Origin of the sequence: Mycobacterium paraffinicum (assembly GCF_001907675.1) — a bacterium.
Lineage (GTDB): Bacteria > Actinomycetota > Actinomycetes > Mycobacteriales > Mycobacteriaceae > Mycobacterium > Mycobacterium paraffinicum_A.
Window position 1 is genome coordinate 13,254 of the sequence record NZ_MPNT01000009.1, and the last position, 113,840, is coordinate 127,093.

Consider the following 113,840-nt stretch of genomic DNA (forward strand, 5'->3'; position numbering starts at 1 on the left):
AGCCAGACCCCCTCGGCGCTGGCCGCGCTGTCCCCGACCGGGCTGGATGGCGTGGCGGTGATGGCCGCCGGGGAGGCCTGCCCCGCCGAGATCGTGCAGCGCTGGGCGCCCGGGCGGATCATGGTCAACGGCTACGGCCCCACCGAAACCACCGTCTATGCCACCATCAGCGCCCCCCTGACCCCGGGTTCGGCCGCGGTCCCGATCGGGGCGCCGGTGCCCGGGGCGGCGCTGTTCGTCCTGGACCCCTGGCTGCACCCGGTCCCGCCCGGCGTCCTCGGCGAGTTGTATGTGGCCGGGCGCGGGGTCGGGCTGGGCTATTGGCGCCGACCCGGACTGAGCGCCTCACGGTTCGTGGCGTGCCCGTACGGGCCGCCGGGCACCCGAATGTATCGCAGCGGGGACCTGGTGCGCTGGCGGCCCGACGGGCAACTGGACTACCTCGGGCGCGCCGACGAACAAGTCAAAATCCGCGGCTACCGCATCGAACTCGGCGAAATCCAGGCCGCGCTGACCGCCCTCGACGGTGTCGAACACGCCGCGGTCATCGCCCGTGAGGACCGCCCCGGCGACAAACGCCTCACCGCCTACATCACCCAAACCCAACCCGGCACCGCCGACACGGCCCAGCTGCGCGCCGCCCTAGCCGACCAGCTCCCGCCCTACATGCTGCCCGCCGCCATCGTGGTCCTCGACACCCTGCCCACAACCCTCAACGGCAAACTCGACACCCGCGCCCTACCCCCACCCGACTACACCGACACCGACCACTACCGCGCCCCGGCCACCCCCATCGAGGAAATCCTGGCCACCATCTACGCCGAAACCCTCGGCCTGACCCGCGTCGGCATCGACGACTCCTTCTTCGACCTCGGCGGCGATTCGTTGTCTGCCATGCGCCTGATCGCCGCCATCAACGCCGATTTGGACGCCGACGTCTCGGTGCGCACGCTGTTCGACGCGCCCACCGTCGCGGAGCTCGCGCCCCGGCTCGTCGGGGGAAGCCGACGAAAGCCGTTGGTGCGCAGGGATCGCCCGGCGCGGATCCCGCTGTCGTTCGCGCAGAACCGGATGTGGTTCGTCAACCAGTTCGAGGGCGGGGTGGCGACGTACAACATGCCGACCGCCTTCCGGATCACCGGGGAGCTGGACGTCGCCGCACTGACGGCGGCCATCGACGACCTGATCGACCGCCACGAATCGCTGCGCACCGTGTTCCCGGACATCGACGGCGTGCCATACCAACAGGTCTTTGCGGCCCGGCCGGGAATGTGGCGGCGCGGCGACACGACGGTGGTGTCGCTGACCGATCAAGGCGAAGTCGCCGGCGAGTTGATCGCGCTCGCGAGTCACCGATTCGACTTGGCGACGGAGATCCCGATTCGCGCGCAGATCTACTCGACGGGACCCGGCGAGCACGTGCTGGCGATCGTGCTGCACCACATCGCCTTTGACGGTTGGTCGCTGGCCCCCATGTTCCGGGACATCGGCGTCGCCTACGCGAACCGATCTGCGGGGCTCGCGCCAAGCTGGGCCGACCTGCCGGTCCAATACGTGGACTACACACTGTGGCATCAGGAGCTACTCGGAGACGAGTCCGACCCGGACAGTGTGGCCTCCCACCAATTGCGCTACTGGCAAAGCGAATTGGCCGGCCTGCCGGAAATCGTGTCACTACCCGCGGATCACGTCCGGCCGGCGGAGCCGAGCTACCGCGGCGCCGAAGTGGATCTGGTGATCGAGCCGACGGCGTGGGCCGGCGTCAAGCAGCTGGCAGCGACGCACAACGCGACCGCCTCGATGGTCTTGCAGGCGGTCATGGCGGTGCTGTTGCACCGGGTCGGGGTGGGTGACGACGTGGTGCTGGGCACACCGATCGCGGGCCGGTCGGATCGGGCGCTCAGCGACCTGGTCGGCTTCTTCGTCAACACCTGGGTGCTGCGGGTGGAAGTGGATCCGGCATGCCGATTCACCGATGTCCTTGCGCGGGTGCGTAATAAAGCCCTGGACGCGTACAGCAATCAGGACGTGCCGTTCGAACGGTTGGTCGAGCAGCTCAACCCCACGCGCTCCGCCGCGCACCATCCGTTGTTCCAAGTGCTGATGGTGCTGCAAAACAACGCGCGGCCGGACGCATTCGCGATCGACGGCCTCGGCGTCGAACAGTGGGCCGTGCCCACCCGCGCTGCGCGCTTCGACCTCGACTTCGAACTGGTGGAGGTGCCCACCGACGACCCGGGCGCACCACGGGCCGCCGGATCGGTGACCTATGCGACGGATCTGTTCGAACGCTCCACCGTCGAGCGCCTGGTCGATCGGTTCGGGCGGGTGCTCGACGCCGCGATCGCGGACCCGTCGGTGGTGGTCGGCGCCATCTCGTTGATGGATTGTGGCGAGCGCGAACTCGTGCAATCAAGGTGGGCCGGTACCGGTGTGGAACCGCCGGTGGGAGTGGCGCCGCAGCTGATCGCCGCGGCGGTGACGGCCGACCCGGACGCCGTGGCGGTGGTCGACGGTGTCCGCTCGATGTCGTACCGCGAGCTCGACGAGGCGTCGACACGCTTGGCGCGGGTACTGATAGAGGCGGGCGCCGGCGCGGAACGCGCGGTGGCCGTCGCGATGGATCGGTGTTGGGAACTGGTGGTCGCCTGGTGGGCCGTCGTCAAAGCCGGCGGAACCTATGTGCCCGTGGACCCGACGCACCCCGTCGAACGCATCGCCACCGTCCTGGACACCGTAAACGCGACATGCGTGTTGACCCGCGACGCCGACACCGTTGCCGGGGCCGGCGACCGCCGCCTGCTACGCGTCGACGAATTGGACCTCTCCGGACGAAGCGCAGAACCGATCACGGACGCCGACCGCCTAGCGCCCCTGACGGCGAACAGCACCGCCCACGTCATCTTCACCTCCGGATCCACCGGCACCCCAAAGGGAGTCGCGGTCAGCCACGCTGGCCTGCTGGAAATCGCCGCGTTGGGCGAGCTCTTCGGCTTGAACGCGGGAACGAGGCTGCTGATGCTGGCCGCGCCGACGTTCGACGTATCGATCGGCGAATTCTTGCTCGCCGTTGGTTCGAAGGCGGCGCTGGTGGTGGCACCGCCGGAATCCGTTGCGGGCGAGGCGTTAACGGCGTTGCTGCACGACCATCGCGTCAACGCCGCGGTCTTGACCCCGTCGGTGCTGTCTTCGCTCGACCCCGCACGGCTCGACGCGGTCGGCACGCTGATCACCACGGGCGAGGCCTGCCCAAGCGAGTTAGCGGCCGCCTGGGCGCCGGGCAGGCGCATGTTCAACGCTTACGGCCCCACCGAGGCCACAATCTGGGCCACCTGCGGCGCACCCTTGTCGCCGGGGCAACCAGTGGGAATCGGCAACCCCGTCGCGGGGGTGCGCGCCCTCGTGCTGGACACCCGGCTCAACCCAGCACCCATCGGCGTCGTCGGCGAACTGTACCTCGGTGGAGATGCCGTCGCCCACGGCTATGTCGGCCGAGTGGCGTTGACCGCAGAACGTTTCATCGCCAACCCCTTTGGGGATCCCGGATCACGCCTCTACCGCACGGGTGACCTCGTCCGCTGGACCGCGGACGGAACCCTGGACTATTTGGGACGCGCCGACACCCAGGTCAAACTGCGCGGACAACGAATCGAGCTGGGGGAGATCGAGAACAGCCTACTGGCTTGCCCGCACGTCACCATGGCCGCCGCCGCGGTGCACAACAACGGCAACGGCGCCAACCTCGTCGCCTACGTGACCCTCGAGCACGCCACCACCGCCGACGACGATGACGACGAGATCGTCGCGCAGTGGCAGCACGTCTACGACGACCTGTACGGCGCCGAGACCGGCACGTCGGGACTCGGCACCGACTTTCGGGGATGGAACAGCAGCTACACCGGCGAGCCCATCCCGCTCACGGAGATGGAGGAGTGGCGGTCGGCCACGGTGGACCGGATCATGGCGCTGCGACCTCGGCGGGTGCTGGAGATCGGCGTGGGCCTGGGCCTGCTTCTCTCACACATCGCCCCGCAGTGCGAACGTTACGTCGCCACCGACATGTCCGCGGCCGCAATCGATTACCTCGCCCGTTCGATGGAACGGCTAGAGCTCCCGTGGCGGGATCGCGTCCAGCTCCTGACTCGGCCCGCCCACGTGATCGAGGGCTTGCCGCTCGGTTTCTTCGACACCGTCATCCTCAACTCGGTCGTTCAATACTTCCCCAACGCGGGATATCTGGCCGACCTGATCGAGAGCGTCACGGAACTCCTGCGTCCGGGCGGATCCCTGTTCATCGGCGATGTCCGCAACCACGGCTTGCAGGGTGCCTTCCAGACGTCGGTCGCGCTCGCCCGCAGCGACAACGCCGACGCCCCCGAACTTCGTCACCGTATCCAGCGCGCCCTGATCGGCGAAACCGAACTCCTGCTGGCCCCAGAGTTTTTCACCGCCTGGGCGGTCGACCATCCGGCGGTCTCGGCGCTCGACATCCAAGTCAAGCGCGGAGCCGCCGACAACGAACTCACCCGGTATCGCTACGACGTCGTCCTGCACAAGGCGCCCACATCGGTGCATTCCCTGGCCGCCGTCCCCACCTGGGCGTGGACCGATTGCGCCGGCCTGGACGGACTGCACGATCGACTGACCTCGCACCGCCCCGCCGACATCCGGATATCCGGCATCCCCCGCGCCGGATTGGTCACCGACGTCCGGATCGAACAGGGCCTGGCCGCGGGGCTATCCCTGGCCGACGCGCGCGCCCAGGCTTCCGGCTTGGAGCCAACCGGCACCGCGACGCCCGACGAATTGCACCGCCTCGGCGAGGCCCTCGGCTATCGCGTCGCGGTCACGTGGGGCGCTCAGCCGGGCACGCTCGATGCGATCTTCATGGACGCCGCTGAGGAACGCGTTCCCACCATCAGCGACGTGTACCTGCCGGAACCGGATGGCCGACACGACACGGCGAACGACCCCCGCAACAACACGCGGATCAGCGCGGTGCGTCGCCGGTTGAGCGCCCGGCTACCGGACTACATGTTGCCGACGCAGATCATGGTGCTCGACGAGTTCCCAATGACCTCCTCCGGCAAGATCGACCGAAAAATGCTGCCCGTGCCGGTCTTTGCCGACACACCCTTCCGCGCACCGCAGAACCCGACCGAAGAAATCCTGGCCGCGATCTACGCCCAAGTACTCGGGCTGGGCCGGGTCGGGGTCGACGAGTCGTTCTTCGACCTGGGCGGCGACAGCATCATGTCGATGCAGGTGGTGTCGCGGGCCCGCGCGGCCGGCCTGAGCTGCCGCCCCCGCGACATCTTCGTCGAGCAGACCGTGGCCGGGCTGGCCCGGGTGGTCGGAGTGGCCGACGCAGGCCCCATCGACGAGGGAATCGGTGAGGTGGCGGCCACCCCGATCATCCGCTGGCTGCGCAGCGTGGACGGCCCCGTCGACCAGTTCAACCAAACCATGGTCTTGCAGGCACCCGCGGGGGCCGACATGGCCGACGTCACGGTCGTGCTGCAGGCCCTGCTGGACCGGCACGCCATGCTGCGGCTACGCGCCGACGACGGTCCCGAAGGCTGGAAATTAACTGTGCCCGAACCGGAATCGGTGCATGCCGAGCCGCTACTGCACACCGTCGACGCCCTCACCGACGAAGCGATCGTCGCCGCCCGGTCACGGCTCGATCCCGCCGCCGGGGCCATGCTCAGTGCCGTGTGGGCGAGCACCACCGGACAGTTGGCGATCATCATCCACCATCTGGCCGTCGACGCGGTGTCATGGCGCATCCTGCTCGAAGACCTCAACATCGCATGGGCCCAACACCACAGCGGCCAGCCCATAGCCCTTCCGCCAGTGAGGACGTCATTCCAGCGGTGGTCCGCACTCCTCGTCCAACATGCCGGCAACCCAGCGGTGTTGGCGCACAACGAGACCTGGCAACGGGTCTTGGCCACGCCGCCGGCACTACCGGAGGCGTCAGACACCTATGCCACCGCCGGGCACCTGACCGCCTCGCTGGACGGTGAGACCGCCCGCCTGCTGATGAGCGACGCGCCCGCGGCATTCCACGCGGGAATCCAGGACGTCCTGCTGATCGCCTTCGCGTTGGCCTGCGCCGAATTCTTGGGCACCGGCGACGCGGCGATCGCTCTCGACGTCGAAGGCCATGGCCGCGACGAAGAACTCGCCGCCGACGTCGACCTGTCCCGGACCGTGGGCTGGTTCACCACCAAATACCCCGTGGCGCTGAGTGCCGGCGCGCTGCCCTGGCCGCTGGTGACGGCCGGCGACGCCCGCCTCGGCCCAATCATCAAGCGCGCCAAGGAACAACTGCGCGCGCTTCCCGATCCCCTCAGCTATGGACTGCTGCGCTACCTCAACACCACGCTGACGGGTCCCGAACCCACTATCGGATTCAACTACCTCGGACGCCTTGGCTCCCACGGCGCCGATCCCGACGCGTCGAAGGATCTGTGGCTGATCAGTGCGGACGGCTCGGCGTTCACTGCGGCCGCGTCTGCGGTGAGCATGCCGTTGATGCACACCGTCGAGCTCAGCGCCGTCGCCGTCGAAACCGACGCCGGCCCCGCACTGAACGCCACCTGGACCTGGGCGCCCTCCGCGCTGGATCAAGCCGCCGTCAGCCGACTTAACCGGCTGTGGTTCGAAGCCCTGGCCGGCATCTGCACCCACGTCGGGCGGGGCGGCGGCGGGCTGACCCCCTCCGACATCGCCCCCGCGCGGCTCACTCAACAGCAGATCGACACCCTGCAACAGCAGTACTCGATCGCCGACATCCTGCCGCTCACCCCGCTGCAGCAGGGCCTGCTGTTCCATGCCAGCACCACACAGGGGTTCGACGCCCTGGCCGAACTCTATTCCGTCCAGCTCGATTTCAGCGTGACCGGGCCGCTGGACCCCGACCGCATGCGCGCAGCGGTGCACACGGTGGTCGAGCGCCACCCCAACCTCGCGGCCCGCTTTTGCGCCCAAGACGAACCCGTTCAGCTCATCCCGTCCGATCCCCAGCCGGGATGGCAGTACATCGAACTGGACCACGTCGACGACGCCGACACCCGGATCCGGCAACTGTGCACGGCCGAACGCGTCGCCGTCTGCGACCTCGCGGATCCGCCGGCTTTCCGGGTGGCACTCATCCGCACGGCACCGAACCAACACCGGATCGTGGTCACCAACCACCACATCGTCCTCGACGGCTGGTCGACGTCGATCCTGCTGCAGGAGATGTTCGCCGCGTATTACGGGCAGCGGCTCCCGGCGTCCACGTCGTATCGCAGGTTCGTCACCTGGCTGGCCGATCGCGACCTCGAGGCCGCCCACGCCGCATGGCGCGAGACACTCGCCGGATTCGACACCCCGACCCTCGTCGGCCCCGCGAACCGGGCGGGGCCCGGCCGCCGAGGCGAGGCCTCGCACCGGTTCTCCAAGGGGACGACGCACGCGCTGAGCGAACTGGCGCGCTCGCATCACACCACCATCAACACGGTGTTGCAGGCCGGCTGGGCGCAACTGCTGATGTGGCTGACGGGCCAGCACGACGTCGTCTTCGGCGCCGCGGTCTCCGGGCGCCCAACCGATCTGCCCGGCGCGGAAACGCTTGTGGGGCTGCTGATCAACACCGTGCCGGTGCGCGCCACCATCGGTGCCGCCACCAGCACCACCGAATTGCTGAACCAACTCCAACAGGCCCACAACCGAACGTTGGATCACCAGCACCTGGCGCTCTCGGCGATCCACCACCTCACCGGCCACGACCAGTTGTTCGACACCCTCTTCGTCTACGAGAACTATCCCGTCGACACCAGCGAGATGGCGGGTGCCCACGAGTTCGCGATCACCGACCTGACCACCCACGAATCCACCCACTACCCATTGACATTGGAGGCCCGCACGGGCGAGCAACTCGGCGTGCGCCTCGAATACGACACCGGCGTCTTCGACACCGACACCATCCACACACTCATCACGCAGTTGGAGCGCGTGCTGGAGGCTATGGCCGCCGACCCGACCGCCCGGTTGTCCGCCCTCGATCTACTCGACGAGCCCGAACACGCGCGCCTCGACGCCTGGGGCAACCTGGCCTCGCTGGACCGGCCCACCACAACCGTTTCGATTCCGGTGTCCTTCGCCGCGCAGGTCGGTCGGACCCCCGATGCCGTGGCGCTCACCTGTGCCGGTCGCTCGATGACCTACCGCGAAATCGACGCGTCGGCGAACCGCCTGGCGCACCTGTTGACCGAGCAAGGCGCGGGGCCCGGACGGTGCGTAGCGTTGCTGTCCGCCCGCACAGCTGACGCGATCATCGGCATTCTGGCGGTGTTGAAGGCCGGCGCTGCCTATCTGCCGATCGACCCGGCGCTGCCTCGGGAGCGGATCGAGTTCATGATCGCCGATGCCGCGCCGATCGCCGCGATAGCGACCGGCGGGCTGGCCGGCCGATTGGACGGTTCCGCACTGCCGGTCATCGACGTCGACGACCCCCGGGTCACGACATACCCGGCGACACCCTTGCCGCCGCCGGACCCCGAGGACTTGGCCTACATCATCTATACCTCAGGCACCACCGGCGTCCCCAAGGGCGTGTCGATCACCCACCACAACGTCACCCAACTCGTCGGGTCACTCGATCCCAATCTGGCTTCGCCACAACAGGTATGGACACAATGGCACTCCTACAGTTTCGACATCTCGGGCTGGGAGATCTTCGGCGCCCTGCTCAATGGCGGGCGGCTGGTCGTGGTGCCGGAGTCGGTGGCCGCGTCCCCGGCCGACTTCCACCACCTGCTGGTCACCGAAGAGGTCACGGTGCTGTGCCAAACGCCGACCGCACTGGGCATGCTCCCGCCCGACGGATTGGAGTCGGTGACGCTGCTGGTCGGCGGTGAGCCCTGCCCGCCCGACCTCGTGAACCGTTGGGCGCCAGGCCGGGTGATGATCAACGAATACGGCCCCACCGAGACGACGATGTGGGTGACGTTGAGCGCCCCGCTCACAGCCGGATCCGATGTCGTGCCGATCGGTGCGCCGGTGCCCGGCGCCGCGCTCGTCGTGCTGGACGACTGGCTGCGCCCGGTGTCGGCCGGCGTCGTCGGCGAACTCTACGTGGTCGGACATAGTGTCGGAGTTGGCTATTGGCGTCGGCCCGGGCTGTCCGCTTCGCGGTTTGTGGCATGCCCGTTCGGGCCGCCCGGCACGCGGATGTACCGCACCGGCGATCGGGTGCGATGGCGCGCCGACGGGCAACTCGAGCACCTCGGGCGCACCGACGATCAGGTCAAGATCCGCGGCTACCGGATCGAGCTCGGCGAAATCCAAAGCGCCCTGGCCGAACTCGACGGAGTCGAGCGTGCGGCCGTGGTCGCCCGCGAGGACCGCCCCGGCGATAAGCGCCTGGTCGGCTACATCACTGGCACGGCCGACCCGACCGAGGCGCGCAGCGTGCTGGCCGAACGGCTGCCCGCCCACATGGTCCCGGCGGCGGTGGTGGCGGTGCAGACGCTGCCGCTGACGGTCAACGGCAAGCTGAACGTCCGCGCGCTGCCGGCGCCCCGGTACGCCGACGGCGAGCGGTACCGCGCCCCGGCGAACTCGGTCGAGAAGATCCTGGCCGACATTTACGCGCAGGTGCTGGGTGTGGAGCGCGTCGGGGTCGACGACTCGTTCTTCGACCTGGGGGGCGACAGCATTTCGGCGATGCGGGCAACCGCGGCGATCAACGCCGCCCTGGATGCGGGGCTGGCGGTGCGCACCCTGTTCTACGCGCCGTCAGTCCGGCGCCTGAGCCGGCAACTGGGCACCCCCGCGAGCGCCGAGGAGTTGGTGCCCGTCGAGACCCTCAAGGAAGGCAGCGGCGTTCCACTGTGGTGTATTCATGACGGTTTCGGACTCAGCTGGCAATATCGAGCGCTCGGCGAATTCCTGGATTGCCCGATCATCGGTATCAACCGCGTCCCACAAAACGGCGAGGGCGAACCGGAGTCGATTCGCGCCATGGCGGCCCGATACGCCGACACCCTGCAAGGGCTCTATCCCGACGGGCCCTACAAGCTGCTGGGCTGGTCATTCGGCGGCGTCGTCGCCCACGAACTCGCAATCGAGTTACAGCGACGCGGATGCGTGGTCGACAGCCTGGTCTTGCTGGACGCTCCCTACTCGGCGACCAAAGGCATATCCAGGTTCAGCGCCAACAGGATTGGTGCATCGGCCGAGAGTCAGATCCTGGAGCGCATTCTGCGGGCCAACGGCGTGGACGCTCGTTCGGGGCCCCTCACCTATCAGCGCGCCGAGGAGTTGCTTCGCCGGAAGCTGGGCAACTCGGTCCTGCCGCCGAAAGAGCTGTTGGAGTTCATGGTCAAATGCGCCACTGCCAGCCAATCGTTTTTGGCCGAACACGAGCCCGAGGTCTTCGACGGCGACATGGTCCTGTTCTCCGCTGCCCGCAATGGGCACCGAAACGGCAGCGACCCAACACTATTGGAGCAAATGCACAAGATGGGAACCCAACTGGCTGCCCGGTCCCGGCTGAAGAAATGGAAATCCCACACGGCCGGGGCGTTCACGGCGTACTCGATCGACTGCTCGCACTATGACATGTTGACCACCTCGTCACTCAACATGTACGGCGAGCACCTCAAATTTGCCCTGGAGAACGCGAGGCGGTCACGGTGAAGAAACGGCACGCGGTTGATACGGTCGACTTTGCGAGCATGCCCCGGGGTGGGCCGGACGCGTCCTGGCTGGACCGGAGGTTACAAACCGACCGGCTGGAATACCTGGACCGCGACGACGTCGACGATCTCAAACGCAGGGTGATCGCCGCGCTCGACCGCGCCGAACGGCGGCGGTCCCGCGCTCACGAGGGATTAGCCCGGATGGTGCTCGCCGAGGTAGAGGACGTGCCCTCCCCGGCGATCCTCGAACTCGGGGCCGGGTTCGGCGGTCTGTCGCGCAGGCTGCTGGCCAATCACCCCACGGCGCATGTCACGGTCACCGACGTCGATCCCGCGTTCGTCGCCGAGGTCGCGGCCGGCGACCTGGGGGCCCACCCGCGCGCCACGGTCCGGCAGATGGACGCCACCGCGATTGACGCCCCGGACGGCCATTACGACCTGGCGCTGTTCGCGTTGTCGCTGCACCACCTGCCCCCTGAGCAGGCGGCCCGGGTATTCGCCGAAGGGACCCGCGCAGCGAAGAAGTTGCTGATCATCGACCTCCGCAGGCCCCCGGCGCCGCTCCACGTCGTGGTGCTCGCGGCGGTGCTGCCGTTCACTCGGTTGATCCCGTTGGCACACGACGGGGTCATCAGCTCGTTACGGGCCTACAGCCCGTCGGCCCTGACGGCGCTCGCAGAGCATGCGGATCCGGCGATCAAGGTTGAGTTCCGCACCCGCCCGCTCGGCCCGACGGTGGCGGTCGCCAGTCGCACCTAGCTCTCCAGCTCCCGCTTCAGGTTTTCCAAGACCTCGCCCTGAATCCTCTTCAATCCCAGTGGTGCAAAGGTCTTTTCGAAGAATCCCTTGACTCCGCCTGCGCCGGTCCAGGTGGTCTTCACGGTGACGCTCGAGCCGGGTCCGGCGGGGGCCACCGTCCAGTTGATGATCATCGACGAGTTCGCGTCCTTCTCGATGACCGAGTGGCCGGCGACGTCGACGTTGACCTGCACGTCGCGGACGCGGGACTTGGTGGCCTGTAACTTCCATTTGGCGACCGTGCCCGCTCCCTGACCGCCCTGTAACACCTGGTAGTCGCTGTATTGCGGGGACAGAATTTTCGGACGCACCGTCTCATAATCCGCGACCGCCGCCAGGGTGGCGGCCGGCTCCACATTGACCAAAATCGTGCTGGCAGCACTCACCTGTCCCAAAACAACTCCTGAAGCTATAGCCCGCCCGCGCGCGGGTGCACGGGCTGTGGTCGAAGACTAGGGTATATGTGGTGCCTGTCCCTGGATCTGCACTCTCAGCGCACAAGTCGGGCGTTGACCGGTTGATGGCGAGTTATCGATCCATCCCGGCGACGTCAGTCGTCCGACTCGCCAAACCAACCTCAAATCTGTTCCGCGCCCGGGCCAAACGCGACGCCCCCGGCCTGGACACATCGGGGCTGACCGGCGTGCTGAGTGTCGATCCCGAATCGCGTACCGCCGAGGTGGCCGGCATGTGCACCTACGAGGATGTGGTCGCCGCGACCTTGCCTTTTGGCCTTTCGCCGCTGGTCGTCCCGCAGTTGAAGACCATCACGCTCGGTGGGGCGGTCAGCGGCTTGGGCATCGAGTCAGCGTCGTTTCGCAATGGCCTGCCGCACGAATCGGTGCTGGAGATGGACATTCTCACGGGCGCCGGCGAGTTGCTTACCGCATCCCGCACCCAGCACGCCGACCTGTTCCGCGCCTTTCCCAATTCCTATGGGACGCTTGGCTATTCGACCCGGCTGCGGATCGAGCTGGAGCAGGTCGCACCGTTTGTGGCGTTACGGCACGTCCGCTTCCGCTCGTTGCCCGCGCTGGTCGCGGCCATGGAACGCATCATCGACACCGGCGGCCAGGGCGGAACACCCGTCGACTACCTGGACGGCGTGGTGTTCAGCGCCGACGAGAGCTACCTGTGCGTGGGCCGGCGAACCACCACCCCGGGGCCGGTCAGCGATTACACCGGAAAAGACATCTACTACCAGTCCATCCGGCACGACTCTCCCGGAGTGGAAGCCATCAAGGACGACCGGCTGACCATGCACGACTATTTCTGGCGCTGGGACACCGACTGGTTCTGGTGCTCGCGCGCGTTCGGTGTGCAGAACCCCCGGCTGCGGCCCTGGTGGCCGCGCCGCTACCGGCGCAGCAGCGTCTACTCGAAGCTCGTCGCCATGGACCAGCGCTTCGGCATCGCCGACCGGATAGAGAAGCGCAAGGGCCGTCCCCCGCGCGAGCGGGTGGTCCAGGACGTGGAGGTGCCGGTCGAGCGGACCTGCGAATTCTTGGAGTGGTTCCTGGGCAGCGTGCCCATCACCCCGCTCTGGCTGTGTCCGCTGCGGCTGCGCGACCACGAGGGCTGGCCGCTGTATCCGATGCGGCCCGACCACACGTACGTCAATGTCGGCTTTTGGTCTTCGGTGCCGGCGGGCACCACGGAAGGCGGGACCAACCGGACGATCGAGGCGAAGGTGAGCGAACTCGGCGGGCACAAGTCGCTATATTCCGACTCGTACTACGCCCGCGAGGAATTCGACGAGTTGTACGGCGGCGAGGCCTACAGCACGGTCAAGAAAACCTACGATCCCGATTCCCGTCTCCTCGACCTCTACGCAAAGGCGGTACAACGGCGATGACGACCACCAGAGAGCCCCACCGCACCACCGGAAAGCTCAGCATGGCGCAGATCCTGGAGGTCTTCGCCGCGACCGGGCGCCATCCCCTGAAGTTCACGGCCTACGACGGCAGCACCGCGGGCAGCGCGGACGCCGAACTGGGCCTGGACCTGCGGACGCCGCGCGGCGCCACCTACCTGGCCACCGCTCCCGGCGAGCTCGGCCTGGCCCGCGCGTACGTGGCGGGCGACCTGGACGTGTACGGCGTCCACCCCGGTGATCCCTACCAGCTGCTCACGACGCTGACCGACCGCGTCCAATTCAAGCGGCCGCCGGCGCGCGTGCTCGCCAACGTCGTGCGGTCGATGGGGCTGGAGCGGCTGGTGCCGGTCGCCCCGCCGCCGCAGGAGACGCCGCCCCGGTGGCGGCGGATCGCCGACGGGCTGATGCACACCAAGACCCGCGACGCCGAGGCCATCCACCACCACTACGACGTCTCCAACACCTTCTACGAGTGGGTGCTCGGCCCGTCGATGACGTACACGTGCGCCGTTTACCCCGACGCCGACGCGACGCTGGAAGAGGCCCAGGACAACAAATACCGACTGGTCTTCGAGAAGTTGCGGCTGCGGCCGGGCGACCGGCTGCTCGACGTCGGCTGCGGATGGGGCGGCATGGTCCGCTTCGCCGCGCGGCGCGGCGTCCGGGTGATCGGCGCGACCCTGTCCGGTGAGCAGGCGAAATGGGCGCGGCGCGCGATCGAGCAGGAAGGACTCGCGGACCTCGCCGAGGTCCGCCATTCCGATTATCGCGACATCGCCGAGGGCGGATTCGACGCCGTGTCCTCGATCGGGTTGACCGAGCACATCGGCGTCAAGAACTACCCGGCCTACTTTGGGTTCCTGAAGTCGAAGCTGCGCACCGGCGGCCTGCTGCTCAACCACTGCATCACCCGCCATGACAACAAGTCGACGTCCTTCGCTGGCGGCTTCACCGACCGGTATGTCTTCCCGGACGGCGAGCTGACCGGGTCGGGCCGCATCATCACCGAGGTCCAGGACGTCGGCTTCGAGGTGCTGCACGAGGAGAACTTCCGGCACCACTACGCGATGACGCTGCGGGACTGGTGCCGCAACCTGGTCGAGCACTGGGACGAAGCCGTCGGCGAGGTCGGCGTGGCCACCGCCAAGGTGTGGGGCCTGTACATGGCGGCCTCGCGGGTGGCCTTCGAGCAGAACAACCTGCAGCTGCACCACGTGCTGGCGGCCAACGTCGCCGCCCGGGGCGACGACCAGCTGCCGCTGCGGCCCTGGTGGACGCCGTAGGGGCTGGCTCAGGAGTTATCGATCCGGCGGGCGCCGAGCTCGTTCTGCAGCAGTTCGAGCGCGACCTCCTCGGGGTCGCGGCGCGGCTCCGACGGCTCCGTGCGGCCGGCCTCGGCGAGCATGTGTTCCTCTTCGTCCCGCTGGGCCACGTCGGGCGGGGGCTCGGCGGCCCTCGGCGTCGGCGGGGCCGACTCGACCGGGGCCGCGGTGCCCACCTCGCAGCGCACCCGCCAGTTGACGCCGAGCGCGTCCTTGAGCGCTTCGGCGATGACGTCGGCGTTGCGCTGTTCGCACAGCCGCTTGGCCAGTGGCGCCGAGGAATGTGTCAGCACCAGCGTGTTGTCCTCGATCGCGCGGACGGTGGCGCCCGCCAGCATCACCTCAGTGGTGCGGCTGCGCTGGCGCACCTTGTCGCGCACCGTCGGCCACATGGTTCGCACCGCCGCGGCGTTCAGTTCGCCCGGCGCGCCCACCGGCTCGGGGGCGGCCGCCGGGGCCGGCTCGGGCGTCGGCTCGGGCGGTGGCTCGGGCTTGGAGACGGGCGGCGCGGCCTCCCGGGGCGGCGCGGCCTCGCGGGGCGGGGGGGCCTCGCGGGGCGGGGGGGCCTCCTTGGGAGCCGCCTCCTTGCGTGACCGGACAGGCGCCGCAACCGGCCGGGGCGGGTGCGCGGCGGCCGCCTCGGCGGCGGGAATCGACATGTCCAGCCGAGTCTCGATGCGCTCGACGCGCTGCAGCAGCGCCGACTCGGTGTCGCTGGCGGACGGCAGCAGCAGCCGCGCGCAGACGACCTCGAGCAGCAGGCGCGGGGCCGTCGCGCCCCGCATCTCACCCAGCCCCGCTTGCACGGCCTCGGCGTAGCGGGTCAGCGTGGCCGCCCCGAGGCGGGTCGCCTGGTCACGCATCCGGTCGAGCACATCCTCCGGGGCATCCACCACGCCGCGACTGACGGCGTCCGGAACGGCCTGCAGCACCAGAAGGTCGCGGAACCGCTCCAGCAGGTCGGTGGCGAACCGCCGCGGGTCGTGGCCCGCATCGATCACCGATTCCACCGCACCGAACAGCGCCGCGGCGTCCGACGCGGCCAGGGCGTCCACTGCATCGTCGATCAGCGCGACATCGGTGGCCCCCAGCAGCCCGAGCGCCCGTTGGTAGGTCAGGTGGTTGTCCTCGGCCCCCGCGACAAGCTGGTCCAGCACCGACAGCGTGTCGCGCGGCGAGCCGCCGCCGGCGCGAATCACCAGCGGGTACACCGCGTCGTCGACGACGACGCCCTCCTGCTCGCAGATCCGCCCGATCAACGCCCGCATGGTCTTCGGCGGCAGCAGCCGGAAAGGGTAGTGGTGGGTGCGCGACCGGATCGTCGGCAGCACCTTCTCCGGTTCGGTGGTGGCGAAGATGAAGATGAGGTGCTCGGGCGGCTCCTCCACGATCTTGAGGAGGGCATTGAAACCCGCGGTGGTCACCATGTGCGCCTCGTCGATGATGAACACCCGATAGCGCGACTGCGCCGGCGCGTAGAACGCGCGGTCCCGCAGCTCGCGGGTGTCGTCCACGCCGCCGTGGCTGGCGGCGTCCAGTTCCACCACGTCGATGCTGCCGGGAGCGTTGGGGGCGAGCGCCGTACAGGATTCGCAGACCCCGCACGGGGTGGCCGTCGGGCCCTGCGCGCAGTTAAGCGACCGGGCCAGGATGCGCGCCGACGACGTCTTCCCGCAGCCCCGGGGGCCGGAAAACAGGTAGGCGTGGTTGATGCGACCGGCCTCCAGGGCGATCGACAGCGGTTCGGTGACATGCTCCTGCCCCACCACCTCGGCGAAGCTTGCCGGTCGGTACTTGCGGTAGAGGGCCACGGTCAGCAGGCTACCGGCGCCGGCCGACGACAGCCCGCCGGGCATCGAGTGTGCGGCAGCGGCTTCGAGCGTGAACCTACGGCGGACTCGCGCGGCGTGTCGTCGCCCTCAGCTCACACTCGATGCGGCGGAGACGAGCAGCGATTCCGAGGCAGCCAGCAGCGCGCAGGTGGCCAGCCCGTCGACCGCGTCGCGCAGGTCCGGCAGCGACGGGAAGGTGGGCGCGATCCGGATGTTCTTGTCGTCGGGATCTTTTCGGTACGGGAACGACGCGCCCGCCTCGGTCACCGCGATGCCCGCGTCCTTCGCCAGCGCCACCGTGCGGCGCGCCGTCCCGGGCAACACATCGAGGCTGATGAAGTAGCCGCCCTGAGGCTCGGTCCACGAGGCGATCTTGGAGTCGCCCAGCCTCTTGTCCAGGATGTCCAACGCCAGCTCGAATTTGGGCGCCAGTATCTGCTGGTGCCGCAGCATGTGCAGGCGCACCCCGTCCGCGTCGCGGAAGAAGCGCAGGTGCCGCAGCTGGTTGACCTTGTCCGGGCCGATCGACTTCTTCCCTGCGTACTGCAGGTACCACGCGATGTTGCCCAGTGATCCGCCCAGGAAGCTCACGCCGGCACCGGCGAAGGTGATCTTGGACGTGGACGCGAAGAGGTAGGGGCGGTTCGGGTTGCCGGCCGCGGCGGCCAGACCCAGCACGTCGATCTGGTGAGGGAAGTCGTGCGTCAGCGTGTGCACGGCGTACGCGTTGTCCCAGAACAGCCGGAAGTCCGGGGCCGCCGTGCGCATCTGGACCAGCCGTCGCACCGTTTCCCACGAATAGGTGATCCCGGTGGGGTTGCCGAACACCGGCACCGTCCACATGCCCTTGATGGCGGGGTCGGCGGCGACCAGTTCCTCGATCAGGTCGACGTCGGGACCGTCGGCCAGCATCGGGACGGGAATCATCTCGATGCCCATCGTCTCGGTGATCGCGAAGTGCCGGTCATAGCCGGGAACGGGGCACAAGAACTTGACGCTCGCTTCGTCCTTCCAGGGGCGCTGCGAGTCGACCCCGCCGTAGAGCATCGAGAAGGCCACCAGGTCGTGCATCAACTCCAGGCTGGAGTTGTTGCCGGCGATCAGGTTGGGCACGCCGATGCCGAGCAGCTCGCCGAAGATGGCGCGCAGCTCGGGCAGGCCGTGCAGGCCGCCGTAGTTGCGGGTGTCGGTGCCCTCGCCGTCGCGGTAGTCGCCGCCGGGCAGGCTGAGCAGCTGGTTGGACAGGTCGAGTTGCTCCGGCGCCGGTTTGCCGCGGGTCAGGTCGAGGGCCAACTTCTTGGCCTGCAGATCCGCGTAATCCTGCTGGTTGCGCGCGTGTGCGGCGGCAAGGTCTTGCGGGCTGAGGGAATCCAGCGGCACGGTGGACCCTTTCGCTGTCGAAGGCGGGAACCTAGTGGCGATCGCAAGCGCGGCGGAGCCGGGCGAAGCGGGTCGCCACTCATCAAACCTAGTGGCGATCGCAAGCGCGGCGGAGCCGGGCGAAGCGGGTCGCCACTCAATGGATATAGGGGACCCCGCGCACCCGACAGAGCCCATTGACCCTTGCTGCCTTCCGGCCCTGGGGGAGTTCACAGGATAGACGCCGCGCGGGGTCCATCGGCGAGTGTAGTACCCGGCGCGGAGCGCGTGGCGGCCGCTACGGCGGCCTCGGTTACCATGGCCACGGAGGATTCGCCTAGTGGCCTATGGCGCTCGCCTGGAACGCGGGTTGGGTTAACAGCCCTCGCGGGTTCAAATCCCGCATCCTCCGCAATTGGTCCGCCATGCGGACGGGCACGATGGTTTGGAATCGGGTTGGTCGCCTTTAGGCTGGCTTGAGCCAACCAGCATGAGGAGGCGTATGGGGCGCAAGGTCGCCATCCCGTGGCACGCGTCTTTCTCGATCGCTGCCGGCGTCCTCTATTTCTTTTTCGTGTTGCCCCGTTGGCCGGAGCTGATGGGTGACACCGCGCATTCGTTGGGGACGGCGCTGCGTATCACGACGGGTGCGCTGTTTGCCTCGGCCGCACTGCCGGTGGTGTTCAACCTGTTGCGGGTGCGCAGGCCGGAGCTGGGGACGCCGCGGCTGGCCCTGACGCTACGGGTCGCCTCGATCGTGGGCCATGTGCTGGCGGGCGTGTTGATCATCGGCGCGGCGATCAGCGAGATCTGGCTGAACCTGGACGCCGCCGGACAGTATCTTTTCGCGATCTATGGCGCGGCCGCCGCGATCGCGCTGCTCGGGTTCTTCGCGTTCTACCTGTCGTTTGTCGCCGAGTTGCCGCCGCCACCGCCGAAGCCGATCAAGGCGAAGGAACCCAAGAAACCCCGGCTGCGCCGCAAGAAGGGCGACGAGGCCGAAGCCGACGAGGGCGGCGACGAGGCCGACGAAGACACCGAGGCCACCGAGGACGACACCGAAGCCTCCGAGGAAGCCGAGGCCGGCGAGCCGGAAGAGGCCGAGACCGTCACGGCCGAGACCTCCGACGCCGCCGAGACCTCCGAGGCTGCGGCGGAACCCGAAGCCGCGACGGAAGAGTCCGGCGAAGAGGCAGAGGAAGGCCAGGCCAGGCTGCGCAACCGTCGCCCGACGGGGAAGGGGTCGCACCGGATGCGGCGCCGGCGTACCAGGGGCGGGGTCGCCCTCGACGAGGAATAGCCGGCTCTGATCAGTCGCGCCGTCGCAGGCGCTCGACGTAGGCGGCGATGCGTTGCTGGGTCTCGTCCGCGCCCCACATCTGACGGACCTCGTCGTCGATAGCGCCACCCGCACGAATCCTCGCCATCGTCGGGGCCCGCAGCTGGGTCTTGGTCTGGCGATAGGCGTCGGTGGGGATGCCACCGAGATCCGAGGCCTCCGCCACGGCCTCCTCCAGGAGATTGTCGGCGACCACGCGATGGGCGAGTCCACGAGCGACGGCCTCGGGCCCCCGATAGTTGCGACCAACCAGCAGCACTTCCTCGGCGTGGTCCCCACACGCGTAGCGCATCACCTCCAGTGCCGCGACCGGAAACGGCACCCCGACCCGCACCTCGGCCGCTCCGATGGGCGCCTCAGGCGCGATCAGGCGGCGGTCGCAGGCACACGCGAGCACGCACCCGCCCGCGATGGCGGCGCCGTTGATCGCCGCCACGGTCGGTCCCGGATAGGAAAACATCGCCTCGAACGCCGCGGACAGCGCCGGGACCAGCCGATCGGTGTAGGCGGTGCCCCCGTCGACGACGCGGTTGAGGTCGACCCCGGCGCTGAACGCCCGGCCGGCTCCGGTGACAACCAGCGCGCCGGCGTCCGAACGCCCCAGCTCGCGAACCGCCGAGGTCAGTTCGTCGAGTAACTCGACGTCCTGGGCGTTGACGGGGCCGGACGAAAGCGTCAGCACCTGCACGTTTTCCACGCTCTTGATGTCGATCATGGTCACATCCTCGATTAGCGGCTCACGGCCGCGATGACGACCGGGATGTCGGTGTTCTCGTCGGTGTGGTAGCTCGCGCACACGCGGTGATACCCGTCGGCGATCTGCGACGGGACGCCGATCGGGAAGTCACCGCGCACCAGCAGGATGGGCGACAGCGCCTGGCCCTTCTCGATTTTGGTGAGGTCCGCCGCGACATGGGGATTGTCGACCGGCAGCAGCCCCAGCCCGGCGGCACGCAGGATGTCCTTGGCCTTGCGATGCGTGACCGTGCCGGCCTTCAACTTTTTGATCACCTTTTTGACGGTCGCGGAGTCCGCGAGCATGGTGAGGTAATCCGCCGCCGCCGGAAAGTCATGGGCCTCAGGCTTTTCCAGCCACTTCACGCTCAGCATCGCGTGCCTCCCTTCGTCAGCGCCGACATCGACGCAGCCTACCGGCTCGGCGCCGCGAAATTTGGGATCGGTAGCGAATCCGGGGATCTGTACTTGCGCCATGACGACGCCATCGGGGCGGCGCATGGAGGAAGGAAACGACAAGTGAAGCGACTTCTCGCGGCTGCGATTGGGACACTGGGCGCCGCATCGGTGCTCGTGGGGTGTTCCAGCGGCGGCCACACGGCCAGCCCGGCATCGAGCACGGCGCCCAGCGTCGCCAGCGGCGGCGGGGCGCAGGTCAAGGTTGGTGGCGCCGACCTGGCGGGCCTGGACCCGGCCTCGGTGACGTGCGTCAAGACCGGCGGCAAGATCAACATCGGCAGTGGTTCCAGCGGCGGACGGCAGGCGCTCGCCGTCGTGATGACCGACGAGGCCACCCCGAAGGTGGAGTCGCTGGCAATGGTTGTCGACGGCAACGCGCTGTCGGTCAGCAACAGCATGGGTGCAAAGGTCGGCTCGGCCGACGTGGCGGTGGACGGCAAGACCTACACCATCACGGGCCAGGCGCAGGGTGCCGACCTGAAGAACCCGATGGCCGGAATGATCACCAAGGACTTCAACATCAAGGTGACCTGCGGCTGATCGGTTGCGACCGGGCGGCGGACGTGCTCACTCACGCGTCCGCCGTCCGCCGCTTTCGCTGCCGGGACCACATTCGCGGACTTATGATGCAGCCGTGTCGATCCCCGACGAGTTGGACAACGCGCGCCGCCTGGCGTTCGCGGCCGACGAGGCCGGGGCCCGCGATTTGTTGCTGTCCTTGATACCGCACATCGAGCGGGAGGACCGGGACGATCTGATGCTGGAAGTCCTCGCCCAGCTCGGCGAGATCTACCTCGACCGCGGCGCGAATGACGGCGTGCGCGAATCCATCCGGCGCATTCAAGACTGTGTGTCGATCTACGCGAGCATGCCCGCCGACGCCGACGTCACGCAGATGATCCGTCGGTACTCACGGCGGGCTCAGTTTCTGCAAGCGGGCCTGGCCGCGGCGATCGGCGATCACGAAGGCGCGGCGGCGGCGCTGGCCGTGCTGGACGACGATTGCTCGGACGCGGATTTCCCCGCCCTGGCCGACGAGCACGCGCGCCTGCGCATTCATGCCCGGGCCCTATGCGCGACGGCGCTGTGCGACGACGACCTGCATGTCCGGTCGGTCCCGTTGTGGGAGAAAATCATTGGCGCCCTGGACGACTACCGCAGCAGTGGTGAGGCGGCGGACCACGTTCGCGTCGTCGCCGGTACCGGCTACGGCGGGTTCTGCGTCGAAACCGGCCGGCTGTCGGAGGCCGACCCCTGGCTGCGTCGCGCGGAAGCGCGGGCCGAGGCGAACGGCTGGGAACTCGCCACGGCGCGAGCCCGATTGGAGCGGGCGGCGGCGTGCTGGGCGGCCAACAACCACGCCGGCACCGAGCAACTGGTTTCCGAGGCCTACCCCGTCATCGCCCGCCACGAGCGGGCCCACGACGTCGCCCGCTGCTGGCTCTACATGGGACTCACCCGGCTCGGGGCCGGCGCGCTGGAAGCCGCCGACGAATGTTGGGAACACGCCGAGCGGCACTGGCGTGAATTGGGGAAGCCGCTGTATCTGCACCGTATCCTCTTGCAACGCAGCTGGATAGCGATCTTCTGGAGCCGCTTCGCCGAAGCGGTCGAGCTGATCGCCCAAGCCCGCGAACTGCTCGACTCGTCGCCGCGTAGCAGCTGGTTGCAGTACGCGCTGCTCGACAATCATCTCGGCACGGTGTGGCGCGCGGACGCGTTGGCGGACCTCGGCTTCGACAGCTCGGGTGATCCCGACGAGACGCTGCAGGAGACCGAGGCGCGGCAGGCGGAGGGGCTCGGCATCCTCCGCGGCGAGGTCGGCACCGAGAAATACCGGCGCGGCATGACCAAACTCGAGCAGGCCGCCGAGCTCAAGGTACCGGCGGCGCTGGCCGTCGACTCGGTGCGGTATTCGATCGCCGACGCCGACGCGAGATCCCGCTGGGCCACCACCGTTTCCGGCCCAGTCCTGGCCGGCGCCTTCGCCGTCGCCTGGGAGTGGGAGAACACCGAGCTGATCAGTCAGCTGGTCGAGTACCACAGCGCGCGCGGGACTTTCGACGCCGGTGATCAGCGGCCGCGCACGGGCGAATGGGCTTCGACGGCCACCCCTGCGGTCCCCGTCGACGCCGACCTGGAGCCCGCGCCCGCGCTGGCCGCGGCCGGCTCGCCGGCCGCCGGTGGCGCATCGCTGACCCGGCTCGGGCCGTTGCCGCCGCTGCGGATGCAACCGGACGCGGAGCCGATCCTGAGCCACTATCGTGAGTTGGCTTTTCAGCGCTACGGCCGCGCCGTCACCGCGGCCGAGGCGGCCTGGTCGACGTGGCCATGAGCGAGACCGATCGGACCACCCTGATCCTGAGGTACGCCGACGTCGGGATCGCCACCTACGCCAGCTTGCGGGTGGTCGGGGAACCGTCGCGAACCGTCAACTGGGTAATCGAAGAACCCCTGCTGCTGGCCGCGCTGGAAGAACTGGTGAGCGCCCTGCCCGAGCCGCACGGCGCCGAGGGGCGACGCGACGCCATCCAGCGTGCGCTGACCACCGGGCCCTTCGCGGCGCCGGACACCGAGCTGACGCTCGCCTACATCCTCGGGGTGTTGCTGATCGGTTCCCCCGGCTGGCAGCTGTTGGCCGAGTGCGCCGCCCAGCCGCGGGCGGTGCTGTTCGTCTCGCCCAGCGCGCGGTTGGCGCGGGTTCCGTGGGGACTGCTGGCGCTGCCGAAATCGGGCCCCAGCAAGGAAGAATTGGTGCGCGCGCGTCAGGAGGCGATCACCGCCAGCGGCCGGACCGCGGCCCGAATCCCCTGGCAGCTCGCCGATATCGGGGAACATACCGACGGCCACCGGCTGATGGAACTGGTCGACGTGTTGCTGGCGGTCCCGCCGAATATCGTGCACTCACCGCGGGCGACGGCCGGGTGGGCCGCCAGGAAGGACGGCCCGCCGCTCCTGGTTCTCGATCCGCGGGTCCCGGGGCAGCGCCCGGACTCGGCGCTGGGGTCGGTGCTCGGCAGGCCCTCGCCTGCAACGCCGTTGGCGCGGTACTTCACCGACGTGCTGGAAAGTCGGCCGGTGCTGCCGGCCGCGGACGCCGCGGTCGAATTGTTCCGTCGCCAGGATGCCGACCGCACGTGGCTGGCCAAGCTGCTGGCTCTTGCCCCGAGCAGGCTGTTGTATGTGGGGCACGCCAGTTCGGCCGACGACCAAGCCGGTCGCGCCGCGCTGCATCTCGCCGACACCGCCGAGATCCCCGGCGACGCCGACGCGATCGGTGATCACCGCCCCCTGACCGCGTCGGACTTGATGGCCCTGCAACTGCCGATGCCACCGCGGGTGGCCCTGCTCGCCTGCGGCTCGGGTGGGGACTACCAATTCGACGAGGCGACGGGACTGGTGGCGGCGATGATCCTGGGCGGCGCGCAGCTGGTGACGGCCACGCTGTGGTCGCTGCCCACCACCGCGGCGTATCGCCAGTTCACTACGGCCACCGCCGATCCGATGGCCGACGTCGTGGTGGCCGTGGATCGCGCCCACGGCGCCGACGGTGACGCGGGGTGCGCGGTAAACCGGTGGCAGCGCGAACGGATGCGGCGGTGGCGCGATGGTGATGCCGCGGCCAGCCCGCTGTATTGGGGCGCGGTCGTCAGCTTCGCGGTCGACGGCGCCCGATAAGGCTCACAGCGAGGCCGCCCACGCCGCGTGCACCGCCAGCACGTCGTCAGGCAGCGAAAGGCGCTCCCGTGCAGCGGGATCGAACGCTACCAGGACGACAAGACCGGGCCGCAGCATCGAGACATCGAGATCGTCGCCGCACCGGGCCAACTTGCCGATGAACGTCTCTCCGGAGACGGCGACCACCTCGATGAAAACCTGGCGCTCGACCGCGCGCACGGTGCCGACCCCGACGGCGCGGTCCCCTCCGCCACGACGCCGGGCGGAGCGGACCCGGTCAACCAGCACTGACAGCTTGTTCATGCCACCAGCGTGTGGCCGCCGGCCGGCTACCGAACCCAAGTTTTCGGCTGCCGCGTTTGGCGCCATGCCCCTATTCTGTGCAGATGAGCACGGATTCACAGTTGGCCGTCGCGGTCGGCCACCCCCGCCGGTCGGTGATCGACGCGGCGTGGCGGGCGATCGGCCCCGGCGTGGAGGTGCTCAGCAGCGACGACGGCGGACCGCTGAGCCGCACCGTCAAACGCATCATCGACCCGTTGGTGCTCCGGTTGCGGTCCAACCCGCAGTATTCGGCACCCGTCGTCGCCCCGGACACGGCCGAAGCGATGCGTGAGCTGATCGTCGGCAGCGCTGCCGAATTGCGCTCGGCCGCAGCGTGGTTCGAGGTGCTCAAGATGGAACGGCGCCGCCAACGGATCCGCACCGGAAACGCCCAGGAACTGTACTTCCCGGTGTGCTTCGAGCTCGCGGTGACGAAAGGCCAACCGGCACCGGAGGATCAAGAGACGGCGGCCGCCGTGCTGGAGGACGTCCACCAGGGACGCGACCGCACCGCGATCGAGGTGCTGCATCAATACGTGGCCGGTCCCGACGCGGTGGCCAAGCTGGCCGACCAGCTCGACCGCAGCTGGCGCGACGTGCGGGCGGGCGAGACCGTCACCGGCCCGTTCCTGGCCGAGCTCGCCACCGTGCTGGGCCCGGCCAACAGCCACCGCACCGCGACCGCCCGGCAGCGCGTCTGGTCGGCGATGATCGCCGACGCTACGCCGTACAACCTCGGGGCCCTGGCCCGCGTCGAGGCGGCACAGCTGCCGTGGTCGATCGTGGAGCTGGGGCTGAGTTCGGTTGCCCCGCAACGTCCCCCGCGCGTCACCGGCGACGCCGACAGTGACCGGCCGCTGGACCGCAGCGTGGTGGACCGGGTGCGCGCCACCCTGCGCCGCGCCCTGGACCGCGACGCCCTGCCCGACATCCCCCTGCTGTGCGAGGAGGAGGTCGACCGGGCCTGCGCGCCCTGGGGGCTGCTGTCGGAGGACAAGCAAACCACGCTCGTCGCGGGCATCGAGGTCGCGGTGGAGTTGGCCCCGCTGGACCCGTCCGTCGCCAGCCGCTACGCCCTGGCGGCGCAGATCCAGGCGCGGCTGCGCAAGGAGGCCTACGTGCTGCACGCCCGCCGCTACCTCGCCGAGGGCGGCCCCATCCACCCGCGCCAGCAGCAGGTGGTCGACGACCTCGCCGCCTACGCGCAGCCCTACCTGAGCCGGCTGTGGGCGAGGTTGCACGGGCGCGACGTATGGCAGGAGCCCTGCGAGGACGTCGACGAGGTGCGGTCGCTGCTCGAAGGGGTCGCGCGGTCGGTGAGCCTGGATCACCGGCAGCGGATCAAGGCGATGCTGGAATTGCAGGTGGCGGGATGAGATTGGTCGCCGATTCCGGCTTGTGGAGCACCGGCCCCGCTAGCGAGGCGAGCCCGCTGGCCGCGGTGCTCGAGGTCAGCGGCGCGGTGCTGTCGTGGACCCTCGACGACCCCGACGATGCGACGGCCCACATCACGTTCACCGATTTCGGCCGGGCCGACTGGCTTTGGCGGGTCCTCGGCGAATCCGGACACGTCGCCCTGGCTTCCGCGGTCGGTTCGGCGGACGAGCCCCGCAGCATCGACCTCGCCGGCGTGGACATCCTGCCCGGGTCGGTCGGGCCGCTCCGCCGGTTGGCCGTGGGCCACTGGCTGCGGCGCTGGTGGCCCGCGAGTCAACAGGACGGCATCGCCGGCCTCGATCGCGCGCTGCTGGACCTCGAGGTCGCGGCGTTGACCGCCGGCGCGCAGGGCTTCTTCGCCGACGAGACCCTGGATTCCGACGTCGCCGGCTTGCTGGCACCGCACGCCGCCGCCCTGGCCGCGCACGTCGCCGACGGTGACCCACGCGCCCTCGACCTGGTGCGCGTGGGCGCCGGGCTGGCCGACGAACTCGGAGTGGACGGTCCCGGCTGGCCCGAACTGTATGCCGCACTTGATGATTCGACTGTGATTTTGACCTTCCCCAGTGGCCGCCGCGACGACTATGCGCTGGCCGCCGGCGCGGACACGGGCCGGCGCACCGCGGCGCCGATCGCGCGCGGTGTCGCGTCCGTCCACTGGGGTGGGGTTCCGCCCGGGATCTTCGACGCGGGCGAGAACACCGTCGACTGGACGATCGAGGCGGCCGGAACCGCGGTCGTCGCCGCCGTGCGGGTGGCCGTCATCGGACCGGACGCACCCACCGGCATCGGGGTGCGACTGCGCTCGGGAACCATTTCCGGCACCGGCGCCCTGGACGCCGACGGCCGCGCGAGCCTCCCGTTGGCCGACGGCGGGCAACGGCCCCTTTCGGAATCGGCGGCCTGGGGCCACGACTGGTCGGCGGCGTCCGTGCTCGTCGGGGCCGAGACCACGGAGTCGTCCGACACCCGCGAGCGGGTGCGCCGGTGGGCGCGCGCGCGGCTGGACCGGCAGGCTGACGACGCGTTTCTCGCCGAGATATTGGCGGCCGAATCCGCCTACTAAGGCGGCCTCCGATTCCCTATGCTGAGCGAGTGCCAAACACCTATCGCGTGGTTCAGTGGAACACCGGCAACGTCGGCAAGAGCTCGCTGAAGTCGATCGTCACCAACCCCACGCTGGAACTGGTGGGCTGCTACGCCTGGTCGGCCGAGAAGGTCGGGCGCGACGCCGGCGACCTCGTCGGTATCCCACCGCTGGGCGTGGCCGCCACCAACGACGTCGACGCGCTGCTCGCGCTGAAACCCGACTGCGTGGTCTACAACCCGATGTGGATCGACGTCGACGAGTTGGTCCGCATCCTGTCCGCGGGCGTCAACGTGGTGACCACGGCGTCGTTCATCACGGGGCACAACCTTGGCAACGGCCGCGAGAAGATTTCTGAGGCCTGCGAGAAGGGCGGTTCGACGATCTTCGGCTCCGGGGTCAGCCCGGGCTTCGCCGAGCTGCTGGCGATCGTCTCGGCGATGGTGTGCAACCGGATCGACAAGGTCACGGTCAACGAGGCCGCCGACACCACGTTCTACGACTCACCAGAGACCGAGAAGCCGGTCGGCTTCGGGCAGCCGATCGACCACCCGGACCTGCAGGCGATGGCGGCGAAGGGGACGGCCATCTTCGGCGAGGCCGTCCGGTTGGTGGGCGACGCGCTCGGCGTCGAGCTCGACGAGGTGAAGTGCGTGGCCGAGTTCGCCCAGACCACCGCGGACCTCGAGATGGCGTCGTGGACCATCCCCGCGGGATGCGTTGCGGGCGTGTACATCAGCTGGCAGGGCATCGTCGGCGACACCACGTTGATCGACCTGAACGTGCGCTGGCGCAAGGGGCAGACGCTCGAGCCCGACTGGAAGATCGAACAGGACGGCTGGGTCGTCCAGATCGACGGGCAGCCGACGGTGACCACCAAGGTGGGCTTCCTGCCGCCGCCGTACTTCGCGGCCACGACGCTCGAGGAGTTCATGGACCTCGGCCACATCATGACCGCGATGCCCGCGATCAACGCGATCCCGGCCGTCGTCGCCGCGGCGCCGGGCATCGTCACCTACGCCGACCTTCCGCTGACGCTGCCGCGTGGGAACACCTATGTCGGCATGGAGCGGTGATCGCCGGGCGCACCTTTCGCGTCGCCGGCCTTGCGGCCGCGGTGTGTTCGGCGCACGGCTCGCATGTCCAGTCGCGGATGACGGCGCAACCCGCGAACTTCGCCGATATCCGGCTATAGGGCCACCTTGCGCCGGCCGGGTCTGGCGTAGGTGGCGCCCAGCTGCGGCACCGGCAGCGGACCCTGGTCGCGGGCGGCCGAGATGGCGTTGCGAAGCGGGCGGGCAAGTCCCGCAAAGGATCCCATGTCAAACAGCAGCGGTGTGAGCAACCGGTTGTGGACGAAGCCGAACGAGCTGCCCGCCTCCGGGTCGGCCCAGCCGAGCGTTCCCCCGAGACCGACATGGCCGAAGCCGCGCAGCAAGCCGGGCACGGGCGATTCGTGGTAGCCGAGGTGGAATGGCATGGGCACCCCCATGTTCGCGTCGGGCCACTTCCGCCGGGCCTGCCCCGCCAGGCCACGCGCCAGCTCTTCGGACAGATACTTCTTGCCGTCGATGCGGCCGTCGTTGGCCAGCACGGCGTACATCTTCGCCAGCCCGCGGCCGGTCACCACGCCGTTGGCGGCGGGGACTTCACCGTCGAGGAACGGGGTGTCCCCCTTGATGAGGGACACGACGCCGGGGAAGTACATCGCGCCCAGGGCGCCGGAAAACGGGAGACCGGCCATTTTCGGCGCGATGAAATTGAATACCGGGGCGCGCAGCCTGCCCTGCGGTATCAAGATTTCCGCGGCCTTGGTCGGCGAGCTTTCCGGGGGCCGGCCGAGGTGCAAGCCGTCGGTGTTGAGGGGGCGCGCGACCTCCTGGCGGATCAGCTCCCGCATGCCCTTGCCCGTCACCGCGCGGGCCAGACCGGACAGCAGCCAGCCATAGGTCAAGGCGTGATAGGCCTGCACGCCTCGCAAGTGGTCGACGGGTGCGGCGGCCAGGCGCTCCTCCATCAGGGCGTGGTCCATCAACTGGGCCTTGGTGACGCCGCGCAGGTGCGACAATCCGGAGCGGTGCCGCAGGACGTCACGCACGGTGATGTCGGCCTTGCCGTTGGCCGCGAACTCGGGCCAGTATTCGGCCACGGGCTCGTCGTAGCAGAGCAGGCCGCGGTCGGCCAGCCGATGGATGACGGTCGACGCCACACCCTTGGTCGCCGAGAACACCATCGCGCCGGTGTCGGCGGTCCAGCGTTGGGTTCCGGCCCGGTCCGACCACCCGGTCCACACGTCGACGACGGGCAGGCCGTCGAGATAGACGCTCAACGCCCCGCCACCGAACCGGCGGCCGGGAAACAGCTGCGCGAACAGTTTCACCACGTTGGCGAAGTGGGGGTCGGCCGCTCCGCAGACACCGCGTGGCAGGCCATCGTCGGTGACCAGAAGCACCGACGGCTTCACGGTGCCGCGCCGCCCCGCTACCACGAGGACGAAGCTATCAGCCGTCCCCGCGCAACGGTCCGGTTTCCGCTAGCCCGGCCCCTCCGGCGGCTCTTGGCCGGGTGGTGGCGCGGTCGGCGATTCCTTCAGATACCTGCGCAACCGGAGCAACTGATTGACCACCATGCCGATGCCGAGGAGCATCAGCCCCACGACTATTGCCACCACGATTGCGGCGCTCACGCCCTCCATCATGGCAGGGCGGGGGTTTCAACCCGTGGCAAAGCGGGGTAGGTACAGCGGCATGAGTAACGAAGACAAGCTGAAGAACAAGATCGAGGACCTTTGCGGGCGTGCCAAGGAGGCCATCGGCAAGGCGACCGGGGACCACGACACCAGGGACGAGGGCCGGGCGGACCAGGCGAAGTCCAGCCTCAAGGACGCTGGTGAAAAGGTGAAAGACGCGTTTAAGAAGTGAGCGAGTTCTCCGGGCCGCGCCGGCTGTCGGTGCTCGTCGGACTGGCGACACTGGCGGCCGGCGCCCTGGTGTCGAGCACGCCCAGCCCGTCGGCGTCCGCGGATCCGTCGTGCCCCGACGTGGAGGTGGTGTTCGCCCGCGGGTCCGGCGAGCCGCCCGGCGTCGGCGGCATCGGTGGGTCGTTCGTCAATGCGCTGCGCTCGCAGATCGGCTCCCGCTCGCTGGGTGTGTATGCGGTTAATTACCCGGCCAGCACCGACTTTTCGAATCCGAACTTTCCGCAGACGGTCGTCGACGGCATCCGTGACGCCAGCTCGCACGTCGAGGCGACGGCCAAGAACTGCCCCAACACACGCGAGGTCCTCGGCGGATATTCGCAGGGCGCCGCGCTAGCGGGATACGTCACGTCGGCGGCAGTGCCGGCGGGAGTGCCTGCGTCGGCCGTGCCGCCGCCCATGCCGGCGGACGTCGCCAACCACGTCGCCGCGGTCACCCTGTTCGGGACGCCGTCGGGTGACTTCCTGCAGAAGTACCACGCGCCGCCGCTGGCGATCGGCCCGCTGTATCAGCCGAAGACGCTGGAGCTGTGCGCCCAGGGCGACCCGATATGCGGCAGCGGCGGCGGCGACGGCTTCGCCGCGCACACCTCCTACGGGGTGAACGGCATGACGAGCCAAGCCGCCGACTTTGCCTCCAGTCATCTGTAGGCCACCCGGTCCTGCAAAGATTCCCCCATGCGCGTTCTGATCACAGGCGGTACGGGGTTCGTCGGCGGCTGGACGGCCAAGGCCATCGCCGACGCGGGCCACGACATCCGGTTTCTGGTGCGTAACCCCGCCAAGCTGGAGACTTCGGTGGCGAAGCTGGGCGTCGACGTGTCGGACTACGCCGTCGCCGACATCACCGACCGCATGGCGGTGCGCCAGGCGCTGGACGGCTGCGAAGCCGTCGTGCACAGCGCGGCCCTGGTGGCCACCGACCCGCGCCAGACGGCGCAGATGCTGACCACCAACATGCAGGGCGCACAGAACGTCCTGGGTCAGGCCGTCGAGCTCGGCGTGGACCCTATCGTCCACGTGTCCAGTTTCAGCGCGCTCTTTCATGCCGGCCTGGAAGAGCTGTCGGCGGACCTGCCGGTCGTCGGAGGGGCGGACGGCTACGGGACTTCGAAGGCGCAGGTCGAGATCTATGCCCGCGGTCTGCAGGATGCGGGCGCGCCGGTGAACATCACCTATCCGGGCATGGTCATCGGTCCGCCGGTGGGTGACCAGTTCGGGGAGGCCGGCGAAGGCGTCAAGGCCGCCCTGCAGATGCATGTGATCCCGGGGCGGAGCGGGGCCTGGTTGATCGTCGACGTACGCGATTTGGCAGCGTTGCACGCGGCACTGCTCGAGCCCGGCCGCGGCCCGCGCCGGTACATGGCGGGCGGCCATCGCGTTCCGGCGGCGGAGTTGGCGAAGATGCTCGGCGAGGTGTCCGGCTCGGCGATGGTCTCGGTTCCGATTCCCGATACCGCCCTGCGCGTCGCCGGCGCGGTGTTGGATCGCGCCAGCCGGTTCGTGCCTTTCGATACGCCCTTCACGTGGGCGGGGATGCAGTACTACACGCAGATGCCGGCGTCCGACGATTCACCGAGCGAACGTGAACTCGGCATTACCTATCGGGACCCACGGGAGACTCTGGCCGACACGTTCGAAGCCCTTCGCGCCGTGAGCTGAGCGGGGCGCCGCGCGTCACTCCGCTGAGGGACTAACGACTGCCGTATCGGGGCCCTAGGGCCCTCGTCGGCCGTGGCTCGCCGAGAGAACATCGCCGTAATATTCGGACTCCCGCGCGACCAGGGTGGCTCCGGATTGGAGGTGCGCCATGACCAAATCGATTCCGCCGCTGGATCTTTCATGGCTGCTGATAGAGTCACCGGCCGGCACGACGCACGTCGGCGCGATGCTGTTGTTCAAGAAGCCGGCCCGCAGCGCCCCGGTGGTGCGCGAGATCGTGGAGGCGTACCGAGCGTGCACCCCGGCGCCGCCCTTCAACTACGTGCCGGAACTGCTCGGCCGGGGCGCGCCGCATTTCCGGTCGGCGCTGTTCCCACGACTCGGAGAACCCGGGGCGCGGGCATGGCGGAACGGATCCATCAGGTCGTGGACTCGGTCGCCGTCTGCAAGAAGGAACTCGGTCGCATGTCCAAGGAGGCGGCAATCACCTATGCGGTGGGCCTCGTTGCGCTCGCCGGCCTGGGGGCCTCCACGCACCTGGACCGTGTCGCCCGGCCCGCGTGCAATCTCGTCGTCTCGAATGTGGCTGGCGCCAGGGAGATTCGCTACCTCAACGGTGCGCGCCTGCTGGGCATCTACCCGGTCTCCGCCCTCGCGGCGTCGATCGGGCTCAACGCCACGTTCGCGTCCTACCACGACAGCATGGACTTCGGCTTCGTCGCCAATGCCGCCGCACTCGACGACCTACCGCACCTCTCCCGGTGCACACGACAGGCCTACGAGGAACTGAAGCAGGCGGCAGGACTGCAACCGGCTGGCCACAAGTCGGCCACCGTGTAGCAGGATCAAAGGATGAAGAGCGTCACGTGCACCAACGCAAAGCTCGACGTGGTCGACGTCCCGACGCCGACCCCCGGCAAGGGGCAGTTGTTGCTCGAGGTCCTCAGGTGCGGCATCTGCGGATCCGATTTGCACGCCCGCCGCCACTGCGACGAGCTCGCCGATGTGATGGCCGAATCCGGGTACGACGCGTTCATGCGGTCGGATCAGCGCGTCGTGTTCGGTCATGAATTCTGCGGCGAGGTACTCGATTACGGACCCGGCACCCGGAAGGCCCCACGACCGGGCACGCGGGTCGTCGCCCTGCCGCTACTCCGGCGCGGCAAGGAGGTGCACGGGATCGGACTCTCGACGATGGCGCCCGGCGCCTACGCCGAACAGTTGCTCGTCGAGCGGTCGTTGACGTTGGCCGTCCCCAACGGGTTGTCCCCCGAGCTCGCCGCGCTGACCGAGCCGATGGCCGTCGCGTGGCACGCCGTCCGGCGCGGTGAGGTGGGCAAGGGCGACGTCGCGATCGTCGTCGGTTGCGGGCCAATCGGTCTCGCGGTGATCTGCATGCTCAAGTCACACGGTGTACGGACCGTGATCGCGAGCGACTTCTCGCCCGGCCGACGGGCGCTGGCAACGGCCTGCGGGGCGGATATCGTCGTCGACCCCGCGCAGGACTCGCCGTATGAGACCGCGGCGGGGCGCAAACATCTGCACGGCATCCTGGAGGCGTTCGACCTTGCGGTCGGGACGATCGAAAAGCTTCAGCGGCTCCGCCTGCCATGGTGGCATCTTTGGCGCGCCGCCGAGGCCGCCGGCGCCGCGACGCCCAAGCATCCCGTCATCTTCGAGTGCGTCGGCGTGCCCGGGATCATCGACGGCATCATCGCCGGCGCGCCGCTGTTTTCCCGCGTCGTCGTTGTCGGTGTCTGCATGGGCGCCGACCACATCCGTCCGGCGATGGCGATCAACAAGGAGATCGACCTGCGGTTTGTGCTGGGCTACACGCCGCTCGAGTTCCGCGACACCCTGCACATGCTCGCCGACGGCAAGGTCGATGTCGCGCCGCTGATCACCGGAACGGTCGGGTTGTCGGGTGTCGAAGCCGCGTTCGATGCGCTCGGTGATCCCGAGGCGCACGCGAAGATCCTGATCGATCCCAAGAGCGACGCTAAGCGGCCGGTCTGATCTCCAGGCCGACGTGCACCTTGTCGATGCCGCCCCGCACGATCGAGTGGGTGTAGAACCACCAGGCGTGATACCAGTACCGCCTCAGCACGGCGTTGTAGACACGTCGTGTCTCGGACTTCGGCAGCACCCGGGCGACGCCCTCGACCTCTTCGCTCTTGGGTTTGCCCAATGCGGCGCTCTTGGCGATCGTTACCCGGGGCGTGGTATTGATCCGCTTGGTTTTCCACGATCCGTCATCGGTGATGACGAGCAGTCTGTCACCCTCGGGCACCCCCCAGATCGGCGTGGGCTTGGGGCGGCCGTCCTTGGTGAACGTCGTCAGCAGCAGGTACTTCGATTGGATGACGTCGGCGAAAGTGGGAGGCACGGCCTTCCTTCCGTTACACGAATGTTGGGAACCAAGTTCCCCGGGCACGCCACTTCCTAATCCCGCGTCCCGTCAGGCTAAACTTTTGGGCGATCGCCCAATTGCCGGCGCGCCCGGGTTCGTCGACAGGAACACCACCCCATGACCGCTTCCGAACGACCGAAGCCGCGGGATTCCACGACACGCGACATGCTGATCGACGCGACCATTCGGATCATGGTCGACGAGGGTTACGCCGCGGCCACCTCGCGCCGGGTAGCGGCCGAAGCCGGCGTTAAACCGGCCCTGGTGCACTACTACTTCCCCACGATGGACGAGCTCTACCTGAACGTCTTCCGGCGCGGCGCGGCCGCCTACCTCGAGCGCCAGCAGGGGGCGCTCGCCTCCGACCGGCCCCTGCATGCCTTCTGGGAAACCCTAATCGAGCCGAAGGACACCCGCCTGCTGCTGGAGTTCATGGGACTGGCCAACCACCGCAAGGAGATTCGGGCAGAGATCGCGTCCTGGTCGGACCGCTGGCGCGAAATCCAGATCACCGCGCTGAACTTCATCGTCCGCGAACACGAGCTGGACACCGGCGATTTCCCGCCCGCCGGCATCGCGGTCATCATCGCCGCGGTCGGTCGCATGCTGATCCTGGAGCAGGCGCTGGGCGCCACTACCGGCCACCTGGAGGCCGTCGCGCTGGTGAACCGGATCATCGACAGATTCGAGATGCCGGGTTAACGCGTTTCAGGGCAACACGACTCGCAGCCGCTCCCAACCGCGGACGGTCGACGTCGAGGCCAATCGCGCGGTGTCGTAGTCGATGCCCCATTCGGGCCAGCGGTTGAGGATCTCGTCGAGCGCCACGCGGCCCTCGAGGCGGGCCAGATTGGCGCCAAGGCAGTAGTGCACACCCTTCCCGAACGTGATGTGCGAGATGTTGTCGCGGCGGACGTCGTAGGTGTCCGGGTCGGCGTAGCGACGGTGATCGCGATTGGCGGCGCCGAAGAGCAGCAGCATCGCGCTGCCGGCCGGGACCGTCGTGCCGTAACACTCGAAATCCCTGGCCATCCACCGCGCGACGTGCGGTCCCGTCGGTTCGAAGCGCAGCGTCTCGTCGACGGTGCGGGTCAACAGCGACCTGTCCTCGTAGACCGCGCGGCGCTGGTCGGGATGCTCGGCGAGCACCTTGGCGAGCCAGCCGATCAGCCGACCGGTCGTCTCGTTGCCCGCGCCGGCCACCACCTGGGTGTAGTGCAGCACCTCGTTGCGGGTGAGCTTGCGGTGCACGCCCCGGTCGTCGTCGAACTCGACGTTGAGCAGCGTCGTCATCAGGTCGTCGGAGGGGTTCTTGGACCGCCATTCCACGTAGTCGGCGTAGATCCGGCCGTCGGCGATCGAGTCGGCGTCGGCAACCTTCAACGGGGCGCCCGGCTTGGTGCGCAGGTTGGCGTCGTTCGCGTCGCGCACCGAGACTTGTTCGGACTCCGGGATTCCCAACAGCATCCCGATCACCCGCATCGGCATCATCGAGGCCAGCTCCGCGATGATGTCGAAGCTGGACGAGCCGACGAGCGGGTCCAGACACCGCACGCAGTACTGCCGGATCTGCTCTTCGAGCTCGGCCATCCGGCGCGGAGTGAACACGCGCGACATCAGCCCGCGCAGCCTCGTGTGCTCGGGCGGATCCTGGAACATCATGACGCCGCCGGGCATCTCGAATTTCGACTGGATGAGCTCGAGGATGTCGCTGCGCCGGTTGGAGAACGTCTCCCAGTTGGCCAGCGCCCGTTCGACGTCGGAATGCCTCGACAGCGCCCAGAAGTCGTAGCGCTCGTTGTAATAAATGGGCGCCTCTTCGCGCAGCCGCGCATAGGTCGGATACGGGTCGGCATTGATGTTGACGTCGTAGGGGTCGTAGTAGACGTCGGTGTCGCTGGTGACCGTCATCGGTGCCTTCCTCACTTCAGGCAGCTGCCCGCGTCGACCGGAAGCGCGACGCCGGTGATGTACCGCGCTTCGTCGGAGGCCAGGAACAGCACGGCGTTGCTGACGTCTTCGGGGGTCACCCAGGGGATGGGCAGGTAGTGGAAGCTCTGACACACGGGCGCGAGATCCTCGGGTCCGGGGTTCTCCAGTTCCGGTCTGAAGGCGCGGTAGGTGGTCTCATTCATCAACAGCGGCGAATTGACGTGTGTCGGGAGTACGGCGTTGACCCTGATCATGTGCTGGCCCAATTCGACCGCGAACGAACGCATCAGGCCGATCACGCCGTGCTTGGCGGCGACGTAGTGACCGACGTGCGGGTAGGCCTTGAACCCGGCCACCGACGACGTCAGGATGATCGACCCGCCGCGGTTACCGGCCAGGATGTGTGGGACCCCGGCCTTCACCGTCTTCCACACGCCGCTGAGGTTGACGTCGATCATCTCCTGCCACAGCGACTCCGGGGTCTTGTGCAGCTTTCCCGCCGTCGTGCCGATGCCGGCGTTGGCGACGATGACGTCGAGGCGCCCCAGCTGTTCGACGCCGTTGTCCACGGTGGCTCGCAGCGCGTCGAAATCGCGGACGTCGACTTCGGCGGTGACGACGCGGCCCCCGGCGTCCTTGACCAAGCCGGCGGTCTCGTCGAGATCTTCGGGGGTGGCCCCTTCGACGGGTGACGCCTCGAACTTGCGGCAGATGTCGACGGCGATGACGTCCGCGCCCTCCCGAGCGAGCCGGATGGCGTGACTCCTGCCCTGCCCGCGTGCCGCGCCGGTCACGAACGCGACCTTGCCGTCCATCCGGCCCATCGCCACCTCCAGGCGCCGCATTTTGGGCGATCGCCCAAATTTGTGGCGCACGCCTTGTCTAACAGCCGGAAGACGCCGCAGTCAAGAGTTCAGCGCGGCGTCGATGAGCGTGGCGGCGGCCGCGCGGGCATGCACGACAGGCGCGGTGTCGTTCAGCGAGGTGGCCATCGCGGTGGCGCCCTCGAACAGCACGGCCAGTTGCTGGCCGAGCAGCTCCGGATCGGCGGCGCCGGCCTCGCGGGCGACGGCCGTGAGACGCCGGCTGAAATCCAGCTTGTGGGCGCGCACGATCTCATCGGTGCTGGCGAGTGATCCCGCCGACTCCACGGCGGCATTGTGGAACGGGCAGCCCCGCACGACGTCGCGGCGTGTCATCTCGAAGATGGCCAGCAGCCTCTCGCGTGCGGGCAGCGCCTCATCCTGTAGGCGCCGCTCGTTGGGCGAGCCGCCGCGGGCGTCCACCTGGCGCAGGTAGTTGTCCACCAGCTCGTTCTTGCTCGAAAAGTGTTGGTAGAGCGTGCGCTTGGAGACGCTCGCCTCGTGGGCGATCAGCTCGACCCCAGTCGCGTGAATTCCGTTGCCGTAGAAGAGCTTCGCCGCGGCGCGCTCGATACGATCTCGCGCCCCACGGCCGCCGGAGGTGCGCGTCACGGAGTCGACCATGTCGACCAGTGTACACCGATCGGTTTACAAGCGACCGAAGTCCGGCTACGTTAGGCCAGACAAGTAAACCGATCAGTTTTCGAGGAATCGATGACGACTTCTGAACAAGCCCATCCCGGGGCCACCGCACGCTGGGGCGAGGAGCAGTCGCGGCTGGTGACGTGGCGAGACCCGATCACGACGCAGAGCAACGTCGCGTCGATGTCGGGGTTGGCGTACTGGCGCGCGGTGGCCGACGGGCACTTGCCGCCGCCACCCATCGGAGAGCTGATTCCGATGCTCGTCGTCCAGGTAGACAACGGCGCCATCACGTTCCGTTGCAGCCCGGACGGGTCGACCTACAACCCGCTCGGAATGGTTCACGGTGGGATCGTGTGCACGCTGCTCGACACGGTGGCCGGTTGCGCGCTGCACACCACCTTGCCGCAGGCCGTCGGCTACACGTCGGTCGAGATCAAGGTGAACTACCTCAAAGCCGTGACCGTCGGCAGCGGGCCGCTGCTGGCCGTCGGCACCGTCGTCAAGGCCGGCTCGCGGATCGGCTTCGCCGAAGGCAAGCTCACCGACTCGTCGGGGAACCTCGTCGCCACCGCGAGCAGCACCCTGCTGATCTTCGAGTCGCGGCGATGAGTCGCCGATTCTGGTCGCCGACGGCCGCCCACACCCGACAAAGGAGCACACCATGTCTTCCGTCTTAATTACGGGGGCCAGCCGCGGCATCGGCCGCGCCATCGCCACCGAGTTCGCACGCCGCGGTCATCGCGTCGTCGCCACCGCGCGTGACCCGCACACGCTCGCCGGTCTCGACGTCGACCAACGGCTGGCCCTCGACGTCACCGACAACGCGAGCGTCAACGGGGCTGTCGCCGCCGCCGGTGATCTCGACGTCGTCATCTCCAACGCCGGGGTGATCTTTTATTCGGCGGTCGAAGCGATTCCGCTGCCGGAACTGCAGCGGGTTCTCGACCTCAACACGGTCGGCGCCCTGCGGGTGGCTCAGGCGGTGCTGCCGCAGATGCGCGAACGGGGCGACGGGAAGCTGTTGTTCATGTCCAGCGTCGTCGGGCGCATCGTGCTGCCACCGGGCGCAGCCTATGCCGCGACCAAGTGGGCACTCGAAGCCCTCGTCGAGGCGCTCGCCATCGAGGTCGCGCCGCTGGGCGTGCAGGCCTGCCTGCTGGAGCCCGGTGCGGTGAGCTCCGGCGCACTCGACGACGTGACGACCTATGCCCTGCCCGACGATCCCTACGCCGCAATTCTGGCGGGCGGTGGGCCGCGGGCCGGGATGATCACCCCGGAGCAGGTCGCCGCCGAGGTTGCCGATGCCGCCGAGAAGCCGCAACTGCCGCTCCGCGTGCCGATCGGCGACGCCGCCCGGACGCTGCTGGCTGCCCGTCGTGCCGCATCCGACGACATCCCCTTCGTCCCGTCGCTCGGGGAGAGATGATGACCGCGTGACGTACACCAAGGACACCACCGGGCTGGTGTTGATCGATCCGTACAACGACTTCATTTCCCCGGGCGGCAAGGTGTGGGAGCGCCTGAAGGGCGTCATCGAGAGCAACGGCTGCGTGACGCACATGAAGCGGGTGCTCGACGCCGCCCGGGGCGCGGACATCCGCGTTTTCTATGCGCTGCATCGCCGATACCGCCCGGGCGATTACGAGACGTGGAAACACATCGCGCCGGTCCAGAAGGCGGCATGGTCGCGCAAGACCTTTGAATTCGGCAGCTGGGGCGGTGAGCTGCGCAGCGGGTTCGAGGCGCGGCCCGGCGACGTCGTCGCCCACGAGCATTGGTGTTCGAGTGGTTTCGCCAACACCGACCTGGACCTGCAGCTCAAGCGGCACGGCGTTCATCGGCTCATCGTCATGGGCCTGATCGCCCACACCTGCCTGGAGGCCACGGTTCGCTACGGCGCGGAGCTCGGCTACGAGGTGACGGTGGTGCGTGACGGGACGGCGGATTATTCGGAGGTCGAGATGCGCGCCGCGCTCGAGGTGAACATCCCGAATTACGCGACCGCGATCGTGTCCGCGGACGAGGTGGTCGCCTCGATCGCGGCCAGTGTTCCGAATCTGTGAAGATTTGCCGCACGGTGTGAAGGCTTCGTAAAGAATGCGACACGCGCCCGGCCGGACCGGCACCGTGGAGACATGACGCTCTTCGAGCTGCTTCCGTCGCTGAGGCACGGGCAAAACCCGCACCTCGATCGCGCGATCTGGCCGCTGAGCGCCTACGTCGACGACCTGGGCCGAATCTGCGTGGGCGACGTCGCCGCCGACGACCTCGCCGCCGAATTCGGCACACCCACGTACGTGGTGGACGAAGAGGATTTTCGGGCCCGCATCCGCTGCTATCGCGCGACCCTGCCCGACGCCGAGCTCGTCTACGCCGCCAAGGCGCTGTTGAGTGTCGACGTCGCCCGCTGGGCCGCAGACGAAGGGGCCGGCGTCAACGTCGCCTCGGCCGGCGAGCTGGCCACCGCACTCGCCGCCGACGTCCCACCGTCACAGATCATCCTCGACGGGGTGATCACCGCGGCCGAGCTATGTGACGCGGTCGCCGCCGGCGTCGGACGGATAGTCGTCGATACCCCGAGCGAAGTCTCCCTCCTGGCCTGCCGGGTGCGTCAGCGTCAGCGCGTGCTGGTGGGGGTCATCCCCGACGTCGGGGCCGTCGACCAGAAATTCGGCTTCGCGCTGGCGGGCGGCCAGGCGGCCGGCGCGCTGAGGCGTGTCCTGGACCAGCCGTGGCTGGATCTGGTCGGGTTGCACTGCCGGCTCGGATCACAGCTCACCGACGCCTCGCTCTACGGTGAGGCGATCCGCCAGATGATCGGCGTGATGGCCGAGGTCCGCGACCGCCATCAGGTCGTGCTCACCGAACTCAATCTCGGCGGTGGACATGCAGTCCCGTACCTCTCCGGCGACCCCGAACTCAACGTGCGTGCGCTGGGCACCGCCATCGACGGCGCGCTGGAATCGGCTTGTGCCCAGCACGAATTCCCTCGCCCCCGGATCGTGATCGAGCCGGGCCGCGCCATCGCCGCGCGAGCAGGAATGATGCTCTGCCGGGTGATCGCCGTGAAACGCCAACCCGGAGGGCACACCTTCGTCGCGGTGGACGGCGGCTCGAGTGACGTGCCCGGCGTCGAGCGCCCGGACGCGAAATACACGATGGCGCTCGCCAATCGGCACCGTCCGACCGCGGCCGCGCCCGTCACCGTCGTCGGCCGGCACGGCGACGGTAGCGAACTCGCCCGCGACGTCGAGCTGCCGGCCGATGTCCGCCCCGGAGATCTGCTGGCCGTCGCCTGCACCGGCGCCTATCAGCACTCGATGGTGCCGAGGCACTGCATGGTGGGCCGCCCGCCGCTGGTCGCGGTCTCCGGCGGCAGGTCCCGGGAACTGGTGCGTAGAGAAACCGTCGCCGACCTGCTCGCCCGTGACCGGGGCTGGAACGGTCAGTGACGGCGTCCCACACGGAGCTCCGTGCGCGCCCCGACCGCCTGCCCGTCACGGCGGCATACACCGTCATGCTGCTCGCCGTCTCGGTCACCCTGTCCGCCCTCGGGGGGCACACCCGCGCCGCGGTAGTCAGGGATATGAGCACCAACCTGCACAACCTGGCGCATGGCAACCTCGGCAGCTTGGTCGGTAGCGCGTTCGTCAGCGACGGCGGCGATGTCTATCTCTGGCTGCCGGGGCTGGTGTGCCTGCTGGCGCTGGGCGAGCTCATCTGGCGTGGCCGGGGTTTGCTGATCACCTTTGCCGTCGGCCACATCGGCGCCACCGTGATCGTCGCGGTGGGGCTGGTTGCCGCGGTCGAGACGGGAAGGCTGCCGTTCTCGGTGGCGCGCGCTACGGACGTCGGGATCAGCTACGGGGCGGGGTGCGTGTTGGGCGCGCTGACCGCATCGATACCTGCGCGCTGGCGCCCGGCGTGGATCGGTTGGTGGCTCGGCGTCGCGTTGGTGGCAACGCTGGACGCGAACTTCACCGCGTTCGGTCACGTTCTGGCGCTGCTCCTCGGCATGGGGTTGGCGTTCTGGTTGCCGTCGATCGAGCGCTGGACGCCGATGCACGCGGCCCTGCTGGCCGTCGGCGCCGCCTTCGGCTACTTCGTGTTGTCGGGCTGGTCGTCCTCGGTGGCTCCCGTCGCCGGATTGACGGGCGTGTTGATCGCCTATCTCCTGGCCGGCCGGGTGATGCGGTCTCCCGCTGCCTAGCGGTCAACCGGTCACCGTTTCGAGCTGGTAGCGGCTCGCCGTCCAGGGCGGCGTGCCGTTCACGGGCGTAAGGGTGATCGTCAGTTGCGCCTTGCCGGCAGTGAGCGGTGGCGGTACGAGATAGGTGTCGTCGAGCCAGCGGTGAATAGCGTTGTTCCGCGGTTGCAACCAGGTGCCGGCGGGAAGGCCGTCGACCGCCACCTCCACGCATTGGAATCCGTTCGCTTGATCCGACGTGCGGCGCAACAGGATGCCGCGGTTGTCCGGATCGATTTCGACGTGGAAGGTGATCGCGGCCGTGGTGGAGCGGACCGACCCGATAACCGGACGGATGTCTTCGCTGCCCTCGTATTCGCTGACCAGTAGTTGATCGGTGGCATCGGCGTCGGCGTAGCCGTGCAGCAGTCGGCTGACCGGATCACTGGGTCGGACATCGTCGCCGGCGACCAGGGTGTCGTTGGGTTGCGTGTAGAGGAATGCGGTTGAGCTGTAATCGGGTTGGACCATGTTCCGCTTGCCGTGTTCGATGCCGAAGCGGATCGCGGAGTGGTAGTCGACGGCGTCGGCAAGCATGATCCGGTAGACGGCGACGCAGTAGTCTGAGCAACCGCCGGCCGCCGTGCGTTGATCGGGTTGACCCGTGAGCGGGTCGCTGAAGCGCGTGCCGTCCTTGAAATACCATCCGCCCTCGTAGAGGTCCTCGGTGCCGGTGCCGTACCACTGAGGCGATGCGGCACCGTCGGTGTACACGCGCTCCGCCCCTTCGAGAAAGTAAGGGGCGGTGTCACTGAACGCGGTTTTGATTCGGGAACCGCGGATGGTGTGGCTGACGCCGACGAACTTGCCGTGGCCCTGTTCGTCGGCGAACAACCAGTCCTGGCCGAAGGCGGTCGGCGCGGAATGGGAACGGGCGGTGAAATAGCCGGCGCGTCCGCTGGCCAACGCGGACTCCCACTCGGCGTCGGGCGCGGTCGCCACGTCGCTGCCGATTCCGGCCACGGGGTCACCGGTGGTGTTCGCGAGTGTGAGGCGAGCTGAATGGGCGAACGGCATCGGCCACCATGCGGACAGCGTCAGCGATCCCCCGGGCTGCGGGATCGCGGCGAACATCAACGACCGCACCGTCTCGGGGCCCAAGCCGGCCCCGAAGAACTCCCCGAGCGGGGAGTCGACCATGGTCCGCCCGTCGAATTCCATCTGCAGCCGCAGGCCGTTCAAGAGTCGACCTGTCGCGTCGGGCAGTTGCAGTCGCAACGCCGAGACGCTGGCTGGGCCCGTCGATTCCGCGATCACCGCCGTGGCGCCGGCGGGAAGGTCGATGCTCCGCTCGTCGTGAACCGCGCTTGCTGTCGACGGTTTAGGGTCGGCGGTGCCCGCTGCGCGCAGCGTGGCGAGAACGTCGAGCGCACGGTCGGAGGGCGAGAAGGTGGTGACGCCATCGCCCGTCGAGAATTGTCGATAGTCGACGTGGTAGTACTCGAGATTGGATGTGACGCTGATGCGCATCGACTCGCGGTAGGGCATCGGCACCTTGACGTACACCCCGCCCGGCGACTGCGCCGCGTTGGCGACCAGCGGCCATTCGAATGGCGCACCAAGCGCACCATCGACCACGGATTGCAAGGGAGCGTCCAACACCGTCCGGCCATCGAGTTCGACCCGGATGTTTCCGATCCGGGTCACCTTGCCGCCGTCGCGGGTAAACCAGATCGAATCCACCTCGCCGGCACCGCGATCCTCCGCGACGACGCAGCCGGCGCCGCCCGACGCCAAACATCCGCCGGTGCCGTTGCGGTTTCCGGTGGAGAGGTCGAAATCACCACCGCTGCGGTCGAAGCTGGACAGCTGCAAGGCCCGGGTGTCGGTGCGCAGATAGGGCAACCGGTCCAGGCGGCGGTAGGTGTCCCAGCCAACCAGGCGGTCGCGCGCGGCGAGGCCGCCCGGCTCGGCGCGCGCGGCGGTTGCGACGGTGACGCCGGCCGCGGCAGCGAGCGCGAAGGCCAACGCCGCACACCACGCCCGAACCGCCGCCCGCATAGCGGTCAAGCTTACTTTTCTCGGCCGGGCTGACCGGATTTGGAATCTTGGGAGCCCGAGGCATGACGGCGCTTTTGCATGAAATGCATTCAAAGCATTGACGGTTCGTGATGGGAGACCGGAATCGGCACGTGCGGATCCGCCGGCGCGGTCAGTATTGGTCGTCGCGTCAGCCTACCGAGTGCGCCGGCAGAATTGCAACGGGCATGCCGATACCGGGAGACGCGAACAAAGGCCGCATTCCGCCGGCTAGGCCCGTATGTCGGCTCCCCCGAACACGTTCCACATCGACCTGCATTCTCTGGAACGTAGGTCGGAGCGTGCGCTGCCTCATATTATCGCGTGTTCTGCACTTCGGGACACTTTCGGGAATGAATGCAAAACCTGCCGCCCGCGACGCATCAGCCCACGGTCGGAGGCGGATTCGGCGTCCCAGCCCCCGACTTCAATCAGTTGACGTAGGTCGTCGGAAATTTAGTGAATGCCATAGCATTCCGCATTGCACTCACGTAATATAGCCCTCCTCGGGCGTAACATTTCTCCTCAGGGGATGGAGTGGTTCATGTCTCGTTGGAAGTACAAGGTCGTTCTCGGGCTGGTCCTGGCCTTCACCGCTACCGCAGCTTCCGGATGCACGTTTCCGCTAACGATCGATTGCGGCCCTGGCCTGACCTGCACGCCGTAGAGCTGCCTGGCGACCGTCGGGGGTTGCGCTACTGGCACGCCCTACTTGGTACGGCCGACTTCTTCGACCTATCGAGTGCATCGTTTGATGGCATGGGCGTGCCAGTTTGCGTACCGACATTCGGCCAGCCCCGGCGTAAATGCTTGCTTATCAGGCATTTTCGTGCGACCGAGGGCCGCCGTTGATCTCGGCCCTCACGTAGTTCATCGGGCCTGCCACTCGCAGCCCCGGCGCGCCGGGTTGGCGCGCCTCCGCCTGATGTGCACGCATGCCGCTGAAGAAGGCTGCACAAGTATTTGCGCTCACTCTGCCGAAACTTCTTGGCGCCCAGGGGACAGACCTTTTTCGTCTAGCTGCCCAGGGGCTGGGACAACTCGCCTGTCGGGACCGCGAATCTCCTTAGGCCGTCTGCCACAAGGAAATCAAGCTCACGCCATTTATTTCCCGCGCAAATTCGTTGATTACCATAGTCTTCCGCATTCTACTCACGTAGAATAGTGCCTCTCGGGCGAACATTTCTCCTCAACGAACGGAGTGGGCATGTCTCGTTTGAAGTACAAGGTTGTTCTCGGCCTGGTTCTGGGCTTCACCGCACTGACCAGCTCCGGTTGCACACTGCCTACCTTCTCCTGCAGCGGCGGGGTCACCGGCATCACCTGCACACCGTAGGTTGGACTTCGCGCTGGCTGGCGCGCTTCGCTTGGTAAGGACCACTTTTGGGCCCATGGGGCGCGCCGGTCAGCGCGTACCGACGCGCTGACTGGCAGAGCGCTTGTATGGTTGCACATCAAGTCGATTCGGGCTGCCTTGAAGTGGTAGCGCTACCCCAAATGCCTAGACACGCGCTTAGACCACCACGACCGTCACTGTGACAAATCGCGTTCAAGGCCCGCGCTCGCGCCGGCCACAGCGGGATCACTTCGACTTGTTGTCCTTCTTCAAATCCGTATCCCGGCTGGGCTGAACGCGTTTGGGTTCGCCGGGCATCTTCGGGTAGTTCGGTGGATACGGCATGTCGCCGAGACCGCGTTCTTCGTCGGCCTCGGCCATCTGCAGCAAGGGCGCGATCGACTGCGCCACGTCATCCATTGCGCCCCAAGGATCCTCGCGGCCCTTCACGAAATTGGGCACAGTCGCCATGGTGTAGTCGTCGGGTTCCGCGTCGGCCAGCTCATCCCACGTCAACGGCGTCGACACCGTCGCGATCGGGGTGCGCCGCACCGAGTAAGCCGACGCCATGGTTCGGTCCCGGGCGTTCTGATTGAAATCGATGAAGATCCGCTCGCCCCGTTCTTCCTTCCACCACGACGTGGTGACGGCATCGGGCGCCCGGCGCTCCACCTCGCGGGCCAGCGCGATGCCCGCGCGGCGCACCTCGACGAAATCCCAGTCCGTGGCGATCCGCAGAAAAACATGGATGCCGCGGCCGCCCGACGTCTTGGGGTAACCCACCAGACCGAGCTCGTCGAGCAACGGCCGCAACACGTCGACGGCGACCGCCCGCGCCTGCTCGAAAGCGACGCCGGGCTGCGGGTCGAGGTCGATGCGCAACTCGTCGGGATGGTCGGTGTCGGGGCAGCGCACCTGCCACGGATGCAACGTGATGGTGCCCATCTGCGCCGCCCACACGATCGCCGAGGGATGCGTCACCTTCAGCGCGTCCGCGGTGCGTCCGGACGGGAACGTCACCCGGCAGGTCTGCAGATACTCGGGATGGTGCTGCGGAATGCGCTTCTGGTAGATCTCCTCGCCGTCGATGCCGTCCGGGAAGCGCTGCAGGTGGGTGGGCCGGTCACGCAGCGCGTCGAGCATCGGACCTCCTGCCACGGCTCTGTAGTACTCGACGAGCCGCCGCTTGGTACCTTTGGCGCCCAGCTTGGGGAAATAGACCTTGTCCGGATTCGTCAGGCGCACCGCAACACCGTCGACGTCGAGCTCTTCTGCAGCAGCCATACCAACGATTCCAGCACAATCGGCCTATGGACCTACCTGTCATGCCCCCGGTGTCGCCCATGCTGGCCAAGTCGGTGCGATCGATCCCGCCCGAAGCGTCATACGAACCCAAGTGGGACGGATTCAGGTCCATCTGCTTCCGCGACCGCGACGAAGTGGAGTTAGGCAGTCGCAACGAGCGACCGATGACACGCTATTTCCCCGAACTGGTTGCCGCGGTGCGGGCCGAACTGCCCCAGCGCTGTGTGATCGACGGGGAGATCGTCATCGCCACGGACCACGGCCTGGATTTCGAGGCGCTACAGCAACGGATCCACCCCGCGGATTCGCGGGTGCGGATGCTCGCCGAGGCGACGCCCGCGTCGTTCATCGCGTTCGACTTGCTCGCCCTTCAGGACGCCGATTACACGCAGCGACCGTTCACCGAGCGGCGCGCCGCCCTCGTCGAGGCGTTGGCAGACGCCGGCCCGTCGATCCACGTCACGCCGGCCACCACCGACATCGACCTCGCGCAGCGCTGGTTCGACGAATTCGAAGGGGCCGGCCTCGACGGTGTCGTCGCCAAGCCTCTGACCGTGACCTATCAGCCCGACAAGCGCGTCATGTTCAAGATCAAGCACGAGCGCACCGCCGACTGCGTGGTGGCCGGCTATCGCGTGCACAAGTCCGGCGGTGACGCGATCGGCTCACTGCTGCTCGGCCTCTACCAGGACGACGGTCAGCTCGCCTCCGTCGGCGTAATCGGCGCCTTCCCGATGGCCGAGCGGCGCCGCCTATTCACCGAATTGCAGCCGCTAGTCACCGATTTCGACGGCCACCCGTGGAACTGGGCCGCCCACGAGGCCGGCGAACGAACGCCGCGCAAGAACGAATTCTCCCGCTGGAACGCCGGCAAAGACCTTTCGTTCGTGCCGCTGCGACCGGAGCGCGTGGTCGAGGTCCGCTACGACCACATGGAGGGCCGGCGCTTCCGGCACACCGCGCAGTTCAACCGGTGGCGTCCGGATCGCGAACCGCGCTCGTGCACCTACGAACAACTCGAACAGCCGGTCACCTTCAGCCTCGGTGACATCGTGCCGGGCCTGGGCTCGGGTTAGACGTTGACCGGCTTCGGTGGTTCAGCCGTCGATGTGGGTCGGCGGGTCGGCGAAGGCCAGATCCCCTGGGTGTTGGTCAGGGCCCATCAGGTCGCAACGCTTATCCGGCACTAGGTAGGAGCTGGCGCCGTTCCAGATCAGATGGGTGAATCCGACGCAACGTTGCCAGGTGCCGTCGGGCTGGACGGGTCCATCGCATTTACTGAGAAAGGATCCGCCGTACTGGCACCCGGCGCTGGCCGGCGGCGCCGAGGCGACGAGCCCTCCGGCCGTCAGCACGGCGGCCACTCCCCCGATGATGCAGCGCTTCATGGTGGTCTCCCGTTCAGCCAGCACCAACGACGCTACCGCTTATCCGCCGGCACGGCGGGCCAATCAACGGGGACGTTTAAGGGCCTGCGCGGGCGGGCACGCGGACCTACATGTCAGTGACAGCGTTTCAGGATCTGCCGTTGGCCGATCGCGACCGCAAATGGGACGGTGACGCCGCCGAGAAGCGTGTGCGCAAGTGGGCCGCGGCCGAAGACGCGCCGAACCAGAAGTATCGCGACGCCCACGTGTGGTACGACAACGACAAGAAGGACAACTTCACGGCATACAAGTTGCTGATCGCCGATGTCGTCGGTGGCGATCTCAAGGCGGTGCCACGCGGAGTGATGGCGGCCGGCGCCATCATGGACGGTGCGCGCGGCGGCATCGACCTGCCGAAGGCGGACGTCGACCGGGTCAAGAGCCACCTGGCCAAGTACTACAAGAAGATGGGCGAGAGCCCGCCGTGGGAGCGCGGGTGACCTAGACGGCCACCATGAGCCGCGACAATCCCCGCAGCGTGACGTTGGCCTTGTACTCCGGCTCGCTGTCCAGCCTGGCGTCAGGGAAGCGGGCCGCTATCGCCGATAGGGCGACGCCGGCCTCCAACCGGGCCAGGGGTGCGCCCAGGCAGTAGTGGGCTCCCCGCCCAAACCCCAAGTGCCGCAACGGCGTCCGGCCGGGATCGAATGTGTCGGGCCGGTCGAACTCCGCGGGGTCGCGGTGGGCCGCGGCGAGCAACAACATCATGACGTCGCCCGCGGGCACCTCGGCCCCGCCAATCGCCATGTCGGCGAGGGCGATTCGGCCAACCAGTTGCACGGGGGGGTCGTAACGCAGGGTCTCTTCCACGATCGCCGACGCTCGACCTGAGTCGGCGCCCAGAGCTGTCCACTCCCCGGGACTCCGCAGCATCGCCAACACGGCGTTCCCGATCAAGTTCACAGTGGTCTCGTGTCCGGCGATCAAGAGCAGATTGCAGGTCGCGACGATCTCGTCCTCGGTCAACTGGTCTCCGGACTCCTCCACCGCGATCAGCCCCGACAGCAGGTCGTCGCCGGGCTGCGAACGGCGGCGCTCGATCAGGCCGTGGAAGTAGGCGCGTAGCCACGCACCGGCCTGTTGTCGCTCGTTCGCGACGGCCGGCGGCACGCCGGTGATCGTCGAGAACGGGTCCAGTGCCTGAGCCAGCAACGCCGACGCGCGGCTGAACTGCGGCTCGTCGTCGAGCGGCACGCCGAGCAGCCGGCAGATGACCGCCACCGGCAGGGGGTAAGCGAAATCCTCCACGACGTCGAAGCGGCCCTGTTCGGCGACCCGATCGAGCAGCCCGTCGACCAGCGACCGGATATCGGGCTCCAGCCCGCTCACCACCTTCGGCGCGAACGCCTTGCTGACCAGCCTGCGCAGCCGCGTGTGGTCGGGCGGATCGAGAAACAGAAAGCCCGGCGGACCCTGCCTCGGTGGTGCCGTGCCCGCCTCGGCCTGCCGCTTGGCGACCGTCGAATTGACGTTGTCGCTGCTTGACAGGGGGTGCCGCAACACCTCGTCGCAATCGCGATAGCTCGAGAACACGGCCAGGTTGGCATCGGGCAGCCGCATCGCTCCGCCGTCGCGAAACCGCGCACAGAGTCGGTACGGGTCGGGCCGGTTGGCCGGGTCCAGCAGCTGCAGCAGCAGCGCCTGGGATTCGGCTTGCTCGGGCGGGGCGGTCGTCATGCGGCCATTGTGCCCGTCGGCGTCACCCCACCGACGTCCACGCACGTCACGCGTCCTCGGGTAATCCCGCCAGATCCGGATTGACCATCAGTCGGTCGAGAAACGCAAGCTGCCCCTTCAGTAGCTTCGTGCGGGCCTGCGCCACCGTAAACCAGCCCACTCGATCGACTTCCGGGAATTCTCGCAGCGTGCCCGAACCCTTCGGCCACTCCAATTCGAAGGTGTTGCTGCGCGCGTCGGTCACGTCGAGGTCGGCGCCGACGGCGAAGGCGGTCACCACCTTGCCGCCGGACTGTTTCAGCTGCCCGAGGTCCAGCCGGGTGCCGCAGGGGACGGGAAGCCCGAGTTCCTCGGCGAACTCGCGCTGCGCGGCGGCCCAGGGATCCTCGCCGTCGGCGTACTCCCCCTTGGGAATCGACCAAGCCCCGTTGTCCTTCCGCGCCCAGAACGGGCCACCGGGATGCGCGATCAGAACTTCGACGACGCCGTCGCGGGTTCGGTACAACAGCACACCCGCACTGAGCTTTGGCATCCGGTCAGAGCCCGGCCGACTGTTCCAGGTCCTTAAGCGAGGACTCCAGATGCGCGAGCAGGCGCTGCAGGTGGGGCACGCTGCGCCTGCATCCCACCAAGCCGAAGTCCAGGTTGCCGGCGTTGGTGGACAGCGTGATGTTCAGCGCCTGGCCGTCCAGCACGATGGACAGCGGGTAGTTGCCGTCGAGCCGGGCGCCTCCGTAGTAGATCGGCTGAGTAGGCCCCGGCACGTTGGAAATGATGATGTTGAACGGCGGCGCAGTCGACGACACCCAACCGGGTACCGCCGCCATGGCCAGCGCTGACGTGTTGAGCGCCGACAGCGCGAGTGCCTGAAAGCGCGGCAATTGCGAAAACACCTTCTTGTTGCTGCGCATCGACTCGCTGATGGTTTGCAGCCGCTGCGCGGGATCGTCGCTGTCGGTGGCGAGATTGCACAGAATGGCGCCGACGAGGTTGCCCCCTGCGTCCGCCTCGTCTTCGGTGCGCAGGCTCACCGGGACCATCGCGATCAGTGGCGTGTCCGGCAACGCGTTCTGCTCGAGCAGGTAGTAGCGCAGGGCGCCCGAACACATCGCGAGGACGACGTCATTGATGGTCACGCCGGTGGCCTTCTTGACGCTCTTGATCCGGTCCAGAGACCACGACTGCGCGGCACAGCGGCGCGCGCCGCCGATTTTGACGTTCAGCATCGTGCGAGGGGCGCCGAAGGGCAACGTCAGCTGCTGCTCGAAGAGCGCCGCGCGCGCCAGCGAAAGCGTCGACGGGGCAAGCGCCGCAACCGATCCGGCGGCATGCAGCAGCGAACTCAACGGGCTGCCCGGGCTGCTCTTGCGCTTGGATTTGGGCAGGGTCCAGGGCGCGCGGATCTCGGTGTCGTCGGGGTCGAGCGACAACGCGCGCTGCATGAGCTTCTGCGCGGAGACCCCGTCGATGAGTGCGTGGTGAATCTTGGTGTACACGGCGAACCGGCCGTCCTTGAGGCCCTCGACGATGTGCGTCTCCCACAGTGGGCGGTGACGATCCAGCAGGCTGCTGTGCCACCGCGACGTGAGCTCGAGCAGTTCCCGGATCCGCCCGGGCGACGGGACCGCCGAGCGCCGGACGTGGTAGTCGACGTCGACGTCTTTGTCGTAGGACCAGCCCAGGTTCGCGATACCGCCGACGAACGTGGCCGGATGCTTGCGGAAGGTGGGCTGAAAATCCTGCTGTGCCACCAAACGGTCGTAGAGCCCGCGGACGAAACCGCGGCCGGCGCCGCTGGGCAACTCGTACAACTGCAAGCCCCCGACGTGCATGGGATGTTCCCGCGACTCTCCCAGCAGAAATATCGCGTCGGTGGGCATCATCAGTTCCATCCACCAATTAGACGCGACCGGGGAGAAACCCGCTAGGACCTGCTCAGTCGAAAGTCAACGACCACGTCGACGTCGCGATCAGGGCGCCTCGCTCGAGCGCCTCGATGCGGTGCTCGTGCGCCTTGGCGTACTCCGGGTCGGTCACCATGTCGATGAACGCCTGCGGCGTCGGGTACTCGACGATGAGAATGGCGTCCCACCAAGGCCGTTCGCCGTCGCCGATCACGACGGTCGGCGCTATCCCGGCATAGCGGACGACGGCGCCCGCGTGCTCCAGGTGGGGAATCACCGCCACGCCGTAGCGGTGGTAGGCCTCCACCCCGCCGGGGATCTTGAACTTCAACAGGTTGACCATCACCACCGGCTCATTCGCCGGGCGCGCGGCCAGGGCGGCGAACTGTTCGGCGGTGGGCTCGAGGGGATGGCTCATGGCCACGATTAGAGCAGATCCGTGATGGTTTTGAGGCCGGCGTCGTACAGCACGCCGGGCAGCATGCCGCCGTCGTGCTCGATGGTGGTGCCGTTGATGAAGTCGGCCTGCCCGCCGGCCAGGAACACGCACACCCTGCCCACCTCGGCGGGCTCGCCGGCACGGCGCAGCGGGACCGCCGCGAAATACTTTGCGCCCGTTGGGTCGTCCTTGGGCAGCACGAAGGAACGGAAATTCTCGGTCATCGTCGGCCCCAGCGCGATGCAGTTGACCCGCACCTTGGGTCCCCACTCCTCGGCCAAGGAGCGGGTGAGGTGGTTGAGTCCGCTCTTGGCCGCGCCGTAGGAAACCAACGTCGGGGAGCCCGCCGGATGGCCGGCGCCACTGGAGATGTTGATGATGCAGCCGACGCCATCCTGGGTGCGCATCTGCCGGTAGGCGCGGATGGCGAACCACAGCGGACTGATCAGGTTCATCTGGACCGCGAAGGCGTGGAACAACGCCGTGCGCTCATATTCGTCGTCGCTGCCGGGCGCGCCCTGAATGCGTTGCACCAGTTCGGGAATGCTCTCGACGTGCGGCGCCGGCACCGTTCCGCCGGCGTTGTTCACCAAGATGTCGATTCGGCCATGCTCCGCGACGACATCGGAGACGAACGAGTCGATCGCGCGGTAGTCCCCTTGGTCGCAGACCTTTTGGGAGGCCCGGGCCGCCCAGTCGGGCTCGACACCGGGAATGGCGTCGAGGGGGGAGCGCGAACAGCCGACGACGGTGGCGCCGGCCCGGAGCAATTCGTGGGCGATCCCGACGCCCACACCGCGGCTGGTTCCGGTGACGACCGCGACTTTGCCGTCCAGGACGCTCATGACAGGCCTTCCTACCCGAAGCCATCGTTGACAGTCACTGTCAGCGGGTCATACTGTGCCATTTCGGTCGTTGGCGTGTAAAGCATCGGAGGTCAGCAGATGAGTAGTCCGTCCAAGCTGCGCGTCGTCCAATGGGCGACCGGGGGCGTCGGCAAGGCGGCCATCGCGTGCGTCCTGAATCATCCCCAGCTGGAGCTGGCGGGGTGCTGGGTACACAGCGCCGATAAGAACGGCGTCGACGTCGGCCGGATCCTCGGCACTGCGGACCTCGGTGTGACGGCGACGTCCAGCGCCGAAGAGATCCTGGCGCTGGATGCCGACTGTGTCGTGTACAGCCCGCTGGTGCCCAACGACGACGAGGTCATCGCGATTCTGCGGTCGGGCAAGAACGTGGTCACCCCCGTCGGCTGGGTGTACCCCGATCCGAACAACGCGCGGCACCAGGCCGTCGCAGAAGCGGCGGCCGAAGCCGGGGTGACCCTGCACGGCTCGGGGATCCACCCGGGGGGCATCACGGAACGATTCCCGCTCATGCTCTCCTCGCTTTCCTCGGAGATCACCCACATCCGGGCGGAGGAGTTCTCCGACATCCGGACCTACAACGCCCCGGACGTCGTGCGCCACATCATGGGGTTCGGCGGCACGCCCGAGGAGGCCATGCAAGGCCCCATGGCCGGCCTGCTCGAAGCGGGCTTCAAGCAGTCGGTGCGAATGATCGCCGAGCACATGGGATTTCGCATCGACCCCAACATCCGGACCATTCAGGACGTCGCCGTCGCGACCGCCGACATCGACTACGCGCCGTTTCCGATCACCACCGGAACGGTGGCCGCGCGCCGCTTCCGCTGGCAGGCCCTCGTGAACGGCGAACCCGTCATCACGGCGGCCGTCAACTGGTTGATGGGTGAGGAAAACCTGGACCCCGGCTGGGATTTCGGCGGACGCGGCGAGCGTTTCGAGGTCGAGATCACCGGTGATCCGACCGTGAGCCTCACCTTCAAGGGCCTGCAGCCCGAAACGATTGCCGAAGGCCTGGTGAAGAATCCGGGCGTGGTGGCCACCGCCAACCATTGCGTCAACGCCATCCCCGACGTCTGCGCCGCCGAGCCCGGCATCAAGACCTATCTCGAGCTGCCCCTGTTCGCCGGGCGCCCGGCTCCCGGCCTCGCCACGTCATGACCGGCGTCCTCGGTGACGTCTCGTTTTGTCACCTGGTGGTCGGTGTGACCGACATGGATCGCGCCCTGGCCTTCTACCGTGACCTGCTCGGGATGGAGGTGGTGTTCGAAACCCTGATCTCCGGTGAGCCTTTCGACGCGGCCCTGCACGCCACCCGGAAGCAGGAGGGCCGGGTGGTGGGCGGCCTGCTGGGCGGGCTGATGGTCGAGCTGCTGTCGCTGGGGGCAGGTCCCGCGAACCAGCAGCAGCCGGCGCGCCGGGGCATCACCGGGATCCACAGCGTGTCCTTGTCGGTGACCGATCTCGACGACACCCACCGGCGCGTCACCGCGGCCGGCTACGCTCCCGACCAGGCGCCCTTCGAAATCGGTGGGGTGCGAATGTTTTTCGTCAAGGACCCGGACGGCACCGCCGTCGAGTTCATCGAACTGCCCGGCAGCGCACGCAGCACCTACGAGATGCACCGCGGGGTGCCACTGCGGCTGGGGCCGGCCGAATGACGTACTCGCACCCCTCCTCGATGCGGGGCCACGTCGCGGTCGTGACCGGCGCCGCCCAGGGCGTCGGCAAGGGGGTCGCCGCCGCCCTGCTGGAACGCGGCGCCTCGGTGCTGCTGGTCGACATACAGCACGAGTTACTAGGCGCGACAACGGCGGAGCTCTCCTCGATGGGCCGCGTCGAGAAGCTGACCGCCGACCTGCGCGACCCGGACAGCGCCCAACGCATCGTGGCGGCCGCGGTCGACGCCTTCGGCACGGTCCACGGCCTGGTCAACAACGCTATCGCGACCAACGAACCCAAGGCGTTCGTCGACATCAGCACCGAGGATTTCGCGCTCGGTCACGAGGTCGGACCGCGGGCGACGTTCCTGCTCATGCAGGCGGTGCACCCCGTGATGGTGGAGGCGGGCGGCGGGTCGATCGTCAACCTGGGCTCGGGGACGGGGACCGGCGGGGAACCCAAATGGGGCGGGTACGCCGCCGCCAAGGAGGCCATTCGGGGCCTGTCGAAGGTCGCCGCCCTCGAATGGGGACGGGACAACATCCGCGTCAACGTCATCTGCCCCTTCGCCGAGTCCGACGGTGTCAAGCTGTGGAAAGAGTTCGCGCCCAAGGACTATGCCAAGTCGGTCAGCCGGGTTCCGATGAAGCGCATCGGCGACGTCCGCACCGACGTCGGCGCGCTGGTGGCCTTCCTGCTGGGCACCGACGCGACGTTCATCACCGGGCAGACCATTCACGTCGACGGCGGAATCGGCTGCTTCCGGTGAGCGGACAGTCGCTGCGCGATCGACAGCGCGCACAGATCCGCGCGGACATCAGGCGGGCGGCGTTCCGGCTGTTCGTCGAACGCGGATACGACGCCGTGACGACGGAGGAAATCGCCGCCGCCGCGGGCGTTTCCCCGCGCACCTTCTTCCGGCACGTGCCGACAAAGGAAGAGCTGTTGCTGGCCCCCGTTCGCCATGGCGGCGCGGCGATCGTGAACCTCCTTGAACAGCGGCCCGCCAACGAGTCCCCCGACGTCGCGTTGATCAACGCCATCGTCACGCGAACCCGGTCCTTCGAACAGGCCGACACCGACGAATGGCGAGAGGCCCTGCTGGTGGCCCCCGACCTGCTCCGCAAGGTCACCGTACACACTCCAGCCGACAAGGAACGGGCGGCCAAGCTGATCGCCCAACGCATGGGTGTGAACCCCGACGTCGACATCCGGCCCGGCCTGCTGGTCCAATTGGCCTTCGCCGCAGCTGATTTCGGCTTCCAACGGTGGGTTCGACAGTCCGGGCGGCCGTGGCCGTTGGACCGCTATGTCACCGAGGCCCTCGAGGCGGTCAAGAGCCCGCACTGGAAACGCAAGCGCACCTAGTCGATGGGGTTGGCGATCCGGACCGGGGCCCCGTCCAGCCACGCGGCCACGGCTTCCACGGTGTCGGCGTAAAAGGCGCTGAGCATTTCGCGGGTGACGTAGCCCAAGTGGGGCGACAGGGTGACGTTCGGGAGCCGCCGCAACGGGTGCTCGGGCGGCAGCGGTTCGACGTCGTACACGTCGAGGCCGGCGCCGGCGATGCGCCCGGTAGTCAACGCGGTCATCAGGGCGGCCTCGTCGACGATCGGCCCGCGCGATGTGTTGATCAGGTACGCGTGCGGCTTCATCAGTGCGAGTTCGGACTGGCCGACCAGCCCCCGCGTGCGCTCCGAAAGCACGACGTGAATGGAAACGACGTCGGACTCCTCGAACAGCGCCGCCTTCTCGACCCGGCGCGCGCCGGCGGCCGCGGCGGCATCCGCGGTGAGGTTTTGGCTCCACGCAATGACTTCCATGCCGAACACCCGCCCGTATTCCGCCATCCGTTTGCCCACCCGCCCGAGGCCGAGCAGCCCGAGCGTCTTGCCGGACAGGGTGCGGCCGGTCGTGGTCTGCCAGCCGCCTTCTCGCATGCGCCGGTGCTCCTCGGCCAGATTCCGCACCGTAGCGATCAGCAACCCCCAGGCGAATTCAGGGGTGGCATCATGCACGGAGCGAAATCGTGGATGGGCGAAGTCGGTGTGGGCGACGAGGATCCCCCGCTCGGTGGCCGCGGCCAGGTCCAGGTTGGGCAGGCTCCTACCGACGATGGTGATCAGCTTCAGGTTCGGCAGCCGTTCGAGCAGCGTCCGCGGCAGCGCCATCCGCTCGCGCAGGGTGCAGATCACCTCGAAGGGCCGCAACGCCTCGGCGGCCTCGTCCTCGGAGAGGTGCCGGTCGAAAACGGTGATGCGGGAACGGGTTTGCACCGGCGACCAGTCGGCGAGCGCCAGGGCTGCACGGGCGTAGTCGTCGAGTATCGCCACCTGTGGCATGTGGTCCGCCATGACCCCATTGAACCCTAGGTCAGATCGCGTACTCGCGCGGCCGATGGTGGACTGCGCCTACCGGCCGGTTACGGCGCCACGGCGATCTTGACGTGCGGCCCCGACTGTTGTTCGCGCCACGCCTGGGGGGCTTCCTCCAGCGAGTAGCGGCGGGTGTCGATCCGAATCCGGCCCTCGGCCGCGTGTTTGGTGATCTCCGCGTAGCCCGCCCTCAACACGTCGGCCCCCATGGCGTCGTTGAGATGGCCGACGTGGGTGCGGCCGGTCAACGCGCGGAATGGCACCTCGGCCGTCGGTCCGGCGCCCTCGCCGACGGTGACCAGCGTCGCGCCATTGGCGGTGGCGTCCAGCGCGGCGAGGAAGGGCTTGCCGTAGACGAGGTCGAGGACTACGTCGTAGCCGTCAGCGGCCTCCCTTCGCAACGCGGCGGCGTCGTCGTCGCCGCCCAATTGCACCGTGGCGTCGGCGCCCAGGTCGCGCGCCTGCTCGAGCGCCTCCGGGTTGCGGCCCGCGCCGACCACTCGGCCCGCGCCCAGGAGTTTGGCCACCTGCACGGCGACGCGTCCCACCACTCCGGTAGCGCCAAGGATCAGCACCGTCTCCCCGTGCGACACGTCGGCATGTCGCGTCAGCGGCAACCACGCGGCCAATCCGGCTATGCCGCATGCCACCGCGACGTCGTCGTCGAGTCCGTCGGGAACGGGGAATGTCTTGGCGAGGTCGACAGGGCAGCGCTGAGCCCACGACCCGAACGGGTCCGGCGGCCCGTTGAAGTAGACCCGCTTGCCGTCCAGCGTGCCGACGCCCTCCCGGCCGACCACCGACGGTGTCGTCGGTTGGCCCATTTTCCCCGACGCCAGCAGGAGGTCTACCGGATTGCACCCGGCCAGCACGACTTCCACGATTTCGTTGTGGGGATCGCCTTGGGGCTCGTCGAAATCACGAACTTTCGGGGTATCTCCCGCCGCTTCCAGGACCGCCGCACGCATGTATCGCCTCCCGTTTCATTCAAAGCGCTCGAAGTGCGCTCAGGCAGGGTTGCCACCGACGGCCGCCCGAAACGGTGGAATGAAGACGATCGCCGGCGTGGCATCAGACGGAAATTGGGCATCTTGTACCCATGGGTGTTGTGGTGATCGGCCAAATCGCGCGCGACCTGGTGCTGCGTACCGACGGGCCGCCGGCTACCGGCAAATCCACCGACATCCTGGAGCGCGGGGAGTTGCTCGGTGGCAAGGGCGCCAATCAGGCGGTCGGCCTCGCCCAGCTCGGCGTGCCGGTCGCGCTGATCGGTGTGGTGGGTGACGACCACGCCGGGACCGTGGTGGTGAGAGAGGCGCAACGGGATGGCATCGACGTCAGCGGCGTCGTGCGCCGCGGCGTGACAGCGCTCTTGATCGACGTCGTGGGGCGACCGCCCGAGCGAATGCTGTTGGAGGACGTGCCGGAGAGCTCGCTCGTCCGGGTCTCGGATCTGGACCATGCGGCCGTGTGGGACGCCGCCGACACCGTCTCGATCCAGTTGCAGCAACCGGCCGCGACGGCTTTGGAAGCGGCGCGGCGCGCGCGCGATCGCGGACTGCGGGTGGTGGCGGATGGCGTGCCGGCCGCCCACATTCGGGCCGACCTGCTCGCTTCGGTGGACGTGCTACGGGCCGACGCCACCGAAGCCGCGCTGATCGCGGGCGAGGAGGTCGCCACCGTCGAGAAGGCTTTTGCGTTGGCCGACAACCTGCTCAGCGCGGGCCCCAAATTGGTTGCCCTCGCGGTGCCGGATGTCGGTGACCTGCTGGCGTGGAAGGGCGGTAGCGAGCTGTTCGAATTCGCCGACGTGGACGTCGTGGATCCCACCGGCGCCGGCGATGCTTTCATGGCCGGGCTGATCTGCGCGCTGCGCGACGGCGCCGAACCCCGGCAGGCGGGCACGCGCGCATCGGCGGCCGCCAGCGCCACGGTGCAGCGTCTCGGCGGGCGGCCGGACCTGAGCGGGCTCACGGCATGATCGCGGGCGGATAGGGCAGATCGGTGCTGCTGTGCGGATCGACATGCACCGGACGGCCGAGATAGGGAAAGGCGCGCTGCGGGCAGGCCGGCCGGTCACAGATCTTGCAGCCCGCGCCGATCGGCACCGTTGCCTCGCCGTCCGCCAGATCGATGCCGACCGAGTAGACGAGCTTCTCCGCGTGCGCGACGTCGCATCCGAGCCCGATGGCGAAACGTTTGTCCGGTCCAAGGTAGCGCGCGGCCTCGGTGCTGGTCGAACGCGCGATCCAGAAATAGGTTCGCGCGTCGGGCATCTGGGCAACCTGGGTGAGGAACTGACCCGGCCGGGTGAACGCGTGGTGGACGACCCAGAGCGGGCAGTTCCCCCCGACGCGGGAGAAGTGAAAGGCCGTCGCGGACTGTCGTTTCGAAATGTTTCCGGCGCTGTCCGTGCGGACGAAGATGAACGGGACGCCGCGCGCTTTCGGTCGTTGCAGGGTGGACAGGCGGTGGCACACCGTCTCGAAACCCACCTCGAAACGCCTTGCCAAATGGTCGATGTCGTAGCGCGCCGCTTCGGCGGCGCCGAGGAACACTCGGTAGGGCAGCAGCAGCGCGCCGGCGAAGTAGTTGGCCAGGCCGATGCGGGCCACGCCGCGTGCGTCGTCGCTGAGTTGGTCGTCGGCGGCGACGATGCCGGTGATCAATGGCCCCTGGGTGAGCAGGGCGATCTGGGTGGCGAGCTGGAAGGCGCGCTGGCCGGGATGGAGCCATCGCGCCAGATACAGGGTCTTCGACTCGGGATGAAAGAGTCTCTTGGCGTTGGGATCCAGCACCTGTCCGTCGTCCACTACCACGGTGACGCCCAGTCGGTCGGCGAGCATTTCCGCCAGCTGCCCGTCGAGCCCGCCAACGCGCAGCCCGTTCCGCACGAACAGTTCCTCGGCCGCGAGGTCCAGCTCCCCGATGTAGTTCTTGCGGTCGTAGAAGAAGTCGCGCACCTCCTCAAATGGCATGGGCTGCTGGGAGATTGTCGAGGTGTCGATATTGGCGCGGCTGTGCAGTGCTTCCAGGTCCGCCGTGGCATCGTGCAACCGCCGGTGCAGGTTGACCAGGGTCTGACCGACGGCCGGCATGCGGGCGACCAATTCCTGGATTTGGCCGGCGGTCGCGGACGTCTCGGCGAGGACCTCCCGCAGGTCCGAAACCAGGCGCGCATCGGAATCGGGCGCGAAGTATTGGGCGGGCAGGTCGAATCGCTCGGTGAGGGCGAGCAACACCGGAACGGTGATCGGCCGCTGGTCGTTTTCCAGTTGATTGACGTAGCTGGTCGACAGTTCCAGGAGGCGCGCGAGTGCCACCTGGGTCAGGCCATGCTCTTCGCGTAATCGCCGTAGCCGCGCACCGGCGAACGTCTTCGCCACCACCCATGCCACCCTACGCCGCGCCCTTACACAACATTCGCAAAAAGCTGCACCCAAGGACACAGGATTACGCTTTTACAGGTGATTTACCGTTGTAGTGCCGGTGCGTACTGTGCGGCTTATGCGGATACATCAGGTTCGGGCCCGGCGCAGTGCCGACGACTTTCCCCGTAGCGAGCACCTGGCGTGGAAGATCGCCGAGGTGGCCACGGACCCGGTTCCGGTGCCCGCGGACAGCGAGGCGATGGTCATCAACCGCATCATCGACAACGCCGCCGTGTCGGCCGCGTCGGTCATCCGCCGCCCGGTAGCCGCCGCCCGTGCCCAGGCGCGCGCCCACCCGAATTCGCTCAAGGGCGCCAAGATCTTCGGGATCCAGGGCGATTACTCCCCCGAGTGGGCGGCCTGGGCCAATGGCGTCGCCGTGCGCGAATTGGACTTCCACGACACGTTTTTGGCGGCCGAGTATTCCCACCCGGGGGACAACATCCCGGCCCTGGTGGCCGTCGCCCAGCACCTCGGCATCGGTGGGGCGGACCTGATCCGCGGCATCGCGACCGCTTACGAGATCCAGGTCGACCTGGCCAAGGGAATCTGCCTGCACGAGCACAAGATCGACCATGTCGCGCACCTCGGTCCGTCGGTGGCCGCCGGCCTCGGGACCATGCTGCGACTCGATGAGCAGACCATCTACCAGGCCGTCGGCCAGGCGCTGCACCTCAGCACGGCCACCCGGCAGTCACGCAAGGGGCTGATCTCGAGCTGGAAGGCTTACGCGCCGGCCTGGGCCGGCAAAGTCGCGATCGAGGCCGTCGATCGCGCCATGCGCGGCGAGGGCGCGCCCGCCCCGATCTGGGAGGGCGAGGACGGGGTGATCGCCTGGCTGCTTTCGGGCCCCGAACACACCTATCACGTGCCGCTGCCCGAACCGGGCGAGCCCAAGCGCGCGATCCTCGACACCTACACCAAGGAGCACTCGGCGGAATACCAAAGCCAGGCCCTCATCGACCTCGCTCGGCGGCTGCGCGAGCGCATCGGCGACCTGGACCAGGTTGTGACGATCGTGCTGCACACCAGCCACCACACGCATCACGTGATCGGCACCGGCTCAAACGATCCACAGAAGTTCGATCCCGAGGCGTCCCGGGAAACGCTGGACCACTCGGTGATGTACATCTTCGCCGTCGCACTGCAGGACGGCGCCTGGCATCACGAGCGTTCCTACGCGCCCGAGCGGGCGCACCGGACCGACACCATCGAGCTATGGCGCAAGGTATCGACCGTCGAGGACCCGCACTGGACCCGGCGCTACCACGCGACCGACCCGGCCGAAAAGGCGTTCGGCGCCCGCGCCGAGATCACCCTGAGGAGCGGTGAGGTGATCGTCGACGAAATCGCAGTCGCCGACGCACATCCGTTGGGGGCCAGGCCGTTCGAACGCAAGCAGTACATCGGGAAGTTCACCGAGCTGGCCGACGGCGTGGTCAGCGACAGCGAGCAGCAACGGTTCTTGTCGGCGGCGGAGGCCCTCGCCGACCTGCAGGCGGGCGCGCTGGGTGCACTCAACATCAACGTCGGTCCGCTGGTGCTAGACAAGGCGCCGACAATTCCGGCGGGGATCTTCTGATGAGTGGGCTCATCGGCAGCGCCGCACCGGCGGCCGACAAGCGGACCCGGTTTCGCCGGGGCCTGGAAATTGGCCGACTGCAACGCTTTCCGGGGGCGTTCTCGCCGCTCGTGGCCCGGCTCGTCGCCGAGGTCGGCTTCGAGGGGGTGTACGTGTCCGGCGCGGTGCTGTCGGCCGACCTCGGTCTGCCCGACATCGGGCTGACCACCCTGACCGAGGTGGCCGGTCGCGGCGCACAGATCGCCGCGGTGACCGAGCTGCCCACCCTGATCGACGCCGACACCGGGTTCGGCGAGCCGATGAGCGCCGCCCGCACCGTGACGGTGTTGGAGGACGCCGGGCTGGCGGGCTGCCACCTGGAGGATCAGGAGAACCCGAAGCGCTGCGGACACCTCGACGGCAAGGCCGTGGTGCCCGTCGCCGCGATGGTGCGGCGGCTGCGGGCGGCCGTATCGGCGCGGCGCGACCCGAATTTCGTCATCTGCGCGCGCACCGATGCCGCCGCCATCGAGGGCGTCGACGCCGCGATCGATCGGGCGAAGGCGTACGCGGACGCGGGAGCGGACCTGATCTTCACCGAGGCGCTGCACACGCCGGCGGAATTCGAGCGGTTCCGTGCGGCCGTCGATACGCCGTTGCTGGCCAACATGACCGAGTTCGGCAAGTCGCCGCTGCTGAGCGCCAGGCAGCTGACCGACATCGGCTACAACGCGGTGATCTATCCGGTGACCACGCTGCGCCTGGCCATGCACGCCGTCGAGCTAGGACTTCGTGAAATTGCCGATACCGGAACACAATCCGCCCTGCTGGGCCGCATGCAGCAGCGCGGTCGGCTCTACGAATTGCTGCGGTACGCCGAATACAACCGATTCGATTCCGATATCTACAACTTCGCGCTCGAAGGAGTCACGCCGTGAGCACCATCGAAGACAAGCCCCGCATCTTCAAGGGCCTGGCCGGTGTCGTCGTCGACACCACCGCCATCTCCAAGGTGGTACCGGAGACCAACTCGCTGACCTATCGCGGGTACGCGGTGCAAGACCTGGCCAAGAATTGCAGCTTCGAGCAGGTGGCGTACCTGCTCTGGCACGGCGAACTGCCCACTGACCACGCGCTGGCACTCTTCACCCAACGCGAGCGCGCATCGCGCCGGCTGAATAGGACCATGCTGTCGCTGCTGGCGAAGCTGCCCGACACCTGCCATCCGATGGACGTGGTGCGCACGCTGATCAGTCACATGGGTGCCGAAGACCCTGAGGAGGACGACAGCGACGAGTCGGCCAACTACGCCAAGTCGTTGCGGATGTTGGCGGTGCTGCCGACTATCGTGGCCGCCGACATGCGCCGCCGGCGCGGCCTGGAACCCATCGCGCCGCACGCCCACATGAGCTACGCCCAGAACTTCCTGCACATGTGCTTCGGCGATGTCCCCGAGCAGGTGGTGGTGGACGCGTTTGAGCAGTCGATGGTCCTCTACGCCGAACACAGCTTCAACGCCTCGACGTTCGCGGCGCGGGTGGTCACCTCAACCCAGTCCGACATCTACAGCGCGGTCACGGCGGCCATCGGCGCCCTGAAAGGCCCGCTGCACGGGGGCGCCAACGAAGCCGTGATGCACGACATGCTCGAAATAGGCCTGGCGGAAAACGCTTCCGAATGGTTGCGGGGCAAGCTGGCGCGCAAAGAGAAGATCATGGGGTTCGGCCACCGCGTGTACAAGAACGGCGACTCCCGGGTGCCCACCATGAAGGAGGCGCTCGAGCGGGTGGCCGCCGTGCGCGACGGACAGAAGTGGCTGGACATCTACGAGGTCCTGGAGAACGGCATGGCCGAAGCCAACGGCATCAAGCCGAACCTCGACTTCCCCACCGGGCCGGCCTACTACCTGATGGGCTTCGACATTGCCTGCTTCACGCCCATCTTCGTGATGAGCAGGATCACCGGATGGACGGCCCACATCATGGAGCAGACGGCGTCCAACGCGTTGATCCGTCCGCTCAGCGAATATGTCGGACCTCCGCAACGGGCTCTATCGTAAGTACCGTGTTCGCGAAAGTTCTGGTCGCCAATCGAGGAGAGATCGCGATCCGCGCGTTTCGCGCGGCCTACGAGTTGGAACTGGCCACCGTGGCGGTCTATCCCTACGAGGATCGCAACTCCGTTCATCGACTGAAGGCCGACGAGTCCTACCAGATCGGCGAGCAGGGGCACCCCGTCCGTGCCTACCTGTCGGTCGACGAGATCGTCGAAACCGCGCTGGCCTGCGGAGCTGACGCGATCTACCCGGGCTATGGCTTCCTGTCGGAGAACCCGGACCTGGCGGCGGCGTGCGCGGCGGCGGGCATCACCTTCGTCGGCCCGAGCGCGGAGGTGCTGGAACTCACGGGCAACAAGTCCCGAGCCGTCGCCGCCGCCCGGGAGGCCGGCCTGCCGGTGCTCGCCTCCTCGGCGCCTTCAACGTCGGTGGACGAGCTGCTGACGGCCGCCGAGTCGCTGACGTTTCCGTTGTTCGTCAAGGCGGTCGCCGGCGGCGGCGGCCGCGGCATGCGCCGGGTCACCGACCCCGCCGCGCTGGCCGAGGCGATCGAGGCGGCAAGTCGCGAGGCCGAATCGGCGTTCGGTGACGCCTCGGTGTTCCTCGAGGAGGCGGTGCTCAACCCCCGCCACATCGAGGTCCAGGTGTTGGCCGACAACCACGGCAACGTCATCCACCTCTACGAGCGCGACTGCAGCGTCCAGCGCCGACACCAGAAGGTGATCGAGATCGCGCCGGCCCCGAACCTGGATCCCGAACTGCGCCAGCGCATCTGTTCCGACGCGGTGAACTTCGCCCGCAGCATTCGTTACACGTGCGCGGGCACGGTGGAATTCCTGCTCGACGAACGCGGCCAGCACGTGTTCATCGAGATGAATCCGCGCATTCAGGTCGAGCACACCGTCACCGAGGAGATCACCGACGTCGACCTGGTGTCCGCCCAGCTGCGAATCGCCGGCGGAGAGACGCTGGAAGAGATTGGTCTGAGCCAGGATTCGGTGGTCCCGCACGGTGCGTCGTTGCAGTGCCGCATCACAACCGAGGACCCGGCCAACGGCTTTCGCCCGGACACCGGCCGCATCACCGCCTACCGCACCCCGGGCGGGGCGGGAATCCGGCTGGACGGCGGGACGACGCTGGGCGCGGAGATCAGCGCCCACTTCGACTCGATGCTGATCAAGCTCACGTGTCGGGGCCGCGACTTCGCGACGGCCGTGCGGCGCGCCCGCCGCGCCGTCGCGGAGTTCCGCATCCGCGGCGTGTCGACGAACATCCCGTTCCTGCAAGCGGTCCTGGACGACCCGAGCTTCCAAGCCGGCCGGGTCACCACGTCGTTCATCGAGGACCGCCCGCAGCTGCTCACCGCACGCGGCTCCGCCGACCGCGGCACCAAGATCCTCAGCTACCTGGCCGACGTGACCGTCAACAAGCCGCACGGTGAGCGCCAGTCGGCGGTCTACCCCCACGACAAGCTGCCCGAGATCGACCTGACCGCGGACCCACCCGAGGGCTCCAAGCAGCGCCTGGCCGAACTCGGGCCCGAACGATTCGCGGCCTGGCTGCGCGAATCGCACGGCGTCGCCGTCACGGACACCACGTTCCGCGACGCGCATCAGTCCCTGCTCGCGACGCGGGTCCGCACAAGCGGCCTGGTCACGGTGGCGCCCTACATCGCGCGGATGATGCCGCAGCTGCTCTCGATCGAATGCTGGGGTGGGGCGACCTACGACGTAGCGCTGCGGTTTTTGAAGGAGGACCCGTGGGAGCGCCTGGCGGTGCTGCGGGAGGCCGTGCCGAACATCTGCCTGCAGATGCTGCTGCGCGGCCGAAACACGGTGGGCTACACCCCCTATCCGGAGACGGTGACCACGGCCTTCGTCGAAGAAGCCGCCCGCACCGGAATCGACATCTTCCGGATCTTCGACGCCCTGAACAATGTCGACTCGATGCGGCCCGCCATCGACGCGGTTCGCGAAACCGGCTCCGCCTTAGCGGAAGTCGCGATGTCCTACGCCGGCGATCTGAGCGATCCGACCGAGACGCTCTACACGCTCGACTACTACCTGAAGCTGGCCGAACAGATCGTCGAGGCGGGCGCACACGTCCTGGCGATCAAGGACATGGCCGGGCTGCTGCGGGTGCCGGCAGCGACGACACTGGTCACGGCGCTCAAGTCGCGGTTCGACCTGCCGGTCCACGTGCACACCCACGACACCCCGGGCGGACAGCTGGCGACCTACGCGGCGGCGTGGCACGCCGGAGCCGACGCCGTCGACGGCGCCGCCGCGCCGCTGGCGGGCACCACCAGCCAGCCCGCGCTGTCATCGATCGTGGCAGCCGCGGCGCACACCACCTACGACACCGGGCTGTCGCTGGAGGCGGTGTGCGAATTGGAGCCCTACTGGGAAGCGCTGCGCAAGGTGTACGCGCCTTTCGAGTCCGGCCTGCCGGCCCCGACCGGCCGCGTGTACCGCCACGAGATTCCCGGGGGTCAACTGTCGAACCTGCGCCAGCAGGCCATCGCGCTGGGGTTGGGTGACCGCTTCGAAGAGATCGAAAACGCTTACGCCGGAGCCGATGCCATCCTCGGGCACCTGGTCAAGGTCACCCCCTCCAGCAAGGTGGTCGGCGACCTGGCGCTGGCGCTGGTGGGCGCGGGCGTCAGCGCCCAGGAATTCGCCGAGGATCCCGCGCGCTACGACATCCCGGAGTCGGTCATCGGCTTTTTGCGAGGGGAGCTTGGTGACCCGCCCGGCGGGTGGCCGGAACCCCTGCGCACCAAGGCGTTACAGGGTCGCGGTCCGGCCAAACCGGAAGAGCGGCTGTCGGGAGACGACGAAAAGGCGCTGGGCACCGCCGGCCCCGTGCGCCAGGCGGTGCTGAATCGGCTGCTGTTCCCGGGGCCGACTCGCGAACTCGAGGAGCACCGCGAACAATACGGAGACACCTCGCAACTGAGCGCCAACCAATTCTTCTACGGGCTCCGCCAGGACGAGGAGCACCGGGTGGAACTGGAGCGCGGCGTGGAGCTCCTTATCGGTTTGGAGGCCATCTCCGATCCCGACGAACGCGGCATGCGGACCGTGATGTGCATCCTCAACGGCCAGTTGCGCCCGGTCGTGGTACGCGACCGCGGCATCGCCGCGGACGTTCCCACCGCCGAAAAGGCCGATCGGAACAACCCCGACCACATCGCCGCCCCGTTTGCCGGTGTTGTCACGGTGAGTACGAACGTCGGCGATGAGGTCGAGGCGGGGCAAACCATCGCGACGATCGAAGCGATGAAGATGGAGGCCGCCGTGACCACCCCCAAGGGGGGCAAGGTCGCGCGGATCGCGGTGTCCGCGACCGCCCAGGTCGAGGGCGGCGATCTGCTGGTGGTGGTCAGCTAGCCGTTTCGGATCAGGGCGGCGCGTGCCAGCGTCGCCTGCGCCATCTTCACGTGCGCGGCGTCGACCAGGACACCATTGACGCCCACCGCTCCCCTACCCCTGGCCTCGGCTTCCCGGTATGCCGCGAGATTTGTCTCGGCGCGGGCTATTTCGTCGGCCGTCGGTGCGTAGATGCGGTTGGCGACGGGGACTTGGTCGGGATGGATCGCCCACTTGCCGGTGTAGCCCATCAGCGAGGCCCGCCGGGCGTCACGCTCGTAGCCCGCCAGGTCGCGGTAGTCAGGGTATGGCGCGTCGATCGCGTCGATGCCGGCGATCCGCGCGGCAACGATCACCTTATTGCGCGCGTAATGCCAGAAATCACCGGGGTATTCGCCGAGCGGGGCGAAGTTGGTGTCTACCCGCGCGCCCTGCGACAAAGAGAAGTCGCCCAAGCCGAAGATCAATGCGTCCAGCCGGGGGCTGGCCAGGGCGATCTCTTCGGCGTTGGCCAGCCCCTCGACTTCCTCGATGAGGACTTCGAGCCGAATTTGCTTGCCCAGTCCTAGTGCTGACTCGAGCTGGGTGAGCAGCACGTCGACCCACCAGACGTCGCGTGCGCGGCGGGCCTTCGGGATGATGACGGTGTCGAGGTTTTCGCCGGCCTTGGTCACCACGTCGATCAGGTCGGCGTGACACCAGCGGGTGTCCAGGCCGTTGATCCGCACCGCCCGCGCGGTGTGACCCCAGTCGAGGTCGTTGAGCGCACTGATCGCCTTGGCGCGTGATGCCTCCTTGACGGCGGCGGGCACAGCGTCCTCAAGATCGAGGAATACCAGGTCGGCGCCGCACGCGGCCGCCTTGGCGAACATGTTGTCGTTGCTCGCGGGGACGGCGAGCTCGGAGCGGCGGAGAAGTTGCGTCATCGAATGTCCTTTTGTTACAGCACGCCTCGTGCGCGCAGGTCGTCGATCTGCGTTGCGGCCAGTCCGAGCAAGTCGCCGTAGATCTCGGCGTTATGCTCGCCCAAGCGCGGCCCAAGGTGACCGACCGTCCCGGCCGCCGACGAGAATCGCGGGACGGGGGCCTGCACCGTCATCGGCCCGAGCTGTGGGTCCTCGACGGCGACGAACACCTCCCGGTGCGCGAGCTGATCGTCGGCCATCAGGTCGCGGATGTCGTAGACCGGGGCCGCGGCCACGTCGTGCGCCTCGAAGACCGCCATCGCCTCCGAAAGCGTTCTGCTGGCAACCCAATCGGCCACCACCCGGTCGACCTCGCTTGCACGGGCCAGGCGTCGCTGTGGGTCGGCAAAGTCGGCGTCCCGTAACAGGTCTTCGCGGCCGATGGCGCGGAATACCCTCAGCGCCAACGCCGGTGAACTGCCGGACATGGCCAGCCACCGCCCGTCCGTGGTGCGATAGGTGTTACGCGGGGCAGAGATATCCCACCGGTTGCCCGAGCGCTCCGGGACCAGTCCCAGCTGGTCATAGCCCAGCAGGGTCTGTTCGAGCAGCCGGGCCAGCGGATCGATCAGGTTGACGTCGATCAGCTGCCCCGGCCCCCCGTGCACGTCACGGTGATAGAGCGCCATCAGCACCGCGTAGGCGGCGTTCAACGACGCGACGCCGTCGGCCAGCATGAACGGCGGCAGCGTGGGTGGTCCACCGGCCTGGCCGGTGATGTGGGCGAACCCGCTCATCGCCTCACCCAGCGTGCCGAAACCCGGCCGCTCGCTTTTGGGTCCACTGAGCCCATAGCCGGTGATGTGCAGCATCACCAATCGGTCGTTCACCGCGCGCAGGCTCTCGTAGTCCAGGCCCCACTTCCGTAACGTTTGCGGCCGGCTGTTGAAGATGGCGACGTCGGCCCGCTCCACCAACCGGCGCACCAGCTCCTGCCCCTCGGCGCAGCGCAGGTCCAGCGTGATGGATCGTTTGTTGCGCGATATGGACTTCCACATCAGGCCGATCCCGTCGCGCTGGTTGCCCCAACCGCGGATCGGATCGCCGCGCTTGGGCTCTTCGACCTTGATCACGTCGGCGCCGAATTCGCCGAGGTAGGTCGCCACCAGCGGGGCAGCGGCAAGGGTGGCGAGGTCGAGCACCCGGAGGCCGTCAAGCACCGGCGGTCACCCGGGCGTTCGACGGGCGTTCCAGCCCGAGGTGGCCCCGCAGCGTCGACGCTTCGTACCGGGTCCGGAACAGGCCTCGTCGTTGCAGTTCCGGGACAACCATGCGCACGAGGTCTTCGAATGCGCCGGGCAAATGCGTTGCGGCCAAGACGAACCCGTCGCACGCTTCGGTCTGGAACCACTCCGCCATCTGGTCGGCGACCTGCTCGCCGGTGCCGACGAAGCGGGGACCTTGCAAGAGGGTGGCGCGGTGGTTCGCCAGATCGCGCAGGGTCACCGTGTCCCCACCGATGTGCGCGCGCAGGCTTTGCACCAATCCGCGGATGCCGGACACCGATGCCAGGAGTTCGTCGGTCACCGGATCGTCCAGGCCATGTTGCGCGAAGTCGTAATTCGTCAGTTCCGACAGGAGCGTCAGCGACGCCATCGGATGGACCAGGTCGTTGAGGAACAGGGCTTCGCGGTCTTTGGCGTGCGCCTCGGACTCCCCGACCACGGCGTAGGCCATCGGGCAGATGCGCACCGCCGCGGGATCGCGGCCCGCGGTGGCGATGCGCTCCTTCTGATCCGCGTAATGGCCCCGCGCCACGTCGATCCCCGGATCGCCGGTGAAGATCAATTCCGCCCAGCGCGAGGCGAATTCGCGACCTCTGCCCGACGATCCGGCCTGGATGATCACGGGCCTGCCCTGGGGGGTGCGCGGCACGGTCAGCGGTCCGCGCGCGGAGAAGTACGGGCCGACATGCGCCAGCTCGTGCACCTTGCCCGGATCGGCGTAGCGGCCGGCCACCCGGTCGTGCAGCACGGCGTCGTCCTCCCACGTGTCCCACAACCCGGTCACCACGTCCAGGAATTCATCGGCGCGGTCGTAGCGTTCGTCGTGGCCCAGGTGGGCGTCGAGACCGAAGTTCTGCGCTTCACGGTCGTTGACCGAAGTGACCACGTTCCAGGCTGCGCGGCCCCCGGAAAGGTGATCGAGCGTGGCGAAAGTTCTCGCGACGTGGAACGGCGCGTAGTAGGTGGTCGAGTACGTCGCACCCAGCCCGATTTTCGAGGTGGATTCGGCCAGCACCCCGAGTACCACGCCGAGGTCGAGCTTGACCGGGCGTGCGCCGTACGACACCGCGTCGGCCACCGAGGCGCCATAGACGCCCGGCATCGCCAGCCGGTCGTCGAAGAACATCAGGTCGAAGCAGCCCTCTTCCAATTGTCGGCCGATCTTGGCGTAGTAGGCGGCGTCGAGGTACCGGTGTTCCGTCGCGGGGTGCCGCCACGAGCCCGCGTACACGGAGGTGCTGCCGGCCTGCATGAACGCCACGAGCGCCATCTTGTCGGTTCGCATAATTGGAATCTAACATCTGATATTTCAGATACCAAATGTAGGATTTGTAATTTGGTATCCTTCGCAGATGGCAGCGATCGACATCTCCGGAACGGTGCGAGAACGTGCCGCCCGTGAACTTCGGGACCGCATTCTGACCGGCGCACTGCCGGCCGGGTCGCGGGTCGACCTGGATGCGATCACCGAGGAGTTCGCGACCAGCCGGACACCCGTGCGTGAGGCGCTGCTAGAGCTTTCGTTCGAGGGCCTGGTCCAGGTGGCGCCGCGCAGTGGCGTGACGGTGCTCGGCATCAGCCCCGACGACGTCCTCGACAGCTTCACCATCTTGGGGGTGCTGACGGGACAAGCGGCGGCATGGGCCGCCGAACGGATCGAACCCGAGGAGCTGCAGACGCTGCGGGAGCTGGCGGCCGACGTGGTTGCCCGATCCGGTGACGACAGCATCGGCGAGGCCAACTGGCATTTTCACCAGATGATCCACCGCGCCGCGCATTCGCCCCGGTTGCTCACTCAGATCAAACAGGCATCACGCGTGGTGCCGAGCAACTTCCTCACACTGTTCCCGGAGCACGAAAAACATTCGCTCGATGAACACCAGGAACTGCTTGACGCGCTGGGCGACAAAGACGCCGAACGGGCGCGCACGATCGCAGAACGGCATGTCCTCGACGCCGGCCGTTCGCTGGCCGACTGGTTGCAGCGCCGCGAAGCCTAGTTGTTGCTCGACAAGAGGTCGTTGACGTCCGGGGTGGAGTCTGGATACATCACACGGTCTGCATTCTGCGCTTGTGGGCGTCGATGGTTGGTGTCCAATGCGGGTGCCGAAAGGCGGCATGCGGCGGGCTTGGACGTGTCGCGCTCGGGCACACGTGCGCCGGGTGCCCCGACCCAGCCGGCTTGCTCGCATGATGCGGCCCCGCAAGCCTGGGGATGCGGCGGGTCAGTTGCGGGGACGTCGTCGTTCGCTTTTGCGGGCCGGGGTCCATGGCCATGCTGTTGCCGCCAGCGCGGCGGTCGCGCGCAGCTCACTGCGGGTAGCGCCGTCGCGGGCTTGGGCGGCCATGCCCTGCATAACAACGCTGGCGTAGAGCGCTAGCGTGTGGGCGTCGGCCGCCGCGTCGAGTTCACCGTGAGCGATGGCGCGGGCGATGACGGTCTCAAGTTGTTTGAGGCTCTGAGCACGCTCGTCGCCCAACAGCTGCGCGACCTCGGGGCAGGTGCAGTTGACGGCGGCATTGATGATCAGGCAGCCACGTGGCTTGTTCGGTCGCGTGTATGAGTCCGCGGCGTCCTTGAGCAGTCGCGCGATGCCGGCGCGCAACGTGGGCTCCTCGGTCAGGGCGCGGGCCATGTATCCGTGGTAGGTGCGCTTGTACCGGTCGACAACCTGGGCGAACAGCTCGCGCTTGCTGCCGAACGCGGTGTATAGGCTGGGCGCTTCGATATCGACGGCCGCTGTGATCGTCCTGGTTGTCGTCGCGTCATACCCGTGTTTCCAGAACAGCTCCAGCGCAGTGTCCAGTGCTGCCGTTCGGTCGAATCCCGGAGGTCGCCCCCGCTGTGCTTCCTGCCTCACACCATAATTGTATAGCGTGCGCTAAAGAAGACTGTTAACGTCGTTCCGTAACAAGCGCTAAAGAAAGGTGGCACGAGATGGCGACGTTGACGGGCAAGACCGCTTTGGTCACTGGCGGAGGGCGGGGCATCGGCCGGGCGATCGCTTTGCGCCTCGCGCGCGAGGGGGCCGTCGTGGCGGTGCACTACGGAACCAACGAGGCTGCCGCAGCGGACACCACCGCCGCGATCACCGCAGAAGGTGGCCGGGCCTTCGTCATCGGAGAATGTCTGGGTTCGACCGGTGACGCCGAAAGGCTGTGGAGCGCTTTCGATGACGGTATCAGCGCGCACGCCGATTCGACCGGAGTGGACATTGTCGTCAACAACGCCGGAACGGCCCTCTACGGCACCATCGAGACGGTGACCGCGGAGGATTTCGACCACGTGACCGCGGTCAACGCCAAGGCTCCGTTCTTCATCGTCAAGCACGCGCTGACCCGCATCCGTGACGGCGGGCGGATCATCAATATCTCCTCGGGCGCCTCACGGGTGGCCTCTCCGCTTACTATCGCGTACTCGATGACCAAAGGCGCAATCAACGCGTTCACCCGCACGCTCGCGCTGGAGCTTGCGCCACGCGGCATCACGGTCAACGCGGTGGAGCCCGGAATCGTCAAGACCGACATCACCCCGTGGCTGGCCGATGAACAGATGAGCGCCCAGGCCGCCGGATGGTCGGCGTTCAACAGGCTCGGCGAGCCCGCCGACATCGCCGATGTGGTCGCTTTTCTGGCCTCCCCCGATTCTCGGTGGATCACCGGGCAATTCCTCGACGCCTCCGGCGGCCTCCTGCTCGGCCCCACCGTGCGAATCGGAGAGGGCGTCGCGTGAGAACACTGGACGGCGAATACGCTCCTAGCCCAATCGATTTCGTCAGCGAACAGGTACGCCGGTACGAGGACAGCGACGGCCGCGAAGGCGCCACCCTAGAAGGGCGACCCGTCATCATCTTGACCCACCGCGGAGCCAAAACTGGCAAGTTGCGCAAGACGCCGGTGATGCGGATCCCGCACAACAACGGCTATTTGGCAGTGGCGTCCTATGGTGGCGCCCCCATCAACCCGGCGTGGTATCACAACCTGCGTGCGCATTCCCTAGTCGAGGTACAGGACGGCGCCACGATCACCACCATGACAGCCCGTGAGGCGTCCACCGCTGACAAAGCAGAATTATGGCCCGTCTGCGAAGCGGCTTGGGCACACTTCCCCGAATACCGCGCCAGCGCCGCCGCCCGGGAGATCCCGATATTCGTGCTGGTACCAATCGAACTGACAGGTGGCGATCAATGACCCAGTCCCGAGTCCTGCGCACCCCCGATGATCGCTTCACTGATTTGGACGGGTGGCCATACCAAGCGCGCTACGTAGCCCGCGGAGGCGGGGCGGACAACGGCGCTGTGCGTATCAATCATATTTTGTGCAACGCCGGGGGACCCTTTTTGAGCGCTGATCGTGCCGGCCCGCATACCCCGTATTCCCATGCACAGCTCGAGGTTTGGCTACCTAAGCGCGGGCAGCACCTTGTCGGTGAGCAGCTGGACCGACTTCCAGGCCTCGTCGACGGGCATGCCACCGACCAGGGGGTGCAGCACGAGCGGCCCGTAGTTGTCGGCGGCGCGCACCTCCGCGATCAGCTCGTCGGGGGTCAGGAAGCGGTACCGCCCCGACGCCCTGACCTCGTCCAGCGTCTGCACGCCGGGCAAATGCATGAGGGACCGCTGATCGGTCGCCCACGCGCCGTAAGTGACCGCCTCCCAAAGGATGTGGTCGCCGAGTTCCGACCATGCCCGGTCGGGGTCCTCGTGCAGGAAGATCATTCCGCGGTTCACCGGCCCCGGCATGAGGATGAGCGGCGTCATGCCGGCCTCGGCACACAGCTCGCGGTAGTAGGCGGCGATGTCGGGCAGGTGATCCGCCAGGCTAAGCGGCAGCCGGAAGCGCACCGCCCGTCGCGCCGTGGCCCGCGCGCCGCCACCGACATACAGCGGGGGGTGCGGTCGGGTCCAGGTGCCGGTGCATATTCCCGCGTCGGCATCGGCGCCCGCCCACACAGACAGCATCCGTTCGAGCAGGCTGTCCATCAGCGCGCCCCGCTGCGCGAAATCGGTTGCCATGGCCTGGTATTCGACGGGACGGTAGCCGAGGCCCACCGTGGTGTGCAGCCGGCCCCGGCTCATGTTGTCGACCAGTGCGATGTCCTCGGCGAGCCGAACCGGATTCCACAGCGGGCCCAACGCGCAATCCACGCTGGCGATCAGTGTCGAGGTCCGGGCCAAGAACATCGCGGCCGCCATGATGGGGTTGCAGCTCCAGCCGTGTCCGGTCGCGTGATGCTCGTCGACGCTGATGGAGGTGATGCCGTGCGCCTCGCCCCACTGCGCCAATTCGAGGGCGGCCGACAACAGCCCGCTTTGCGTGCGGGGTTCGCCGTGCGGGGAGGCGAAGTTGAAGCGCAGCACCGTCAGCAACACGTCACGCCTCCTGTGGGGCGGCCATCGACTGCAGGAAGGCGGGGAAGTCCGGAAACAGCGAGCGATCGACGATCTCGATGCGTGCACCGGAAGAGTCTGTGTAGTAAGCGAATAGCCCAAGCTCGGAGCCGGACACGTCGGCCGTCATCTCAAGAGTGAAGCCGTTGGCCTCCAGCGCTCGGGCGCTGGAGACGAGGTCGTCACTGAAGTAACCGAGGTGGTGAACCGCGTTGCCCGGCGCGGACATCCACGGGCTTTCGGGCACCTCTTGCACCAGTTCCAGGTGCGGGCTCTGCAGGGAGTAGGCGATCGTGGAGGTCAACTCGCGGACGCCGGTCGGGGTGCGGAACGGCAGGGTGTAGGTCATCGGGGTGATCCAGCGATAGCCGGCCAGCGCGCTCAGCCGCGCCATCGCCGCATCGAGGTCGGGAACGATGACGCCGGTGTGGTAGAAATCCTCGGGGCGCAGCGCAATTGTCATGTCTCTCCTCGATTTTCAGACGCAGTCCGACGCGGCGTCGACGACGAACACCGCGCCGCTGGTGTAGCTGCTCTGCTCGGTGCACAAGAAGGCGACGGTGGGGGCGATCTCACCGACGGAACCGAAGCGGCGCAACGGGATGTGCGCCAGCTCGGACTCGACCAATTCGGCCGAGCCGTGCATGGGTGCGGTCATCGGGGTGTCGATGGCGCCCGGCGCCACCGCGTTCACCCGGATCCCCTTGCCGGCCCACTTGACCGCGAGGTTCCTGGTGACGCAGACGACCCCGGCCTTTGCCGCCCCGTATCCCGGCACCAAGGGCACGGCCCGCAGCGCCGACATCGATGCCAGATTCACGACGCTGGCGCCGCCGGCCGCGGTGGACGCCTTCAACGCGCGGTAGAGCCCGACCGTCAACCGGTAGGGCCCGGTTAGGTTCAGCGCGACCGAGGCCTCGAATCCGTCCGGCTTCGATTCGTCAAGTCCGCTAGGGAAATTGGCACCGGCGTTGTTGACCAGTACGTCGAGGGCGGTGAACTTCTCCGCCAGCGCGTCCACCGAATCGGGATCGCTGATCTGCAGCTGGTGATACTCCATGCCGGACAGGTCGGCCTGGTAGTCGGCCGCGGCCGGCCTGGTTCCGGTGATCGCGACGCGGGCCCCGGCGTCGCGGAACAAGGCGGCGGTCGCGTGCCCGATCCCACTGGTGCCCCCGGTGATCAGCGCGGTGGTGCCGGTGAAGTCGAAGCTGACCCGAGCCGTCATGAGTTCCTCGCTATCTGGTTTCTGAGCCACGCGGTCTCCCAGAAGTTCGCGCTGCTCGCCAGGAGTTCTGCATGGGCGTCACGAAGCACGGCCCGCGCCCCCGCGTCGTCCGACGGGAGTAGCTCGGCGAGGTGGATGGCGTGCAGCGGGCGGCCGGCGGCAAGGTGTTCTCGCGCGCGGCCCACTAATGCCTCGGCCCCGGCCAGTTCGACGACGTCGGCGGCGACGGCGTCGAACCCGACCGGATAGAGCTCGGTGGTCGACTCGTGGTGAAACCAGCCGGAGTAGTTTTCCCAGACGGCCCGCACGTCCCAGGCCACCTTTCCATAGCCTTGCCCCACTTCGTATTCCGCGGGCAGCGTGATCTCGCGCATCAGTGTTCGCACGTCCTTACCGGCGTTCATCCCCTCTACCGTCTGGTCGTGGACGTACCGGATCGCGTCGCGCAGCCGGGTCAGCTCGGCGTGAATGCGCTCGGCGCCCGCTACCGGCTCGAAATGACCGGTCACCAGGAGTTCGGGGCGCAGGTCGCGCACCCTGTCCACCGACGAAATGGCTGTCAGGGCATCGCGATACCGGTCGCCACGCATGGTGACCAGGTTGGGAATGTGCCCGAACAGCGGACCGAAGACGTTCCCGCACAGGCAGACCCGCTCGTCCGGCAGCCACACCACCAGCGAGTCGGTGGTTTCGCCGCCGGGCACGGAGATCAGTTCCAACCGCCGGCCGCCGACCTCGAGCGTCAGGGTGTCTTCGAAATCGAGATCGACGACGGGAACGCTCTGGCCGGCCAACCGGGTACTACCCAAGCGCCGTTGGATGGCTTGGATTCCGGTCGCCAGGGTGTCTTTGAACGCGAAGGCGCTGCGGCTGGCGCGGTACCGGATGAGGCGTTCGTTGTCGTCTCGCCACAGCGTCCAATTCGCCTGGGCGACGACGGTCGTCTCCGGGTCGCGCACGCTGTCCAAACCGCCGACATGGTCGACGTGGCCCTGCGTGAAGACGATGTAGCGCACCGGCGATGAATCGACGGCGTCGAAGTTCGCGCGGTGCACCGGTCCCTCGAAACCCATGCCGGTGTTGACGATCACCCGGCCATCAGCCGTGGTGATCAGGTAGGAGTTCGACAGCCCGGGCGAACACCACAAGCCGGGCGCGATCTCCTCCGCCCGTTCGGCGGACGCGGGTCGCATGGCGTCGGCGCCTGGCCGGCTGCGGTAGACCGGATCGAAACTCATCGCTGTGGCTGCCCTCCGGCTAGGTCTCGGCCTGGACGTCGAACTTGTCGAAGTAGAAGTCGAAACGCCCGCGCAACTCGTCGGGCGTGACGCCGAAGTGCCGGTGCAGGTCGTAGCGAATGCGGCCGTGTTTGCCCCGCGGGTTGCCGTCCAGGTAGTTCTGAAAGCGCGCCCGCACTTTTGGTGTCAGTTCGACGCCTCCGCGGCGGTAAAGCCGCTCGAGGACCGGCATTTCGTTGCCGTTCAGCTGATGGAAGCTGATGTCGATGCTGCTTTCGGCCGGCACCAGCTCGCGGTCGCGCACGCACGCGCCGAGCAGCCGGTGCACCCGGTCGCTCCAATACTCCACCAGCCAGTCCGGCTCGATGCTGGTTCGGCGCAGTCGATCGGAGTAGGCCATCATCGTGATCGCCGACTGGATCACCGCGACCGGATCGCGGTGCGTGAAGGCCACGGTCGCGTCGGGAAACGTCGCCATGAGCGGGCCGAGTTGCTCACAGTGCTGCGGGCTCTTCAGGATCCAGGTCCGCGGGCCCCGTAGGAAGGTCAAGGCCTGCAGCACCTTCCGCAAGTACGCGTAGTGCCTGGTTTGGTCGAGGCCCAGGTAGTAGTCGCGCCAGTCCGGCACGCGCGCATGCCATTCCAGGACGTAGGCGGCCAGATCGAGATCGAGGAGCTCGACCTCTTCCTCGATCGCCTCGGGGTACCGGTCGTGCATGGCGGCGACCACCGGTGCGCTGGCCATCAGCGCGTCGTGCTCGGATTTGGCCCGCGCGTAACGCGGGTCGACGCCGGAGATGTCGGGGCCCTGTCCCCGGGCGGGGATGGGTTCTTGGCTCTCCCAGTACGGCAACGCGCGCCGGCGCGGGTCGGCGGCAATGAGATTCACCAGATGCGTGGTGCCCGAACGGGGCATTCCGACGACGATGAACGGCTTCTCGATAGGGATCGCTTCGATTTCGGGGTAGCGCCGGAGGAGTTCGGTCAGCGATAACCGGTTGCGCAACAGACGCACGACTCGTTGCCGCAGCGAGGACCGCGTCAGCTGGCGCAGGCCGTCATCGCCTTCGATCGCGGCGACGTGTGCGGCGAGTCGATCAGCGAAGCCGTCGCCGTCGTCGAGGTCGGCCCCCCTTTTCAGCCCGGCCTGCTCGATCGCCTCCGCAAGCATCCGGTCGATGTCGAAGTCGACGACTTTGGCCTCGGTGAAGTCCAGAATCTGGCGTTGGACGTCGGTCAGCTTGGGCGCGGTGAGGTCATCGAAGTCGATGTCATCAACGGCAGAGCCCACCGGATCCTCTTTTCGACGTGTCGTCGAACTGAAATATGACACAAGGGCCAGGCGTCGATCTGCCGTGGCCCCCTATAGGTTCGCCAAGTCGTCGGGCACGTCGACCTTGTGTTCCTGCAGCGTCTCCAGCGGCACCACCTCAAGCGTGCGCTCGTGCGTGGAGGCCAGCACCACCGGCGCCGCGCAGCCATCCTGGTGCGCACGAAGCCAGTTCAGCGCGGTGACGCACCAGCGGTCGCCGGGCAGCAGGCCGGGGAACCGGTATTCGGGGACCGGTGTCAGCAAGTCATTGCCGATCGAACGCTGGTGCTCGAGGAATTCGGCGGTCATGACCGCACAGATGGTGTGCCGGCCGATGTCCTCGGGTCCCGTCGAGCAACAGCCGTCGCGGTAGTAACCGGTCAGTGGTTCCGTGCCGCACGGTTCCAGCGGGCCGCCTAACACGTTTCGATCGGGCACGGTTTCAGTATCGCGCTCTCGGGGGTGAAGTTTGAAGCAACCTTGCCGTCTCCGCCGGCGCAAATTTGCCCGGGCGGCGCTGGGGACTATCCGGCCATCGGGTAGGCCGCCAGCGGGCGCACGCCAAGCACGCTGCCCGCCGCCGCGGCGTCGACCTCGGAGTACATCCGCGCGATGTCGACCACCGCCGTGCCCATCCGGACCAGCTCTTCTTGCGCCGCGGTGTTAAGCGCCAGGAAGGCGGAGGCTTCGGCGGCGAACGCGAGGGCCGCCTGCGCGGACACCTCGTCGGCCCCGGCCGGCGGCAATGCGGTGGTCGCCGGCGATGCGGCGACACCGGCCTGGAGGCCTTGCGTGGCACCGCGGACAACGTCCGTCCCGATCCCGGCGGCGGCCGCATCGAATGACAGTGCCTGCACGGAGTGCTCCTCACCGGGTCGTGATGATGTCGTGATGATGTCGTGATGATGTCGTGATGCGATAGTAGTAATAGGAAACAATTTGTGTCTACAAATCTTTATCTTGGACATGGTGGTCGTGGCCCGGTGGACGCCGTGCCGGCGCGGGTGTTAACTCGGGCCAATGTCGACGCCGAACCCGCCGGGAAGCCCCTCCGATCAGCCACCTTGGGGCCGGCAGCCGCCTGGGCCTCCGCCGCCGCCGGGATTTCCTCCGCCCCCGCAGCCCTATCCCGGCTATCCGTCGTATCCCGGCTATGCCGGTTACGGCGATCCCCAGGCGCCCTATGGCCGCGACCCCGTTACCGGACTGCCCCTGTCGGACAAGTCGGCCTCGACCGCGGGCTTGTTGCAGCTGTTCTTCGGGGTGTTCGGCGTCGGCCGCTTCTACCTCGACTCGACTCAAATCGCCGTCGCGCAGTTGTGTCTCGGCGTCTTCGGCACGCTGTTCACGCTGTTCTGCTTCCTGGGCTTTCCCGTCCTGCTCGCGGCCGTCATCTGGGCCATCGTCGACGCGATCATGATGTTCACCGGCAGCGTCAAGGACAATTACGGCCGCAAGTTGCGCTAGCCGGCATCGTGCCGACGGGTGCCAGGTGACGGGGCGATAACAATTCCCCCGTCAAGCTGGTGCGACGCGCTGAGCAAATCCCGGGGAAATGGCCGGGAAAATTTATCGTCACATCGTGCAACGACGAACGGCCCTTCAGCTGCCGCTTTTGCTGGCAGCAGGCACCGCGCTCGCCCGGGTGCCGCGCGCCTCGGCGGAGGAGGCGGGCCGATGGCCCGCCGAACGCGCCAACCGTTGGTATCAGGCGCAGGGCTTCCTGGTCGGGTCCAACTACATCACCTCGAACGCGATCAACCAGCTGGAGATGTTTCAGCCCGACACGTTCGACCCGCGGCGGATCGACGCCGAGCTCGGCTGGGCGAGGTTCTACGGGCACAACACCGCCCGGGTGTTCCTGCACGATCAGCTCTGGGCGCAGGATCAGCGGGGTTTTCAGACGCGGCTGGGCCAGTTTGTCGACATCGCCGCGCGTCATCGCATCAAGCCGCTGTTCGTCTTCTTCGATTCGTGTTGGGATCCGGCACCGAAGGCGGGCCGACAGCGCCCGCCGACGCCGGGCGTGCACAATTCGGGCTGGGTGCAAAGCCCGGGCGCCGAACGCCTTGGCGATCCCCGGTATGCGGCCGTCATGCGCGACTACGTCACCGGGGTGTTGACGCAGTTCCGCAACGACGACCGCGTCCTGGGTTGGGACCTGTGGAACGAGCCGGACAACCCGGCGAAGGTGTACCGGAGCACCGAGCGCGGCGATAAGGAACAGCTTGTGGGGAACCTGCTCCCCCAGGTGTTCCGGTGGGCGCGCGCCGTCGATCCCAGCCAGCCGCTCACCAGTGGTGTGTGGCGCGGCGATTGGGGACAACCCCAGGGGCGCAGCGCCATCAGCGACATCCAGCTCGCCAACTCCGACGTGGTCACGTTCCATTCCTATGCCGAACCCGGCGGCTTCGAGTCCCGGATCGGCGAGCTTGCCCCGCTGGGCAGGCCGATGCTGTGCACCGAGTACATGGCCAGGCCAAGGGGCAGCACGGTGGAAGGAATTCTGCCAATTGCCAAGCGCCACAACGTCGGTGCCATCAACTGGGGTCTGGTCGCCGGCAAGACCCAGACCTACTTTCCGTGGGAATCCTGGGACCACCCCTACACCGCGATCCCGAAGGTCTGGTTCCACGACCTGCTCCGCCCCGACGGCCGGCCCTTCCAGGACACCGAGGCGCTGACGACCCGGAAGCTCGCCGGCACCCAGGCTTAGAGCGCCGCTGTTCGGTGAGCCGAAACGGCCGTCCTTCGCTCGTTCTGCGGTAGTAGCGTTGAGCCGGAGAAGGGGGTGGCGATGACTCTGACTCATCTGAGCGAACCAGAGCTGATCGCCTCGGCCGGGGGCGATCCGTGGGCGATCAACCACGGCCTGCAGGCGGGTAGCCCGTTTCAAATTTCACGGCTGGCCGAGGCGTTTTATGCCGCGGGCCGACACACCGCCGAAGCCGACCACGCCTTCCGCATGGCCCAGAAGCGCTTCGGCGAGTCGTGGAACCACCAGAACGGCGACAACCCGATCAACGACTCCGCGGAAGTGCAGCGGTTGACGAAATCCCTTGGCGCGCAATCGGAGCAACTACCGAAGATCGGCGCAGACTTGGAGAACATCGCCGCATCCTTGGCCGACGCCCAGAAGCAAGGCGCCGCCGAGATCGCTACCTTGGACCACCAGTTGCATTGGCTCGATGAGCTTTATGGCGCCGCGCAAGCCGATCTGCGCGACCTCACCCTTCCCCCGAAGGAGGTAGCGAAACTGCACATGATCATGGACGCGGCACACGCCGACGCCGTGGACGACGTCCGCGACGCGGTGAAGCAGATGAACTCGATCCGAGGCGCATACGCGGACGCCTTGCACAAAGCGCTGGCCTCCTTACACAGCGAGGGCTACGACCCGCCCGCCACCATCGACGACACGTTGGAGCAGCCGTTGCGGGGTCAGGTGCGAGATCTCGGACCCATCGCCGGCACCGGTGCCGTCCCTGGCATTCCGGGGATCGGCGCAGCAGATCTAGGCGAGATCGTCGAGGTGCCCGGGCAGCCGGGGAAGTTTCTCGCAGTCTTTGGGGATTCGTTTTCCGGCAATAAGGTTGGCGAGGGTCAGCATTACCGCTCCGTTGCCGTACCGGTGACCTTCGACGCCGACGGACGCCCGCACTTCGGAGCGCCGCTGACCGGACCGGAAGGCAGCGGTACCGAACTGTTTCCCATTCCCAAAGATGCGGACGGCGTCACCGACACGCTGCCCGCGGGGACTATCACTGCGGGCGGGAAAACTTACATGATGGTCACGGGCACCAAGGGAGATCTTCAGCCCGTGGGATCGTGGCTGGTGGAAGTCAATGGCGACCCGGGCAAGGGGTGGACCATGGTGCGGGATTCATACCGCGCGGCGGGACAGGCGCCCAGTCAAGTCAGCGGTTATAAGGGCTCGGACGGCAAAGTCTACATTGCCGCTGATTCGTTCGACCGAAGCCGAGGTATCACCATGTACCGCGCCGATCCCGACCAAGTGTGGGATCGCAAGAGTTGGCAGCCATGGACCGGGACTGATTGGGGCAGTCCGACGGACCGACCAATGCAAGTGACCAACGATCGCTACGGCGAACTCAGCTTTCGCGAGGTAGGCGGCAAACCTGTCCTGTCGGGTTTCAACGTGGATGCACACGGTGGAAGTGTCGAGGTACGTGTCGGCCTGAGCCCGACGAGTGTGTTCAATCCAGACATAAACCCAACAATGGTTGTCCAGAACGGCGATAGGGCCGCTCCGAACTACATGCACCAACCGTACGGGGGATATATATTACCTGGCTCGACGCTTGATAACCTCAGAATGTTTGTTAGCGAATGGAACACATCGAAAGGCCCGGACCATCAACCGATCGGCGCTCCATATGATACCCGGGAATTCCAAGTGAATCTTCACCAATGATCACAGCTTTTTCGTTACTCGTTAGGATGAGCATGCTGTTTCTAAATCGTTTTCGGGTCATCGGTTTGGCGGCCGCCGCTTTATTACCTGCGTGTACGGCGCATGCCGACCCGCCCAAGTTTCCCGATCTGAGCAAATACGCCGCCGCCGCACCCGCTGACTACACGATCGAAGTTCCCAATCCCGGACGGCCACCACTCCCGACCGTTTACTTCCTTACGCCTGACGGCATAGTGTGCAACTTTTTGCCCGATCAAGCGCAATGCAGTGGAAATAATTTCCCGTCGGTACCTGCCGCTACTGGCAACTCGAATGCCAGTCGCGCCGCGGTGAATTGGATAGGGACGACGACTGGACTAAAGCAAACTAATGAAGGGGAGCCATCTCGTGTGATTGATGACCAACCCATCAAAACGCTTCCTCCGTTTCACGCCATTACGGTAAACGGCGTTATTTGCGGAGTGGACGACTCCGGCATGACCGCATGCAAAGACCCACAGGGGCGTGGCTTTGTACTGTCGCCGCACGGCTCCGGGTGGCTGCCCCATGTGTGAGAGGGGCGTCGGAAATCTGGTTCTCACACGGCCTTGATCCTGCGAACCGTCTCGGCGAGGAGCTCATCGAGGGCGCTTAGCGGCAGGGGCGGCGTGTCGCCCTTGAACAGCCACCCGCCAGCGCTCGAGCTGCTGACGACGATCAGTCCCCGCACCTGGGTGACCCTCAGCGCCTCGACGCCTTCGCCACACATGCTGTGACCGCGGACATCAACCTCCCGCATCCACCGGTGGGTTAACCGCACCGTGTCCTCGCCTTCGGCGAGAGCCGAATCCGTCTGGAGGGCCTGGCGGTTCTCTCGGTCCCCGCAGACTGCCGGCTTCTCCGCCAAACGCGCGGTGCACGTACCGATTTCACGCCGGAGGTCGGCCAGGAAATCGTCACCGGCTTGCGCCCGGCCGATCATGACTTTGGGCCTTGGTGGTTTCCCGGGGGTGTCCCACTTCGACTGGTTGAAGTCCTGCCAACCGGCCTGCGAGTCGTAGCGCGGGGCGGGGACGCGGCCACCGGACGGGCAGAGCGACCACAATGCTCCGCCTGGCTCGCCGGTGAGGGCGCCGTTGTCGGCGGAAGCGGTCGCAATGCCGGTGTCGACCGACAGCGCCGGAAGCAGCGTCGAGATCTGGGCTTGGCTCCAGTCGGCGAGCCCGGGCGGCAGCGCCGACCGCGGCGGCGGTCGTCCCGACGCGCCGATCAATTCCGCCAGGAGCTGGTTACGCGAGGCCGCAGACGGATCGGGCGTGCGGTACCAGGCCTGCACGGTTACCCCGCTGGGAAGCAGCGTCGCTGCCATATTGACTATGGAGGGCCACTGCAGACTGGTGTCACCCGACTGATACTGCGTCAGCTTTTCGCTGGATGCCCCGATCAGCCAGCCTTGGACGCCAGCGTTGTCCATGGAGTGGGCGACGGCCCACATGGGGCATCTACGAACCCAAGCGGCCATGTCACCCGATATGTCGTCGCCATCGCTCGCAACAGCGAACCGCATCCGAACGAAATCACCGCCGTGTGCCGGGAATCGATCGCGTGCGGAATGGCCATTGGCGTCTCTAGCAGGGTTGTACTCGACATCCAGTTCCGGCTTATCCGTCGCGCCGAACCTCGGCAGACGTTGGCACTCCTCGGGAATCGACTCTCGACCCCAGAAGGGCGGCTCGGCCCCGAATTCGCGACGCGGCTGGTAGACGGCGACACCGTTGAAGGGGTTGTCCTGAATGTCGGCCAGCCCGGGGACGCAGCGCGCCAACCGATCTGGCGCGCAATCTTCGATTGCGGTCGGCGCTGCCGTGAGCGTCGCCCGACTCGAAGTCGAATCCTGCTTGTGGTGGGTGCAGGCACTCGAGGCCGTCAGGAGCACCGCGACCACGCCAAGCCTCGCGGCGGCACGGATGAAACCCCCAACAACCGGCGCCACGGGGGCGACTCTACGTCACTGGTGTGGTCGCGACGGCTCCCGCGCGCGGACATGAGAGGCACCCGAGAACGGCCTTCCCCGCCGTAGCGGGTGTGAAGGTCTTTGGCGGTGGCGGAGGGATTTGAACCCTCGGACGGTGTTAGCCGTCACACGCTTTCGAGGCGTGCTCCTTAGGCCGCTCGGACACGCCACCGCGGAGCAGCTTACCGAACCGTCGGCCCCTTACCCCAATCGCTGGCGGCCGAAGAAGGCCTCCAGCGGTGCGGCGCACTCCTCGGCCAGTACGCCGCCGCGTACTTCCGGCCGATGGTTGAGCCGTCGATCGCGGACCACGTCCCACAGCGATCCGACCGCGCCCGTCTTTGGTTCCCACGCACCGAAGACCAGCCGGCCGATGCGGGCCAGCACCAGGGCGCCGGCGCACATGGTGCACGGTTCGACGGTGACGGCCAGCGTGGCGCCCTCCAGCCGCCAGCCGTCGCCGAGCGCGCCAGCCGCCGCGCGCAGCGCCAAGATCTCGGCATGCGCCGTGGGGTCGCCAAGGGCTTCCCGGGCATTGACCGCACGGGCCAGTTCGGTTCCGTCGGCACCGACGACCACCGCGCCGATGGGCACGTCGCGGGGCCCCGCCGTCGCGGCGACCGCCAACGCGCCACGGATCAGGTCCTCGTCAGAAATCACCGACCGATGCGGTCGATCACGGCCGACAACTGGTCGGCGAAACCCATCTCCCGGGCGATGCGGCCCAGCTGCTCGTCCGCGTACAGGTCGGCCTCGTCGAGGATGACGCCCAGCACTGCCTCCGGCAGCCCGATGTCGGACAGCAACCCCAGGTCGCCCTCCTCGAACGGGTCGGAATCCTCCAGATCCTCAGGGTCGATGTCGGCGTCCAGCTTGTCGAGCACTTCGGCGGCGATGTCGTAGTCCAATGCGGCGGTGGCGTCCGACAGCAGCAGCCGCGTCCCCGACGGCGCGGGGCGCACGATCACGAAGAACTCGTCATCCACGTCGAGGAGCCCGAACACGGCGCCGGCGCTGCGCAACTCGCGCAGCTCCGTCTCGGCGGCCTTGAGGCTCATCAGGGATTTACGGGCCATCGGAGAACACCGCCACTGGCCCTCTTCGCGCACGACCGCTACGCCGAAGCCGTCCGGCGTGTCGGCGGACAGGCCTTGGGCTGGGGCCCGTTGTGCTCCCATGGCCGCTTACGGTAGTCGCAGACCAGGCCCCCTGACCAGACGGAGCGCGACGAACCCGGGGCGCGGCGACATCTGGCCGCACCGCCGCCGCCGGATTGTGCCAACCTTGGTCTGTGGCTAGCCCCGTTTCCCAAACACCGGTCTGCGTGCTCGGGCTGGGGCTGATCGGGGGCTCGATCATGCGGGCCGCCACGGCGGCGGGCCGGGACGTGTTCGGCTACAACCGGTCGGTGGAGGGCGCAAAGGCCGCCGCCGCCGACGGTTTCGACGCCACCACCGATCTCACCGCGACGCTGACCCGCGCCGCGCACACCGGCGCGCTGATCGTCCTGGCGGTGCCGATGCCGGCGATGGCCGGCATGCTCGCCCATATCGGCGAACTGGCGCCGGCCTGCCCGTTGACCGACGTCACCAGCGTCAAACGGGCGGTGCTCGACGAGGTCGTCGCCGCCGGTCTGCAGGAACGATTCGTCGGGGGCCACCCGATGGCGGGCACCGCCCACTCGGGTTGGGCCGCCGGCCACCCCGGCCTGTTCACCAGGGCGCCCTGGGTGGTCAGCGTGGACGACCACGTCGACCCCGGGGTGTGGTCGATGGTGGTGACGCTGGCGCTGGACTGCGGCGCGGTGGTGGTGCCGGCCAAGTCCGACGACCACGACGCCGCGGCGGCCGCCATCTCGCACCTGCCCCACCTGCTCGCCGAGGCGCTGGCCGTCATCGCCGGGGAGGTGCCCCTGGCGTTCGCGCTGGCCGCAGGGTCGTTCCGGGACGGGACGCGAGTGGCGGCGACCGCCCCTGACCTGGTACGGGCTATGTGCGAGGGCAACTCCGACCAGCTGATACCCGCGGCCGACCGGGTCATCGAGCTCCTGGGCCGGGCCCGCGAGTCGCTGGTCGCGAACAATAACGTGGCCGAACTCGTCGAGGCCGGCCACGCCGCCCGGACACGTTATGACAGCTTCCCGCGTTCGGACATCTTCCACGTCGTCATCGGCGCCGAGGGCTGGCGCGAGGAATTGGCCGCCGCCGGCCGGGCGGGCGGGGTGATCAGATCCGCTCTGCCAAGCCTGGATAGTCGACGATGAAGCCCTCTTCGTCGACGCTGACGACGGTGTCGGCGACCGGCGAGCGCAGCTTGATGCCTTCGAGGCCGCCGGAGCTGCTGTAGCTGACCACGTCCGGCGTGATGGACATGTCGGGCAGGTTGACGTAGACCACCGGCAACGTCACCGAGTCCGCCTGTTCGTGCAAGCTGCGCCGCCGGATGGGTAACGCGTTGAAGAACGGGCTGAACACCACGTCGCAGTCGAGCGCGCCGTTGTACGCCGCGCGGTGCTCGCCCTGGTGGTCGGTGACCAGCCACATGTTCTCTTCGTCACGGGCGACGGACAACACCCGTTCGCGTTCGGCCAGCGTGACCGTCATGCCGAGGCGTTTGGTGGCGCCGGTCTCGTCGGTCTGCAAGTCGTAGTACGCGCCGAACGCCGGGTTGGTTTCGGTAGCGGCCGCGACGATGCGGCCGTTGGCCTTGATCCTCTTGCCGGACACCTGGATTCGTACCGATTCCATCCGCGATACGTCCTGTGCACGCCAAGTGAGCATCGCCTGCCACACGCGCCGAGTCGAATCAGAGGAATCTGCGTTCACTCACCTACCGTAAATCGTGCCCGCGAAGCGCGAGGGAAGTGTCCGATAAGTGTGGCGCAGTCGACCGGTGCCCGGCACCGAGATCCACACCGCTAACGCCAGCAGCCCGTCGAGCGCGAGCGCCAAGGCGGCCACCATCAACGCGCCGACCAGGGCTAGGTGGAACTCGCGCTCCTTGATCCCGTCGATGAGGTAGCGGCCCAGGCCGCCGAGGCTGGCGTAGGCCGCGACCGTCGCGGTGGCGACCACCTGCAGCGTCGCATTGCGCAACCCGCCCAGGATCAAGGGCAGCGCGTTGCGCGCCTCCACCCTCAGCACCTGAGCCTCCGTCATACCCATCGCGCGCGCGGCGTCCACCACGGTCGGCTCGACGTTGGCGATGCCCGCATAGGTGCCGGCCAGCAGCGCCGGCACACCCAGCAGCATCAGGGCGACCAGAGGCGGCCCGATGCCCAGCCCGAAGAGCAGCGTGCCGAGCAAGAGCACGCCCAGCGTAGGCAGTGCGCGCAGCCCGTTGACCGCGCCCACCACCAGCAGCGTGCCGCGTCCGGTGTGCCCGATGATGAGCCCGACCGGGACGGCGATCAGGGCCGAGGCGCCGACCGCAACGGCCGTGTACTCCAGATGCTCGAGGATGCGCGCCGCGAGCCCGACCGGGCCGGTCCAGTTATCGGCGGTCAACAGAAAGGAGACGGCCCGCGCCACGAAGTTCATCGCGCGCCCCCCACGATCGGGGCGACCACCGACCGCCGGCGCGACGCCCGCCCGGCGCGTTCCCAGGGCGTGATCAGCCGGCCCGCCACCATGATCAGCGCGTCGATGACGATCGCCAGCACGAAGAGCGCGATGATGCCGGCCAGGATCTGGTCGCTTTTGTTGGTCTGATAGCCCTCGGTGAACCACGTGCCCAGGCCGCCGATGCCGATCACCGAGCCCACCGAGACCATCGCGATGTTGGTGACCACCACCACCCGTAAACCGGCCACCAGAACCGGAATCGACAGCGGCAGTTCAACTTTCAGAATGCGGCTGAGCGGCGGGTAGCCCACGGCGGTGGCGGCGTCGCGCACCTGGGCCGGCACCGCGTCGAGCGCTTCGAGGACGGCCCGCACCAGCAGCGCCGCGGTGTAGGCGGTCAGTGCGACCATCACGTTGGCCTCGTCGAGGATGCGGGTGCCGATGATCATCGGCAAGACCACGAACAGAGCCAGCGACGGGATGGTGAACACGACGCTCGCGGTCGCCGTCGTCAGCCGGCGCGCCGCCGGCGCACGCTGCACCGCGGCGCCCAGCGGGACGGCGATCGCCAATCCGATCAGCACCGGCACCAACGACAGCCGTAGATGGACCACGGTCAGCACCCAAGCGTCGTCGAGGTGGGTGAGCAGGTAGTGCATGGGTCACCCCCGCCGCCGGGCGTCCGCGGCGGCCAGCACGTCGCCGGCCAGCACACCGCCGATGACCCTGCCGCCGTCGTCCACGGCGACGCCCACCCCGGACGGCGACGACAGCGCCGCGTCCAGTGCGTGGCTGAGATTCCCGCCGGGACGAAACAGCGAGCCGACGGCGCTCATGCTCTCCGGCAGCGGCTCGCCGGACCGGTGCCGGCGCAGGCCGTCGGTGTCGATCCAGCCCATCGGTGTGTGCGCGCCGTCTACCACCACGGCCCAACCGTCGGCGAGAGTCTCGGGGAGATCGGCCGCGGGGACGCACTGCACGCCGTGCAGCGGCAGGCCGGCCGCGTCGATGAGTTGCAACCAGCGATAGCCGCGGCCGAGGCCGATGAACCTCGCCACGAAATCGTTGGCCGGCCGCGACAGCAGCCGTGCGGGTTCGTCGTACTGCTGCAGCGTGCCGGCCCGGAAGACGGCGACCTGGTCGGCGAGCTTGAGCGCCTCGTCGATGTCGTGGGTGACGAACACGATGGTCTTACGCAATTCGCTTTGCAGACGCAGGATTTCGTTCTGCAGGTCGACGCGCACCACCGGGTCGACCGCCGAGAACGGCTCGTCCATCAACAAGATGGGTGGGTCGGCGGCCAGTGCGCGCGCCACGCCCACGCGTTGTTGCTCGCCGCCGGACAGCTGCGCGGGGTATCGGGTGGCGAGCTTGGTGTCCAGCCCGACGCGTTCGAGCACCCCGTAGGCGGCGTCGCGGGCGGCCCGCCGGGACTGCCCCTTCAGCACCGGAACCGTCGCGACGTTGTCGATCACCCGCAGGTGCGGCATCAGCCCGGCGTGCTGCATGACATAGCCGATTCCGAGGCGCAACCGCACCGGGTCGACCGTCGAAACGTCCACCCCGTCGACGGTGATGGTGCCCGACGTCGGCTCGATCATGCGGTTGACCATGCGCAGCGCGGTGGTCTTGCCGCTGCCCGACGAACCGACGAAGACGGTCAGCTTCCCGGTGGGGATCTCCAGACTGAGCCCGTCCACCGCGGTGGTTCCGTCGGGGAAGGCCTTGCTGACGTCGTCGAAGGCGATCATTGGCCCACGGGATGGCTGAAGCCGTTGTCCCGCAACCAATTCCGTGCGGCCTGGTCGGGGTCGATGCCGGAGTTTCCCGCCACCGCGGCGTTGAGCCCGGCCACCCCAGTGGTGGTCAGCTTCGCCGACACCGCGTCCAGCACCTGCTTGAGCCGGTCCGACTTCTTCTGGGAATTGACCAGCGGCACAATGTTGCCGGCCATGAAGTTCTGCTCCGGATCCTCGAGCACCACCAGATGGTTCTGCGGGATTGCGGGGGACGTGGTGAAGACATTGGCGGCGTTGACCCTTCCCTCCACGAGGGCGCGCACCGTCACCGCGCCGCCACCGTCGTTGATGGCGACGAAATTACCGGGCCTGATGTCGAGCCCGTATTTCTGCCGCAGCCCCGGCAGGCCGGCCGGACGGTTGGCGAACGCAGAGGGCGCCGCGAACCTCACGTCCGCCGAATGTGCCGCCAGGTCGGCGATTGTCTTCAGCTTCCACGACTTAGCGGTCCCGTCGGTCACGGTCACGGTGTCGGTGTCGGCGGCCGGCGACGGGGTGAGGATAGCCAGGTCACCGGGAAGTTTGCGGTCGAGCTCTAACTCGACGGCATCGAGCATGGTCGCGGTCGACTCCGGCTCGAAGTAGAGCAGCAGGTTGCCGATGTACTCCGGCACCAAGTCGATGGAATGGTCTTTGAGCGCGGGGATATACGTCTCCCGGCTGCCGATCCCCATCCGGCGGCCGACCTCAAAGCCGTTGGCCTGCAACGCTTGTGCGTATATTTCGGCGATGATGTGCGATTCCGGGAAGTCGCCGGAGCCCACCACGATGGATTTCGGGCTGCCGACCTCGGCACCCAGCGGGTCGGAGCTGCTGCACGCCGCAAGCACACCGATCGCCGTGAGGAACGCCGCCACTTGGACGATCGCGCGGTGCGCGCGCGACGGCAACCTCATACCGCCGACAGTAACGTCAGAACCCGCCGTGCGCCGAGACCAAGCGGGGCGGTTGGGCTGCCTGGTTTCATTCTGTGCCGGATCGGACAAAGATGGCCTTATGAGCAGCCCTGACCCTGCCTCGCCCAGCCAGCCGCCCGTCAAGCCCGCCGCGGCGCCCACGTCCCCCGCGGCACCCAAGGAACCGGCCATCGGGTTCACCCGCGCCGGCGCGCTGTGGTCGTCCCTGATCGCCGGGTTCCTGATCCTGATCCTTTTGCTGATCTTCATCACCCAGAACACGACGTCGACGCCGTTCCAGTTCTTGGGCTGGCATTGGAGCCTGCCGCTGGGGGTGGCGATTTTGCTCGCCGCCGTGGTCGGCGGCCTGATCACCGTGGCCGTCGGCACCGCGCGCATCCTGCAGCTGCGCCGGGCCGCCAAGAAGCACCACGCCGCCGCGTCGCGATAGGGGGCTAACCGGGGAGCTTGGCCAGCTCCGCCAGCCCCCGCGAAATCAGCGGCGCGACGACCTCCGGCATGTTGTCGGAGTCCACCCCGCGCGCCTGATCCGACATCCGCCTGCGGAAGTCGATCCCGGCGGCGATGATGGCGAGCTTGAAGTAGGCCAGCGCCATGTAGAACTCCCAATGCGCCAGCGGCAGACCGGCGACCAGCGAATAGCGATCGGCCAGCTCGTCGGCCGTCGGCAGCAGGGGTGACGTCCAGGCGGCCTGCGCGTTGACGATCAGGTCGAGCGCGGGGTCGCGGTACACGCACATCAGGGCCGCGTCGGAGAGCGGGTCCCCGAGGGTGGACAGCTCCCAGTCGACGACGGCACGCACCTTCGTCGGGTCGTCGGCGTCCAGGATCGTGTTGTCGATCCGGTAGTCGCCGTGCACGATCGACGTCCGGCTCTGCTGCGGGATGGCGTCCTGCAGACCGGAATGCAGGCGCTCGACGTCGGCGTCGCGGCGGTCGTCGGGCAGCCGCACCAGTGCCCATTGCGAACCCCACCGCCGCACCTGACGCTCCAGGTAGCCGTCGGGCTTGCCGAAGTCGGCCAAGCCCACGGCCGCGGGGTCGACGGAGTGCAGGTCGACGAGGACCCGGATCAGCGAGTCGACGCAGCCCTCGATCACGGTGTGGCTCAACGCTTCCAGCTGGGCGCGGCGGCGCACCACCTGGCCGGCGACGAATTCGACGATTTGGAAGGGCGCCCCCAGCACCGACTCGTCCTGGCACAGCGCGATTGCGCGCGCCACCGGAACCGGCGTGTCCCGCAGCGCCGCGACGACCCGGTACTCGCGGGCCATGTCATGCGCCGACGGAGTCAGCCCGTGCAGCGGCGGGCGCCGCACCAGCCAGCTGGTCGCGTCGTCGTAGACGCGGAACGTCAGATTCGAGCGGCCACCGGAGATGAAATCCGCGCGCAATTCCCCGTCACGTCCGACGCCCAGCGAACGCAGGTAGGAGTCCAGCGAGGCCAGGTCGAGCCCCTCGAGTTGGTCAGCTGAAGTCACCGGACTTGTTTACCACCTCTGATTTCGCGGCAGCAGGTCCCACACGTGCTCGACGCCGTTGACCCCCGCGACCGTCGCCTGACCGGATCGCGAGAACAGCAGCCGGGTGACCGACGCGTAGTCGACGGGGAACGACAACAGCCGGGAGGTGCCCAGGATCTGGTGCAGCAGCACGTTGATCACCCCGCCATGGCTGAACACCGCGACGGTGGCCTCGGGGTCGACCGAGGCGACGAGGTCGTCGACCGCCGCGCGCACCCGGGCGAGGAACGCGTCCTCGTCGACCGCGCTGGGCAGGTGCCCCTGCGCCAGGCGCGCCCACTCCTCGGGCATCTCCTCCCTGATCTGCTCGACGGGGATGTACAGCGGAAGGTCGCGGTCGTATTCGGCGAATCGATCGTCGATCTCGACGGTCAGCTCGCGCGCCGCCGCGACCGGCTCGGCGGTCTGGATGGCGCGGCGCTGCGGGCTGCTCACCACGCGAGAAATGGGAAACCTGTCCAGCGCCTTGGGCAGTCGCTCGATCTGCGCCAATCCCTCGTCCGACAGGTCCGGGTCGGAGCCCTCGCCGTGTTCGCTGCGCAGCGGCAGCGCATGCCGGACCAGAAGCAATTGCATGTGTGTGTTCCCGTCTGTGGTTCGGCGCGACGTTTTCATTCAAAGCATCCATCCCCGCCGCCGCAAAATGGGGGGTGAGGGAAGGCGGATACCGAGGAGGACTAATGAGCGAGCCGAGTATGGATTGGGACGCCGCGTACCGGCAGGAAACACCGCCGCCGTGGAGCATCGGCGGGCCGCAACCCGAGCTTGCGGCGCTGATCGCCGAAGGCACGATTCGCAGCGACGTGCTGGACGCCGGCTGCGGCCACGCCGCCCTGTCGCTGGCCCTGGCCGAGCGCGGCTACACCGTCGTCGGGCTGGACACCAGCGCCACCGCGATCGAGGCCGCTTCGGTGGCGGCCGCGGAACGCGGGCTGACGACGGCGACCTTCGCGCAGGCCGACGTCACGAACTTCCGCGGCTATGACGGTCGCTTCTCCACCATCCTGGACAGCGGGCTGATGCACGCGCTGCGGCCGGAGAAGCGCCAGGATTACCTGCGGTCCATCTTCCGGGCGGCCGCCCCGGGGGCGGCGCTGTACATCCTGGCCTTCGCCGCGGGCGCGCTGGGCGACGCCCATGGGGGCGCGCCGCGCGGCTTTGCCGAGGACGAATTGCGTGACGCCGTCTCGACGCTGTGGCGGGTCGATGACCTGCGCCCGGCGCAGGTCTACGGCAACGCGCCCGAGTCCTCCGACGGCCCGTTGGCACACCTGGATCGCGACGACGAAGGGCACTTCCTGGCCCCCGGATTTCTGCTCACCGCTCACAAACCGGACTGAGCCGAAAGGCCGGCGCGCGGACCGGAGAATGCTATTCTCCGCGCAGAGAGCGGGGCGTGCCGATGACGACGATGGATCGGTCCGGGCTGGACCCAGGCGTGCTTGCGCGCTGGCTGGATGCGAACGGCGCCCCGGGGAACGGTGAAGAACCCCGGTTGGAGCAGCTCAAGGGCGGTTCGCAGAACACGCTGTACCTGCTCGAGCGCGGTGGCGAGCGGATGGTGTTGCGGATGCCCGGCGCCCGCGCCGACGCAGCGCGCATCGATGGCTTGCTGCGCGAGATCCGCTTGGTTGGGGCGCTCTCGGGGACCGACGTCCCGCATGCGGCGCTGATCGCCGCCGACGACACCGGCTCCGTGCTGGGCATGCCGTTCTACGTCATGCAGGCCATCGACGGGTGGAGCCCGATGGACGGCGGGTGGCCGCCGCCGTTCGACACCGACCTGACGACTCGGCGCGGGCTGGCGTTTGAGCTCGTCGAGGGTGCGGCCAAACTGGGCCGGGTGGACTGGCGAGCCCAGGGCCTCGACGGCTTCGGCCGGCCGGACGGATTCCACGAGCGACAGGTCGACCGCTGGCTGACCTTCCTCGACGCCTACAAGGTGCGCGACCTCCCGGGCCTCGACGAGGCCGCCGACTGGCTGCGAAGCAACCGGCCCGCGCACTACCGGCCGGGCATCATGCACGGCGATTACCAGTTCGCCAACGTGATGTTCGCGCACGGGGCGCCGGCGCGACTGGCCGCGATCGTCGACTGGGAGATGACGACGGTCGGCGACCCGCTGCTGGACCTGGCGTGGTGCCTGCTGAGCTACGACGGCGAAGAGCCGCGCGCCGACGGGTTCTATCTGGACATGGCGGGCATGCCCAGCCGTAGCGAGTTGCTGGCGCACTACGAGGCGATCAGCGGGCTGTCCACGGAAAACATCGACTACTACCTGGTGCTGGCCAACTGGAAACTCGGCATCGTGCTGGAAAAGACCTACGCAAGCGGGGTACGCATGGGGGCCGGAAAAGGAGGGGCCGACCCCAAGATCCAAGACGCCTTCGGGGCGATGATCCCGCAGCTGATCGCCACGGCGGCCGAACTCGCGCGGTCACTGCCTCCCGGTGGGCGCTGAAATGGGTTACGCCGACCGGCTTTTCGATCTCACCGACCAGGTCGTGCTGGTCACCGGCGGCAGCCGCGGGCTGGGTCGCGAGATGGCCTTCGCGGCGGCCCGCTGCGGCGCCGATGTGGTGATCGCCAGCCGCAACATGGACAACTGCGTGGCCACGGCCACGCAAATCGAGGCCGAAACCGGCCGCTCGGCCCTCCCGTATCAGGTGCACGTCGGTCGCTGGGACCAGCTCGACGGATTGGTCGAGGCTACCTACGACCGATTCGGCAAGGTCGATGTCCTGATCAACAACGCCGGCATGTCACCGCTGTACGACAAGCTGACCGACGTCACGGAGAAACTGTTCGACGCGGTGCTCAGCCTGAATCTCAAGGGCCCGTTCCGGTTGGCGGCCCTGGTGGGCGAGCGGATGGTGGCGGCCGGCCGGGGATCGATCATCAACGTGAGCACAGCCGGCTCATTGCGCCCGACGCCCGACATCATCCCCTACGCCGCCGCCAAGGCCGGGCTCAACGCCATGACCGAGGCGCTGGCGAAAGCGTTCGGGCCGTCGGTGCGGGTCAACACGCTGATGGCCGGACCGTTCCTCACCGACGTGAGCAAGGCGTGGAACCTCGACGCGGCCCCCGGCAAGCCGTTCGCACACCTGGCGCTGCAGCGCGCCGGTGACCCCGCCGAAATCATCGGCGCTGCACTGTTTCTGGCGTCGGACGCCGCCAGCTTCACCACCGGCTCCATCGTGCGCGCCGACGGTGGAATTCCCTAACGCGACGGGTCGGCGCCGCTTGACGGATCACCGCCGATGAAAGAGTAGGAGATTCGAATGTCTTGGGATTTTTCCACCGAACCGGAATTTCAGGAGAAAATCGACTGGGTCCGCGAGTTCGTCCACCAAGAGGTGGAGCCCCTCGAGGTGCTGTTCCCCGGTTGCGAGTTCCTGCCGCTCAACGACGAGCGCCGCCGCATCGTCGATCCGCTCAAGCAGCAGGTCCGCGACCGCGGCCTGTGGGCACCTCATTTGGGCCCCGAGCTGGGCGGGCAGGGATTCGGCGCGGTGAAGCTGACCTTGATCAACGAGATCCTGGGCCGCAGCCCATGGGCGCCGATCGTGTTCGGCACGCAGGCGCCCGACACCGGCAACGCCGAGATCATCGCCCGCTTCGGCACCCAGGAGCAAAAGGACCGCTACCTGGCGGGGCTGTTGTCCGGCGAGATCTTCTCGTGCTTCTCGATGACCGAGCCCCAGGGCGGAGCCGATCCGCGCGTCTTCCGGACGCGCGCGTTCCGCGACGGTGACGACTGGGTGATCACCGGGCGAAAGTACTTCTCCTCCAACGCCTCCGTCGCCTCCTTCTTCATCGTCGTCGCGATCACCGACCCGGACGTGCCGGTCCATCGCGGCGCCTCGACGTTCCTGGTGCCCGCCGATACCGAAGGCCTCACCATCGAAGCCACCCATCACCTGGTCGGCGCGCTGCCGCACGAGCCCGGGCACTCGCTGGTCCATTACGAGGGCGTCCGAGTGCCGGCGGACGCGATGCTGGGCGAACCCGGCCAGGGGTTCATGATCCTGCAGACCCGGCTGGCCGGGGGGCGGCTGCATCACGCGATGCGCTCGATCGGGGTGGCCCAACGGGCGGTGGATATGATGGCCCGGCGCGCGAAAAGCCGCTTCACACAAGGCAGTTCGCTGGCAGATAAGCAACTGGTGCAGGCGTTCATCGCCGACTCGTACACCGAGCTGATGCCGTTCCGGCTCGCGGTGCTGCACGCGGCATGGCTCATCGACACCGCCGGGGAGCATGCGGCCCGCGCAGAGATCGGCGCCTGCAAGATCCTGGCCTCCCAGGTGCTCAAGTCCATCGGTTTGCGCGCGATCCAAGTGCACGGCGCACTCGGCACCACCGATCAACTGCCGCTGGTCAACGTGCTGCTCGCCGGCGTGGCACTGGGCCTGGCCGACGGACCGACCGAAGCCCACAAGGTCAACCTGGCCCGGCTGCTACTCAAGGGATACGAGGCCGAGGATGCCGAGTGGCCGAGCGAACTGCTTGCCATCCGCCGGGAGGCCGCGCGCACCAAGTACGGCGACCTGATCGATCGGGTTCCGGCGCTGCCCGATTCGCCATGAGCAGCCGGGTGACGGCGGCCGTCGAACGGGCGCTCGACGAGCGCCAGCGGGAGGCGACCGAAGAGGTGGAGCGGATCCTGGCCGCCGCCGTCCGCGTCATGGAACGGGTTGCGCCCGAACCGCCGCGGGTGAGCGACATCGTCGCCGAGGCCGGCTCGTCGAACAAGGCGTTCTACCGCTATTTCGCCGGCAAGGACGACCTCATCCTGGCCGTCATGGAGCGCGGAGTCGCCATCGTCGTGTCCTACCTCGAGCACCAGATGGCCAAGGAGCGCGAGCCCCGCGACCAGGTCGCCCGCTGGATCGAGGGCACGCTCGCGCAGGTGGCCGACCCGCACCTGATCAGCATGAGCCGGGCGGCCGCCGGCCAGATGTCGGCCGGCGCGCATTGGCGCGCGGCGGATCAGGAGATGATGCGGCCGTTGCGGGATCTCCTCGTCGAACCCGTTGCCGCGCTGGGCAGCACGGATGTCGAGCGCGATGTCGAGGCCGTGTTCAGCTGCACCGCCGCGACGATGCGCCGCTACCTGGGATCTGCCGACCGGCCCGGGTCGGCGGACATCGCCCACCTGGTGGAGTTCTGTCTGCGCGGTCTGGGGGTTTGATGCGCGCCGTCGTCTGTCGTTCCTACGGCACTCCGGAAGATCTGGTTCTCGAGGACGTCGACGAGCCCGTGCCCGGACCCGGGCAGCTGCTGGTGCGGGTGCACGCCGCGGCGGTCAACTTTCCCGATGTCCTGTTCATCGCCGGCAAGTACCAGGTCAAGATTCCGCCACCGTTCATCCCGGGCAACGAGGTCGCCGGCGAGGTGATCGCCGTCGGTCCGGGCGCGCGATTCGAGCCGGGACAGCGGGTGTCCGGCACCACCTTCGGGGCGTTCGCCGAGCAGGCGCTGCTGGACGCGAGCCAGGCGGTGCCGATGCCCGACGACGTCGACTTCGGGTCGGCCGCCGCCTTCGGGGTGACGTACCGCACCGCCTACCACGCGCTGCGCTCGACGGCCGCAGTGACGGAAGGGGATTGGGTCGTCGTGCTGGGCGCCGCGGGCGGCGTCGGGCTGGCCGCGGTCGACCTGGCCGTCGCCATGAAGGCGCGGGTGCTGGCAGCGGCGTCCAGCCCCGAGAAGCTCGAGTTGTGCCGACAACGCGGCGCCGAGGCGACCGTCGACTACGACCGGGAGGACCTCAAGTCGCGCATCCGCGAGTTGACCGGCGACAGCGCCCGGACGGTCCTCGACCCCGTCGGCGGGCCGTACGCGGAACCCGCGCTGCGCGGGCTGGCACGCGGCGGCACCTTCGTCACCCTGGGCTACGCCGCGGGAACCATCCCGGCGATTCCGCTCAACCTCGTTCTGCTCAAGGACATCTGCGTGCGCGGCATGGAGATCCGGACCTTCGCGACCGACCACCCCGACGACTCCGCCCGCGACCTGCGGGAGCTCTCGGAGATGTTCGCCGCCGGCACGATCCGGCCGTACATCGGCGCCCGGTTCCCGCTGGCCGAAACGGCGGCGGCGCTGCGGCATGTGGCCGACCGAAAGGTGTTGGGCAAGGTCGTCATCGACATCTGACATTGGCGCCGAGATTGCCGCCACGGTCGGCGAATCCCGCCCGACGACAACCCTCGCGGCAATCTCGCGTCACGGCGTGACGATGTCGAAGCCCGGGTCGGGCTGATCGAGCACACCGAGGAGGGCCTGCAGCGCCGCCTGGTTGCCGGATATCTGCAAACCGGGCGAGGAGAAGTCCCCCAGCGCAGCGGAGAGGAGCCGAGACTTGCTGTCCAGCTGGACCGTGACCGATGCCGTCGCCGGCTCGGCCGCCACCTTCCGGTAGACCAGCACCCCGTTGCGCAGGGTGAGCCGGTAGTTGGCGGCGAGATCGGCGAAGGCGATGTCGATGGCGAGGTCGAGATCCCAGCTGCGCGGGCCGTCGACCCGGCTGGCGAGGCTGTCGAAGATCTGCTCGGGCGTCAGCTGGGAGAGCATGGTCGGCGAGGCGACCTGCGCGGCGGTGCCGAAGTTCCCGCCACGCAATTCCGTTGCGCCACTGAGGAAGAAATTGCGCCACGTCGCGTTCTCGGCCCCATAGGCCAGCTGCTCGAGCGTGTCCGCGTACAGGGTGCGGGCGCCCCCGTGCGCGCTGTCGGTGAAGATGGCGTGATCCAGCAGCGTTGCGGCCCAACGGAAATCACCCGAGTCAAAGGCCTCTTGGGCCAGCCCGACGACACGGTCGATCCCGCCCATCGCCTCGACGTAGCGCGGCGCGAGGGCTTCCGGGGGATGCGGCCATAACCGCGCGGGGTTGCCGTCGAACCAGCCCATGTAGCGCTGATAGACGGCCTTCACGTTGTGGCTGACCGACCCGTAGTAGCCGTGGGTGTGCCACGCACGCTCGAGCGCCGGCGGCATCCGGAACATCTCCGCGATCTCGATCCCGGTGTAGCCCTGGTTGAGCAATCGCAGCGTCTGGTCGTGCAGGTAGGCGTACATGTCGCGCTGCAGCGACAGGAAGCCGACGATGTTCTCCCGTCCCCAGGTCGGCCAGTGGTGGGAGGCGAACACCACGTCGGCGCGGTCGGCGAAGGTGTCGATCGCCTCGGTGAGGTAGCCGGCCCACGCGTGCGGGTCGCGCACCAGGGCGCCGCGCAGGGTCAGCAGGTTGTGCAGATTGTGGGTGGCGTTCTCGGCCATGCACAACGCGCGAAACTGTGGGAAGTAGAAGTGCATCTCGGCGGGCGCCTCGGTGCCGGGCGCCATCTGGAATTCGATCTCGACCCCGTCGATGGTGTGCTTCTCACCGGTCTCGCGGATGTCGACGGTCGGCACGATGATCGCCACCTCACCGGTCGACGGGGCCTGACCCAGGCCGCAGCCCACTTGGTCGTGGGGTCCGCGGGGCAGCATGCTGCCGTACATGTACGTCGCCCGCCGCGTCATGGCCGGGCCGGCGTACACGTTTTCCTGGACCGCATGCTCGACGAAGCCGTCCGGCGCCAACACGGCCACGGCGCCGGCGTCAACGTCCGCCTGCGAGGTGACGCCGAGCACGCCACCGAAGTGGTCGACGTGGCTGTGGGTGTAGATCACTGCGACGACGGGCCGGTCGCCCCCGCGGTGGGTGCGATACAGCCCCAGCGCGGCCGCAGCGACCTCCGTGGACACCAGCGGGTCGATGACGATGATCCCGGTGTCGGTCTCGACGAACGTGACGTTGGAGATGTCGAGGCCACGAACCTGGTAAATCCCCGGAACCACTTCGTAAAGGCCCTGTTTGGCGGCCAGCGTCGACTGTCGCCACAGGCTGGGGTGCACTGATGTCGGCGCGGGACCGCCGAGGAAGGCATACGCGTCGTTGTCCCACACCACGCGGCCGTCGGCGGCCTTGATGACGCACGGGGACAGGGCGGCGATGAATCCGCGATCGGCGTTGTGAAAGTCCGTGTCGTCGTCGAATGGCAGCGCGTGTGCGCGATGCGCCGCCTCGATGGCTTCGGTGGGGGGTTTGCGTTGCACCGGCAATACATTGCCACCGATGCGGCCCCCAACGGCCGGAGAATTTTTGATCAATCTTGGCCTACACCGCCCGGCAAACACGCATACTGCCTTGACGGCCCTCAACGACGAGGGCCGCAACGATCGGGTGAAGGAGAACAGGTGAAGCGTGGACTGACTGTTGCGGCGACAGGAGCGGCAATTCTGGCCGCCGCACTATCGGGATGTTCGGGCAACAAGTCGGGTGGCGTTTCGACGTCAGTGCCGGGAGGCTCGGTGTCGGCCGGCGGCAACAACTCGACGAAGGTCATCATCGACGGCAAAGACCAGAACGTCCAAGGCACCACAATTTGCACCAAGGCCGGCGGTGACATCTCGATCGCGGTCGGTGGCAACACCACCGGCATCAGCGTCGTGCTCGCCGACGCCAACCCGCTCACCGTGAAGGCGGTCCAACTCGGCAACGTCAACGGTGTGACCCTGCAGTACGCGCAGGGCGGTCAGGGCAACGCGTCGGTGTCCAAGGACGGCAACACCTACAAGGTCACCGGTACGGCCACCGGCATCGACATGGCCAACCCGATGCAGCCGGTGAACAAGCCATTCGAAATCGACGCGACTTGCTCCTGAGTCGATGAGTTAAGACGTGCGCGCGGGCGGTTGCCACCCGTTGAGTGGCAACCGCACCGTGAAGTCGGTATGGCCGGGTGAGCTGTCCACGGTGATCGTGCCGTTGTGCGCCTTGACCACCGCGGACACGATCGCCAGCCCCAGCCCGGTGCTGCCGCCCTTGCGGGACCGTGAGGTGTCGCCGCGGGCGAATCGCTCGAACACTTCGGATTGAAGCGGCGCCGGGATCCCGGGGCCGTTGTCGATGACCTGCAGCACGGTGTGGGCCGGCTCGGTGCTCAACCGTGTGGTCACCACTGTGCCCGCGCCGGTGTGCAGGCGGGCGTTGGCGAGCAGGTTGGCCAGCACCTGGTGCAGACGGGCCGCGTCGCCCGTGACGATCACGGGTTCCTCGGGCAGGTCGAGTTCCCACTGGTGGTCCGGCCCGGCGACATGCGCGTCGTTGACGGCGTCGACGGCCACCCGCGACAGATCGACCGGTTCGCGCTCCAGCGGCCGGCCGGAGTCCAGCCGGGCCAGCAGCAGCAGGTCCTCCACCAGGCGCGTCATCCGTTCAGTCTCCGAGGCCACCCGGCTCATCGCGTGCGCCACCGCTTCCCGGTCGTCGCCCATGCGCTGGGTGAGTTCGGTGTAACCGCGGATCGCGGCAAGGGGCGTGCGCAGTTCGTGACTGGCGTCGGCGACGAACTGGCGCACGCGGGTCTCACTGGCCTGCCGGGCCGACAGCGCGGCCGCGATGTGGTCGAGCATCCGGTTAAGAGCCGAGCCCAGCTGGCCCACCTCGGTGGAGGGGTTCGCGTCGGATTCGCGCACCCGGAGCGGCAGCTCGACCTCACCGCGATCCAGCGGTAGGTCGGCCACCCTGCTGGCGGTCTGCGCGACGCGGCGCAGCGGCGCCAGCGCGCGCCGGATGATGATGACCCCGGCGATCGTCGCGGCGGCCAGCGCGACCGCGGTGACGATCGCGAAAATGACCAGCATCCTGATCAGGGTGGCGTCGACGTTGGCCATCGAGAGGCCTGTGACGATGGTGTCGCCGCCGTTGCGGCTCGGGGCGGCCACCACCCGATACCGGCCGAGCCCGTCCAGGTCCAGGGTGACCGGCGCCCGGCTGCCCGCGATCTGCTCCAGCTGCGCCTGGGCGGCCGGGGTCAGCGCGGCCCGGGTGCCGCTGCTGGTCAGGTATCCGGCGTCGACGGTTTTGCCATGGTTGACCACCGCGGCCACCATGCCCGCCGGCTGACCGGGGGCGTCCAGGAACCGCGGGCCCGGGCCGGGCCGGGGATAGTACGAGTGCTCGCGCCGCGGGCGGTTCGGCTCGGGGTACATCAGCGCCGAGCGGAAGGAGGTGCCGGCGAGTTGCCCGTCGAGTTGCTTCACCAGATGGTGATTGAGCGCCAGCTCGGTCACCGCGGTGATGCCGACGCACACGATGGCCAACACGACGATCTGCCCGACCAACAGCCGCAGCCGCAGCGACCAGGCCCGCCGCGCGCTGGCCAACGGTCGCGACCCGCAGCGCCCGGCTTCGCCGCGCTCGCGATCGCTCCCGGCCAACGGTCGCGACCCGCAGCGCCCGGCTTCGCCGCGCTCGCGATCGCTCCCGGCCAACGGTCGCGACCCGCAGCGCCCGGCTTCGCCGCGCTCGCGATCGCTCCTAGCGCGCCGGCTTGAGGACATAACCCGCGCCACGCAGCGTGTGGATCATGGGGTCGCGGCCGCTGTCGATCTTCTTACGCAGATAAGAGATGTAGAGCTCGACGATGTTGGACCGGCCGCCGAAGTCGTAGCTCCACACCCGGTCGAGGATTTGGGCCTTGCTCAGCACCCGCTTGGAGTTGCGCATCATGAACCGCAACAACTCGAACTCGGTGGAGGTCAACGAGATCGGCTCGCCGCCGCGGGTGACCTCGTGACTGTCCTCATCCAGGACCAGATCGCCGACGACGAGTTGCGCGCCGCTGTCCAGCGTCGTCACCCCGGTGCGCCGCAGCAGGGCCCGCAGGCGCAGCACCACCTCTTCGATGCTGAACGGTTTGGTGACATAGTCATCGCCGCCGGCCGTCAACCCCGCGATGCGATCCTCCACGGCATCCTTGGCCGTCAACAGCAGCACCGGCAGCTGGGGGTTCTCCTCGCGCAACTTGTGCAGGACGTCGAGCCCGCTCATATCGGGAAGCATCACATCGAGGACGACGACGTCCGGACGCTGGGCCCGGGCGGTGGCGATGGCCGACGCCCCGTCGCTGGCCGTCGCGATGTTCCAGCCCTCGTAGCGCAGCGCCATGGCCACCATCTCGGCCAGGACCGACTCGTCGTCCACGACCAACACATTGATCGGATTGCCATCGGCTCGACACATGACGACCCGCTCGACGGAGGCTCGGGGCTGAGTCACACGTTCCAGTATGCGCACCGCGCTGAGCCGCCGCTATGGCCTAGCTTTGCGTGCCCTGTGAAACGGATCGCGCGACTGCCGAGCAGTCGCGCGATCCCGTTTTCCCGGCGAGGTGGCTAATACCAATAGCGCCGGCCGGCGACCGGGCGGCCAACGGAGCCCAAGATCCACAACACGGCGCCGATAACGAGTAGCACCACGCCAAGAGTGGTGAGGATCGGTACGTGCAAGACATACCCCAATACGAGCAGGACAATCCCGAGGATGACCATGTCGACTCCTTTTAGTGAGCGTTAGAGACTAATTGCTGGCATTGAACTCGGCTGCGGCAAATGACAATCCGTGACTTTCGGGTTGACGCCAAAGTAGTTCAGTGGTCCAGCGATGACAGTCACCGCAACGGTGCCCGCCGAGGCGCATGTTGTGTTGTCATTTTTGAAGTAATCACGTTGCCACGCCGCAATGACCCCGATTACCAACCACACCAAAGCGATCGAACTGATAATTCCGCTGCCACGCATGGTGACCTCCAATGTGGTCGAGAAAAATTTCTCGTGGACGATAGTTACCCATTCGACTTGTGTCTAAACATTTGCCAGCGGTGAATTGGGCACTGCCCCAGCGAAGCCGGGCTTAGGTGCGGTCGGCGAGCCACGCGGCGGCCCGCCTCCTCGATGCCCGGGACAGCCACGCATCTTGGATCAACTCGGCGAGTTCCGTCCTGGTGATTTCAGCCAGTCGGCTGGCGCGCACCAGCACTGACGGATGGCCGTCGAAATGTTCGGTGGTGAAGAACGGTGAATCGGGATCCTGGGTCAGCGCCAACTTGTCGCTCTCCGACTCCACCCAGAGCATGATCACGTCGGCATAGCGCTCGCCGGTGTCCGGATCGGTCGCGTCGGGCTGCGGCGTCCGGAAGAACACGAACGACTTGCCGCCCACCTGATAGATGGCATTGCCCTTCGGCCCCTCCAGGCGCTGGACATGCGGCATCGATCCGGCGATCTCGTGCACATCGCTCACTCGCGCGGGTCGATCAGCCACACCGGCGAGCGTAGCGGCTTTGCGGGCGTGGGCGATTCAGCTGTCGAGGGGCGTTTACACCCTAGCCGCGCCGCTGCGCGGAAACGTAGAGAGTCGGCGGCATCGTGGCCTCGGCATCCTCCGGAATGCTGCGACCATAGCGGGCCATCAACTCGGCGAACGTCGCGGTGGTGACCTCCCAACCGTGCTCGCGCAGCCACCCGTCGACCGGGGTGCGCTCTTCGGCGTACCAGAGGTCGTCGAAATCGGTGATCTCGGAGTCGACCAGCTTGGCGGCCGCGGCCCGCATGCGCTGCATATCCTCCCGCTGGCGCCGCACGATCTCGGGATCGGTGAACCCGGCGGCCGGCACGTTCGAGGCCACCCAACTGCCGTCCGCGCTGAGCGAATGGATCCGCTCGAACAACATGTCCTGTGCCTGCGCCGGCAGGTACCGCACCAGGCCCTCGGCCGACCACGCCGCCGGCTTCGACGGGTCAAAGCCCGCCTCCTGCAGCGCCTTCGGCCAGTCCTGGCGCAGATCGATCGGCACGTTGATCAGCCGCGCCTTCGGCTCGGCGCCGTGCTCGTGCAGCGTGTTGGACTTGAATTCGAGGACCTTAGGCTGGTCCAGCTCGTAGACGACCGTGCCGTCGGGCCAGGGTAGCCGCCAGGTGCGGGCGTCCAGGCCGGCGGCCAAGATCACCACCTGCCGCACGCCGGAGTCAGCCGCGCCCAGGAAGAACTCGTCGAAAAACGCTGTCCGCGTGGCCATGAAGTCGATCATCAGCTGGATCCGCGAGCGCACGTCCGGCTCCAGTTCAACGGCCTTGGCCAACAGCTTGGGATCGGCGTAGATGCTCCACATGCCTTCGCCAGCCGCGTCCACGAACACGCGGGCGAACGGGTCGTTGATGAGCGGGTCGGCACTCTCGGTCTCGGCGGCCCGCGCCGCGGCGACGCCCAGCGCGGTGGCTCCCACGCTTTGGGTGATGTCCCAGGAATCGTTGTCGGTACGCGGCATCGCCAGATCCTTCCGAGGGCGAGTCAGTTAGTTGTGCACACTATTGTTCCAGGCTCCGCCGCGCGAAGCCGCTTCCAAACGGTCGCCTAGGCTTTTTCCCAGACGCCCCACAGGTTGCAAAGGAGCGCTGGCATGACGGAAGTGTTCGCCCCGAGCGGCAAGGGTCGCGCGTGGACGCCGTGAACCTGGACGCCGTCGCGGCGTGGATGTCCGAGCGAGGGCTGGGCGCGGGCCCGTTGGAGGACGTCTCCCCCGTCACCGGTGGCACCCAGAACGTCATGCTGCGGTTCACCCGGGCCGGCCGCCCGTACGTGCTGCGGCGCGGGCCGCGCCACCTGCGTCCCCGGAGCAACAGCGTGATCTTGCGCGAGACGAAAGTGCTTGCGGCCCTGGCCGGTTCCGATGTGCCGCACCCGCACCTGATCGCCGCCTGCGAGGACACCGGCGTGCTGGGTGACGCCGTCTTCTATCTGATGGACCCGGTCGACGGGTTCAACGCCGGCGAGGGACTGCCACCGCTGCATGCGGGCGATCCCAGCGTGCGGCACGGCATGGGACTGTCGATGGCCGATGCGCTGGCCAGGCTCGGCGCCATCGACCATGTCGCGGTGGGTCTCGCCGATTTCGGCAAGCCGGAGGGCTTCCTGGAACGCCAGGTGCCGCGCTGGCTTGCCGAGTTGGACTCCTACAGCGAGTACGAGGGCTATCCGGGTCCGGACATCCCCGGCATCGACGACGTGGCGGGCTGGCTCGAGCGCCACCGGCCGACCGACTGGAGCCCGGGCATCATGCACGGCGACTACCACGCCGCCAACGTGATGTTCTCCCGCACCGGTCCGGACGTGGTCGCCATCGTCGACTGGGAGATGTGCACGATCGGCGACCCGCTGCTGGACCTGGGCTGGCTGCTGGCCACGTGGCGCCAGCCCGACGGTTCCAGCGTGTTCAGCCACGCCCTGGGCGGCCAGGACGGGCTGGCCAGCACCGGCGAGCTGTTTGAGCGCTACGCGGCCAACACCACCCGCGACCTGTCGCATATCACCTGGTACACCGTGCTGGCCTGCTTCAAGCTGGGCATCGTCATCGAGGGAACGCTCGCCCGGGCCTGCGCCGGCAAGGCCGAAAAGGAGGTCGGCGACCAGTTGCACGCGGGCACGGTCCACCTGTTCGAGCGCGCACTGGGCCTCATCGAGGGCGAGCGCTGATCCCCTAAAATCTCCCCTCGTGCCGCCTTACCCCGAGGAACCCGACTACTACTCCGAGCCCACCCAGTACGGCGGGTATTACGACGAGCCGACGCCCGAGCCCGAACCGCCGACGCCGTGGTACCGCCGTCCGGCGGCGCTGGTGGCGGCCGGCGCGATCGGGGTGATCGTGCTGGCGCTGGTGGCGTTCGCCGTCGTCAAGCTGGTGGCCGGTTCGCCCGCGCACAGCCCCGCGACGACGACCAGCACGACCACCACGATTCCGTCCACCACCGTGACCACCACCACGACCGAGCCGCCCCGGCACCACGGCGGTGGCGGCGGTGGCGGCGCGCCGACCGAGACGATCACCGAGACGGCCCCGCCCCCGAGCACCGACACCCCCACTCCCACCACAACGGAGCCGCCGAGCACCGTCACGGTTTCGCCGAGCACCGAGACCAGCACCGTCACGCAAACGGTGACCGTCCCGCCGCGCCGCGGGCCGTTCGGGGGTCCGTTCGGCGGGCGCTAGCGACCGGCGCGCCTCACAGTTTCGCGCTCAAGCCGGCGACCAGATTGATGGTGACCGCGAGGATGACCGCGCCGAGAAGGTACGACAGCAGCGCGTGGCGTAAGACCGTCGCCCGCAGCCGAGAGACGTTGATCTCGGTGTCGGAAACCTGGAAGGTCATCCCGACGGTGAACGCCACGTACGCGAAGTCGACGTAACGCGGCGGGTGCGGGTCGTGGAAATCGATGCCCCCGACCTCGTCCGAGTAATAGAGGCGCGCGTAGTGCGCGGTGAAAAGCGTATGCACGGCGAACCAGGAGGCCGCCACCGCCAGCACGCCGACGCCGGCTGCCGCGAGGGATTCCCTGCCCGAATGCGCGCCCGCGGCGACGACGTATCCAACACCGCCGAGACTGCCCACGCTGGCCGAGACGACGACCACGTCCGCAAGCAACCGCGTCGCGTCCTCGCGGGTGGCGTGGCGAGCGGTCCGTTCGGCATCCATCGGGGCGATGATCAGCCAACTCCACCCGACGTACACCGCCGCGGCAACAACCCAGCCGAGGAGCGCGAACCTCCACCCGGCGCCCTCACCGATCGCGACGGCGACCGCCATTCCGGTCAGCAGGGCGACGAAGAGCCGCACCGCGACGGTGTCGCGGGCAAGGCGAACGTAGGACGTCACAGCGTCGACTTTAAAGAGATGTCGACTTTGGACAGATGAGGCAGCCGAACCGAGCTTTCAAGAGCGCGCCCGAAGGGATTCGACCCCCTAACCCGGGCGGATCGCGCGCAGACACGATACGAGTTCAATTGCCGTCCACGTGGTGTCTGGAAGCGTGACTGTCGTCGTGGTTGTCGTCGGAACTGTCATCAGCTCACGCTATGGCGCCGGACGCACCGCGTGGCTCGGGGCGGGCGGAAGCAGGATAGGCCGATCCGATCGGGTATGGTTAACACACCGGTAATCTCGCCGGTCCTCAGGGAAGACCGTTGGAGGTTGGGCTTACGGCCCGCCACGATCCCGTCGCCTTCTGAGACTTCTCAGAGGATCTTATGTCTTCTCTCGCCTGCGGTACCCCTTCTCTCGGCGCGTCCGAACAGAGCGAGCGGATCCTTCCAGCGGCTCCCTTCGCGCTGCCTGGTGGTTCGACCGCGATCGTCTACTGCGAGGGCGTGTTCGGCGAACAGGACGGTAAGACCGCCAACGGCCTGGTCAGGCATTCGAAGAAGTACGAGATCCTCAGTGTCATCGACAGCATCCGGGCGGGAGTCGATGCCGGGAAGTTCCTCGACGGCATAGCGAACGGCATCCCGGTGCTGGCGTCGCTCGCCGAGTCCATCTCTCACGCCGGCCGCGTACCTGACTACCTGATCTGTGGGCTGGCGCCCGCCGACGGCCTACTGTCGGATGAGCAGCGGGTCGTGATGCTCGAAGGCATCGCCCGCGGGATGCACATCATCAACGGCCTGCATGAGTTCCTCAACGACGACGCCGAGTTCGACGCGGCAGCCGCGGACGCCGGCGTCACCATCACCGATGTACGCCGACCGAAGGCCAAGCGCGACCTGCACCTGTTCTCCGGCCGGATCTTCGACGTCACATGTCCAAGGATCGCGATCCTGGGCACGGACGGGGCGATTGGGAAGCGCACCACCGCCACGTTGCTGGTCCAGGCGCTGAACGCGCGGGGCATCAAGGCGGTCATGGTCGGCACCGGTCAGACCACCTTGATCCAGGGCGGCAAGTACGGCGTCGCGCTGGATGCGCTGGTCCCTCAGTTCTGCTCGGGCGAGGTCGAGCATCAGGTCGTCGCCGCGTTCGAGGGTGAGGACCCTGACGTGATCGTGGTCGAGGGCCAGGGCGCGCTCAGCCACCCCGCATACCTGACGTCGGCTCACATCCTGCGTGGCAGCCGCCCGGCCGGCGTGATCGTGCAGCACGCGCCGAAACGCAAAGTCCTCGGCGACTTTCCGATGGTCTCGATGCCGACCGCGGCCAGCGAGATCGCACTGATCGAGGCGTTCGCCGAGACCCGCGTCATCGGGGTCACGATCAACCACGAAGAGATGACCGAAGACGCGCTGACCAAGGCGATCTCCGAGCATCGTTCGCAGCTCGGCCTCCCGGTCACTGACCCGCTGACGCGCCCGGCGTCGGATCTGGTCGATATGGTGCTGGCGGCCTTCCCCTCCCTCGCGGTCGTGGCCGACACGTCCACCCCGGTGTGACGCTTCGGATCGCGACCGATCTCGACAAGGTCGAGCAGAACACGCGGATCCTGGTTGACCGGCTTGCCTCAACGGGCATCCGAGTCACCGGGATAACCAAGGCCGTGTTGGGCTCGCCGGGAGTCGGCGCGGCGATGCTGCGCGGCGGCGCCGGCGGCCTCGGCGATTCCCGGGTGACGAACCTCGCTCGACTGGCCGGGCTCGACGGATCCCGGTTACGCACGTTGATCCGCTCACCCATGCTCAGCCAGGTGGCACGGGTCGTTGAGTTCGCCGACGTCAGTTTGAACACTCAGGCCGTCGTCTTGGCGGCGCTCGATCAGGCCGCGTTCGAGCAGAAGCGCATGCACGCCGTCGTGCTCATGGTCGAGCTGGGCGACCTGCGCGAGGGCATCGCGCTCGCCGACGTCGGCGAGGCCGCGCGGACTGTCCTCGGTCACGCTTCCCTCCGGCTGGTAGGGGTCGGCGCCAACCTCGCTTGTCAGAACGGTGTCACGCCCGACGACCGGAACATGGGCATCCTCTCCGGCCTCGCCAACGACATGGAGGCACTGCACGGGATCTCGCTCGACGTCGTCTCGGGTGGCAATTCGGCGAACCTGAACTGGGCTCTGCACACCCACGATGTGGGCCGGATCGACGAGCTCCGGCTCGGCGAAGCCATCCTTCTCGGCGTCGATCCGCTGTACCGCACACCGATCCCGGGCCTGCACACGGACGCCTTCACCTTGACAGCCGAAGTCATCGAGGTCGCCATGAAACCGGCTCAACCCTGGGGAGATCGTGCTCAGGCGGCCTTCGGCGAGGCGCCGGTCCGCACCGGCAGCGGGACCGTGCACCAAGCAATCCTGGCCCTCGGTCGCCAGGACGTGGACCCGGACGGTCTGCAGCCACCCGAGGGCATCACGATCCTCGGGATGAGCAGCGATCACCTGATGGTTGACCTCGGCGATCACCCCGTCGCGGTCGGCGACGAGATCGACTTCGGTGTCGCCTACGGGGCACTCGTGCGGGCGATGACGTCGCCCTTCGTCACCAAGGTCGAGCACTTCGGCCGTTCCGTCACACCCGAGGTGACCCAGGTGCCAACACCGATCCAAGTTTCGACCCCCCGCTCAGTGCCGGAGGCCCATGCCGGTGGCGACCTGCCTTACCTACCTTGAGTGCCTGCTTGACAGCGCAAGCTCACTCGCTGTCCTGGGCGGGTGTTAGCGGGCAATTGATCGAAGGACGAATCCTAAAGAAGGGGGCGGGCGCTACATAGGACGTCGAAGCCGGAGGTTGGACGATGGTCAAGACTGTCGTCAATGAGCGCCCGGGCAGCTTCCCGCACTGACGGAAAGGGCCTCCGAATTGAGCGCGCCCGAAGGGATTCGAACCCCTAACCTTCTGATCCGTAGTCAGATGCTCTATCCGTTGAGCTACGGGCGCCAGTGTTCAGTTGTCTTGCATCGTGTTCCTTGGCGGAGGCGAGAGGATTTGAACCTCCGGTCCCCTTTGAGGGGGACAACTCATTAGCAGTGAGCCCCATTCGGCCGCTCTGGCACGCCTCCCTTGGACTGTTTGAGGGTACCCGACCCCTTTCCGGTCTCGCGGAACCGGCCATAGCGTACACATTTGCGACATAAACTGTCGAAGTGACTGCTCGCTTGCGTCCCGAACTGGCTGGACTGCCAGTCTATGTGCCCGGCAAGAACGTGCCCGGCTCCATCAAACTGGCCAGCAACGAGACCGTGCACGGCCCGCTGCCCAGCGTGCACGCGGCGATCGAGCGCGCGGCTGCCGTCGTCAACCGCTACCCGGACAACGCCAGCGTGGACCTCAAGGCCGCGTTGGCGATGCACCTGGGGTCCGACGTCGCCCCCGAGCACATCGCGGTCGGCAGCGGTTCGGTCACCCTGTGCCAGCAGCTGGTGCAGATCACCGCCGCCGCCGGCGACGAGGTGATGATCGGCTGGCGCAGCTTCGAGTGCTACCTGCCGATCATTCAGGTGTCCGGCGCGACCACCGTCAAGGTGCCGTTGACCGACCACACGCACGACCTCGACGCGATGCTCGCGGCGATCACCGACCGCACCCGGCTGATCTTCGTGTGCAACCCCAACAACCCGACGTCCACGGTCGTCGACCCCGACCACCTGGCCCGCTTCGTCGAGGCCGTGCCGCCGCACATCCTGATCGCCATCGACGAGGCGTACGTGGAATACATCCGCGACGGCATGCTGCCGAACAGCTTGGAGTTGGCCCTGGCCCGCAGCAATGTGGTTGTGCTGCGCACCTTTTCGAAGGCCTACGGGTTGGCGGGCCTGCGCGTCGGATATGCGGTCGGCCACCCCGAGCTGATCACCGCGCTGGACAAGGTCGTCATGCCGTTCGCCGTGACCAACGTCGGGCAGGCGGCCGCGATCGCGTCGCTGGAGGCGTCCGGCGAACTGGCGGCCCGCACCGACGCCCTGGTGGCCGAGCGCACCCGCGTCAGCGCCGCGCTGCGCGAAGCCGGGTTCACCCTGCCGCCCTCGCAGGCCAACTTCGTGTGGCTGCCGCTGGGCGCTCGTACCGAGGACTTCACCCAGCAGGCCGCCGAGGCGCGCCTGGTCGTGCGCCCGTTCGCGGGCGAGGGGGTGCGCGTCACCATCGGTGCGGCCGAGGAGAATGACGCCCTGTTGCACTTCGCCTGCGACTGGATTTCCCGCACCGAACCGTAAGGAGTGGTCCATTGGACTTGGCGCGCAAACTGTTCACCGAGTTCAAGGAGCGCGGCGGCGAGATTCCCGATACCGAGCTCGACGACTTCTGGGCCAGCCTCGAGCCGGCGACGATCGAGGGGATGCTGGGCGAGTGGAAGGGCGGCGAGTTCCGCACCGGCCACCGGATGAACGGCCAGCTCGAGAAGGCAGGCTGGTTCGGCAAGACGTTCACGTCGCCCCGCGACGTGCAGCCGCTGGTCTGCCTCGACGCCGACGGCAACAAATTCTCGAACGTGGAGATGGGCAAAGGCGAGGCCAGCCTGTGGCTCGAAGAGTTCCGCGGTGAGGTGACCGCGACGATGGTCTACGACGGCCAACCGGTGCACGACCACTTCAAGAAGATCGACGACGACGCCGTGATGGGCATCATGAACGGCAAGGGCGTCAGGGACAACGGCCGGTATTACTACTTCTACCTCGAACGGGTCTAGCGTCTCGGCCTAGCGTCTCGGCCTTCGAATGTGCGGCTGGCCGCACATTCGCCGACCAGTGTGCGGCTGGCCGCACGTTCGGCGGATGAGGGCGAGCTACCGGGCCGGGTTGCGGCCGGTGAACGCGACCAACCGCTCGAGCGCGCCGGCATCCTCGGGCACGTCGACCGGGTCGTCGAACCCGGCGCCGCCGCGAAACTCCGGCCTGATGACCTCACGGGCCAGCCCCAACACGTACTCGGACAGCGGTTCGGGTGCGTCGATCTGGTGTCCCACGGCGGCGGCGTAATCCCAGGCGTGGACCAGGAATTCGATCGACAGCAACGCGCACGCGGTCTTGGCGGGTATCTCGCCCTTGCCGAACGGCACCGACCCGTCCAGGCCGTGCCGATGCCAGGCATCCAGCGCGGGCCGGGCGACGGTAACCACCTGCTCCTCGACGGAGTCGCCTTCGTCGCTCTCCGGAATCTCCGCGCCGACCATGCCGCCCATCGCCGTGATCGAGGCCAGCAGGTGACCGGTCAACTGCGCGATGTCGAACTCCGCGCACGGCGTCTGCCTCGACAGGTCGTCGGCCGCGATCGTGTGCAGCGCCCGCTGCAACACCCCGAGCGTGTCCTCGGCGCTGTGCAGTTCGTCGGTGGGCGGGGAATCGGGACCGGGCCGCAAATCAGGAGCCATATTTGCCACGCTACGGTCTCGATATGGCGCAAGCATACGAATCCGTCACGGTGGAGACGAAGGATCACGTCGCGCAGGTGACGCTGATCGGACCGGGCAAGGGCAACGCGATGGGCCCGGCGTTCTGGTCCGAGATGCCGGAGCTGTTCGCGACGCTGGACGCCGACCCCGAGGTGCGGGCCATCGTGCTGACGGGTTCGG

109 protein-coding genes, 4 tRNA genes, 1 other RNA gene and 1 pseudogene (1 of these 115 only partly in view) are annotated in these 113,840 nt (G+C 67.8%); 58 read left to right on the plus strand and 57 right to left on the minus strand.

The genetic code is table 11. The features are described 5' to 3' along the window. Positions 1-10,692 (plus strand): non-ribosomal peptide synthetase (locus tag BRW65_RS11815; protein WP_073874766.1); only part of this gene is annotated, 10,692 nt, incomplete at its 5' end. Between the two features lie 38 nt (positions 10,693-10,730). Then, a complete protein-coding gene (locus tag BRW65_RS11820) occupies positions 10,731-11,453 on the plus strand; it encodes a class I SAM-dependent methyltransferase (protein WP_073875045.1) in 723 nt (240 codons plus the stop codon). On the opposite strand, the gene BRW65_RS11825 is transcribed toward BRW65_RS11820, so the two are convergent. Next, a complete protein-coding gene (locus BRW65_RS11825; protein ID WP_073874768.1) occupies positions 11,450-11,887 on the minus strand; it encodes an SRPBCC family protein in 438 nt (145 codons plus the stop codon). The two genes, BRW65_RS11820 and BRW65_RS11825, sit on opposite strands and share 4 nt — an antisense overlap. 68 nt (positions 11,888-11,955) lie before the next feature. Here BRW65_RS11825 and BRW65_RS11830 point away from each other — a divergent pair, with 68 nt between their 5' ends. Then, positions 11,956-13,347, plus strand: coding sequence for an FAD-binding oxidoreductase (locus tag BRW65_RS11830; protein WP_073874770.1), 1,392 nt, complete (start codon positions 11,956-11,958; stop codon positions 13,345-13,347). Further along, positions 13,344-14,651 (plus strand): class I SAM-dependent methyltransferase, encoded by a 1,308-nt coding sequence (locus tag BRW65_RS11835; protein WP_208611796.1) that lies wholly within the window; start codon positions 13,344-13,346, stop codon positions 14,649-14,651. The genes BRW65_RS11830 and BRW65_RS11835 overlap by 4 nt, the downstream gene beginning before the upstream one ends. An 8-nt stretch (positions 14,652-14,659) precedes the next feature. On the opposite strand, the gene BRW65_RS11840 is transcribed toward BRW65_RS11835, so the two are convergent. From BRW65_RS11840 to ffs, 3 genes are all read right to left on the minus strand, one after another. Beyond that, positions 14,660-16,501, minus strand: coding sequence for a DNA polymerase III subunits gamma/tau (locus BRW65_RS11840; protein ID WP_073875047.1), 1,842 nt, complete (start codon positions 16,499-16,501; stop codon positions 14,660-14,662). A 108-nt stretch (positions 16,502-16,609) separates the two neighbouring features. Next, on the minus strand, positions 16,610-17,902 hold the full coding sequence (locus BRW65_RS11845; RefSeq protein ID WP_139273034.1) for an aminotransferase class I/II-fold pyridoxal phosphate-dependent enzyme: 1,293 nt from the start codon (positions 17,900-17,902) through the stop codon (positions 16,610-16,612). A gap of 143 nt (positions 17,903-18,045) precedes the next feature. Continuing rightward, positions 18,046-18,142, minus strand: an RNA gene (gene ffs / locus BRW65_RS11850) — signal recognition particle sRNA small type. A gap of 65 nt (positions 18,143-18,207) precedes the next feature. Here ffs and BRW65_RS11855 point away from each other — a divergent pair. Beyond that, positions 18,208-18,293 (plus strand) — tRNA-Ser (locus BRW65_RS11855). A 90-nt stretch (positions 18,294-18,383) separates the two neighbouring features. Further along, complete coding sequence (locus tag BRW65_RS11860) at positions 18,384-19,181, plus strand: hypothetical protein (RefSeq protein ID WP_073874772.1); 798 nt, start codon at positions 18,384-18,386, stop codon at positions 19,179-19,181. A gap of 10 nt (positions 19,182-19,191) precedes the next feature. Here BRW65_RS11860 and BRW65_RS11865 read toward each other — a convergent pair whose 3' ends face one another. Continuing rightward, positions 19,192-19,935: an enoyl-CoA hydratase/isomerase family protein gene (locus BRW65_RS11865; protein WP_084187803.1), complete on the minus strand. Its 744-nt coding sequence runs from the start codon at positions 19,933-19,935 to the stop codon at positions 19,192-19,194. A gap of 14 nt (positions 19,936-19,949) precedes the next feature. Next, complete coding sequence (locus BRW65_RS11870; protein WP_073875053.1) at positions 19,950-20,330, minus strand: hypothetical protein; 381 nt, start codon at positions 20,328-20,330, stop codon at positions 19,950-19,952. 144 nt (positions 20,331-20,474) lie between these two features. Here BRW65_RS11870 and BRW65_RS11875 point away from each other — a divergent pair, with 144 nt between their 5' ends. From BRW65_RS11875 to BRW65_RS11885, 3 genes are all read left to right on the plus strand, one after another. After that, on the plus strand, positions 20,475-20,954 hold the full coding sequence (locus BRW65_RS11875) for a lipoprotein LpqH (protein ID WP_073874776.1): 480 nt from the start codon (positions 20,475-20,477) through the stop codon (positions 20,952-20,954). A 94-nt stretch (positions 20,955-21,048) separates the two neighbouring features. Next, complete coding sequence (locus tag BRW65_RS11880) at positions 21,049-22,749, plus strand: hypothetical protein (RefSeq protein WP_073874778.1); 1,701 nt, start codon at positions 21,049-21,051, stop codon at positions 22,747-22,749. After that, positions 22,746-24,092, plus strand: coding sequence for a CHAT domain-containing protein (locus tag BRW65_RS11885; protein WP_073875055.1), 1,347 nt, complete (start codon positions 22,746-22,748; stop codon positions 24,090-24,092). Before BRW65_RS11880 ends, BRW65_RS11885 begins: the two co-directional genes overlap by 4 nt. A gap of 3 nt (positions 24,093-24,095) precedes the next feature. Here the strand turns inward: BRW65_RS11885 and BRW65_RS11890 are convergent, their stop codons facing one another. After that, a complete protein-coding gene (locus BRW65_RS11890) occupies positions 24,096-24,434 on the minus strand; it encodes a hypothetical protein (RefSeq protein ID WP_073875057.1) in 339 nt (112 codons plus the stop codon). A gap of 44 nt (positions 24,435-24,478) precedes the next feature. Here BRW65_RS11890 and BRW65_RS11895 point away from each other — a divergent pair, with 44 nt between their 5' ends. The 3 genes from BRW65_RS11895 to BRW65_RS11905 are packed head-to-tail and all read left to right on the plus strand — an operon-like array spanning position 24,479 to position 28,016. Further along, on the plus strand, positions 24,479-25,792 hold the full coding sequence (locus BRW65_RS11895) for a hypothetical protein (RefSeq protein WP_073874780.1): 1,314 nt from the start codon (positions 24,479-24,481) through the stop codon (positions 25,790-25,792). Beyond that, positions 25,789-26,919 (plus strand): hypothetical protein, encoded by a 1,131-nt coding sequence (locus BRW65_RS11900; RefSeq protein ID WP_073874782.1) that lies wholly within the window; start codon positions 25,789-25,791, stop codon positions 26,917-26,919. Before BRW65_RS11895 ends, BRW65_RS11900 begins: the two co-directional genes overlap by 4 nt. A 29-nt stretch (positions 26,920-26,948) precedes the next feature. Next, a complete protein-coding gene (locus BRW65_RS11905) occupies positions 26,949-28,016 on the plus strand; it encodes an NAD(P)H-dependent amine dehydrogenase family protein (RefSeq protein ID WP_073874784.1) in 1,068 nt (355 codons plus the stop codon). Positions 28,017-28,129: 113 nt separating this feature from the next. Here BRW65_RS11905 and BRW65_RS11910 read toward each other — a convergent pair whose 3' ends face one another. Continuing rightward, complete coding sequence (locus BRW65_RS11910; protein WP_073874786.1) at positions 28,130-29,404, minus strand: serine hydrolase domain-containing protein; 1,275 nt, start codon at positions 29,402-29,404, stop codon at positions 28,130-28,132. Positions 29,405-29,473: 69 nt separating this feature from the next. Further along, entirely contained in the window at positions 29,474-29,626 is a 153-nt protein-coding gene (locus BRW65_RS31715) for a hypothetical protein (protein WP_167374030.1), read from the minus strand. A gap of 61 nt (positions 29,627-29,687) precedes the next feature. Here BRW65_RS31715 and BRW65_RS11915 point away from each other — a divergent pair, with 61 nt between their 5' ends. The 5 genes from BRW65_RS11915 to BRW65_RS11940 all read left to right on the plus strand — a co-directional run bounded on the left by BRW65_RS11915 (position 29,688) and on the right by BRW65_RS11940 (position 33,595). Then, a complete protein-coding gene (locus BRW65_RS11915) occupies positions 29,688-29,861 on the plus strand; it encodes a CsbD family protein (RefSeq protein ID WP_073875059.1) in 174 nt (57 codons plus the stop codon). A gap of 23 nt (positions 29,862-29,884) precedes the next feature. Further along, positions 29,885-30,568 carry a cutinase family protein gene (locus BRW65_RS11920; RefSeq protein ID WP_073875061.1) on the plus strand — a complete coding sequence of 228 codons (684 nt, stop codon included), beginning with the start codon at positions 29,885-29,887 and terminating at the stop codon, positions 30,566-30,568. A gap of 27 nt (positions 30,569-30,595) precedes the next feature. Next, a complete protein-coding gene (locus BRW65_RS11925; RefSeq protein WP_073874788.1) occupies positions 30,596-31,579 on the plus strand; it encodes an NAD-dependent epimerase/dehydratase family protein in 984 nt (327 codons plus the stop codon). Between the two features lie 402 nt (positions 31,580-31,981). After that, positions 31,982-32,419 carry a WS/DGAT domain-containing protein gene (locus BRW65_RS32270; protein ID WP_073874792.1) on the plus strand — a complete coding sequence of 146 codons (438 nt, stop codon included), beginning with the start codon at positions 31,982-31,984 and terminating at the stop codon, positions 32,417-32,419. Positions 32,420-32,431: 12 nt separating this feature from the next. Then, positions 32,432-33,595, plus strand: coding sequence for a zinc-binding dehydrogenase (locus BRW65_RS11940; protein ID WP_073874794.1), 1,164 nt, complete (start codon positions 32,432-32,434; stop codon positions 33,593-33,595). Here the strand turns inward: BRW65_RS11940 and BRW65_RS11945 are convergent. Then, positions 33,579-33,965, minus strand: a complete 387-nt coding sequence (locus tag BRW65_RS11945; protein WP_073874796.1) for a PPOX class F420-dependent oxidoreductase — start codon at positions 33,963-33,965, stop codon at positions 33,579-33,581. The genes BRW65_RS11940 and BRW65_RS11945 overlap by 17 nt on opposite strands. A 141-nt stretch (positions 33,966-34,106) precedes the next feature. Here BRW65_RS11945 and BRW65_RS11950 point away from each other — a divergent pair, with 141 nt between their 5' ends. Beyond that, positions 34,107-34,691, plus strand: a complete 585-nt coding sequence (locus tag BRW65_RS11950) for a TetR/AcrR family transcriptional regulator (protein ID WP_073874798.1) — start codon at positions 34,107-34,109, stop codon at positions 34,689-34,691. 6 nt (positions 34,692-34,697) lie between these two features. Here the strand turns inward: BRW65_RS11950 and BRW65_RS11955 are convergent, their stop codons facing one another. The 3 genes from BRW65_RS11955 to BRW65_RS11965 are packed head-to-tail and all read right to left on the minus strand — an operon-like array spanning position 34,698 to position 37,408. Beyond that, positions 34,698-35,900 carry a cytochrome P450 gene (locus tag BRW65_RS11955; RefSeq protein ID WP_073874800.1) on the minus strand — a complete coding sequence of 401 codons (1,203 nt, stop codon included), beginning with the start codon at positions 35,898-35,900 and terminating at the stop codon, positions 34,698-34,700. A gap of 11 nt (positions 35,901-35,911) precedes the next feature. Further along, the gene (locus tag BRW65_RS11960; protein WP_279627664.1) at positions 35,912-36,766 is read right to left on the minus strand and encodes a mycofactocin-coupled SDR family oxidoreductase; all 855 of its coding nucleotides are present in this window, start codon (positions 36,764-36,766) and stop codon (positions 35,912-35,914) included. 60 nt (positions 36,767-36,826) lie between these two features. Then, positions 36,827-37,408, minus strand: coding sequence for a TetR/AcrR family transcriptional regulator (locus BRW65_RS11965; protein ID WP_073874802.1), 582 nt, complete (start codon positions 37,406-37,408; stop codon positions 36,827-36,829). Between the two features lie 90 nt (positions 37,409-37,498). Between BRW65_RS11965 and BRW65_RS11970 the strand changes: the two genes are divergently transcribed. The 5 genes from BRW65_RS11970 to BRW65_RS11990 all read left to right on the plus strand — a co-directional run bounded on the left by BRW65_RS11970 (position 37,499) and on the right by BRW65_RS11990 (position 41,639). Further along, on the plus strand, positions 37,499-38,038 hold the full coding sequence (locus BRW65_RS11970; protein ID WP_073874804.1) for a PaaI family thioesterase: 540 nt from the start codon (positions 37,499-37,501) through the stop codon (positions 38,036-38,038). A gap of 52 nt (positions 38,039-38,090) precedes the next feature. Then, positions 38,091-38,855, plus strand: a complete 765-nt coding sequence (locus BRW65_RS11975; RefSeq protein ID WP_073874806.1) for an SDR family NAD(P)-dependent oxidoreductase — start codon at positions 38,091-38,093, stop codon at positions 38,853-38,855. Between the two features lie 7 nt (positions 38,856-38,862). Further along, a complete protein-coding gene (locus BRW65_RS11980; protein WP_073874808.1) occupies positions 38,863-39,492 on the plus strand; it encodes a cysteine hydrolase family protein in 630 nt (209 codons plus the stop codon). A gap of 72 nt (positions 39,493-39,564) precedes the next feature. Then, positions 39,565-40,881, plus strand: a complete 1,317-nt coding sequence (locus BRW65_RS11985) for a diaminopimelate decarboxylase family protein (RefSeq protein WP_073874810.1) — start codon at positions 39,565-39,567, stop codon at positions 40,879-40,881. Beyond that, positions 40,878-41,639, plus strand: coding sequence for a rhomboid-like protein (locus tag BRW65_RS11990; protein WP_073874812.1), 762 nt, complete (start codon positions 40,878-40,880; stop codon positions 41,637-41,639). The genes BRW65_RS11985 and BRW65_RS11990 overlap by 4 nt, the downstream gene beginning before the upstream one ends. 3 nt (positions 41,640-41,642) lie before the next feature. Here BRW65_RS11990 and BRW65_RS11995 read toward each other — a convergent pair whose 3' ends face one another. Then, positions 41,643-43,676: a glycoside hydrolase family 172 protein gene (locus tag BRW65_RS11995; RefSeq protein WP_073874814.1), complete on the minus strand. Its 2,034-nt coding sequence runs from the start codon at positions 43,674-43,676 to the stop codon at positions 41,643-41,645. 1,225 nt (positions 43,677-44,901) lie between these two features. On the opposite strand from BRW65_RS11995, the gene BRW65_RS32660 reads away from it, so the two are divergent. Then, positions 44,902-45,030 carry a hypothetical protein gene (locus tag BRW65_RS32660; protein ID WP_279627665.1) on the plus strand — a complete coding sequence of 43 codons (129 nt, stop codon included), beginning with the start codon at positions 44,902-44,904 and terminating at the stop codon, positions 45,028-45,030. Between the two features lie 246 nt (positions 45,031-45,276). On the opposite strand, the gene ligD is transcribed toward BRW65_RS32660, so the two are convergent. Continuing rightward, positions 45,277-46,314, minus strand: a complete 1,038-nt coding sequence (gene ligD, locus BRW65_RS12005) for a non-homologous end-joining DNA ligase (protein ID WP_073874816.1) — start codon at positions 46,312-46,314, stop codon at positions 45,277-45,279. Positions 46,315-46,340: 26 nt separating this feature from the next. On the opposite strand from ligD, the gene BRW65_RS12010 reads away from it, so the two are divergent. Next, positions 46,341-47,411: an ATP-dependent DNA ligase gene (locus BRW65_RS12010; protein ID WP_073874818.1), complete on the plus strand. Its 1,071-nt coding sequence runs from the start codon at positions 46,341-46,343 to the stop codon at positions 47,409-47,411. 21 nt (positions 47,412-47,432) lie between these two features. Here the strand turns inward: BRW65_RS12010 and BRW65_RS12015 are convergent, their stop codons facing one another. After that, positions 47,433-47,723 (minus strand): CDGP domain-containing protein, encoded by a 291-nt coding sequence (locus BRW65_RS12015; RefSeq protein ID WP_073875065.1) that lies wholly within the window; start codon positions 47,721-47,723, stop codon positions 47,433-47,435. 110 nt (positions 47,724-47,833) lie between these two features. Here BRW65_RS12015 and BRW65_RS12020 point away from each other — a divergent pair, with 110 nt between their 5' ends. Then, a complete protein-coding gene (locus BRW65_RS12020) occupies positions 47,834-48,202 on the plus strand; it encodes a hypothetical protein (RefSeq protein WP_073874820.1) in 369 nt (122 codons plus the stop codon). Between the two features lies 1 nt (position 48,203). Here BRW65_RS12020 and BRW65_RS12025 read toward each other — a convergent pair whose 3' ends face one another. The 5 genes from BRW65_RS12025 to BRW65_RS12045 are packed head-to-tail and all read right to left on the minus strand — an operon-like array spanning position 48,204 to position 52,627. Then, positions 48,204-49,439, minus strand: a complete 1,236-nt coding sequence (locus BRW65_RS12025) for a cytochrome P450 (RefSeq protein ID WP_073874822.1) — start codon at positions 49,437-49,439, stop codon at positions 48,204-48,206. A 46-nt stretch (positions 49,440-49,485) separates the two neighbouring features. Then, positions 49,486-49,971 (minus strand): NUDIX domain-containing protein, encoded by a 486-nt coding sequence (locus BRW65_RS12030; RefSeq protein WP_073874824.1) that lies wholly within the window; start codon positions 49,969-49,971, stop codon positions 49,486-49,488. 4 nt (positions 49,972-49,975) lie between these two features. Further along, the gene (locus BRW65_RS12035) at positions 49,976-51,331 is read right to left on the minus strand and encodes a WS/DGAT/MGAT family O-acyltransferase (RefSeq protein WP_073874826.1); all 1,356 of its coding nucleotides are present in this window, start codon (positions 51,329-51,331) and stop codon (positions 49,976-49,978) included. Between the two features lie 43 nt (positions 51,332-51,374). Further along, positions 51,375-51,761 carry a DUF1330 domain-containing protein gene (locus BRW65_RS12040; RefSeq protein WP_073874828.1) on the minus strand — a complete coding sequence of 129 codons (387 nt, stop codon included), beginning with the start codon at positions 51,759-51,761 and terminating at the stop codon, positions 51,375-51,377. Between the two features lie 8 nt (positions 51,762-51,769). Next, positions 51,770-52,627, minus strand: coding sequence for an SDR family NAD(P)-dependent oxidoreductase (locus BRW65_RS12045; RefSeq protein ID WP_073874830.1), 858 nt, complete (start codon positions 52,625-52,627; stop codon positions 51,770-51,772). 99 nt (positions 52,628-52,726) lie between these two features. Between BRW65_RS12045 and BRW65_RS12050 the strand changes: the two genes are divergently transcribed. From BRW65_RS12050 to BRW65_RS12065, 4 genes are read left to right on the plus strand one after another with little or no spacing between them, the layout of a single operon-like run. Continuing rightward, entirely contained in the window at positions 52,727-53,806 is a 1,080-nt protein-coding gene (locus tag BRW65_RS12050; protein ID WP_073874832.1) for an NAD(P)H-dependent amine dehydrogenase family protein, read from the plus strand. Continuing rightward, complete coding sequence (locus BRW65_RS12055; RefSeq protein WP_073874834.1) at positions 53,803-54,306, plus strand: VOC family protein; 504 nt, start codon at positions 53,803-53,805, stop codon at positions 54,304-54,306. The genes BRW65_RS12050 and BRW65_RS12055 overlap by 4 nt, the downstream gene beginning before the upstream one ends. After that, on the plus strand, positions 54,303-55,076 hold the full coding sequence (locus BRW65_RS12060) for an SDR family NAD(P)-dependent oxidoreductase (RefSeq protein WP_073874836.1): 774 nt from the start codon (positions 54,303-54,305) through the stop codon (positions 55,074-55,076). Before BRW65_RS12055 ends, BRW65_RS12060 begins: the two co-directional genes overlap by 4 nt. Beyond that, positions 55,073-55,675 carry a TetR/AcrR family transcriptional regulator gene (locus BRW65_RS12065; protein ID WP_073874838.1) on the plus strand — a complete coding sequence of 201 codons (603 nt, stop codon included), beginning with the start codon at positions 55,073-55,075 and terminating at the stop codon, positions 55,673-55,675. The genes BRW65_RS12060 and BRW65_RS12065 overlap by 4 nt, the downstream gene beginning before the upstream one ends. Here BRW65_RS12065 and BRW65_RS12070 read toward each other — a convergent pair. Further along, entirely contained in the window at positions 55,672-56,649 is a 978-nt protein-coding gene (locus BRW65_RS12070; protein WP_073875067.1) for a D-2-hydroxyacid dehydrogenase family protein, read from the minus strand. The genes BRW65_RS12065 and BRW65_RS12070 overlap by 4 nt on opposite strands. 80 nt (positions 56,650-56,729) lie before the next feature. Beyond that, positions 56,730-57,650, minus strand: a complete 921-nt coding sequence (locus BRW65_RS12075) for a quinone oxidoreductase family protein (protein WP_073874840.1) — start codon at positions 57,648-57,650, stop codon at positions 56,730-56,732. Positions 57,651-57,781: 131 nt separating this feature from the next. Here BRW65_RS12075 and BRW65_RS12080 point away from each other — a divergent pair, with 131 nt between their 5' ends. After that, positions 57,782-58,663 carry a PfkB family carbohydrate kinase gene (locus BRW65_RS12080; RefSeq protein ID WP_073874842.1) on the plus strand — a complete coding sequence of 294 codons (882 nt, stop codon included), beginning with the start codon at positions 57,782-57,784 and terminating at the stop codon, positions 58,661-58,663. Here BRW65_RS12080 and BRW65_RS12085 read toward each other — a convergent pair. Next, positions 58,653-60,068: a short-chain fatty acyl-CoA regulator family protein gene (locus BRW65_RS12085; RefSeq protein ID WP_073875069.1), complete on the minus strand. Its 1,416-nt coding sequence runs from the start codon at positions 60,066-60,068 to the stop codon at positions 58,653-58,655. The two genes, BRW65_RS12080 and BRW65_RS12085, sit on opposite strands and share 11 nt — an antisense overlap. Before the next feature lie 121 nt (positions 60,069-60,189). Between BRW65_RS12085 and prpD the strand changes: the two genes are divergently transcribed. From prpD to BRW65_RS12105, 4 genes are read left to right on the plus strand one after another with little or no spacing between them, the layout of a single operon-like run. After that, a complete protein-coding gene (prpD, locus tag BRW65_RS12090; protein WP_073874844.1) occupies positions 60,190-61,695 on the plus strand; it encodes a 2-methylcitrate dehydratase PrpD in 1,506 nt (501 codons plus the stop codon). Next, positions 61,695-62,612, plus strand: a complete 918-nt coding sequence (prpB, locus tag BRW65_RS12095) for a methylisocitrate lyase (protein ID WP_073874846.1) — start codon at positions 61,695-61,697, stop codon at positions 62,610-62,612. The genes prpD and prpB overlap by 1 nt, the downstream gene beginning before the upstream one ends. Next, positions 62,609-63,733: a bifunctional 2-methylcitrate synthase/citrate synthase gene (locus tag BRW65_RS12100; protein ID WP_073874848.1), complete on the plus strand. Its 1,125-nt coding sequence runs from the start codon at positions 62,609-62,611 to the stop codon at positions 63,731-63,733. The genes prpB and BRW65_RS12100 overlap by 4 nt, the downstream gene beginning before the upstream one ends. Positions 63,734-63,738: 5 nt before the next feature. Next, positions 63,739-67,122 carry a pyruvate carboxylase gene (locus BRW65_RS12105; protein ID WP_073874850.1) on the plus strand — a complete coding sequence of 1,128 codons (3,384 nt, stop codon included), beginning with the start codon at positions 63,739-63,741 and terminating at the stop codon, positions 67,120-67,122. Here BRW65_RS12105 and BRW65_RS12110 read toward each other — a convergent pair. From BRW65_RS12110 to BRW65_RS12120, 3 genes are read right to left on the minus strand one after another with little or no spacing between them, the layout of a single operon-like run. Further along, a complete protein-coding gene (locus tag BRW65_RS12110) occupies positions 67,119-68,027 on the minus strand; it encodes an HpcH/HpaI aldolase/citrate lyase family protein (protein ID WP_073874852.1) in 909 nt (302 codons plus the stop codon). The genes BRW65_RS12105 and BRW65_RS12110 overlap by 4 nt on opposite strands. A 14-nt stretch (positions 68,028-68,041) precedes the next feature. Further along, positions 68,042-69,226 (minus strand): CaiB/BaiF CoA transferase family protein, encoded by a 1,185-nt coding sequence (locus BRW65_RS12115; RefSeq protein WP_073874854.1) that lies wholly within the window; start codon positions 69,224-69,226, stop codon positions 68,042-68,044. Beyond that, complete coding sequence (locus BRW65_RS12120; RefSeq protein ID WP_073874856.1) at positions 69,219-70,577, minus strand: LLM class flavin-dependent oxidoreductase; 1,359 nt, start codon at positions 70,575-70,577, stop codon at positions 69,219-69,221. Before BRW65_RS12120 ends, BRW65_RS12115 begins: the two co-directional genes overlap by 8 nt. 67 nt (positions 70,578-70,644) lie before the next feature. Between BRW65_RS12120 and BRW65_RS12125 the strand changes: the two genes are divergently transcribed. After that, positions 70,645-71,292, plus strand: a complete 648-nt coding sequence (locus BRW65_RS12125) for a GntR family transcriptional regulator (RefSeq protein WP_073874858.1) — start codon at positions 70,645-70,647, stop codon at positions 71,290-71,292. Between the two features lie 225 nt (positions 71,293-71,517). Here BRW65_RS12125 and BRW65_RS12130 read toward each other — a convergent pair whose 3' ends face one another. Next, the gene (locus BRW65_RS12130; RefSeq protein ID WP_208611797.1) at positions 71,518-72,153 is read right to left on the minus strand and encodes a TetR/AcrR family transcriptional regulator; all 636 of its coding nucleotides are present in this window, start codon (positions 72,151-72,153) and stop codon (positions 71,518-71,520) included. 77 nt (positions 72,154-72,230) lie between these two features. Here BRW65_RS12130 and BRW65_RS12135 point away from each other — a divergent pair, with 77 nt between their 5' ends. Together BRW65_RS12135 and BRW65_RS12140 are read left to right on the plus strand one after the other, a co-directional pair. Continuing rightward, positions 72,231-73,025, plus strand: coding sequence for an SDR family oxidoreductase (locus tag BRW65_RS12135; RefSeq protein WP_073874860.1), 795 nt, complete (start codon positions 72,231-72,233; stop codon positions 73,023-73,025). Continuing rightward, positions 73,022-73,483, plus strand: coding sequence for a nitroreductase family deazaflavin-dependent oxidoreductase (locus BRW65_RS12140; RefSeq protein ID WP_073874862.1), 462 nt, complete (start codon positions 73,022-73,024; stop codon positions 73,481-73,483). Before BRW65_RS12135 ends, BRW65_RS12140 begins: the two co-directional genes overlap by 4 nt. Before the next feature lie 209 nt (positions 73,484-73,692). On the opposite strand, the gene BRW65_RS12145 is transcribed toward BRW65_RS12140, so the two are convergent. The 7 genes from BRW65_RS12145 to BRW65_RS12175 all read right to left on the minus strand — a co-directional run bounded on the left by BRW65_RS12145 (position 73,693) and on the right by BRW65_RS12175 (position 79,317). Next, positions 73,693-74,664: an LLM class flavin-dependent oxidoreductase gene (locus tag BRW65_RS12145; protein ID WP_073874864.1), complete on the minus strand. Its 972-nt coding sequence runs from the start codon at positions 74,662-74,664 to the stop codon at positions 73,693-73,695. A gap of 1 nt (position 74,665) precedes the next feature. Beyond that, positions 74,666-75,145, minus strand: a complete 480-nt coding sequence (locus BRW65_RS12150) for a VOC family protein (protein WP_073874866.1) — start codon at positions 75,143-75,145, stop codon at positions 74,666-74,668. Positions 75,146-75,160: 15 nt separating this feature from the next. Further along, a complete protein-coding gene (locus BRW65_RS12155; RefSeq protein ID WP_073874868.1) occupies positions 75,161-75,910 on the minus strand; it encodes an SDR family NAD(P)-dependent oxidoreductase in 750 nt (249 codons plus the stop codon). Beyond that, positions 75,907-77,148, minus strand: a complete 1,242-nt coding sequence (locus tag BRW65_RS12160; RefSeq protein ID WP_073874870.1) for an MBL fold metallo-hydrolase — start codon at positions 77,146-77,148, stop codon at positions 75,907-75,909. The genes BRW65_RS12155 and BRW65_RS12160 overlap by 4 nt, the downstream gene beginning before the upstream one ends. Before the next feature lie 19 nt (positions 77,149-77,167). Beyond that, positions 77,168-78,439: a sulfotransferase family protein gene (locus BRW65_RS12165; protein ID WP_073874872.1), complete on the minus strand. Its 1,272-nt coding sequence runs from the start codon at positions 78,437-78,439 to the stop codon at positions 77,168-77,170. 72 nt (positions 78,440-78,511) lie between these two features. Continuing rightward, positions 78,512-78,898 (minus strand): DUF2237 family protein, encoded by a 387-nt coding sequence (locus BRW65_RS12170; protein WP_067268590.1) that lies wholly within the window; start codon positions 78,896-78,898, stop codon positions 78,512-78,514. An 86-nt stretch (positions 78,899-78,984) separates the two neighbouring features. Beyond that, the gene (locus BRW65_RS12175) at positions 78,985-79,317 is read right to left on the minus strand and encodes a PE domain-containing protein (protein WP_073874874.1); all 333 of its coding nucleotides are present in this window, start codon (positions 79,315-79,317) and stop codon (positions 78,985-78,987) included. A gap of 163 nt (positions 79,318-79,480) precedes the next feature. Here BRW65_RS12175 and BRW65_RS12180 point away from each other — a divergent pair, with 163 nt between their 5' ends. From BRW65_RS12180 to BRW65_RS31270, 4 genes are all read left to right on the plus strand, one after another. Further along, positions 79,481-79,927 carry a TM2 domain-containing protein gene (locus BRW65_RS12180; RefSeq protein WP_073874876.1) on the plus strand — a complete coding sequence of 149 codons (447 nt, stop codon included), beginning with the start codon at positions 79,481-79,483 and terminating at the stop codon, positions 79,925-79,927. A 115-nt stretch (positions 79,928-80,042) separates the two neighbouring features. Then, positions 80,043-81,176 carry a 1,4-beta-xylanase gene (locus tag BRW65_RS12185; RefSeq protein ID WP_073875073.1) on the plus strand — a complete coding sequence of 378 codons (1,134 nt, stop codon included), beginning with the start codon at positions 80,043-80,045 and terminating at the stop codon, positions 81,174-81,176. 81 nt (positions 81,177-81,257) lie between these two features. Beyond that, positions 81,258-82,895 carry a DUF4185 domain-containing protein gene (locus BRW65_RS12190; RefSeq protein ID WP_073874878.1) on the plus strand — a complete coding sequence of 546 codons (1,638 nt, stop codon included), beginning with the start codon at positions 81,258-81,260 and terminating at the stop codon, positions 82,893-82,895. Positions 82,896-82,927: 32 nt separating this feature from the next. Next, complete coding sequence (locus BRW65_RS31270; protein WP_347876620.1) at positions 82,928-83,449, plus strand: hypothetical protein; 522 nt, start codon at positions 82,928-82,930, stop codon at positions 83,447-83,449. A gap of 23 nt (positions 83,450-83,472) precedes the next feature. Here BRW65_RS31270 and BRW65_RS32275 read toward each other — a convergent pair whose 3' ends face one another. The 4 genes from BRW65_RS32275 to BRW65_RS12210 all read right to left on the minus strand — a co-directional run bounded on the left by BRW65_RS32275 (position 83,473) and on the right by BRW65_RS12210 (position 86,066). Beyond that, complete coding sequence (locus BRW65_RS32275; protein ID WP_244168071.1) at positions 83,473-84,867, minus strand: hypothetical protein; 1,395 nt, start codon at positions 84,865-84,867, stop codon at positions 83,473-83,475. Between the two features lie 103 nt (positions 84,868-84,970). Continuing rightward, positions 84,971-85,060: transfer RNA gene (locus BRW65_RS12200), tRNA-Ser, on the minus strand. A gap of 29 nt (positions 85,061-85,089) precedes the next feature. Then, positions 85,090-85,548, minus strand: a complete 459-nt coding sequence (locus BRW65_RS12205; RefSeq protein ID WP_073874880.1) for a nucleoside deaminase — start codon at positions 85,546-85,548, stop codon at positions 85,090-85,092. Then, on the minus strand, positions 85,545-86,066 hold the full coding sequence (locus BRW65_RS12210) for a tRNA adenosine deaminase-associated protein (protein ID WP_067748783.1): 522 nt from the start codon (positions 86,064-86,066) through the stop codon (positions 85,545-85,547). The genes BRW65_RS12205 and BRW65_RS12210 overlap by 4 nt, the downstream gene beginning before the upstream one ends. A gap of 146 nt (positions 86,067-86,212) precedes the next feature. Between BRW65_RS12210 and BRW65_RS12215 the strand changes: the two genes are divergently transcribed. Then, positions 86,213-87,151, plus strand: coding sequence for a prephenate dehydrogenase (locus BRW65_RS12215; RefSeq protein WP_279627672.1), 939 nt, complete (start codon positions 86,213-86,215; stop codon positions 87,149-87,151). Here BRW65_RS12215 and BRW65_RS12220 read toward each other — a convergent pair. From BRW65_RS12220 to BRW65_RS12240, 5 genes and pseudogenes are all read right to left on the minus strand, one after another. Further along, entirely contained in the window at positions 87,114-87,713 is a 600-nt protein-coding gene (locus BRW65_RS12220; RefSeq protein WP_139273040.1) for a putative glycolipid-binding domain-containing protein, read from the minus strand. The two genes, BRW65_RS12215 and BRW65_RS12220, sit on opposite strands and share 38 nt — an antisense overlap. Continuing rightward, complete coding sequence (locus BRW65_RS12225) at positions 87,714-88,427, minus strand: ABC transporter permease (RefSeq protein ID WP_073874882.1); 714 nt, start codon at positions 88,425-88,427, stop codon at positions 87,714-87,716. Further along, on the minus strand, positions 88,424-89,110 hold the full coding sequence (locus BRW65_RS12230) for an ABC transporter permease (protein ID WP_073874884.1): 687 nt from the start codon (positions 89,108-89,110) through the stop codon (positions 88,424-88,426). The genes BRW65_RS12225 and BRW65_RS12230 overlap by 4 nt, the downstream gene beginning before the upstream one ends. Next, a pseudogene (locus tag BRW65_RS12235) lies at positions 89,068-90,202 on the minus strand (ABC transporter ATP-binding protein). Before BRW65_RS12235 ends, BRW65_RS12230 begins: the two are co-directional and overlap by 43 nt. After that, positions 90,199-91,146 (minus strand): ABC transporter substrate-binding protein, encoded by a 948-nt coding sequence (locus tag BRW65_RS12240; protein ID WP_073874888.1) that lies wholly within the window; start codon positions 91,144-91,146, stop codon positions 90,199-90,201. The pseudogene BRW65_RS12235 and the gene BRW65_RS12240 overlap by 4 nt, the downstream one beginning before the upstream one ends. 100 nt (positions 91,147-91,246) lie before the next feature. On the opposite strand from BRW65_RS12240, the gene BRW65_RS12245 reads away from it, so the two are divergent. Next, positions 91,247-91,597, plus strand: coding sequence for a LapA family protein (locus BRW65_RS12245; RefSeq protein ID WP_073874890.1), 351 nt, complete (start codon positions 91,247-91,249; stop codon positions 91,595-91,597). 4 nt (positions 91,598-91,601) lie between these two features. Here the strand turns inward: BRW65_RS12245 and BRW65_RS12250 are convergent, their stop codons facing one another. Both BRW65_RS12250 and BRW65_RS12255 read right to left on the minus strand, forming a co-directional pair. Next, positions 91,602-92,648 (minus strand): phosphotransferase family protein, encoded by a 1,047-nt coding sequence (locus BRW65_RS12250; RefSeq protein ID WP_073874892.1) that lies wholly within the window; start codon positions 92,646-92,648, stop codon positions 91,602-91,604. Between the two features lie 9 nt (positions 92,649-92,657). Further along, positions 92,658-93,266: a histidine phosphatase family protein gene (locus BRW65_RS12255; protein WP_073874894.1), complete on the minus strand. Its 609-nt coding sequence runs from the start codon at positions 93,264-93,266 to the stop codon at positions 92,658-92,660. A gap of 104 nt (positions 93,267-93,370) precedes the next feature. Here BRW65_RS12255 and BRW65_RS12260 point away from each other — a divergent pair, with 104 nt between their 5' ends. From BRW65_RS12260 to BRW65_RS12285, 6 genes are all read left to right on the plus strand, one after another. After that, positions 93,371-94,030, plus strand: a complete 660-nt coding sequence (locus BRW65_RS12260) for a class I SAM-dependent methyltransferase (protein WP_073874896.1) — start codon at positions 93,371-93,373, stop codon at positions 94,028-94,030. Between the two features lie 62 nt (positions 94,031-94,092). Beyond that, the gene (locus BRW65_RS12265) at positions 94,093-95,151 is read left to right on the plus strand and encodes a phosphotransferase family protein (RefSeq protein WP_073874898.1); all 1,059 of its coding nucleotides are present in this window, start codon (positions 94,093-94,095) and stop codon (positions 95,149-95,151) included. Position 95,152: 1 nt separating this feature from the next. Next, positions 95,153-95,917, plus strand: coding sequence for an SDR family NAD(P)-dependent oxidoreductase (locus BRW65_RS12270; protein ID WP_073875079.1), 765 nt, complete (start codon positions 95,153-95,155; stop codon positions 95,915-95,917). 57 nt (positions 95,918-95,974) lie between these two features. Continuing rightward, the gene (locus tag BRW65_RS12275; RefSeq protein ID WP_073874900.1) at positions 95,975-97,282 is read left to right on the plus strand and encodes an acyl-CoA dehydrogenase family protein; all 1,308 of its coding nucleotides are present in this window, start codon (positions 95,975-95,977) and stop codon (positions 97,280-97,282) included. Continuing rightward, entirely contained in the window at positions 97,279-97,887 is a 609-nt protein-coding gene (locus BRW65_RS12280; protein WP_073874902.1) for a TetR/AcrR family transcriptional regulator, read from the plus strand. Before BRW65_RS12275 ends, BRW65_RS12280 begins: the two co-directional genes overlap by 4 nt. After that, on the plus strand, positions 97,887-98,852 hold the full coding sequence (locus BRW65_RS12285; protein ID WP_073874904.1) for an NADPH:quinone oxidoreductase family protein: 966 nt from the start codon (positions 97,887-97,889) through the stop codon (positions 98,850-98,852). The genes BRW65_RS12280 and BRW65_RS12285 overlap by 1 nt, the downstream gene beginning before the upstream one ends. Before the next feature lie 69 nt (positions 98,853-98,921). Here the strand turns inward: BRW65_RS12285 and BRW65_RS12290 are convergent, their stop codons facing one another. Further along, positions 98,922-100,802 carry an alkyl/aryl-sulfatase gene (locus BRW65_RS12290; protein WP_073874906.1) on the minus strand — a complete coding sequence of 627 codons (1,881 nt, stop codon included), beginning with the start codon at positions 100,800-100,802 and terminating at the stop codon, positions 98,922-98,924. A gap of 135 nt (positions 100,803-100,937) precedes the next feature. Between BRW65_RS12290 and BRW65_RS12295 the strand changes: the two genes are divergently transcribed. Continuing rightward, the gene (locus BRW65_RS12295) at positions 100,938-101,405 is read left to right on the plus strand and encodes a lipoprotein LpqH (RefSeq protein WP_073874908.1); all 468 of its coding nucleotides are present in this window, start codon (positions 100,938-100,940) and stop codon (positions 101,403-101,405) included. A gap of 9 nt (positions 101,406-101,414) precedes the next feature. On the opposite strand, the gene BRW65_RS12300 is transcribed toward BRW65_RS12295, so the two are convergent. From BRW65_RS12300 to BRW65_RS12325, 6 genes are all read right to left on the minus strand, one after another. Then, the gene (locus BRW65_RS12300) at positions 101,415-102,908 is read right to left on the minus strand and encodes a sensor histidine kinase (RefSeq protein WP_208611802.1); all 1,494 of its coding nucleotides are present in this window, start codon (positions 102,906-102,908) and stop codon (positions 101,415-101,417) included. Positions 102,909-103,062: 154 nt separating this feature from the next. Then, a complete protein-coding gene (locus BRW65_RS12310; protein WP_073874910.1) occupies positions 103,063-103,767 on the minus strand; it encodes a response regulator transcription factor in 705 nt (234 codons plus the stop codon). 152 nt (positions 103,768-103,919) lie between these two features. Further along, entirely contained in the window at positions 103,920-104,075 is a 156-nt protein-coding gene (locus tag BRW65_RS31275) for a DUF6131 family protein (RefSeq protein WP_139273044.1), read from the minus strand. 21 nt (positions 104,076-104,096) lie between these two features. After that, positions 104,097-104,336 carry a hypothetical protein gene (locus BRW65_RS12315; RefSeq protein ID WP_073874911.1) on the minus strand — a complete coding sequence of 80 codons (240 nt, stop codon included), beginning with the start codon at positions 104,334-104,336 and terminating at the stop codon, positions 104,097-104,099. Between the two features lie 100 nt (positions 104,337-104,436). After that, positions 104,437-104,847 (minus strand): MmcQ/YjbR family DNA-binding protein, encoded by a 411-nt coding sequence (locus BRW65_RS12320; protein ID WP_073874913.1) that lies wholly within the window; start codon positions 104,845-104,847, stop codon positions 104,437-104,439. A 61-nt stretch (positions 104,848-104,908) separates the two neighbouring features. After that, positions 104,909-105,850, minus strand: a complete 942-nt coding sequence (locus BRW65_RS12325; protein ID WP_073874915.1) for a class I SAM-dependent methyltransferase — start codon at positions 105,848-105,850, stop codon at positions 104,909-104,911. 206 nt (positions 105,851-106,056) lie between these two features. Between BRW65_RS12325 and BRW65_RS12330 the strand changes: the two genes are divergently transcribed. Then, a complete protein-coding gene (locus tag BRW65_RS12330; protein WP_244168075.1) occupies positions 106,057-107,055 on the plus strand; it encodes a phosphotransferase family protein in 999 nt (332 codons plus the stop codon). 19 nt (positions 107,056-107,074) lie between these two features. Next, positions 107,075-107,569: a hypothetical protein gene (locus BRW65_RS12335; protein WP_073874919.1), complete on the plus strand. Its 495-nt coding sequence runs from the start codon at positions 107,075-107,077 to the stop codon at positions 107,567-107,569. Between the two features lie 13 nt (positions 107,570-107,582). On the opposite strand, the gene BRW65_RS12340 is transcribed toward BRW65_RS12335, so the two are convergent. After that, complete coding sequence (locus BRW65_RS12340) at positions 107,583-108,233, minus strand: DUF1345 domain-containing protein (protein ID WP_073874921.1); 651 nt, start codon at positions 108,231-108,233, stop codon at positions 107,583-107,585. Between the two features lie 371 nt (positions 108,234-108,604). Between BRW65_RS12340 and BRW65_RS12345 the strand changes: the two genes are divergently transcribed. Together BRW65_RS12345 and BRW65_RS12350 are read left to right on the plus strand one after the other, a co-directional pair. Beyond that, positions 108,605-109,780: a DUF1611 domain-containing protein gene (locus BRW65_RS12345; protein WP_084187799.1), complete on the plus strand. Its 1,176-nt coding sequence runs from the start codon at positions 108,605-108,607 to the stop codon at positions 109,778-109,780. Further along, positions 109,777-110,943 carry an alanine/ornithine racemase family PLP-dependent enzyme gene (locus BRW65_RS12350; RefSeq protein ID WP_073874923.1) on the plus strand — a complete coding sequence of 389 codons (1,167 nt, stop codon included), beginning with the start codon at positions 109,777-109,779 and terminating at the stop codon, positions 110,941-110,943. The genes BRW65_RS12345 and BRW65_RS12350 overlap by 4 nt, the downstream gene beginning before the upstream one ends. A 195-nt stretch (positions 110,944-111,138) precedes the next feature. Here BRW65_RS12350 and BRW65_RS12355 read toward each other — a convergent pair. Both BRW65_RS12355 and BRW65_RS12360 read right to left on the minus strand, forming a co-directional pair. After that, positions 111,139-111,211 (minus strand) — tRNA-Arg (locus BRW65_RS12355). A 30-nt stretch (positions 111,212-111,241) separates the two neighbouring features. Beyond that, positions 111,242-111,333, minus strand: a tRNA-Ser gene (locus BRW65_RS12360). 84 nt (positions 111,334-111,417) lie between these two features. On the opposite strand from BRW65_RS12360, the gene hisC reads away from it, so the two are divergent. Both hisC and BRW65_RS12370 read left to right on the plus strand, forming a co-directional pair. Then, positions 111,418-112,485 carry a histidinol-phosphate transaminase gene (gene hisC / locus BRW65_RS12365; protein ID WP_073874925.1) on the plus strand — a complete coding sequence of 356 codons (1,068 nt, stop codon included), beginning with the start codon at positions 111,418-111,420 and terminating at the stop codon, positions 112,483-112,485. 11 nt (positions 112,486-112,496) lie between these two features. Further along, entirely contained in the window at positions 112,497-112,958 is a 462-nt protein-coding gene (locus BRW65_RS12370; RefSeq protein ID WP_073874927.1) for a DUF4334 domain-containing protein, read from the plus strand. Between the two features lie 96 nt (positions 112,959-113,054). Here the strand turns inward: BRW65_RS12370 and BRW65_RS12375 are convergent, their stop codons facing one another. Continuing rightward, positions 113,055-113,639: a TIGR03086 family metal-binding protein gene (locus tag BRW65_RS12375; RefSeq protein ID WP_208611798.1), complete on the minus strand. Its 585-nt coding sequence runs from the start codon at positions 113,637-113,639 to the stop codon at positions 113,055-113,057. Positions 113,640-113,662: 23 nt separating this feature from the next. Here BRW65_RS12375 and BRW65_RS12380 point away from each other — a divergent pair, with 23 nt between their 5' ends. Beyond that, positions 113,663-113,840 carry the beginning of a crotonase/enoyl-CoA hydratase family protein gene (locus BRW65_RS12380; protein WP_073874931.1) on the plus strand. The gene runs 647 nt beyond the window's last position, so the window shows 178 of its 825 coding nt (coding positions 1-178); it begins with the start codon at positions 113,663-113,665; its stop codon lies off the right edge, out of view.

Bases quoted from the DNA above. Each gene is read 5' to 3' on its own strand.
- BRW65_RS12285 (WP_073874904.1), top strand. From the start codon at position 97,887: ATGCGCGCCGTCGTCTGTCGTTCCTACGGCACTCCGGAAGATCTGGTT.
- BRW65_RS12325 (WP_073874915.1), bottom strand. From the start codon at position 105,850: ATGCCGCGTACCGACAACGATTCCTGGGACATCACCCAAAGCGTGGGA.
- BRW65_RS12160 (WP_073874870.1), bottom strand. From the start codon at position 77,148: ATGAGTTTCGATCCGGTCTACCGCAGCCGGCCAGGCGCCGACGCCATG.
- BRW65_RS12030 (WP_073874824.1), bottom strand. From the start codon at position 49,971: ATGCCAAAGCTCAGTGCGGGTGTGCTGTTGTACCGAACCCGCGACGGC.
- BRW65_RS11870 (WP_073875053.1), bottom strand. From the start codon at position 20,330: ATGCTGAGCGTGAAGTGGCTGGAAAAGCCTGAGGCCCATGACTTTCCG.
- BRW65_RS12035 (WP_073874826.1), bottom strand. From the start codon at position 51,331: ATGGAACTGATGATGCCCACCGACGCGATATTTCTGCTGGGAGAGTCG.
- BRW65_RS11835 (WP_208611796.1), top strand. From the start codon at position 13,344: ATGACGACCACCAGAGAGCCCCACCGCACCACCGGAAAGCTCAGCATG.
- BRW65_RS11895 (WP_073874780.1), top strand. From the start codon at position 24,479: ATGAGCACGGATTCACAGTTGGCCGTCGCGGTCGGCCACCCCCGCCGG.
- prpB (WP_073874846.1), top strand. From the start codon at position 61,695: ATGAGTGGGCTCATCGGCAGCGCCGCACCGGCGGCCGACAAGCGGACC.
- BRW65_RS12155 (WP_073874868.1), bottom strand. From the start codon at position 75,910: ATGACGGCTCGGGTCAGCTTCGACTTCACCGGCACCACCGCGCTGATC.
- BRW65_RS12040 (WP_073874828.1), bottom strand. From the start codon at position 51,761: ATGAGCCATCCCCTCGAGCCCACCGCCGAACAGTTCGCCGCCCTGGCC.
- BRW65_RS12270 (WP_073875079.1), top strand. From the start codon at position 95,153: ATGGGTTACGCCGACCGGCTTTTCGATCTCACCGACCAGGTCGTGCTG.
- BRW65_RS11860 (WP_073874772.1), top strand. From the start codon at position 18,384: ATGGGGCGCAAGGTCGCCATCCCGTGGCACGCGTCTTTCTCGATCGCT.
- BRW65_RS12045 (WP_073874830.1), bottom strand. From the start codon at position 52,627: ATGAGCGTCCTGGACGGCAAAGTCGCGGTCGTCACCGGAACCAGCCGC.
- BRW65_RS12330 (WP_244168075.1), top strand. From the start codon at position 106,057: ATGTCCGAGCGAGGGCTGGGCGCGGGCCCGTTGGAGGACGTCTCCCCC.
- BRW65_RS12055 (WP_073874834.1), top strand. From the start codon at position 53,803: ATGACCGGCGTCCTCGGTGACGTCTCGTTTTGTCACCTGGTGGTCGGT.
- BRW65_RS11915 (WP_073875059.1), top strand. From the start codon at position 29,688: ATGAGTAACGAAGACAAGCTGAAGAACAAGATCGAGGACCTTTGCGGG.
- BRW65_RS12075 (WP_073874840.1), bottom strand. From the start codon at position 57,650: ATGCGTGCGGCGGTCCTGGAAGCGGCGGGAGATACCCCGAAAGTTCGT.
- BRW65_RS12310 (WP_073874910.1), bottom strand. From the start codon at position 103,767: ATGTGTCGAGCCGATGGCAATCCGATCAATGTGTTGGTCGTGGACGAC.
- BRW65_RS12070 (WP_073875067.1), bottom strand. From the start codon at position 56,649: ATGCCACAGGTGGCGATACTCGACGACTACGCCCGTGCAGCCCTGGCG.
- BRW65_RS11865 (WP_084187803.1), bottom strand. From the start codon at position 19,935: ATGATCGACATCAAGAGCGTGGAAAACGTGCAGGTGCTGACGCTTTCG.
- BRW65_RS12135 (WP_073874860.1), top strand. From the start codon at position 72,231: ATGGCGACGTTGACGGGCAAGACCGCTTTGGTCACTGGCGGAGGGCGG.
- BRW65_RS11900 (WP_073874782.1), top strand. From the start codon at position 25,789: ATGAGATTGGTCGCCGATTCCGGCTTGTGGAGCACCGGCCCCGCTAGC.
- BRW65_RS12265 (WP_073874898.1), top strand. From the start codon at position 94,093: ATGACGACGATGGATCGGTCCGGGCTGGACCCAGGCGTGCTTGCGCGC.
- BRW65_RS11955 (WP_073874800.1), bottom strand. From the start codon at position 35,900: ATGACGGTCACCAGCGACACCGACGTCTACTACGACCCCTACGACGTC.
- BRW65_RS12375 (WP_208611798.1), bottom strand. From the start codon at position 113,639: ATGGCTCCTGATTTGCGGCCCGGTCCCGATTCCCCGCCCACCGACGAA.
- BRW65_RS11885 (WP_073875055.1), top strand. From the start codon at position 22,746: ATGAGCGAGACCGATCGGACCACCCTGATCCTGAGGTACGCCGACGTC.
- BRW65_RS12025 (WP_073874822.1), bottom strand. From the start codon at position 49,439: ATGACGACCGCCCCGCCCGAGCAAGCCGAATCCCAGGCGCTGCTGCTG.
- BRW65_RS12060 (WP_073874836.1), top strand. From the start codon at position 54,303: ATGACGTACTCGCACCCCTCCTCGATGCGGGGCCACGTCGCGGTCGTG.
- BRW65_RS12150 (WP_073874866.1), bottom strand. From the start codon at position 75,145: ATGACAATTGCGCTGCGCCCCGAGGATTTCTACCACACCGGCGTCATC.
- BRW65_RS32660 (WP_279627665.1), top strand. From the start codon at position 44,902: ATGTCTCGTTTGAAGTACAAGGTTGTTCTCGGCCTGGTTCTGGGCTTC.
- BRW65_RS12280 (WP_073874902.1), top strand. From the start codon at position 97,279: ATGAGCAGCCGGGTGACGGCGGCCGTCGAACGGGCGCTCGACGAGCGC.
- BRW65_RS31270 (WP_347876620.1), top strand. From the start codon at position 82,928: ATGCTGTTTCTAAATCGTTTTCGGGTCATCGGTTTGGCGGCCGCCGCT.
- BRW65_RS12020 (WP_073874820.1), top strand. From the start codon at position 47,834: ATGTCAGTGACAGCGTTTCAGGATCTGCCGTTGGCCGATCGCGACCGC.
- BRW65_RS11985 (WP_073874810.1), top strand. From the start codon at position 39,565: ATGACGCTCTTCGAGCTGCTTCCGTCGCTGAGGCACGGGCAAAACCCG.
- BRW65_RS12245 (WP_073874890.1), top strand. From the start codon at position 91,247: ATGAGCAGCCCTGACCCTGCCTCGCCCAGCCAGCCGCCCGTCAAGCCC.
- BRW65_RS11925 (WP_073874788.1), top strand. From the start codon at position 30,596: ATGCGCGTTCTGATCACAGGCGGTACGGGGTTCGTCGGCGGCTGGACG.
- BRW65_RS11940 (WP_073874794.1), top strand. From the start codon at position 32,432: ATGAAGAGCGTCACGTGCACCAACGCAAAGCTCGACGTGGTCGACGTC.
- BRW65_RS12110 (WP_073874852.1), bottom strand. From the start codon at position 68,027: ATGACGCAACTTCTCCGCCGCTCCGAGCTCGCCGTCCCCGCGAGCAAC.
- BRW65_RS31275 (WP_139273044.1), bottom strand. From the start codon at position 104,075: ATGGTCATCCTCGGGATTGTCCTGCTCGTATTGGGGTATGTCTTGCAC.
- BRW65_RS11995 (WP_073874814.1), bottom strand. From the start codon at position 43,676: ATGCGGGCGGCGGTTCGGGCGTGGTGTGCGGCGTTGGCCTTCGCGCTC.
- BRW65_RS12080 (WP_073874842.1), top strand. From the start codon at position 57,782: ATGGGTGTTGTGGTGATCGGCCAAATCGCGCGCGACCTGGTGCTGCGT.
- BRW65_RS12125 (WP_073874858.1), top strand. From the start codon at position 70,645: ATGGCAGCGATCGACATCTCCGGAACGGTGCGAGAACGTGCCGCCCGT.
- BRW65_RS11965 (WP_073874802.1), bottom strand. From the start codon at position 37,408: ATGGTCGACTCCGTGACGCGCACCTCCGGCGGCCGTGGGGCGCGAGAT.
- BRW65_RS11975 (WP_073874806.1), top strand. From the start codon at position 38,091: ATGTCTTCCGTCTTAATTACGGGGGCCAGCCGCGGCATCGGCCGCGCC.
- BRW65_RS12240 (WP_073874888.1), bottom strand. From the start codon at position 91,146: ATGAGGTTGCCGTCGCGCGCGCACCGCGCGATCGTCCAAGTGGCGGCG.
- ligD (WP_073874816.1), bottom strand. From the start codon at position 46,314: ATGGCTGCTGCAGAAGAGCTCGACGTCGACGGTGTTGCGGTGCGCCTG.
- prpD (WP_073874844.1), top strand. From the start codon at position 60,190: ATGCGGATACATCAGGTTCGGGCCCGGCGCAGTGCCGACGACTTTCCC.
- BRW65_RS12255 (WP_073874894.1), bottom strand. From the start codon at position 93,266: ATGCAATTGCTTCTGGTCCGGCATGCGCTGCCGCTGCGCAGCGAACAC.
- BRW65_RS11970 (WP_073874804.1), top strand. From the start codon at position 37,499: ATGACGACTTCTGAACAAGCCCATCCCGGGGCCACCGCACGCTGGGGC.
- BRW65_RS12260 (WP_073874896.1), top strand. From the start codon at position 93,371: ATGAGCGAGCCGAGTATGGATTGGGACGCCGCGTACCGGCAGGAAACA.
- BRW65_RS12180 (WP_073874876.1), top strand. From the start codon at position 79,481: ATGTCGACGCCGAACCCGCCGGGAAGCCCCTCCGATCAGCCACCTTGG.
- BRW65_RS12010 (WP_073874818.1), top strand. From the start codon at position 46,341: ATGGACCTACCTGTCATGCCCCCGGTGTCGCCCATGCTGGCCAAGTCG.
- BRW65_RS12230 (WP_073874884.1), bottom strand. From the start codon at position 89,110: ATGCACTACCTGCTCACCCACCTCGACGACGCTTGGGTGCTGACCGTG.
- BRW65_RS12225 (WP_073874882.1), bottom strand. From the start codon at position 88,427: ATGAACTTCGTGGCGCGGGCCGTCTCCTTTCTGTTGACCGCCGATAAC.
- BRW65_RS11960 (WP_279627664.1), bottom strand. From the start codon at position 36,766: ATGCGGCGCCTGGAGGTGGCGATGGGCCGGATGGACGGCAAGGTCGCG.
- BRW65_RS12120 (WP_073874856.1), bottom strand. From the start codon at position 70,577: ATGCGAACCGACAAGATGGCGCTCGTGGCGTTCATGCAGGCCGGCAGC.
- BRW65_RS12275 (WP_073874900.1), top strand. From the start codon at position 95,975: ATGTCTTGGGATTTTTCCACCGAACCGGAATTTCAGGAGAAAATCGAC.
- BRW65_RS12015 (WP_073875065.1), bottom strand. From the start codon at position 47,723: ATGAAGCGCTGCATCATCGGGGGAGTGGCCGCCGTGCTGACGGCCGGA.
- BRW65_RS32270 (WP_073874792.1), top strand. From the start codon at position 31,982: ATGGCGGAACGGATCCATCAGGTCGTGGACTCGGTCGCCGTCTGCAAG.
- BRW65_RS12190 (WP_073874878.1), top strand. From the start codon at position 81,258: ATGACTCTGACTCATCTGAGCGAACCAGAGCTGATCGCCTCGGCCGGG.
- BRW65_RS12210 (WP_067748783.1), bottom strand. From the start codon at position 86,066: ATGGGAGCACAACGGGCCCCAGCCCAAGGCCTGTCCGCCGACACGCCG.
- BRW65_RS11950 (WP_073874798.1), top strand. From the start codon at position 34,107: ATGACCGCTTCCGAACGACCGAAGCCGCGGGATTCCACGACACGCGAC.
- BRW65_RS12050 (WP_073874832.1), top strand. From the start codon at position 52,727: ATGAGTAGTCCGTCCAAGCTGCGCGTCGTCCAATGGGCGACCGGGGGC.
- BRW65_RS11820 (WP_073875045.1), top strand. From the start codon at position 10,731: ATGCCCCGGGGTGGGCCGGACGCGTCCTGGCTGGACCGGAGGTTACAA.
- BRW65_RS12345 (WP_084187799.1), top strand. From the start codon at position 108,605: ATGTCTTCTCTCGCCTGCGGTACCCCTTCTCTCGGCGCGTCCGAACAG.